This is a genomic window from Actinoplanes sp. NPDC004185, assembly GCF_053603475.1.
The window spans coordinates 1-111,376 of record NZ_JBSGFR010000002.1 but is presented as its reverse complement, the minus strand read 5'-3'; the positions used below and the strand labels follow the sequence as shown (position 1 = coordinate 111,376).

Annotated in this window: 108 protein-coding genes, 1 tRNA gene, 1 rRNA gene, 3 pseudogenes and 1 riboswitch (1 of these 114 cut by a window edge); of the genes and pseudogenes, 50 read left to right on the top strand and 63 right to left on the bottom strand. The window is 70.5% G+C overall.

Features of this window, described 5'->3' with window-relative positions; translation table 11 throughout:
- The 5 genes from ACWEOZ_RS02670 to ACWEOZ_RS02650 all read left to right on the top strand — a co-directional run.
- Positions 1–111, top strand: partial view of a transporter gene (locus tag ACWEOZ_RS02670; RefSeq protein ID WP_451909024.1) — the 3' portion only. The gene continues 525 nt to the left of window position 1, outside the view; the window shows 111 of its 636 coding nt (coding positions 526–636); its start codon lies off the left edge, out of view; the stop codon is at positions 109–111.
- The gene (locus tag ACWEOZ_RS02665; RefSeq protein ID WP_451909023.1) at positions 108–434 is read left to right on the top strand and encodes a winged helix-turn-helix domain-containing protein; all 327 of its coding nucleotides are present in this window, start codon (positions 108–110) and stop codon (positions 432–434) included. Before ACWEOZ_RS02670 ends, ACWEOZ_RS02665 begins: the two co-directional genes overlap by 4 nt.
- On the top strand, positions 431–1,297 hold the full coding sequence (locus ACWEOZ_RS02660) for an ABC transporter ATP-binding protein (RefSeq protein ID WP_451909022.1): 867 nt from the start codon (positions 431–433) through the stop codon (positions 1,295–1,297). The genes ACWEOZ_RS02665 and ACWEOZ_RS02660 overlap by 4 nt, the downstream gene beginning before the upstream one ends.
- 13 nt (positions 1,298–1,310) lie before the next feature.
- Entirely contained in the window at positions 1,311–2,051 is a 741-nt protein-coding gene (locus ACWEOZ_RS02655; RefSeq protein WP_451909021.1) for an ABC transporter permease, read from the top strand.
- A gap of 80 nt (positions 2,052–2,131) precedes the next feature.
- The gene (locus tag ACWEOZ_RS02650) at positions 2,132–2,896 is read left to right on the top strand and encodes a VOC family protein (protein WP_451909020.1); all 765 of its coding nucleotides are present in this window, start codon (positions 2,132–2,134) and stop codon (positions 2,894–2,896) included.
- Here the strand turns inward: ACWEOZ_RS02650 and ACWEOZ_RS02645 are convergent.
- The 9 genes and pseudogenes from ACWEOZ_RS02645 to mqnE all read right to left on the bottom strand — a co-directional run bounded on the left by ACWEOZ_RS02645 (position 2,893) and on the right by mqnE (position 10,432).
- Positions 2,893–3,657, bottom strand: coding sequence for an ABC transporter ATP-binding protein (locus ACWEOZ_RS02645; protein ID WP_451909019.1), 765 nt, complete (start codon positions 3,655–3,657; stop codon positions 2,893–2,895). The genes ACWEOZ_RS02650 and ACWEOZ_RS02645 overlap by 4 nt on opposite strands.
- Positions 3,654–4,706: a FecCD family ABC transporter permease gene (locus tag ACWEOZ_RS02640; protein ID WP_451909018.1), complete on the bottom strand. Its 1,053-nt coding sequence runs from the start codon at positions 4,704–4,706 to the stop codon at positions 3,654–3,656. The genes ACWEOZ_RS02645 and ACWEOZ_RS02640 overlap by 4 nt, the downstream gene beginning before the upstream one ends.
- Before the next feature lie 28 nt (positions 4,707–4,734).
- Positions 4,735–5,652, bottom strand: a complete 918-nt coding sequence (locus ACWEOZ_RS02635; RefSeq protein WP_451909017.1) for a helical backbone metal receptor — start codon at positions 5,650–5,652, stop codon at positions 4,735–4,737.
- Between the two features lie 110 nt (positions 5,653–5,762).
- Positions 5,763–5,829, bottom strand: a riboswitch (cobalamin riboswitch).
- A gap of 61 nt (positions 5,830–5,890) precedes the next feature.
- Positions 5,891–6,577 carry a signal peptidase I gene (gene lepB / locus ACWEOZ_RS02630; RefSeq protein WP_451909016.1) on the bottom strand — a complete coding sequence of 229 codons (687 nt, stop codon included), beginning with the start codon at positions 6,575–6,577 and terminating at the stop codon, positions 5,891–5,893.
- Entirely contained in the window at positions 6,577–6,897 is a 321-nt protein-coding gene (locus ACWEOZ_RS02625; protein WP_451909015.1) for a PadR family transcriptional regulator, read from the bottom strand. Before ACWEOZ_RS02625 ends, lepB begins: the two co-directional genes overlap by 1 nt.
- 85 nt (positions 6,898–6,982) lie before the next feature.
- Positions 6,983–8,281, bottom strand: a pseudogene (locus ACWEOZ_RS02620) (M14 family metallopeptidase); the annotation flags it as partial.
- A gap of 191 nt (positions 8,282–8,472) precedes the next feature.
- Positions 8,473–8,787, bottom strand: coding sequence for a DUF4229 domain-containing protein (locus ACWEOZ_RS02615; protein ID WP_451909014.1), 315 nt, complete (start codon positions 8,785–8,787; stop codon positions 8,473–8,475).
- A gap of 11 nt (positions 8,788–8,798) precedes the next feature.
- A complete protein-coding gene (locus tag ACWEOZ_RS02610; RefSeq protein ID WP_451909013.1) occupies positions 8,799–9,227 on the bottom strand; it encodes a hypothetical protein in 429 nt (142 codons plus the stop codon).
- 35 nt (positions 9,228–9,262) lie between these two features.
- Positions 9,263–10,432, bottom strand: coding sequence for an aminofutalosine synthase MqnE (gene mqnE / locus ACWEOZ_RS02605; RefSeq protein ID WP_451909233.1), 1,170 nt, complete (start codon positions 10,430–10,432; stop codon positions 9,263–9,265).
- 299 nt (positions 10,433–10,731) lie between these two features.
- Here mqnE and ACWEOZ_RS02600 point away from each other — a divergent pair, with 299 nt between their 5' ends.
- Positions 10,732–12,321: a C40 family peptidase gene (locus tag ACWEOZ_RS02600; protein ID WP_451909012.1), complete on the top strand. Its 1,590-nt coding sequence runs from the start codon at positions 10,732–10,734 to the stop codon at positions 12,319–12,321.
- A 59-nt stretch (positions 12,322–12,380) separates the two neighbouring features.
- Here the strand turns inward: ACWEOZ_RS02600 and ACWEOZ_RS02595 are convergent, their stop codons facing one another.
- Entirely contained in the window at positions 12,381–13,118 is a 738-nt protein-coding gene (locus ACWEOZ_RS02595; RefSeq protein ID WP_451909011.1) for a hypothetical protein, read from the bottom strand.
- On the opposite strand from ACWEOZ_RS02595, the gene ACWEOZ_RS02590 reads away from it, so the two are divergent.
- The 3 genes from ACWEOZ_RS02590 (at position 13,081) to ACWEOZ_RS02580 (ending at position 17,485) form a co-directional block, all read left to right on the top strand.
- Positions 13,081–14,574, top strand: a complete 1,494-nt coding sequence (locus ACWEOZ_RS02590; protein WP_451909010.1) for a hypothetical protein — start codon at positions 13,081–13,083, stop codon at positions 14,572–14,574. The genes ACWEOZ_RS02595 and ACWEOZ_RS02590 overlap by 38 nt on opposite strands.
- A 239-nt stretch (positions 14,575–14,813) precedes the next feature.
- Positions 14,814–16,670, top strand: a complete 1,857-nt coding sequence (locus ACWEOZ_RS02585; protein ID WP_451909009.1) for a DEAD/DEAH box helicase — start codon at positions 14,814–14,816, stop codon at positions 16,668–16,670.
- Positions 16,671–16,861: 191 nt separating this feature from the next.
- Entirely contained in the window at positions 16,862–17,485 is a 624-nt protein-coding gene (locus tag ACWEOZ_RS02580) for a putative glycolipid-binding domain-containing protein (RefSeq protein WP_451909008.1), read from the top strand.
- On the opposite strand, the gene ACWEOZ_RS02575 is transcribed toward ACWEOZ_RS02580, so the two are convergent.
- The 3 genes from ACWEOZ_RS02575 to ACWEOZ_RS02565 form a co-directional block, all read right to left on the bottom strand.
- The gene (locus ACWEOZ_RS02575; RefSeq protein ID WP_451909007.1) at positions 17,482–18,846 is read right to left on the bottom strand and encodes a hypothetical protein; all 1,365 of its coding nucleotides are present in this window, start codon (positions 18,844–18,846) and stop codon (positions 17,482–17,484) included. The genes ACWEOZ_RS02580 and ACWEOZ_RS02575 overlap by 4 nt on opposite strands.
- A gap of 224 nt (positions 18,847–19,070) precedes the next feature.
- Positions 19,071–20,165, bottom strand: coding sequence for a PLP-dependent cysteine synthase family protein (locus tag ACWEOZ_RS02570; protein ID WP_451909006.1), 1,095 nt, complete (start codon positions 20,163–20,165; stop codon positions 19,071–19,073).
- A gap of 3 nt (positions 20,166–20,168) precedes the next feature.
- Positions 20,169–20,630, bottom strand: coding sequence for an Lrp/AsnC family transcriptional regulator (locus ACWEOZ_RS02565; RefSeq protein WP_212989590.1), 462 nt, complete (start codon positions 20,628–20,630; stop codon positions 20,169–20,171).
- 221 nt (positions 20,631–20,851) lie between these two features.
- On the opposite strand from ACWEOZ_RS02565, the gene ACWEOZ_RS02560 reads away from it, so the two are divergent.
- On the top strand, positions 20,852–21,127 hold the full coding sequence (locus ACWEOZ_RS02560; RefSeq protein ID WP_125808202.1) for a BldC family transcriptional regulator: 276 nt from the start codon (positions 20,852–20,854) through the stop codon (positions 21,125–21,127).
- Here ACWEOZ_RS02560 and ACWEOZ_RS02555 read toward each other — a convergent pair.
- Genes ACWEOZ_RS02555 through ACWEOZ_RS02535 form a run of 5 tightly spaced genes read right to left on the bottom strand, consistent with a single transcriptional unit; the run spans position 21,100 to position 25,796 of the window.
- Positions 21,100–21,735, bottom strand: coding sequence for a UbiX family flavin prenyltransferase (locus tag ACWEOZ_RS02555; protein ID WP_451909005.1), 636 nt, complete (start codon positions 21,733–21,735; stop codon positions 21,100–21,102). The two genes, ACWEOZ_RS02560 and ACWEOZ_RS02555, sit on opposite strands and share 28 nt — an antisense overlap.
- Positions 21,736–21,760: 25 nt before the next feature.
- Positions 21,761–22,882 (bottom strand): hypothetical protein, encoded by a 1,122-nt coding sequence (locus ACWEOZ_RS02550; protein ID WP_451909004.1) that lies wholly within the window; start codon positions 22,880–22,882, stop codon positions 21,761–21,763.
- A gap of 1 nt (position 22,883) precedes the next feature.
- Positions 22,884–23,411, bottom strand: coding sequence for a SigE family RNA polymerase sigma factor (locus ACWEOZ_RS02545; protein WP_360550801.1), 528 nt, complete (start codon positions 23,409–23,411; stop codon positions 22,884–22,886).
- Between the two features lie 31 nt (positions 23,412–23,442).
- The gene (mqnP, locus tag ACWEOZ_RS02540) at positions 23,443–24,339 is read right to left on the bottom strand and encodes a menaquinone biosynthesis prenyltransferase MqnP (RefSeq protein ID WP_451909003.1); all 897 of its coding nucleotides are present in this window, start codon (positions 24,337–24,339) and stop codon (positions 23,443–23,445) included.
- Positions 24,336–25,796, bottom strand: a complete 1,461-nt coding sequence (locus tag ACWEOZ_RS02535; protein ID WP_451909002.1) for a menaquinone biosynthesis decarboxylase — start codon at positions 25,794–25,796, stop codon at positions 24,336–24,338. Before ACWEOZ_RS02535 ends, mqnP begins: the two co-directional genes overlap by 4 nt.
- A 122-nt stretch (positions 25,797–25,918) precedes the next feature.
- Between ACWEOZ_RS02535 and ACWEOZ_RS02530 the strand changes: the two genes are divergently transcribed.
- A complete protein-coding gene (locus ACWEOZ_RS02530) occupies positions 25,919–26,842 on the top strand; it encodes a hypothetical protein (protein WP_451909001.1) in 924 nt (307 codons plus the stop codon).
- A gap of 1,050 nt (positions 26,843–27,892) precedes the next feature.
- Complete coding sequence (locus ACWEOZ_RS02525) at positions 27,893–28,534, top strand: hypothetical protein (RefSeq protein WP_451909000.1); 642 nt, start codon at positions 27,893–27,895, stop codon at positions 28,532–28,534.
- Positions 28,535–28,718: 184 nt separating this feature from the next.
- On the opposite strand, the gene ccsB is transcribed toward ACWEOZ_RS02525, so the two are convergent.
- The 6 genes from ccsB to hemL are packed head-to-tail and all read right to left on the bottom strand — an operon-like array spanning position 28,719 to position 34,727.
- Positions 28,719–29,699 (bottom strand): c-type cytochrome biogenesis protein CcsB, encoded by a 981-nt coding sequence (ccsB, locus tag ACWEOZ_RS02520; protein WP_451908999.1) that lies wholly within the window; start codon positions 29,697–29,699, stop codon positions 28,719–28,721.
- Complete coding sequence (gene resB, locus ACWEOZ_RS02515; protein WP_451908998.1) at positions 29,699–31,327, bottom strand: cytochrome c biogenesis protein ResB; 1,629 nt, start codon at positions 31,325–31,327, stop codon at positions 29,699–29,701. Before resB ends, ccsB begins: the two co-directional genes overlap by 1 nt.
- Positions 31,324–32,163 carry a cytochrome c biogenesis CcdA family protein gene (locus ACWEOZ_RS02510; protein WP_451908997.1) on the bottom strand — a complete coding sequence of 280 codons (840 nt, stop codon included), beginning with the start codon at positions 32,161–32,163 and terminating at the stop codon, positions 31,324–31,326. Before ACWEOZ_RS02510 ends, resB begins: the two co-directional genes overlap by 4 nt.
- Position 32,164: 1 nt before the next feature.
- The gene (locus tag ACWEOZ_RS02505; protein WP_451908996.1) at positions 32,165–32,731 is read right to left on the bottom strand and encodes a TlpA family protein disulfide reductase; all 567 of its coding nucleotides are present in this window, start codon (positions 32,729–32,731) and stop codon (positions 32,165–32,167) included.
- Complete coding sequence (locus ACWEOZ_RS02500) at positions 32,728–33,384, bottom strand: histidine phosphatase family protein (RefSeq protein WP_451909232.1); 657 nt, start codon at positions 33,382–33,384, stop codon at positions 32,728–32,730. The genes ACWEOZ_RS02505 and ACWEOZ_RS02500 overlap by 4 nt, the downstream gene beginning before the upstream one ends.
- A complete protein-coding gene (gene hemL, locus ACWEOZ_RS02495) occupies positions 33,378–34,727 on the bottom strand; it encodes a glutamate-1-semialdehyde 2,1-aminomutase (protein ID WP_451908995.1) in 1,350 nt (449 codons plus the stop codon). Before hemL ends, ACWEOZ_RS02500 begins: the two co-directional genes overlap by 7 nt.
- A gap of 133 nt (positions 34,728–34,860) precedes the next feature.
- On the opposite strand from hemL, the gene ACWEOZ_RS02490 reads away from it, so the two are divergent.
- The 3 genes from ACWEOZ_RS02490 (at position 34,861) to ACWEOZ_RS02480 (ending at position 36,578) form a co-directional block, all read left to right on the top strand.
- On the top strand, positions 34,861–35,193 hold the full coding sequence (locus ACWEOZ_RS02490) for an STAS domain-containing protein (protein WP_360550781.1): 333 nt from the start codon (positions 34,861–34,863) through the stop codon (positions 35,191–35,193).
- 121 nt (positions 35,194–35,314) lie between these two features.
- Complete coding sequence (locus ACWEOZ_RS02485; protein WP_451908994.1) at positions 35,315–35,701, top strand: VOC family protein; 387 nt, start codon at positions 35,315–35,317, stop codon at positions 35,699–35,701.
- 58 nt (positions 35,702–35,759) lie between these two features.
- Positions 35,760–36,578 carry an LLM class flavin-dependent oxidoreductase gene (locus ACWEOZ_RS02480; RefSeq protein WP_451908993.1) on the top strand — a complete coding sequence of 273 codons (819 nt, stop codon included), beginning with the start codon at positions 35,760–35,762 and terminating at the stop codon, positions 36,576–36,578.
- Here ACWEOZ_RS02480 and ACWEOZ_RS02475 read toward each other — a convergent pair.
- Complete coding sequence (locus tag ACWEOZ_RS02475; RefSeq protein ID WP_451908992.1) at positions 36,566–36,709, bottom strand: hypothetical protein; 144 nt, start codon at positions 36,707–36,709, stop codon at positions 36,566–36,568. The genes ACWEOZ_RS02480 and ACWEOZ_RS02475 overlap by 13 nt on opposite strands.
- A 99-nt stretch (positions 36,710–36,808) precedes the next feature.
- Here ACWEOZ_RS02475 and ACWEOZ_RS02470 point away from each other — a divergent pair, with 99 nt between their 5' ends.
- Together ACWEOZ_RS02470 and ACWEOZ_RS02465 are read left to right on the top strand one after the other, a co-directional pair.
- Positions 36,809–37,612: a hypothetical protein gene (locus ACWEOZ_RS02470; protein ID WP_451908991.1), complete on the top strand. Its 804-nt coding sequence runs from the start codon at positions 36,809–36,811 to the stop codon at positions 37,610–37,612.
- A 32-nt stretch (positions 37,613–37,644) separates the two neighbouring features.
- Entirely contained in the window at positions 37,645–38,379 is a 735-nt protein-coding gene (locus ACWEOZ_RS02465; protein WP_451908990.1) for a hypothetical protein, read from the top strand.
- Here ACWEOZ_RS02465 and ACWEOZ_RS02460 read toward each other — a convergent pair.
- Both ACWEOZ_RS02460 and ACWEOZ_RS02455 read right to left on the bottom strand, forming a co-directional pair.
- Complete coding sequence (locus ACWEOZ_RS02460) at positions 38,376–38,924, bottom strand: response regulator (protein ID WP_451908989.1); 549 nt, start codon at positions 38,922–38,924, stop codon at positions 38,376–38,378. The two genes, ACWEOZ_RS02465 and ACWEOZ_RS02460, sit on opposite strands and share 4 nt — an antisense overlap.
- A 35-nt stretch (positions 38,925–38,959) precedes the next feature.
- Positions 38,960–43,366 (bottom strand): HAMP domain-containing protein, encoded by a 4,407-nt coding sequence (locus tag ACWEOZ_RS02455; protein ID WP_451908988.1) that lies wholly within the window; start codon positions 43,364–43,366, stop codon positions 38,960–38,962.
- Positions 43,367–43,477: 111 nt separating this feature from the next.
- Between ACWEOZ_RS02455 and ACWEOZ_RS02450 the strand changes: the two genes are divergently transcribed.
- From ACWEOZ_RS02450 to ACWEOZ_RS02440, 3 genes and pseudogenes are all read left to right on the top strand, one after another.
- Positions 43,478–45,496 (top strand): SpoIIE family protein phosphatase, encoded by a 2,019-nt coding sequence (locus ACWEOZ_RS02450; RefSeq protein ID WP_451908987.1) that lies wholly within the window; start codon positions 43,478–43,480, stop codon positions 45,494–45,496.
- 38 nt (positions 45,497–45,534) lie between these two features.
- Positions 45,535–46,096: pseudogene (locus ACWEOZ_RS02445) on the top strand (dihydrofolate reductase family protein).
- A 54-nt stretch (positions 46,097–46,150) separates the two neighbouring features.
- Positions 46,151–46,765, top strand: coding sequence for a dihydrofolate reductase family protein (locus ACWEOZ_RS02440; RefSeq protein WP_360550761.1), 615 nt, complete (start codon positions 46,151–46,153; stop codon positions 46,763–46,765).
- Positions 46,766–46,855: 90 nt separating this feature from the next.
- On the opposite strand, the gene ACWEOZ_RS02435 is transcribed toward ACWEOZ_RS02440, so the two are convergent.
- Complete coding sequence (locus tag ACWEOZ_RS02435) at positions 46,856–48,031, bottom strand: FAD-binding oxidoreductase (protein WP_451908986.1); 1,176 nt, start codon at positions 48,029–48,031, stop codon at positions 46,856–46,858.
- Positions 48,032–48,175: 144 nt separating this feature from the next.
- Here ACWEOZ_RS02435 and ACWEOZ_RS02430 point away from each other — a divergent pair, with 144 nt between their 5' ends.
- Complete coding sequence (locus tag ACWEOZ_RS02430; RefSeq protein ID WP_451908985.1) at positions 48,176–50,263, top strand: S9 family peptidase; 2,088 nt, start codon at positions 48,176–48,178, stop codon at positions 50,261–50,263.
- Between the two features lie 36 nt (positions 50,264–50,299).
- On the opposite strand, the gene ACWEOZ_RS02425 is transcribed toward ACWEOZ_RS02430, so the two are convergent.
- The 9 genes from ACWEOZ_RS02425 to ACWEOZ_RS02385 all read right to left on the bottom strand — a co-directional run bounded on the left by ACWEOZ_RS02425 (position 50,300) and on the right by ACWEOZ_RS02385 (position 58,719).
- Complete coding sequence (locus ACWEOZ_RS02425; RefSeq protein ID WP_451909231.1) at positions 50,300–51,754, bottom strand: FtsX-like permease family protein; 1,455 nt, start codon at positions 51,752–51,754, stop codon at positions 50,300–50,302.
- Positions 51,755–51,810: 56 nt separating this feature from the next.
- Positions 51,811–52,500 (bottom strand): ABC transporter ATP-binding protein, encoded by a 690-nt coding sequence (locus ACWEOZ_RS02420; protein ID WP_451908984.1) that lies wholly within the window; start codon positions 52,498–52,500, stop codon positions 51,811–51,813.
- On the bottom strand, positions 52,497–53,033 hold the full coding sequence (locus ACWEOZ_RS02415; protein ID WP_451908983.1) for a PadR family transcriptional regulator: 537 nt from the start codon (positions 53,031–53,033) through the stop codon (positions 52,497–52,499). Before ACWEOZ_RS02415 ends, ACWEOZ_RS02420 begins: the two co-directional genes overlap by 4 nt.
- A gap of 67 nt (positions 53,034–53,100) precedes the next feature.
- Entirely contained in the window at positions 53,101–54,645 is a 1,545-nt protein-coding gene (locus tag ACWEOZ_RS02410; protein ID WP_451908982.1) for a SpoIIE family protein phosphatase, read from the bottom strand.
- On the bottom strand, positions 54,642–55,988 hold the full coding sequence (locus ACWEOZ_RS02405) for a sensor histidine kinase (protein WP_451908981.1): 1,347 nt from the start codon (positions 55,986–55,988) through the stop codon (positions 54,642–54,644). Before ACWEOZ_RS02405 ends, ACWEOZ_RS02410 begins: the two co-directional genes overlap by 4 nt.
- Positions 55,985–57,016: a SpoIIE family protein phosphatase gene (locus tag ACWEOZ_RS02400; protein WP_451908980.1), complete on the bottom strand. Its 1,032-nt coding sequence runs from the start codon at positions 57,014–57,016 to the stop codon at positions 55,985–55,987. Before ACWEOZ_RS02400 ends, ACWEOZ_RS02405 begins: the two co-directional genes overlap by 4 nt.
- The gene (locus tag ACWEOZ_RS02395) at positions 57,013–57,405 is read right to left on the bottom strand and encodes an anti-sigma regulatory factor (protein ID WP_451909230.1); all 393 of its coding nucleotides are present in this window, start codon (positions 57,403–57,405) and stop codon (positions 57,013–57,015) included. The genes ACWEOZ_RS02400 and ACWEOZ_RS02395 overlap by 4 nt, the downstream gene beginning before the upstream one ends.
- A 23-nt stretch (positions 57,406–57,428) precedes the next feature.
- Complete coding sequence (locus ACWEOZ_RS02390; protein ID WP_451908979.1) at positions 57,429–57,845, bottom strand: STAS domain-containing protein; 417 nt, start codon at positions 57,843–57,845, stop codon at positions 57,429–57,431.
- 4 nt (positions 57,846–57,849) lie between these two features.
- Complete coding sequence (locus ACWEOZ_RS02385; protein ID WP_451908978.1) at positions 57,850–58,719, bottom strand: STAS domain-containing protein; 870 nt, start codon at positions 58,717–58,719, stop codon at positions 57,850–57,852.
- 199 nt (positions 58,720–58,918) lie between these two features.
- Between ACWEOZ_RS02385 and ACWEOZ_RS02380 the strand changes: the two genes are divergently transcribed.
- The 3 genes from ACWEOZ_RS02380 to ACWEOZ_RS02370 all read left to right on the top strand — a co-directional run bounded on the left by ACWEOZ_RS02380 (position 58,919) and on the right by ACWEOZ_RS02370 (position 60,100).
- On the top strand, positions 58,919–59,272 hold the full coding sequence (locus ACWEOZ_RS02380) for an STAS domain-containing protein (protein WP_203773135.1): 354 nt from the start codon (positions 58,919–58,921) through the stop codon (positions 59,270–59,272).
- Between the two features lie 87 nt (positions 59,273–59,359).
- Entirely contained in the window at positions 59,360–59,806 is a 447-nt protein-coding gene (gene mscL / locus ACWEOZ_RS02375; RefSeq protein ID WP_451909229.1) for a large conductance mechanosensitive channel protein MscL, read from the top strand.
- Positions 59,807–59,866: 60 nt separating this feature from the next.
- Complete coding sequence (locus tag ACWEOZ_RS02370; RefSeq protein ID WP_360550743.1) at positions 59,867–60,100, top strand: hypothetical protein; 234 nt, start codon at positions 59,867–59,869, stop codon at positions 60,098–60,100.
- Here ACWEOZ_RS02370 and ACWEOZ_RS02365 read toward each other — a convergent pair.
- Positions 60,097–60,873 carry a zf-HC2 domain-containing protein gene (locus ACWEOZ_RS02365; RefSeq protein ID WP_451908977.1) on the bottom strand — a complete coding sequence of 259 codons (777 nt, stop codon included), beginning with the start codon at positions 60,871–60,873 and terminating at the stop codon, positions 60,097–60,099. The genes ACWEOZ_RS02370 and ACWEOZ_RS02365 overlap by 4 nt on opposite strands.
- 42 nt (positions 60,874–60,915) lie before the next feature.
- Positions 60,916–61,554 carry a CGNR zinc finger domain-containing protein gene (locus tag ACWEOZ_RS02360; protein ID WP_360821625.1) on the bottom strand — a complete coding sequence of 213 codons (639 nt, stop codon included), beginning with the start codon at positions 61,552–61,554 and terminating at the stop codon, positions 60,916–60,918.
- A gap of 189 nt (positions 61,555–61,743) precedes the next feature.
- Between ACWEOZ_RS02360 and ACWEOZ_RS02355 the strand changes: the two genes are divergently transcribed.
- The gene (locus ACWEOZ_RS02355; RefSeq protein ID WP_451908976.1) at positions 61,744–63,036 is read left to right on the top strand and encodes a ThuA domain-containing protein; all 1,293 of its coding nucleotides are present in this window, start codon (positions 61,744–61,746) and stop codon (positions 63,034–63,036) included.
- A gap of 54 nt (positions 63,037–63,090) precedes the next feature.
- On the opposite strand, the gene ACWEOZ_RS02350 is transcribed toward ACWEOZ_RS02355, so the two are convergent.
- Together ACWEOZ_RS02350 and ACWEOZ_RS02345 are read right to left on the bottom strand one after the other, a co-directional pair.
- Complete coding sequence (locus ACWEOZ_RS02350; RefSeq protein ID WP_451908975.1) at positions 63,091–63,438, bottom strand: hypothetical protein; 348 nt, start codon at positions 63,436–63,438, stop codon at positions 63,091–63,093.
- Between the two features lie 4 nt (positions 63,439–63,442).
- Positions 63,443–63,898, bottom strand: coding sequence for a TetR/AcrR family transcriptional regulator (locus ACWEOZ_RS02345; RefSeq protein ID WP_451908974.1), 456 nt, complete (start codon positions 63,896–63,898; stop codon positions 63,443–63,445).
- A gap of 122 nt (positions 63,899–64,020) precedes the next feature.
- On the opposite strand from ACWEOZ_RS02345, the gene ACWEOZ_RS02340 reads away from it, so the two are divergent.
- Positions 64,021–64,824 carry a L,D-transpeptidase family protein gene (locus tag ACWEOZ_RS02340; protein WP_451909228.1) on the top strand — a complete coding sequence of 268 codons (804 nt, stop codon included), beginning with the start codon at positions 64,021–64,023 and terminating at the stop codon, positions 64,822–64,824.
- On the opposite strand, the gene sthA is transcribed toward ACWEOZ_RS02340, so the two are convergent.
- Positions 64,821–66,224 carry a Si-specific NAD(P)(+) transhydrogenase gene (gene sthA / locus ACWEOZ_RS02335; protein WP_451908973.1) on the bottom strand — a complete coding sequence of 468 codons (1,404 nt, stop codon included), beginning with the start codon at positions 66,222–66,224 and terminating at the stop codon, positions 64,821–64,823. The two genes, ACWEOZ_RS02340 and sthA, sit on opposite strands and share 4 nt — an antisense overlap.
- 39 nt (positions 66,225–66,263) lie before the next feature.
- Complete coding sequence (locus ACWEOZ_RS02330; protein WP_451908972.1) at positions 66,264–66,836, bottom strand: hypothetical protein; 573 nt, start codon at positions 66,834–66,836, stop codon at positions 66,264–66,266.
- Positions 66,837–66,973: 137 nt separating this feature from the next.
- On the opposite strand from ACWEOZ_RS02330, the gene ACWEOZ_RS02325 reads away from it, so the two are divergent.
- Together ACWEOZ_RS02325 and ACWEOZ_RS02320 are read left to right on the top strand one after the other, a co-directional pair.
- Complete coding sequence (locus ACWEOZ_RS02325) at positions 66,974–67,741, top strand: alpha/beta fold hydrolase (RefSeq protein ID WP_451908971.1); 768 nt, start codon at positions 66,974–66,976, stop codon at positions 67,739–67,741.
- Positions 67,742–67,830: 89 nt separating this feature from the next.
- The gene (locus ACWEOZ_RS02320) at positions 67,831–68,490 is read left to right on the top strand and encodes a fasciclin domain-containing protein (protein ID WP_451908970.1); all 660 of its coding nucleotides are present in this window, start codon (positions 67,831–67,833) and stop codon (positions 68,488–68,490) included.
- On the opposite strand, the gene rho is transcribed toward ACWEOZ_RS02320, so the two are convergent.
- Entirely contained in the window at positions 68,487–69,698 is a 1,212-nt protein-coding gene (gene rho, locus ACWEOZ_RS02315) for a transcription termination factor Rho (protein WP_451908969.1), read from the bottom strand. The genes ACWEOZ_RS02320 and rho overlap by 4 nt on opposite strands.
- Before the next feature lie 206 nt (positions 69,699–69,904).
- Positions 69,905–70,156, bottom strand: a complete 252-nt coding sequence (locus ACWEOZ_RS02310) for a hypothetical protein (RefSeq protein WP_451908968.1) — start codon at positions 70,154–70,156, stop codon at positions 69,905–69,907.
- Between ACWEOZ_RS02310 and ACWEOZ_RS02305 the strand changes: the two genes are divergently transcribed.
- Positions 70,134–70,787 carry a fasciclin domain-containing protein gene (locus tag ACWEOZ_RS02305; RefSeq protein ID WP_451908967.1) on the top strand — a complete coding sequence of 218 codons (654 nt, stop codon included), beginning with the start codon at positions 70,134–70,136 and terminating at the stop codon, positions 70,785–70,787. The genes ACWEOZ_RS02310 and ACWEOZ_RS02305 overlap by 23 nt on opposite strands.
- Before the next feature lie 75 nt (positions 70,788–70,862).
- Here ACWEOZ_RS02305 and ACWEOZ_RS02300 read toward each other — a convergent pair.
- The 3 genes and pseudogenes from ACWEOZ_RS02300 to ACWEOZ_RS02290 form a co-directional block, all read right to left on the bottom strand.
- Positions 70,863–71,393 (bottom strand): annotated as a pseudogene (locus tag ACWEOZ_RS02300) (HipA domain-containing protein); the annotation flags it as partial.
- Positions 71,394–71,499: 106 nt separating this feature from the next.
- The gene (locus ACWEOZ_RS02295; RefSeq protein ID WP_451908966.1) at positions 71,500–71,742 is read right to left on the bottom strand and encodes a helix-turn-helix domain-containing protein; all 243 of its coding nucleotides are present in this window, start codon (positions 71,740–71,742) and stop codon (positions 71,500–71,502) included.
- A gap of 270 nt (positions 71,743–72,012) precedes the next feature.
- On the bottom strand, positions 72,013–73,239 hold the full coding sequence (locus tag ACWEOZ_RS02290) for a pectate lyase (RefSeq protein WP_451908965.1): 1,227 nt from the start codon (positions 73,237–73,239) through the stop codon (positions 72,013–72,015).
- A gap of 430 nt (positions 73,240–73,669) precedes the next feature.
- On the opposite strand from ACWEOZ_RS02290, the gene ACWEOZ_RS02285 reads away from it, so the two are divergent.
- The 3 genes from ACWEOZ_RS02285 (at position 73,670) to ACWEOZ_RS02275 (ending at position 78,595) form a co-directional block, all read left to right on the top strand.
- Positions 73,670–74,797 carry an endo-1,4-beta-xylanase gene (locus ACWEOZ_RS02285; protein WP_451909227.1) on the top strand — a complete coding sequence of 376 codons (1,128 nt, stop codon included), beginning with the start codon at positions 73,670–73,672 and terminating at the stop codon, positions 74,795–74,797.
- 41 nt (positions 74,798–74,838) lie between these two features.
- On the top strand, positions 74,839–77,061 hold the full coding sequence (locus tag ACWEOZ_RS02280) for an alpha/beta hydrolase-fold protein (RefSeq protein ID WP_451908964.1): 2,223 nt from the start codon (positions 74,839–74,841) through the stop codon (positions 77,059–77,061).
- A gap of 181 nt (positions 77,062–77,242) precedes the next feature.
- On the top strand, positions 77,243–78,595 hold the full coding sequence (locus tag ACWEOZ_RS02275) for a hypothetical protein (protein ID WP_451908963.1): 1,353 nt from the start codon (positions 77,243–77,245) through the stop codon (positions 78,593–78,595).
- 76 nt (positions 78,596–78,671) lie between these two features.
- Here ACWEOZ_RS02275 and ACWEOZ_RS02270 read toward each other — a convergent pair whose 3' ends face one another.
- From ACWEOZ_RS02270 to ACWEOZ_RS02260, 3 genes are all read right to left on the bottom strand, one after another.
- Entirely contained in the window at positions 78,672–79,982 is a 1,311-nt protein-coding gene (locus tag ACWEOZ_RS02270) for a M23 family metallopeptidase (protein WP_451908962.1), read from the bottom strand.
- Between the two features lie 62 nt (positions 79,983–80,044).
- Entirely contained in the window at positions 80,045–81,376 is a 1,332-nt protein-coding gene (locus ACWEOZ_RS02265; RefSeq protein WP_451908961.1) for a tachylectin-related carbohydrate-binding protein, read from the bottom strand.
- 505 nt (positions 81,377–81,881) lie between these two features.
- Entirely contained in the window at positions 81,882–82,259 is a 378-nt protein-coding gene (locus tag ACWEOZ_RS02260; protein WP_451908960.1) for a hypothetical protein, read from the bottom strand.
- 126 nt (positions 82,260–82,385) lie between these two features.
- Between ACWEOZ_RS02260 and ACWEOZ_RS02255 the strand changes: the two genes are divergently transcribed.
- From ACWEOZ_RS02255 to ACWEOZ_RS02230, 6 genes are all read left to right on the top strand, one after another.
- On the top strand, positions 82,386–82,727 hold the full coding sequence (locus tag ACWEOZ_RS02255; RefSeq protein ID WP_451908959.1) for a hypothetical protein: 342 nt from the start codon (positions 82,386–82,388) through the stop codon (positions 82,725–82,727).
- Entirely contained in the window at positions 82,724–84,064 is a 1,341-nt protein-coding gene (locus tag ACWEOZ_RS02250; protein ID WP_451908958.1) for a hypothetical protein, read from the top strand. Before ACWEOZ_RS02255 ends, ACWEOZ_RS02250 begins: the two co-directional genes overlap by 4 nt.
- Complete coding sequence (locus tag ACWEOZ_RS02245; protein WP_451908957.1) at positions 84,061–84,885, top strand: hypothetical protein; 825 nt, start codon at positions 84,061–84,063, stop codon at positions 84,883–84,885. Before ACWEOZ_RS02250 ends, ACWEOZ_RS02245 begins: the two co-directional genes overlap by 4 nt.
- 886 nt (positions 84,886–85,771) lie before the next feature.
- Complete coding sequence (locus tag ACWEOZ_RS02240) at positions 85,772–86,488, top strand: CHAT domain-containing protein (RefSeq protein WP_451908956.1); 717 nt, start codon at positions 85,772–85,774, stop codon at positions 86,486–86,488.
- Positions 86,489–86,616: 128 nt separating this feature from the next.
- A complete protein-coding gene (locus ACWEOZ_RS02235; protein ID WP_451908955.1) occupies positions 86,617–87,159 on the top strand; it encodes an SGNH/GDSL hydrolase family protein in 543 nt (180 codons plus the stop codon).
- Between the two features lie 39 nt (positions 87,160–87,198).
- Positions 87,199–88,659: a hypothetical protein gene (locus tag ACWEOZ_RS02230; RefSeq protein WP_451908954.1), complete on the top strand. Its 1,461-nt coding sequence runs from the start codon at positions 87,199–87,201 to the stop codon at positions 88,657–88,659.
- Between the two features lie 71 nt (positions 88,660–88,730).
- Here the strand turns inward: ACWEOZ_RS02230 and ACWEOZ_RS02225 are convergent, their stop codons facing one another.
- Complete coding sequence (locus ACWEOZ_RS02225) at positions 88,731–89,072, bottom strand: hypothetical protein (RefSeq protein WP_451908953.1); 342 nt, start codon at positions 89,070–89,072, stop codon at positions 88,731–88,733.
- Positions 89,059–89,322 (bottom strand): hypothetical protein, encoded by a 264-nt coding sequence (locus ACWEOZ_RS02220; RefSeq protein WP_451908952.1) that lies wholly within the window; start codon positions 89,320–89,322, stop codon positions 89,059–89,061. Before ACWEOZ_RS02220 ends, ACWEOZ_RS02225 begins: the two co-directional genes overlap by 14 nt.
- A 213-nt stretch (positions 89,323–89,535) precedes the next feature.
- Here ACWEOZ_RS02220 and ACWEOZ_RS02215 point away from each other — a divergent pair, with 213 nt between their 5' ends.
- Positions 89,536–89,931, top strand: a complete 396-nt coding sequence (locus ACWEOZ_RS02215; protein WP_451908951.1) for a hypothetical protein — start codon at positions 89,536–89,538, stop codon at positions 89,929–89,931.
- An 85-nt stretch (positions 89,932–90,016) separates the two neighbouring features.
- Here ACWEOZ_RS02215 and ACWEOZ_RS02210 read toward each other — a convergent pair whose 3' ends face one another.
- Both ACWEOZ_RS02210 and ACWEOZ_RS02205 read right to left on the bottom strand, forming a co-directional pair.
- The gene (locus ACWEOZ_RS02210) at positions 90,017–90,664 is read right to left on the bottom strand and encodes a hypothetical protein (RefSeq protein ID WP_451908950.1); all 648 of its coding nucleotides are present in this window, start codon (positions 90,662–90,664) and stop codon (positions 90,017–90,019) included.
- A gap of 125 nt (positions 90,665–90,789) precedes the next feature.
- Positions 90,790–91,326, bottom strand: coding sequence for a DUF4240 domain-containing protein (locus ACWEOZ_RS02205; RefSeq protein ID WP_451908949.1), 537 nt, complete (start codon positions 91,324–91,326; stop codon positions 90,790–90,792).
- A 187-nt stretch (positions 91,327–91,513) separates the two neighbouring features.
- On the opposite strand from ACWEOZ_RS02205, the gene ACWEOZ_RS02200 reads away from it, so the two are divergent.
- A tRNA-Lys gene (locus tag ACWEOZ_RS02200) sits at positions 91,514–91,585 on the top strand.
- Between the two features lie 105 nt (positions 91,586–91,690).
- Here the strand turns inward: ACWEOZ_RS02200 and ACWEOZ_RS02195 are convergent.
- Positions 91,691–92,356, bottom strand: a complete 666-nt coding sequence (locus ACWEOZ_RS02195) for a response regulator transcription factor (protein ID WP_451908948.1) — start codon at positions 92,354–92,356, stop codon at positions 91,691–91,693.
- Positions 92,341–93,063 carry a sensor histidine kinase gene (locus ACWEOZ_RS02190; RefSeq protein WP_451908947.1) on the bottom strand — a complete coding sequence of 241 codons (723 nt, stop codon included), beginning with the start codon at positions 93,061–93,063 and terminating at the stop codon, positions 92,341–92,343. The genes ACWEOZ_RS02195 and ACWEOZ_RS02190 overlap by 16 nt, the downstream gene beginning before the upstream one ends.
- A gap of 4 nt (positions 93,064–93,067) precedes the next feature.
- On the opposite strand from ACWEOZ_RS02190, the gene ACWEOZ_RS02185 reads away from it, so the two are divergent.
- The 3 genes from ACWEOZ_RS02185 (at position 93,068) to ACWEOZ_RS02175 (ending at position 95,872) form a co-directional block, all read left to right on the top strand.
- The gene (locus ACWEOZ_RS02185; RefSeq protein WP_451908946.1) at positions 93,068–93,376 is read left to right on the top strand and encodes a hypothetical protein; all 309 of its coding nucleotides are present in this window, start codon (positions 93,068–93,070) and stop codon (positions 93,374–93,376) included.
- A 598-nt stretch (positions 93,377–93,974) separates the two neighbouring features.
- The gene (locus ACWEOZ_RS02180; RefSeq protein ID WP_451908945.1) at positions 93,975–95,147 is read left to right on the top strand and encodes a calcium-binding protein; all 1,173 of its coding nucleotides are present in this window, start codon (positions 93,975–93,977) and stop codon (positions 95,145–95,147) included.
- Between the two features lie 128 nt (positions 95,148–95,275).
- Positions 95,276–95,872, top strand: a complete 597-nt coding sequence (locus tag ACWEOZ_RS02175) for a hypothetical protein (RefSeq protein ID WP_451908944.1) — start codon at positions 95,276–95,278, stop codon at positions 95,870–95,872.
- A 7-nt stretch (positions 95,873–95,879) separates the two neighbouring features.
- On the opposite strand, the gene ACWEOZ_RS02170 is transcribed toward ACWEOZ_RS02175, so the two are convergent.
- Both ACWEOZ_RS02170 and ACWEOZ_RS02165 read right to left on the bottom strand, forming a co-directional pair.
- Positions 95,880–96,668, bottom strand: coding sequence for an SAM-dependent methyltransferase (locus ACWEOZ_RS02170; RefSeq protein ID WP_451908943.1), 789 nt, complete (start codon positions 96,666–96,668; stop codon positions 95,880–95,882).
- Positions 96,665–97,558: a helix-turn-helix domain-containing protein gene (locus ACWEOZ_RS02165; protein WP_451908942.1), complete on the bottom strand. Its 894-nt coding sequence runs from the start codon at positions 97,556–97,558 to the stop codon at positions 96,665–96,667. Before ACWEOZ_RS02165 ends, ACWEOZ_RS02170 begins: the two co-directional genes overlap by 4 nt.
- Positions 97,559–97,818: 260 nt before the next feature.
- On the opposite strand from ACWEOZ_RS02165, the gene ACWEOZ_RS02160 reads away from it, so the two are divergent.
- The gene (locus ACWEOZ_RS02160) at positions 97,819–102,624 is read left to right on the top strand and encodes an ExeM/NucH family extracellular endonuclease (RefSeq protein WP_451908941.1); all 4,806 of its coding nucleotides are present in this window, start codon (positions 97,819–97,821) and stop codon (positions 102,622–102,624) included.
- Between the two features lie 140 nt (positions 102,625–102,764).
- Here ACWEOZ_RS02160 and ACWEOZ_RS02155 read toward each other — a convergent pair whose 3' ends face one another.
- On the bottom strand, positions 102,765–103,166 hold the full coding sequence (locus ACWEOZ_RS02155; protein ID WP_451908940.1) for a hypothetical protein: 402 nt from the start codon (positions 103,164–103,166) through the stop codon (positions 102,765–102,767).
- Positions 103,167–103,556: 390 nt separating this feature from the next.
- Between ACWEOZ_RS02155 and ACWEOZ_RS02150 the strand changes: the two genes are divergently transcribed.
- Both ACWEOZ_RS02150 and ACWEOZ_RS02145 read left to right on the top strand, forming a co-directional pair.
- Entirely contained in the window at positions 103,557–104,315 is a 759-nt protein-coding gene (locus ACWEOZ_RS02150) for a sugar phosphate isomerase/epimerase family protein (protein WP_451908939.1), read from the top strand.
- Positions 104,312–105,412, top strand: a complete 1,101-nt coding sequence (locus tag ACWEOZ_RS02145) for a Gfo/Idh/MocA family protein (RefSeq protein WP_451908938.1) — start codon at positions 104,312–104,314, stop codon at positions 105,410–105,412. Before ACWEOZ_RS02150 ends, ACWEOZ_RS02145 begins: the two co-directional genes overlap by 4 nt.
- Here ACWEOZ_RS02145 and ACWEOZ_RS02140 read toward each other — a convergent pair.
- Positions 105,409–105,999, bottom strand: coding sequence for a TetR/AcrR family transcriptional regulator (locus tag ACWEOZ_RS02140; protein WP_451908937.1), 591 nt, complete (start codon positions 105,997–105,999; stop codon positions 105,409–105,411). The genes ACWEOZ_RS02145 and ACWEOZ_RS02140 overlap by 4 nt on opposite strands.
- 97 nt (positions 106,000–106,096) lie before the next feature.
- Here ACWEOZ_RS02140 and ACWEOZ_RS02135 point away from each other — a divergent pair, with 97 nt between their 5' ends.
- The 4 genes from ACWEOZ_RS02135 to ACWEOZ_RS02120 all read left to right on the top strand — a co-directional run bounded on the left by ACWEOZ_RS02135 (position 106,097) and on the right by ACWEOZ_RS02120 (position 110,020).
- Positions 106,097–107,281, top strand: a complete 1,185-nt coding sequence (locus ACWEOZ_RS02135) for a phytase (RefSeq protein ID WP_451908936.1) — start codon at positions 106,097–106,099, stop codon at positions 107,279–107,281.
- Positions 107,282–107,352: 71 nt separating this feature from the next.
- Positions 107,353–108,162, top strand: a complete 810-nt coding sequence (locus tag ACWEOZ_RS02130; protein ID WP_451908935.1) for an alpha/beta fold hydrolase — start codon at positions 107,353–107,355, stop codon at positions 108,160–108,162.
- Positions 108,159–109,556, top strand: coding sequence for an FAD-binding oxidoreductase (locus ACWEOZ_RS02125; RefSeq protein WP_451908934.1), 1,398 nt, complete (start codon positions 108,159–108,161; stop codon positions 109,554–109,556). The genes ACWEOZ_RS02130 and ACWEOZ_RS02125 overlap by 4 nt, the downstream gene beginning before the upstream one ends.
- A 125-nt stretch (positions 109,557–109,681) precedes the next feature.
- Entirely contained in the window at positions 109,682–110,020 is a 339-nt protein-coding gene (locus tag ACWEOZ_RS02120) for an STAS domain-containing protein (protein ID WP_451908933.1), read from the top strand.
- Between the two features lie 37 nt (positions 110,021–110,057).
- On the opposite strand, the gene ACWEOZ_RS02115 is transcribed toward ACWEOZ_RS02120, so the two are convergent.
- Together ACWEOZ_RS02115 and rrf are read right to left on the bottom strand one after the other, a co-directional pair.
- The gene (locus tag ACWEOZ_RS02115) at positions 110,058–110,897 is read right to left on the bottom strand and encodes a hypothetical protein (RefSeq protein WP_451908932.1); all 840 of its coding nucleotides are present in this window, start codon (positions 110,895–110,897) and stop codon (positions 110,058–110,060) included.
- Between the two features lie 197 nt (positions 110,898–111,094).
- Positions 111,095–111,211, bottom strand: a 5S ribosomal RNA gene (rrf, locus tag ACWEOZ_RS02110).
- Between the last annotated feature and the right edge of the window lie 165 nt (positions 111,212–111,376).

Genomic DNA, 111,376 nt, shown 5'->3' with positions numbered 1-111,376 from the left:
GTCATCGGCATCATCATCGGAGCGGGCTGGCACGCGCTGATCGTCGCCGTGTTCGGCGGCGGCGGGATGCTCCTCGCCGGGCTCATCTCCTGGCTGCGGATGCCACGGTGAGCGCCGACCTGCCCGAGCTGGACCCGGTGATCCACGCCCAGGCGCGGCTGCGCGTGGTCTCCGCCCTCGCCACCCTGCGTGAGGCCGACCGGATCGCCTTCCCGCGGCTGCAGGACATCCTGCGCATGACCGCCGGCAACCTCTCCGTGCACCTGCGCAAGCTCGAGGACGCCGGCTACGTCGAGGTCACCAAGACCCATCAGGGCCGGACGCCCACGACACTGGTCCGCCTCACCGGGCGCGGCCGGGTCGCCTTCGAGGACTACACCGCGGCGCTGCACGCGCTGCTCAACGGCACCGCCAACCTGCAGGAGGAGTTGTGATCCTCGCCCGTGCCCTCGGTGTCAGCCGTCGCTACGGCGACGTGCTGGCCCTCGACCGCGTCGACCTCGACGTGCCCGCCGGCGAGCTCGTCGGCCTGCTCGGGCCCAACGGCGCCGGCAAGAGCACCCTGGTCAGCCTCCTCACCGGGGTGCGCCGGCCCACCTCCGGCACCGTGGAGCTGTGCGGCGGCGACCCACGCGACCCGGCGAGCCGGCGGGCGCTGGGCGTGACCCCGCAGGAGACCGGGCTGCCCGGCGCGCTGCGTGTCGGTGAGGTCGTCGACTTCGTCCGCGCGCACTTCCCCGACCCGCTGGGCCGGGCCGAACTGCTCGACCGGTTCGGGCTGACCGACCTGGCCAAGCGGCAGACCGGCGGCCTGTCCGGCGGCCAGAAACGGCGGGTCGCGGTGGCGCTGGCGTTCGTGGGCCGGCCCCGGATCGTGTTCCTCGACGAGCCGACCACCGGGCTGGACGTGGAGGCCCGGCACAGCCTGTGGGACGGCATCCGCGCGTTCCACGCCGACGGCGGCACGGTCGTGCTGACCAGTCATTACCTGGAGGAGGTCGAGGCGCTGGCCGAGCGGGTGGTGGTGATCGGGGCCGGCCGGGTGCTGGCCGACGACACCGTCGCGGCGGTACGCGGACTCGCCGCCATCCGCCGGGTCAGCCTGACTGTGCCCGTACCGCTGCCGGATCTGCCCGGGGTGGTCGGCACCGAACGCGACGGCGACCGCACCCACCTGCTCACCGGCGACGCCGACCGGCTGGTCCGCGATCTCGTCGCCCGCGACGTCCCCTTCACCGAACTGGAGGTACGCCCCACGTCGCTGGAAGAAGCGTTCCTCACCCTCACCTCGGCCTGAACCGGAGGTTCGGATGACATCCCTCGCCCTGACCCATGCCCGCTTCCAGCTCATCGAGACGTTCCGGATCCCGATGGCGCTCATCGGCAGCGCGTTCTTCCCGGCCGCCTCGATGATCTTCTTCGTGGTGCCGTTCGTCGGCGACGACCCGGTGTACGCCACCTACGCCACCGCGTCGATGGTCACCTTCGTGGTCATGACCAGCAATCTCTTCCAGTACGGCATCGGCGTCGCGGAGGACCGGGCCCAACCCTGGGACCCGTACTCACGGACTCTGCCGGCCGGCGCCGCCCCGCGTTTCGCCGGCCGCATCCTGGCCGGGCTGGTGCTGATGAGCGCCTCGCTGGTGCCGGTCGTGGTCATCGCGGCGGTCGCGACCGAGGCGACGATCACCCTGACCGGCTTCCTCCTGGCGGTGGCCGTGGTGGCCGTGATCGCGGTGCCGTTCACGCTGATGGGGCTGGCCATCGGCTACTCGCTGCCGGCCAAGGCCGCGATCGTGCTGGCCCAAGTGCTGTTCTTCCCGCTGGCGTTCGGCGGTGGGCTGATGACCGCGCCGGGCAGTGCGCCGGGATTCGTCGAGACCATCGCTCCGTACCTGCCCACCGGGGCCGCGGTGCGGCTGATGTGGGCGGCCGTCGGTGACTTCCCGGTGCAGTGGGCATCGATAGCCGCCTTGATCACCTGGACAGCCGCCCTGGCTGGGGTGGCCGTATGGGCCTATCGACGCGACGAAGGTCGGCGGTTCAGTTGAACTTCCGACTCAGCGGCCCCGTACCTCGCATCGCGGTGTAACGATCCATCTGTCGTCCGCCGTAACCCCGAGGAGCAGGCATGAACCCACCGACCCCCGGTGTACCGAACTGGGTGGACCTGGGTACCGCCGACCTCGCGGACGCGATCCGCTTCTACACCTCGCTGTTCGGCTGGGAGGCCGAGGTGTCGGGCGAGGAGTACGGCGGCTACACCACCTTCCGGCTCGACGGCCGGGCCACCGCCGGCGCCGGCCCGCTCTACGGCGAGGGCCAGCCGACCGCCTGGAGCACGTACGTGGCCACCGACGACGCCGACGAGATCGCGGCCCGGGTCGAGGCGGCCGGTGGCAAGGTGCTGGTGGCGCCGTTCGACGTCATGTACCAGGGCCGGATGGCCGCGTTCCTGGACCAGGCCGGCGCGCCGTTCAGCGTCTGGCAGGCGGGCACCATGCGCGGGGCCGACATCTTCGACGTGCCCGGCGCGCTGACCTGGAACGAGCTGACCACCCGGGACCTGGAGGGCTCGGCCGCGTTCTACGGCGCGGTCTTCGGCTGGGTGGCCCGGGAGAGCTCGGTGAGCGGCATGGACTACATCGTGTGGGAGCACGAGGGCCGGCAGATCGCGGGCATGCAGGCGATGGACGGTGATCGCTGGCCCGACGACCTGCCGCCACATTGGATGATCTACTTCGCGGTGGCCGACTGTGACGACTCGGCCGCGTACGCCCAGTCGCTGGGCGGCCGGATCGTGCACCCGCCGACCACCCTGCCGATCGGCCGGTACGCGGTGGTGGACGACCCGCAGGGCGGCACGTTCTCCATCCTGCAGGGCATCAACGGCTAACCGCGGACCGGCACGACCAGCGGCCCCTGCCCACCGTCGATGACCTTGACGCGTACGCGGTAGTGCCGGGCCAGCAGCTCCTCGGTGAGCACCTCCCACGCGGTGCCGGACGCCACCACCCGGCCGCCGGCCAGCAGCACCATCCGGTCCGCGTATTCGCCGGCGATCGACAGGTCGTGCATCGTGGCCAGCACCGTGAGGTCGCGTTCGCCGCGCAGCCGGTCGATGAGTTCGAGCACCTCCTGCTGGTGACCGATGTCGAGCGCGCTGGTCGGCTCGTCCAGCAGCAGGATGCGGGCGCCCTGGGCGAGCGCCCGGGCCAGGAAGACCCGTTGCCGTTCGCCGCCGGAGAGCGTGTCGAGCCGTCGGGTGCGCAGCCGTTCCAGGTCGAGCGCGGTCAGCACCTCCTCGACGGCGGCCAGGTCGGAGGCGGACTCCCGGCCCAGCGCCGGGATGTAGGGCGTGCGGCCGAGCAGCACGTAGTCGAGGACCAGCATGCCCGGCGGCACCACGGGCGACTGCGCCACGGTGGCCACGGTCCGGGCCCGCTCGCGCCGGGGCAGCCGGTCCAGCGGGGTGCCACCCAGACCGACCGAGCCACTGAACGGCAGCAGCCCGCCGACGGCGCGCACCACCGTGGACTTGCCCGCGCCGTTCGGGCCGATGATCGTGACCCACTCCCCCGCGGCCACGTCCAGATCGACCCCGTCGACGATGACCGAGCCGCCCAGCCGGACCCGCAGGTCCCGGACGCTGATCATGAGACCCCGCTGCGGCGCAGCACCAGGGCGAAGAACGGCGCGCCCAGGAACGCGGTCACCACGCCGATCGGGATCTCCGCCGGGCTGGCCACCGTCCGCGCGACCAGATCGGTCAGGGCCAGGAACGCGCCGCCGAACAGCACCGACAGCGGCAGGATCGACCGGTAGCTCGGCCCCGCCAGCAACCGCAGGGTGTGGGGCACGATGATCCCCACGAAACCGATCAGCCCCGACACCGACACCGCGGCCGCCGTGCCCAGCGAGGCGGCCGCGATCAGCAGGTAGCGGCTGCGCTGCGGGTGCAGGCCCAGGCTGGTCGCCTCCTCGTCGCCGACGGTCAGCACGTCCAGCTCGCGGCGCTGGGACAGCACGATCGCGGCGGTGATCGCCGCGTACGGCAGCACCAGCAGCACGTCGTGCCAGCCCGCGGTGGCCAGCCGGCCCAGCAGCCAGGAGTACACCTCGCGCAGCGCCTCGATGTGCCGCTGCAGCAGGAACGTCTGAGCCGCAGCCAGGAACGCCGACACGGCCACGCCGGAGAGGATGAGCGTGGCGGGGGTCCGCGACCGGCCGCCGGCGCCGCCGAGCACCCAGGTCAGGGCGACGGCGGCCGTGGCGCCCACGAAGGCCGCGAGCGGCACCCCGATCGGAAGCTCCGCGGTGGCATCACCGGCGGCCGGCCGGAACGCGATGACCACCGTCACCCCGAGCCCGGCGCCGGCCGCGACCCCGAGCAGGTGCGGATCGGCCAGCGGATTGCGGAAGACGCCCTGGTACGCGGCTCCGGCCAGAGCGAGCAGGGCGCCGACGAGCAGGCCCAGGACGACCCGGGGCAGGCGGAGCTCGGTGACGATCGCCGTCTCGCGCAGGCTCAGGCCGCTGTGGATCCGTACCCCCGGGATGAGGTCGAGCAACGCGGCCGCGACTCCGGCCGGCGGCAGCGCGACCGGCCCGAAGGCCACCCCCGCGACCAGCGCGACCAGCACCGCGAGCACCCCACCGGCCAGCCAGCCGGGCCGCAGCCCGGCCGGCCGCGGCCCTTCGGTCATGCGGTGCCGACTTTCTGCATGCAGTCGCTCACGCGGAGACCTTGGCCACCGCATCGGCGACCGCCCGGACCAGGTCGACCACCCGGGGACCCCACCGCGAGGCGACGTCGTCGTCCAGGGCCACGATCCGGTCCTGCCGCACCGCGGTGATCTGCGACCAGCCCTTGCGCTGCTTCACCGTCGCGGCGGACTGGCCACAGCACTTGGTGTCGGCCAGGAAGATCAGGTCCGGGTCGGCCGCGACCAGCGCCTCCGGGGAGAGCTGGGGATAGCCGTTCTTGCTGCCGTCGGGATCGGCGGCGTCCGCGACGTTGGTGAGCCCGAACGGCGCGAGCAGCGAGCCGATGAAGGTCTTGGAGGTCGCGGAGTAGAACGTCTGGTCGATCTCGTAGTAATAGCTGAGCGGCTCCGTCCGGGGCGGCACCTCTTTGACGATCTTGTCGATCTCCGTGCGCATCCGCTGCACCAGCGCGGCCGACTCGTCCCGGTGCCCGGTCAGGGCGCCGAGCTGGTCGATCTGCCGGTAGGAGTCGTCGATCACCTTGGCCGCGGGCGCGAGCAGCACCGGGATCTTGAGCTTGCCCAGCTGGTCGACGATCTTCTCCAGGTCGTCGGAGACCACCACCAGGTCGGGATTCCGCGCGGCGATCGCCTCGGCGTTCGGCTTGAAGCCGGACAGGTCGGTGCGGGGCGCCTCGGCCGGATAGGTCGACTGGTCGTCGACCGCCACCACCTGCGGGCCGGCGCCGATGGCGAAGAGCATCTCGGTCGCGGTCGGGGCGAGCGAGACGATCCGGGCGGGCCGCTCGGCCAGGGTCACCGAACCGACCGTGACCGGGAAGGCTGCGCTCGAAGCCGCCGGTCTCCCCTCGTCCTCGGCACCGCCCCCGCAGCCGGCGAGCAGCAAGGCGGTGACCGCGATCGCGGCCGTCACAAGTCGTCTCATCTGGTCCTCCTGTCGGCCGAGGCTGCGGTGCTTCGCCGACCGGAGGAACAGGCCCGGTCCGCGAGGCGCCCCTCCCCGGGAGCGCTGAATCGCGACCGGCGCCCAGGCGACCTGGCTTCACCCGCGCCGCGCGGGCGAGGGCTCACAGTTGCGGGACAGCGCCGGAATCCCACCGGCTTCGCTGTGACGCGGTCCTGTCGAAACTAGCCCAGGCGCCCGGGCGGCACGAACAGACCCGTCAGCTCAGCGGCCAGATCCGGGCCAGGAAGCGGCCGTCCACGGAGTCCTGCGGGATCGTGCCCAGCTGACGGGAGTCCTGGGAAACGATTCGGTGGTCGCCGAGCACGAACAGCTCGCCCGCCGGCACCGTGACCGGTGCGCCGCAGTCGTCGGTGGCGGCGGGGCCCTCCAGATAAGGCTCGTCCAGGACGGCGCCGTCTCGGTACACCCGGCCCTCCCGGCATTCGATGGTGTCGCCGGGCAGGCCGATCACCCGCTTGAGCATGGGTGCGCCCGGCGTGAGCGGGCTGTCGAACTCGACGATGTCGCCGTGCCGGATGCCGGTCAGCCGGAAGCTCACCTTGTCGACCACGACGCGGTCCTGGACCCGTACGGTCGGCTCCATCGAGCCGCTCGGTATGTATCGGGGGGCGAGCACGAACTGGTTGACGACGACTGCCGCCGGGATCATCAGCAGGGCCGCGATGACGGCCGCACGCTGGATGCGTACCCGGGCCGGCAGGGTCCTGATCCGCGCCCGGCGCTCGTGCCACACCGCGCGCAGGCCGCCCGCGGCCCAGCGCACCGCCTCCCAGCTGCCGGTGGTCTGGTCCAACTCGGCCAGAGCCGCCTCGCCCCACGGACCGCCCCGGGCGCGGCGCCCCCGTACCGCCGCGACCAGGACCGCCCGCGCCGCCCGGCGCATCACGCTTTCCTCGGCACGAAGGCCGCGGCCGGGCCGGGCTTCTTGCGCGCCGCGGCCGCCAGGCGCTCCTGGGCCAGGACGACGCCGTCCGTGGTCAGCCGGTAGGTGTGCCGCGGCGGCCGGCCGGGCTCGTCGGAGGCCTCCCAGCCGGTGTCGAGCAGCTGCTGGGCCGAGAGCCGCATCAGGATCGGGTAGAGGGTGCCGGACGCCAGCCCGGTCTCGCGGCTCAGGTCGTAGCCGTAGCGCCAGCGGGCCGGCTCGGCGAGCAGCGCCTCGAAGAGCCGCAGCGTCTGCGGCGAGGCGTGGGAAGGTCGGGGCATGGCGGAAAGTCTACATAACTCGACTTACTCCGGCCACCTGCCCAGCCGTGCGGCCGGGAAGGTGGCCGGACCGCGGAACCGGTCAGCAGTACGTGGACTGCTTGCCGATCACCTTGTACGGGCAGTCAGCCGCCTCGGCCAGCAGCAGCGCGGCCTCCTTGTTACGGCTGGTCTCCCGAGTGATGACGCTGGCGGGCGGGTAGAAGCCACCGGCCGACGAACTGGTCGGATACATCTCGAAGGTGTACGCGAAGATCTTGTGGGTGCCCCACATCCAGTCGAGCGAGTCCCCGTCGGTGATGTAGAGATCGCTGGACTGCTCCGGCGTGTACCCGTTGGTCGCCGCCATCTGCCGGCCCAGCGTCGCGAACGTGCTGTTCTGGTCCGCCGTCATCCCGGTGGTGGTGTTCGCCGTGGTGTGCCCGAACGGCCAGAGCACCAGCTCGGAGTAGGTGTGGAAGTCCATGGCGGCCTTGATCTGCTGGACCCCGCCGACGACCCGGCTGTTGACGAAGTCGCGGACCGCCCGGGTCTCGGGCGCCGAGAACGCCGACGGACCCCGGTACGTGTCCGACGAGGTGCTGCCGGACGAGCCGCCGCAGCAGCCCCACTTGTAGCCGTAGTTGCGGTTCAGGTCCGTGCCGACGTACGAGGAACCGGAGTTGGGCTGGCGGTTCTTGCGCCACGAGCGGTAACTGCCGGTGGCGACGTCGTACTCGGCGCCGTCCGGATTGACCGACGGGACGATCCAGATCTCCCGGCTGTTCACCACGTTGCGGATCCGGGTGTCGCTCGCGTAGTTGTCCGCGTACAGGTGCAGCAGGTAGATCGCCATCTCCACGGTGAGGTGCTCACGGGCGTGGTGGTTGGCGTCGTACAGCACCTCGGGCTCGGCCTCGTCGGTGCCGACGTTGTCGGACAGCTTGACCGCCACGATGTCGCGGCCCTCGTAGGTCTTGCCCAGCACGCGCTTGCTGGCGATGGCCGGATACCGCGCCACGATGGCGTTCACCTCGGCGACCATCTCGGCGTAGTTGTGGTACGCCGCGTCCCGGGACGGGAAGTCGAAGGTGGACACGCCACTTCCGGGCGTTTCGACAGCGGCGGGCTTGACCGTGAAGCCGAGCGCCCGCAGCGCCTTGACCTCGCGGCCGGTGGCGGTGATCTCGACGATCGAGTGTTCCATGCCGCCGATCGCTGCGCCGGTGCCCGCGATGGCATTGCGCTGGGCGAGCGTGCGCACGTCGTAGACCTCGTACGGGGCCGCGGTGTCCGCCGCGCGCGGCACCGCGGTGGCGGCCGGGGCGATGGCGGGGGAAGCGGCGATCAGGGCCAGGCCGGCGGTGACCGCGGCGACCAGGCCGGTGACGCGTCGTCGTCTCATGAACGACCTCCGGGGGGTGTCAGAGGGGGTTCGGGCCCCGTCACTGCACCATCCGGCATCGACATTTGGCAATGGAGCCGAGCGCCGGGAGACCATGCCAATGTGCCCCCTACGTCGACGTGATGACCGCATCACTGTCGCGCACCCCGACCGCGCGGGGTGCCCGATCCGCGGAAATCGCCGGCTTCGGGTCAGGAAGCCTTGGCCTCCCCAGTGGAGGATGCTTCACCGGGCGCCGCGCGGTCGCCGGCGGCAGCTGCGGCCTCGTCGCCGGCCAGAGCCGCGCGCAACCGGGCCTTCTCCGCCTGGCGGCGCTCGGCCACCGTGCCGAGCTGCTCGGCCATCTCGTTGCGCCACTTCGCCAGCAGGAAGTAGGAGAACCCGGCCGACGCGAGCAGCGCGATCATCGCCTTGACCAGGAAGGCCAGCGGGACCGGCAGAAGCAGCGCGAAGACGAGCACGAACAGGCCCAGACGGCCGAGCGTGTATTTGACGGCGGGACTCATGACAACTCCTGTCAGCCCGCGCGGTGGCTGAGCCACCGCAGGCCGTAGAACCAGACCAGGCAGTAGACGACCGTCAGGCCGAGCGCACCCACCGCGCCACTGACCAGCGGCGGGAACGTCGCGGCGGCCAGACCGGCGAGGGTCATGCCGACCGCGATGCCGAAGCCGGCCGCGAGGGCCGCCACCACGATCCGGTACGCGCCGTAGCCGGCCGCGCGGAACTCCTCGGTGAACAGCCAGACCGGCAGGATCAGCGCGAGCCAGCCGCTGGAGTCGCCGAACTCGAACGCCCGGGCCAGCGACATGACGGCCTCGAACAGCAGCAGCACCACGACCCCGGTGACCAGGCCGGCGAGAGCGACACCCAGCAGATCACCGACGGTCACCAGGCGTCCGTCGGCGTCGCGACGCGGGCGGCGCTCACTCTTGGTTTCGGCCATGACAACAACGAGGGTACGCCGGGAGGGTCCCGCCGCTACGCCCAGACCTGCTGCGGCTCGCTACGGCGCTCGGCCAGTGACACCGGGCGGTCGTACTCGCGGACGATCTCGTACCGGGTGTTGCGCTCGACCGGCTGGAAACCCGCGTCCCAGATGATGTTCAGCAGGTCGTCACGGTGCATCGTGGTCGGTGTGCCGTACGAGTCGGCGTCGTGGGTGATCTTGTATTCGACCACCGAGCCGTCCAGGTCGTCGGCGCCGAAGTTCAGCGACAGCTGAGCGACCGACAGGCCGTGCATGACCCAGAAGTTCTTCAAGTGCGGCACGTTGTCGAACATCAGCCGGGACACCGCGAACGTGCGCAGCGACTCGGCCGGCGCCGCCATCGTGGTGCGAGCCTGGATCCGGTTGCGGATCTTGCCGTCCGCCGAGTCGACGAAGTCGTGCTGGTAGCGCAACGGGATGAAGACGGCGAAGCCCCCCGTCTCGTCCTGCAGCTCGCGCAGGCGCATGACGTGGTCGACCCGGTGCCGCGGCTCCTCGATGTGGCCGTACAGCATGGTCGCCGGGGTCTTCATGCCCTTCTCGTGCGCCAGCCGGTGGATCCGCGACCAGTCCTCCCAGTGGCAGTTGTGGTCGACGATGTGCTGGCGGACCTCCCAGTCGAAGATCTCCGCGCCGCCGCCGGTGAGGGACTCCAGGCCGGCGTCCATCAGCTCGTCGAGGATCTCACTGGCCGGCAGGCCGCTGATCTTCTCGAACCACTGGACCTCGGTCGCCGTGAAGCACTTGAGCTTGACGCCGGGCAGCGCCGCCTTCAGCTCGCGCAGCACCTTGGGGTAGTACCGCCAGGGCAGGGTCGGGTGCAGGCCGTTGACGATGTGCAGCTCGGTGAGCCCCTCGCCCTCCATCTCCTTGGCCTTGCGCACGGCCTCGTCGATGCGCATCGTGTACGCGTCCTTCTCGCCCGGCTTGCGCTGGAAGGAGCAGTACGCACAGCTGGCGGAGCAGACGTTGGTGAGATTGAGGTGCCGGTTGACGTTGAACATCACCCGGTCGCCGTTGAGCTCGGTGCGCTTGTGGTGGGCCAGCCGGCCCAGCCAGGCGAGATCGTCGGACTCGTAGAGCGCGACACCGTCCTCGCGGGTCAGCCGCTCACCCGCGTAGACCTTGGCCTCCAGCTCGCGCTTCAGCCCCACGTCCATCTGCGGCATGTCCGCCCCCTTCACCGTCACTTCGTGGTCGAGCGTACGTCCTCATTTCGGCGGATCGACGTCCGGCGGCTTCGGGGCGGCGCGGATCACGTCGCCGGACTTACGATTCACAGCGTCCTGTCATGTCCAATCAATCGACATCGGTGCACTGATTGAGGTAAGACCTTAGAGGGACGACAAGCGGTGGTGGGGCGACTACCCCAGCGACCACCGAAATCGGGGAGCGCATGTCGATGAGTGGGCAGCACAGAAGCGGACGAACGCGACGGATACGCCCATGGTGGCGACCGTTGGCGTACTCCGCCGCGACTGCCGCCGCCATCGCCGCTCTGTTCAACCCGCTGCCCGCCTCCGCCGCCCCGCCGGCCGCACCCCCGGCGCCCGCGGTTCCCGACGCCGGTTCCCGGCCCCTGGCCCAGGGTGCCCTCGTGCTGCCCGGCCAGCAGGTCACCACGACGCCGACGACGACGGCACCGATCGTCACCCCCGGCGTGGCCCTGACGCCGGTGATGGCCAAGATCGAGAAGGGTCGCACGGAACTCGCGTCCCTCGGCGAGCGGCTCACCAAGGCCAAGGACGAGGTCGACCTCACGACCCAGCAGGCCGCCGCCGCGGACCAGAAGGTGACCCAGTCCTCCGCCGCGGTCTCCCAGGCCCGGACCGAGGTCGCCAACGCCGCGGCCGCCGCGGTCCGGGACGCGGCCGCCCTGCCGCCCGGCTCGATCGGCTCCGGCCTGTCGGACCTCGACTCGCTCGCCCGGATCAACCGCGGCGACTCCGCGACCCAGCAGGCCGCCAGCCGCCAGCTCACCATCGCCGAGACCATCTACAACGCCGCGCTCGCCGAGCAGCAGGCCGCGCAGGCACGGCTCACCACGTTCACGGCAGACCGCGACAAGCTTCAGAAGGAGGTCGACAAGAAGTCGGCCGCCCAGCAGAAGCTCGAGCAGGACAACGCCGCCGCGATCTCCGCGGCCGACACCGCTCAGGCCGCCCAGGACGCCCAGGCCGGCGCCGGCTACCTGGCCGGGGAGAACGCCGGCCGCGGCGCCGACCCGCGCGCCATGGCGGCGCTGCGCTTCGCCCTGGCCCAGCGCGGCGACCCGTACGTGTGGTCCGAGGAAGGCCCGGACGAGTACGACTGCTCCGGCCTGATGTGGGCCGCCTACCGTGCCCCGGGCGCCGGTGACTTCAAGCTGACCCGGGTGTCCCGCGACCAGTACTTCCAGACCCGCGAGCGCGTGGTCGACCGCTACTCCCTGCTCCCCGGTGACCTGCTCTTCTTCAGCTCGTCCAGCAGCTGGCAGCAGATCCACCACGTAGCGATGTACGCGGGCAACGGCATGATGGTCGAGGCCCCGCGCACAGGCCTCAACGTGCGCCTGGTCCCGGTCCGCTGGACCCGGCTCTTCAGCGCGACCCGCATCTACGGCTCCATCGAAGGCACCGTGCAGGGCCCCAACCTGGGCTCGCCGGACCCGGAGAAGCCGAGCGACCACAACCCCAAGCCGACCACCAAGCCCACGACGAAGCCGACCACTCCGTCGACCAAGCCCACAACGCCCTCGACCAAGCCCACGACGCCGTCGACCAAGCCGACCACGCCGTCGGCCAAGCCCACGACGCCGTCGGCCAAGCCGACCACTCCGTCGGCCACCCCGACCACCGACAAGCCGACGACCACGCCGCCCACCACAGCCGCGCCGGTCACCACGGCTCCGTCAGCGGAGGACAAGCCGTCCGCACCGGCCAGCACGGCGGAGAACTCACCGACGAAGGCCGACAGCCCCTCGGCGACCAAGGCGAGCTCCGCCTCGGCCACCAAGTCGACCCCCGCCTCGGCCGCCACGGGGGAAGCGTCGAAGTCGTCCGGCTCCTAGCGCATCCGGGTCCCGCCAGTCATGATCTTCAAGCGGCGACCGGCCGACGCCGGGTGCGCTTATGAGCGCTGATGTGGCACGGTAGTTACCAAGCGCCCGGCAATCGGTCTGCCCGGCGTCCGGCACGTGGCGTCGGCACGCGGGTGACGGCGATCGGGAGGACCCATGGACGAGCAGCAGGCGAAACCGGACAGCGACGGCAGGACGCCGCCCGCTGCGCGGCCGCCCGCGAGCAGCGCCGGGCCGAAGAGCGACCAGGGGTACGAGCTGCCCCCGCCGCCGGCACCGGGCGCGCTGTGGGCCCCGGCGTCCGGCACCGACGCGGCCAAGTCGCCGTCCTCGGGCACTCCCTCGACTGCTCGGGCCTCGGCGTCCGCGCCGGTCAGCGCAGCTCCGGTCAGTGGATCCAGCAGCGGGCGGGCCTCGGTGTCCGGTTCGGCCTCCGTCTCCGGCAGCCCGGACGGGTCCGGCGGCGCTGAGGGCCCGGCCTCCGCATCCGCTCGTCCGGTGAGTCCGGGCAGTGTCTCGGCGGCCGTGCGGCCGGCTGGTTCCGTCTTCGGTTCCAGCAGCTCGAACGGCTCGGCTGCCGCGTCAAGCTCTTCTACCGGCGCTCCGGCCAGCCCGGCCAGCTCTTCGGCCGGTTCGGGCTCCGCCGCCGCCGCTTCTTCCGGCGCTCCGGCCAGCTCGGCCGGTTCAGCCTCTGCCGCCGCCGCTTCTTCCGGCGCTCCGGCCGGCCCGGCCGGGTCGGGCTCTGCCGCCGTGCCGACCAGCTCCGCCGGCGGCCTCGGCGGCGCCACGCGGCCCGTGTCCGTCGCGCCGAGCGCCAACGCCGCACGGGCCACCGTGCCCGGCGCCATCGACCCGGCCGGCGCCCGGGCCACCACCTGGCCCAGCGGACAGGCCAAGATCTACGGCCGCACCGCGGAGAAGCCGAGCACCACCGCCACGGACGACTCCGGCGCACCGGACAAGCCGGACGCCGCTGCCCTGTCGAGCACGACCGACAAGCAGAGCAGCGCCGCCGGGCCGGACGCTGTCTCCAAGCCGGATCTTGCCGACAAGGTCGCTTCTCCCGAGGCCGGCGAGAAAAAGGCCGGCGCGGTCAGCTGGATGAGCGTCGGGGACCGCCCCCACCAGCCCACATCGCCCGACACCGACCGCTCCGCCACCGGCGCCGAGCCCGCCGCGAAGCCGCAGAGCGCAGCCCCCGGCACGGACAAGCCCGACGCGGGCCTCTCCAGCCCGGCCTCCGCCAGCCCGGCGTCGGCCAGCCCGGCCCTGTCCAGCCCGGCGTCGGCCAGCCCGGCCCTGTCCAGCCCGGCGTCGGCCAGCCCCGATCCTTCGAGCCCGGACCCCACCCTGCCGGAGCCGTCGACCCCGGAGCCGGTCAAGCCCGCACCGGCCAAGCCCGAGCCCACCCGGCCCGAGCCGGCCCCGCTGCCGACCCCGCACCCGGCTCCCACCCCGAGCCCGGCCCCGCAGCCGGGTCCCGCACCGGAGCCGGGTCCGGCACCGAGCCCCACCCCCGGTCCGGCACCCAGCCCCACGCCGCCCGGCCCCGTACCGCCGGGCCCCGGTCCCAGCCCGATCCCGCCCGGCCCTGGCCCGAGCCCCATCCCGCCCGGCCCCGGTCCCAGCCCGGTCCCGCCGGGTCCCGGCCCGAGCCCCGTACCGCCGGGTCCCGGCCCGTCGCCGGTCCCGGGCCCGCCGCCGGCACCCTTCCCCGGACCGCCGATGATCTCCAATACGGCACCCGGCGCTCTCCCGGCCTACACGATGCCGGCCGCCGCTCCTCCCGGTCAGTACGGCAACCCGGCACCCGCCGCCCCCGGCTCGACCTCGTACGGGGTAGGCGCATCGGGCGGTGCCCGGCAGCCGTTCGGCGGACCGGCGGCTCCGGTGAGCACCCCGGTGACGTACGGCTCAGGTTCCGCCGCGTCGGGATCCGGACAGTCCACCGCCGTGCCGCAGCAGCGGGGTCAGGGCACCGTCTACGGCGGTCTGGCGGACTACGCGCCGGCTGACATGACAATGCCGGTGAACATCAACCCGGTGGAGAACTCCGGTTCCCTGACCGGCCACATCCTGGCTCAGGGCTGGCGGGACGGCCCCGACAACCAGCGGCGCAGCAACGTCAAAGTGGCTGTGGCGATGCTGATCGTGCTGCTCGTCCTGGTCGGCGTGAGCATCCTTTTCCTCTTCACCGTGGGCGACGCGTTCAGCGACATGATCGGTGGCGTTTTCAAGCAATGAGTTGTCGTCGGCGACGGATGCCCCTAAGCTGGCGAGGTTGCGCCGAAGGGTGAGCCTGCCCACTACCGGCGCGGAATGCGGGCAGTGTCAAAGACGTTGACCCGTACACTGATGGAAGTAATTAACCTGGCGTGCCCTCAAGGCGCACGCCTCGGGCGTTCTTGCGGTCATTTCAGCGGCTGGTCGTTCTTAGCTGCGGCGGGCCATACGCGAGCATGCGCCCCCGTAGAGAGGTTCTCTTGACCACTTTCGCTGATCCCAGCACGTTCCCGTCCGTTGAAGAAGTTCTCGCCGAGTCCGGCGGCACCCCCAGCACCGACGCCACCGATGCCGCCCAGGTCACCCCTGAGGCCGCGGTGGCGCTGACCGAGACCCACGAGGTCGAGGTCGTCGAGACCCCCGCCCCCGCCGTGCCGACCTTCGCCGAGCTGGGCATCCCCGCCGAGCTCGTCCGGGTGCTGAGCCGCGAGGGCATCATCGCCCCGTTCGAGATCCAGGCCGCGACCATGCCCGACGCCCTCGCGGGCCGGGACGTGCTCGGCCGTGGCCAGACCGGCTCCGGCAAGACGCTGGCGTTCGGCCTGCCGCTGCTCGCCCGCATCGCCAAGAGTGGCCGGGCGCTGCCGCACCAGCCCAAGGCCCTGATCCTGGTGCCGACCCGTGAGCTGGCCATGCAGGTGGCCGACGCGTTGACGCCGCTGGGCCGCTCGGTCGGCGTCTTCCTCAAGACCGCTGTCGGCGGCGTGCCGTACGACCGCCAGATGGACGCGCTGCGGCGCGGCGTCGAGGTCATCGTCGCGACCCCGGGACGCCTCGGCGACCTGATCGAGCGGGGCGCGTGCCGGCTCGACGCGGTCGAGGTCACCGTCCTGGACGAGGCCGACCAGATGGCCGACATGGGCTTCCTGCCCGAGGTCACCGAGCTGCTGTCCAAGACCCCGGCGGACGCGCAGCGCCTGCTGTTCTCGGCGACGCTCGACGGTGACGTCGACGCGCTGGTCAAGCGGTTCATGCACGACCCGGTGACGCACTCCACCAACCCGGCGGAGGCCAGCGTCTCCACGATGGAGCACCACATGCTCCTGATCCCGCCGCACGACAAGTTCCCGATCACGGCCTCGATCGCCAACCGGGACGGCAAGACCATCGTCTTCGCCCGCACCCAGATGGGCGTCGACCGGCTGGTCGACCAGCTCGCGGCGGTCGGCGTGCGCGCCGGCGCGCTGCACGGCGGCAAGACCCAGCGGGTACGCACCCGCACGCTGGCCGAGTTCAAGGAAGGCCGGACGAACGTGCTGGTCGCCACGGACGTCGCGGCGCGCGGCATCCACGTCGACGGCATCTCGCTGGTCATGCACGTGGACCCGCCCAAGGACCCGAAGGACTACCTGCACCGCGCGGGTCGCACCGCCCGGGCCGGCGAGTCCGGCGCGGTCGTGACGCTGGTGCTGCCCAAGCAGCGCCGCACCACGGCGTCGATGATGCTGAAGGCGGGCGTCACGCCGGCCGAGCTGCGGGTCCGCCTCGGCGACGAGCAGCTGGCCAAGGTCACCGGGGCTCGCGAGCCCAGCGGCGTCCCGGTCAAGATCGAGCCCGAGCCGCGCGAGCGTGGCGACCGGCCGCGTCGTTTCGGTGACCGGCCGCAGCGTGGTGGCAGCAGCTACGGCGACCGTTCCCGCGGTGGCAGCAGCTACGGCGACCGGCCGCGCACCGGTGGCGGGGACCGTTCGTTCGGCGACCGTCCGCGGGGCAGCTTCAGCGGCGGCAGCGGCAGCGGCAGCGGCGACCGCACCTACGGCGACCGGCCGCGCGGTGGCGAGCAGCGCTCGTTCAGCGACCGTCCCCGGGGCGAGCAGCGCACCTACGGCGACCGCCCGGCGGGCGACCGTTCCTACGCCGACCGGCCGGCGACCGGCGGCGACCGGCCGACGGGTGACCGCCCGTCGTTCGCCGACCGCCAGCGCGGCTTCGGCGACCGGACGGCGCGCAACCTGAGCGAGCGTCCCGGCGGATTCCGCCGCGAGCCCGCTCGCAACGACCGGCGGGAGACCGGCAACGGCCGCTTCTCGACCGGCCGTCCGGCGCACACTCACTGATCCATCGCACGTAGAAGAAGGCCCCGGCGCTCCACGCGCCGGGGCCTTCTTCTACGTGGCGGGGGTCCGCGCCGGGCCCGGAAGCGGATGGCAAGGTCAGAGCAGGCCACAAACCGGGCGGCGGACATCGAGCCGGACCACCAACCGCGTGGTGGGGTTCATGGCGGGGCGGGAACGGGTAGTCGGTGACTATGGCCGTTCTGCCGGGTTCACTTTTCTGGGATCGCCGCGACACGTCCGGTGCTGAGCACGCACTGGTGGAGACGCACGCCGGGTTGCACGCTCGAGGCACCGCCTTGGCCGTCGATCCGATCGCCTACAGCGCCCGCTACGAGCTGCGTACCGGCCCCGACTGGGTCACCACCGCGCTCGAGGTGAGCACCGAGGGTGCCGGGTGGAGTCGTAGCTTGCGCCTGGATGCCGAGGGTGGGCGGTGGCGGACCTCGACCACCGAGCGGGGTGATCTGGATGCGGCGCTGACCGCCGGCGGCCACCCCGGAGCCGGTCTGCCCGGCACCGAGGACCCGGACCTGCTGTTCGGGGCGTTCGACGTCGACCTGACCGGTTCGCCGCTGACCAACACGTTGCCGATCCGGCGGCTGGGGCTGCTCAAGGCCGAGGCGGGGGTGGCCCACCGGGTCAGCGTCGCGTGGGTGCTGCTGCCCAGCCTGGAGATCGTGCAGGCGGACCAGATCTACACCGCGCTGGGCGACGGGCAGGTGCGCTTCGCCACCGAGACCTTCAGTGCGGACCTGGTCGTCGATGACGAGGGCTTCGTCGTGGACTATCCCGGGCTGGCCCGGCGGGTGCGTTAGACCTTGTCGCGGATCCAGGTCAGGCAGGTCTTGTCGACCGTCGTGAACGGCTGGCCGAACGCCTCCCGGGACGCCGGGTCGAGGTCGCGGTTCTCCCTCAGGTAGAGCCGGACGAAGGTGAAGAGCGCGCCCTGGCCGTACTTGCGGGCGAGGCAGTCGGCGGTGAAGTGGCCGAAGCCGTAGAAGGCGTCGCTGGTGTCGGGGCTGGCGTTGTCGCCGGGGGCCTTCGCGGCGATCGACTTCGGGCGTTTGCTGCCGGCCAGCAGGGAGCGCACCGCCGAGCGGCGCCAGCTGTCCGTGGCGGATCTCGGATACCAGCCGATGTACTCGGCGATGCCCTCCTCCAGCCACATGTCGTCGCTGCCGCCCGTCCGGTACGCACCACCGAGCGTGACGACGTGAGCGAGCTCGTGCTGGAGCGTGGTGGCGAGCACGTCGCTGTCCGTACGGACGGCGGAGATGTTGAGGACCACGTCGCTGCCGGAGTCGCTGAGCGGGATCGCGTAACCGATGACCCATTTGTCGGTGATGCCGCCGTACCAGGTCTTCCACTGTTTGGCCCCGGCGACGTAGACGCGGTATCTGCGCTGAGGGTTGCCGACCAGGCCGGCGAAGCGGTCGTTGACGACGGCGGCCTTCTCGGCGGCAGCCAGCACCTGCTTGAAGTATCTGCGCTCGGTGCGGTTGCCGATCACGGTGACCCGCTCGCCGGAGAGGAAGCTGAGGTCGCCGGACTCCCACGGGGTCGGCTGCTGGCGGCTGCGGCTCTTCTTCTCGGTGACCTTCGCGATCACGTACCGGCCGCTGACCTTTTTGAAGGTCAGGACCTGGCTGATCGTCGGCGGGCCGTCCGATGCGTTGTCTTTCTCCTCCGGACACTTGTCGGTGCTGAAGCAGTACGCGACCTCGGCCGTCACCTGGACCGTGCCGCTCTTGGCATCGACAGGGTCGGCGGACGTCTGATAGTCGAAGTGGCTGACGCCCAGCCCGCGCAGCGAGCGGAACATCGAGCTGTACCGTGCGCGGAGTTTGGACTGGCCCGGGTCGACGGCGGCCAGCCAGGCCTTCTCGTTGTTGGCCAGCAGGGCGGCCGCCTGGGCCCTGAGCGCCGCGACGGCGGCCTCGCCGGGCGTCAGCGGGGTGCGCGCGGCAGTGGGCTCCGGGCCGGCCGCCGCGGCGCTCTCGTTGAGCGAGAGCGGCGCGCGGTTGACGTAGACGACACCGGCACCGACGGCGAGCATGGCGGCCAGGGCCAGCGCGGCACCGACCAGCAGGCCACGACCCCGGCGAGACGGCGGCGCGGGAAAAGGCACTGGGACGATGCCGGGCGGCAGGTCACCGACCTCGATCGGCGACTGCACCAGAGGGTGGGTCAGCGGGTGAGTCGAGGGAAAGAACTCGCTGGCCTGCGGGGGCCGCTGGCCGGGAATCTGGGCGAACCCGGCCGGCGGCGAAGACCAAGGCCCGGACGGCATGGGAGGAGCGGCGGGTACTTCCTCGGCGTCGTGCACTGCGCTCCTCGAACCCGAAACCCGTCACAGGCCTCAGATCCTCCCAGGTCCACCGCCGCAGCGCTGCCCCCAATTCAGGCAGGCTTCCAGACACCCGTGGCCAGGAACGTGTCAATCGCCGCCAGGTGTGGTTCGAGGGTGATGCCCTGCTCGCTGACCCAGGCGTCCGAGTAGTACGTGTCCGCGTACCGCTCGCCGCCGTCGCAGATCAGGGTGACCACCGACCCGCGGTGGCCCGCCGCCCGCATCTCCGCGATGAGGCCGAAGGCCCCGCACAGGTTCGTGCCCGTCGAGCCGCCGACCCGGCGCCCGAGCACCGCCGAGCCGGCCCGCATCGCCGCCAGCGAGGCCGCGTCCGGCACCTGCACCATCCGGTCGACCACCGCGGGCTGGAAGGAGGCCTCCACGCGGGGGCGGCCGATGCCCTCGATCCGTGAGCCGCGGCCGGTGGACACCGTCCAGTCGCCGGAGACGTAGGCCGGCCAGAACGCCGACCCTTCCGGGTCGACCACGCACAGCTTGGTGTTCAGCTGCCGGTAGCGGGCGTACCGGCCGATGGTCGCGCTGGTGCCGCCGGTGCCGGCCCCGACCACGATCCACGCCGGTACGGGATGCCGCTCCAGCGCCAGCTGCAGGTAGATGGACTCGGCGATGTTGTTGTTGCCGCGCCAGTCGGTGGCCCGTTCGGCGTGGGTGAACTGGTCCATGAAGTGGCCGCCGAGGTCGGCCGCGAGCGTACGGGCCGCCGCGACGACCGCCGTCGGGTCGGTGACGAGGTGGCACTTGCCGCCCTGGAACTCGATCAGCGAGATCTTCTCGGGCGACGTGCTCGCCGGCATCACCGCGATGAACTCGAGCCCGAGCATCCGGGCGAAGTACGCCTCGCTGACCGCGGTCGAGCCGGAGGACGCCTCGACGACCGGGGTGTGCGGGCCGATCCAGCCGTTGCAGAGGGCGTACAGGAAGAGTGAGCGGGCCAGCCGGTGCTTGAGCGAACCGGTGGGGTGCGACGACTCGTCCTTGAGGTAGAGGTCGATGCCCCAGGAGCGGGGCAGCGGGAACGGCAGCAGGTGAGTGTCGGCCGAGCGGTTCGCGTCCGCCTCCACGAGCGCGATCGCCTCGCGGGCCCACTCCCGGGCGGTGTCGTCACAGCGGTCGTGCTGGTCCATGGCTCAACCTGCCGTCGGGTCGAGGCCGGGCTGGGGGCGGTTCTCCCACTTCGTGGACAGCGCGATGGCCGTCCTGGTCGACGCTACGCCGCGCGTCCGGTTGATGCGGACGATCAGCTGCTCCAGCTCGGCGATCGTGCCCACCCGGACGGTGAGCTGGTACGACTCCACGCCCGCCATGAAGTAGCACGACTCGATCTCGGGCATCACCCGCAGCGCGGACAGCACGTCGTCGGTGTCCGCGCCGGAGTCCTCGACGATGCCGATCAGGGCGGTGACACCCAGCCCGATGGCCTCGTGCTCGACCTCGGCGCGGTACGCCCGGATCGTGCCGGCGGCTTCCAGCTTGCCCACCCGCTCGTGCACGGCGGGCGCGGAGAGCCCCACCTGCCGGGCCAGCTCCGCGTACGAGGAGCGGGCGTTGTCCCGCAACAGGTCGATCAGGCGCAGGTCGATGGCGTCCATGGCTTCAGAGGTTAGTGCGACACGTCCTGCTACCTCACGCCCGGTAGCGGGCTCGGACCGCCGGACGCAGCAAGGATAATGGTCAACGTCGCAATCGGGGCTTTTTCCGCATTTCAGCGACTTGCTGTTTTTGGCGATGCTCTAATGGCACTACGTCCCGATCGAGCACGCCGACACGCACTGTGACCAACGGCGCTCCAACACGACGCGAGGAGAGGGCCGTGGACACAGGAGATCGACTGCTGACGCCCGGGGAGGTGGCCGCGCTGTTCCGGGTGGACCCGAAGACGGTCACGCGCTGGGCAGCCGCCGGACGTATCGGCAGCATCCGTACTCCGGGTGGCCACCGCCGGTTCCGCGAGTCCGAGGTGCGCGCGCTGCTCGAGGGCGACGGTGTCGTCGAGGAGATGCGCGAGGACGACGCGGCCAACCGCCCGCGCAACGGCGGACCCACCAATCCGGGGCAGAGCTACGGCCCGCCCAACGGACTGCGCTGATTCAGTTCTCCCGCCCATCGCGTGAAGAGCTGATGGGGTACGCCCAGAGCGTCCAGCACCTTGCCGGCCACGAAGTCCACCAACTGGCCGGCGGTCGCCTGCGCGCCCGAGCCGTAGAAGCCGGGGCTGGCCGGTAGGACCACCGCCCCGGCGTCGTGCAGGGCGATCAGGTGCTCCAGGTGGCTGCGGGTCACCGGGGTCTCGCGGGGCACGACCACCGTACGGCGGCGCTCCTTGAGGTTCACCTCGGCGGCCCGCTGGAGCAGGTCCTTGGACAGCCCGATCGCGATGCCGGCACACGCGGCCGTGCTGGCGGGCACGACCGCCATCCCCTTCGCCGGGTAGGAGCCGCTGCTCGGACCGGCGGCCAGGTCACCGGCGGGCCAGTAGTTCAGGTCACGGAGGTCCCGGCCGAGCCACTGCTGCACGTCGTCTTTCCAGTGCGCGTCCCGTACGGTCGCACCGGTCTCGTCGAGCAGCGTCAACCTGGCCGCCTTGGAGACGACCAGGTCGACTGCTTCGCCGGCGTCGAGGAGCCCGTTCAGAACGGCCTTCGCGTAGGGCGTGCCGGAAGCTCCGGAGACACCGACGATCCACGGGGTACGCATGCTTCCAGCATGCCCCAGGCGATGATCAGCTGACGGCCTCGGTGGCCGCGAACCAGGTCGACTCGTCCTTCGGGTCGGCGAACTTCACGTCCTTGAGCATCTTGATCATCTCGGTGTTGCCGATGAAGCCGCCCCCGTTGAGCTCGACGAAGAACTTCTTGTCGGCGGTGTAGCGGTAGCAGAGGCCTTCCTGCGGGCAGTAGGGAGCGTTCCCCGGCGCCTGGTACTTCTGCTCCCTCGCCGGGTAGACCTGCAGCGACAGGATGGGCAGCTGGGTGTCCCCCACGATGAACGGGTCGCCGACCGGGCCGGTGAGCTTCTTGTACGGGAAGTCGCCCTTGATCAGGCGCAGGTAGGACGTGCCGTCGAAGGTGGCCCCGAGGTAGTCCGACGTCGTCCCGGCCGCACCGAGCTCGAAGCCCGCGGGCACGTAGCCCAGCTTGAGGCCGACCTTCACCGGCTGCTCGGGACCTCCGGTGAGGCCCTGGGCGATCGACTCCAGCTTCGTCGCCGGGTACTTGAGCCTGCCCTGCACGATGACCTGCGCCCAGGCGTCGTCGGCGTACTTCCAGGTGTAGGTCGACTCGGCGTACGGGGCCGGGAGGCCGGGCTTGATGGCCTCCTTCTTCTCACCGGCGTGGAACCAGCCGGCGCCCGCCTTGGGGTCCTTCTTCGCCTTGGCCGGGTCGAAGGCGCCCTTGGCGTACGTCACCACGTGCCCGATGACGTTCGGCGTGTAGTACCGCCCACCGTTCTCGTCCTCGTACGCCTGGCCCTTGCCCGGCGCGGTGATCGAGGCGACCTGGTAGCCCGGGGTCACCAGCACGGCGCCGTCGACGGTGAGCTCTCCCACCTTGTACTCGGTGAACGTGCCGGAGAACTCGGTGGACGGGTAGGCGAACGCCTTCTTGGCCGGCTTCTCGGCCTTCGGGGCGGCCGCTCCGGAGTTCACCGTCGCGGACTTGTTGTTGCCGTCGGGCAGCAGCTGGGGCACGGCGACCGCCCCGGCGACGGCGAGCACGACGGCGGCTGATCCGGTGCCGGCCCACAGCGCACGCCGGCGCTGCTGCCGCTTGCGCCCGGCCGTCAGTGCGTCCTGCACGCTGTAGCGCGGGGGCGGGGCATCCGACTTGGCTTCCTGCAACATGTCAGACAGCTCGTGCGGCACGGTAATTCTCCCTGTTGACGAACACCTCGGCGCCCATGGCGGTGCGCAGGGCCTCCAGGCCCCGCGAGGTGTAGCTCTTGACGGTTCCTTCCGGGCACCCCAGGGCCTCTGCGGTCTCCTGGATGCTCAAGCCCTCCAGGTAGCGCAGAGTCAGCACGGCACGCAGCCGCGCGGGGATCTTCTGCAGTGCGTCACGGATCCGCAGCCGTTCGTCGACGGCGTTCGTGTCGTCACGCAGGTTGGGCCGGTCGGGCATGGCATTGCTCTGCGCGCGCTCCCGCCGCCACCACGGGCGGCGGGTCTCGTCGATCGCCGCACGGACCACGGCGGTGCGCGCGTACGCGCCCGGGTTGTCGATGCGCCGCCACTTCACGTACAACTTTGCCAGCGCGATGAGGACCGCGTCCTCAGCCGCCTGCCAGTCGCCGCAGGTGAGATAGGCGAGCCCGCGCAGCGGCTCCATCTGCGCGGCTACGAAGGCGCTGAACTCCCTGTCTCTGTCACTCACAGCTAGTAGACGGAAGTCGGCGGCCGGAAAGTTACAGCAGAATCAGATCGAGGACGGCGAAGACGAACAGGGCTATGCCCACGAAGCCGTTGGCCGTGAAGAACGCCCGGTTGACCTTGGAGAGGTCGGTGGGGGTGACCACGACGTGCTGGTAGGCGAAGGCGGCCGCGGTCAGGGCCAGGCCGATCCACCACAGCCAGCCGAGCCCGACGAGCTGGCCGAACCACACGAACAGCGCGAAGGTCAGCACGTGGGTGGCGGTGGAGATGTGCAGCGCGGTGCGGACGCCGAAGCGGGCCGGCGTGGAGTGCACGCCGATCCGCCGGTCGACCTCGACGTCCTGGCAGGCGTAGATGATGTCGAAGCCGCCGATCCACAGCCCGACCGCGACGCCGAGCACCCAGGCCGGGCCCGAGCCGTCGAACGTGCCGGTGATCGCCAGCCACGCCCCGACCGGCGCGACGGCCTGCGCCAGGGCCAGCACGTAGTGCGGGAAGTTGGTGAACCTCTTCGCGTACGGGTAGATCACCAGCGGGATCACCGCGAGCGGCGACAGGATCAGGCAGAGCGGGTTGAGCAGGGCCGCGGCGGCGAAGAGCACGACCAGGGACACGGCGGCGCCGGTCCAGGCCGTGCGCACGCTGACGGCCCCGGTGACCAGCTCGCGATTGCGGGTACGCGGATTCTGCGCGTCGATCTTGCGGTCCAGGATCCGGTTGGCCGCCATGGCGAAGGTGCGCCCGGAGACCATGGCGATCGTGACCAGCAGCAGGTCGACCCAGCGCACGCCGGTGCCGGCGCGGTCCATGGCGACCAGGGCGGACAGGTAGGCGAACGGGAGCGCGAAGACCGAGTGCTCGATCGCCACCAGCTTCAGGAAAGACCTGATCTTGCCTGGCTGCTCCGGCGCCGCGGCGACCGCTGTCATATGCCGTATTCCTTCCACCGCTTGTCGACCAGCGAGACGACCTCGTCCGCCATGGTCATCTCCTCCGGCCAGCCCCGGGTGTAGCCCTCGCCGGGCAGCTTACGGGTCGCGTCCAGCCCCGCCTTGCCACCCCAGAACTGCTGGTAGGAGGCGTGATCGAGGTGGTCCACCGGGCCCTGGGTGATGAGCAGGTCGTGGTCGTAGTCGACGTTGCCGAAGGCCCGGAACGCCACCTCGTTGTAGTCGTGCACGTCGCAGTCCTCGTCGACGATCACGATGAGCTTGGACAGCGACATCAGGTGGGCACCCCAGACCGCACTCATGATCTTCTGCGCGTGCTTCGGGTAGCGCTTGCGGATCGAGACGATCACGCAGTTGTGGAACACCCCGGCGGCCGGCATGTCGTAGTCGACGATGTCCGGGATCAGCATCTTCAGCAACGGCAGGAAGATCCGCTCGGTGGCCTTGCCGAGGCCGTGGTCCTCTTGCGGCGGCTTCGACGTGACGATCGAGTGGTAGACGGGCTGCTTGCGCATGGTCATGCACTCGATGTGCAGCACCGGGAACGGCTCGACGGGTGTGTAGAAACCGGTGTGGTCGCCGAACGGGCCCTCGGGCGCACGCTCCCCCGGCTCCAGGTAGCCCTCGAGGACGATCTGCGCCTGCGCGGGCACCTGCAACGGCACGGTCAGGCAGTCGACCATCTCCACACGCTCGCCGCGCAAGAAGCCGGCGAACAGGTATTCGTCGATGTCGCCGGGCAGCGGGGCGCTGGCCGCATAGCTGACCACCGGGTCGCAGCCGATCGCGACGGCCACCGGCAGCCGTTCGCCCCGGCGCTCGGCGACCGCGTGGTGGGCGGTGCTGTCCTTGTGGATCTGCCAGTGCATGCCGAGCGTGTTCTTCGAGTGCTGCTGCAGCCGGTAGAGGCCGAGGTTGCGCTTGCCGGTCTCCGGGTGCTTGGTGTGGGTCAGCCCGTAGTTGTGGAAGATGCCGCCGTCGCCGGGCCAGACCTGCAGGCCGGGCAGCTTGCCCAGGTCGACCTCGTCGCCCTTGAGCACGACCTCCTGACAGGGGGCGCTCTTGACCTTCTTGGGCGGGACCGACTTGAGCTGCAGCACCTTGCCGATGCCCTCGCGGATGCCGGACCAGCCGACCGGCAGCTCCGGCTGGATCAGCGAGCCGATCCGGTTGCCGACGTCGTCGAGGCTGTCCACGCCCAGCGCCATCGCCATCCGCTTCTCCGTACCGAAGAGGTTGACGACGATCGGCATGTCACCGCGGGTCGGGCGCTCGAAGAGCAGGGCCGGGCCGCCGGCCCGGACGGTGCGGGTGACGATCTCGCTGATCTCCAGCGTCGGATCGACCGGTACGCGGACCCGGCGCAGCTCACCGGCCGCTTCCAGGGCCGCGATGAAGCTCTGCAGATCGTGGTACGGGAAGCCCTTGGCAGCCATGTTCCCAGTCTTGCACCACGGGACGGCAAGTGATCGGCGGGCGGGAACCGTCACCGGGGGATCTCGTCCGGCGTTGAGCCAGAGATGTGGTTTCCGCGCTGGTCAGGGGCGAGGTGGGCAGCTTGAAATTCCGGTCCGTGGCGCGCTGGTGCGCCCTGGGTGGCCTGGTCACGGCGCTGATGACGGCGGCTCCGGCCGCCTCGCACCGCAACCACCGGCTCCCCGCCTGCGCGGGCGGTGAGGCGTCTGTCACAGCGCCGACCGAGCCGGCCGGCCGGAGCGCCCGGAAGGCCTGCCGGGCCACCGGACCGATCCTGGAGTCCGGCGTCCGGCTCGACCGGATGCGCGAGCGGGCCACCCCGAGCGGCTATCACCACCTCGGCGCCGGCACCGGCGGCGAGTGGGGCGGGGTCTCCGGCCGCATCGAGATCGTCGACGGCGCGGTCCGGCGCAACACGTACGACTTCGTGGCCGGCCGCTTCATGGTCAAGCGCGACATGGGCGCCGGATCCATCGCCTGGCTGGAGGCGGGGTGGGCCGAGACGGGCTGGGCCGGTGGCGGCCGCCAGCACATCTACACGTTCAACACCAACACCAAGACCTGGCAGTTCTACGACCAGTATCAGCTCAAGCCGGGCGACAAGATCTGGCTGGACCTGCACACGGACGCGAACAACGTCTGGCAGGCGTGGCTGTGGTGGAACAACCGGTGGAACCTGTTGACCGCACAGCAGCTGCCCGTCGGCTCTCGGGCGTACGTCGAGCAGTATGTCGAGGTCCACGTCGACCCGAGCCGCCCGGCCCGGGTGGTGGTTCCTCCGGTGACCGTGGACAACGTCCAGCTCCGCCCGCCGGACGGCGGCTCGGCCCGGTACTGGCGCGACGACGTCGACACCCAGATCGGCGACCAGGCCCAGCAGCGGGCCGGCGGCTTCTGCCTGGACTGGGTGACCCGCTACGACACCTGGACGGCCGGCGACTGCGCGGGTGGTGTGGGGGCCGGCTCCCCGACCGGCGTCACGCCCTCGGCCGAGGAACGCCCATAGCGATCGCTCCCGACCGGGAGACGCCGCAGCGTCGGGCACCCGACACGCGGTACTTGACCTCAGGAAAATATCCGCAACGGTCTCACCTCGAACCCGGCTCGTTACCCACCGTAGCGCTGCGCCGCGCGCCGCCCCGGACGTCCACCAGGCCGGAAAGGCGGCGGCCCGCGGCCGACAAATATCGATCGCGACAGATCAAAAGAGCCCGGGTAATGAATGGACCCGACCCGTCGGAACGTCGGCCGGGTCAATTTCTCCACCTTCGCCGTGGCAGCTCAGCACATCTCGTGCCGATAACGAACACCCTGGAGAGCGCTCCCTGCCTTTGTGGCCGCCGACGGACCCATTTCGGCGGCCCCGGACCACGTAAAGACATTCGTTTACACCCGGACGGGCGAGACCACGGAAACGATCATTCCCGGAATGGATCTTCGCGGGCCGGCCGACAAAGATCATCGTGCGGATGAATGCCCTGGTGAGCGCCTTGAATGGACCGGGCCCACCGTACGGTGGCACCGGCAGCACCGGCGACCACCGGGGACCAGCGCCCGGCCCGGTCCAGGATCCGGGGCCTCGCCAGCGCTTTCGGCCGCCGCTGTGGAGATCGCGGGTGCCGGCCGGTATGGTGGCCACCGCGGAAGTCAGCGCATTTCCGCTCGATGGTGCGTCTGATTGGTCTCGGGCCGGCATCGAATGAGCAGGACCCGGAAAGCAGTTGTCGTGGCAGCTTCCGGAAGTGATCAAGGGGTCGGCGCAACTTCGCTCCGGCCCCTTTTTCATTCCACCGCTGACACTACCGGAGGGTAGGCCCTTTTCCCCCGCAGGTCACGGCCGGCCGATGACCTATCAAGCCCCCGCACAACAGCGACGCTGCGTGCTGGAATACGTCGGCGCCCTGGTGCACAATCAAGCACGGCGGGGGTTTCGCCCACGAACGGGACCCCGCGCCTTCCTTGAGCTATGGCCCGAGACCAATTCCATTGACGACTCATCACCCCAAGGAGCAAGTGCAGTGACAGTCAGTTACATCGCGGCCGGAGGACGGACGTGATGACCGGCGCGGTGCAGGAACCCGGGGAACCGAACGAGGGCCGGCACCGCGCCGACTTCGCCACCTTCCGCCGGCCGTCCAGCGAAGCCCTGGCGCTGGAGCACGAAGCGGCCCGTATGCGGGCCAAACTGATGGACCCGGAAACCGCACTCCGTGAGCTGGCCGAACGCCTGACCTTCGCCCATGTGAACGCGGGCAAGCCGTCGCTGGGCGTGCTCAGCGAAGCCGTCCACTACAGCAAGGGCACCCTGTCCAAGGTGTTCGCCGGCAAGATGGTGCCGTCCTGGCCTCTGGTCGAAGGGCTCGCCGCCGAGCTCGGGGTGCCGACGCAGACCGTCGTCCGGGAATGGTTCCACCTCTGGACCGCGGCGAACACGTTGCGGCGCAGGCCGGGCGGGATGCGCGAGCGGACCGCGACCGAGCCGGCCCCCACCGCGGCGCCGAGTGTGGCCCCGGCCTTCACGGGTTCGGGCCACACCTGCCCGGCCTGCGGCAGCTGGGTGGTCGACCCGGCGTTGCACGCCCAGTGGCACCGCCAGGCCGGGGAGGTCGGCCGGGGAGGGCCTGCCTCCGGGGCGCTCGGCGGGTGGGGCGCACAGGCCGGGACGATCGGGCTGAACCGCGAGACGCTCGGCCGGTGAGCTCGTCCCCCCGCCCCGGGTGGCGGGGCGGGGGACGAGTTCAGCGGTAGGCGCACTCCTGCAGGGCGTAGAGATCCCCATCCCGGTGTCGACCACCCTTGCGGCCCGGTCCTGGAACTGCGCCAGCGTCCGCAAGCGGGCCCGCGGCCGCCCGTTGGTGGTTCAGCGCGGCGGGCGCAACGGCTTACATCCCGCCGGCGTTGGCGTACGAGTGCAGGCCCTCGAAGAACAGGTTGACGCCGAACAGGTTCATCAGCATCGTCACGAAGCCCAGCAGGGCGATCCAGGTCGCGGTGGTGCGCTTGACGCTCGGGGTCGCGCGGGCGTGCAGGTACGCCGCGTAGACGACCCAGGAGATGAACGCCCAGACCTCCTTGGGGTCCCAGGCCCAGTAGCGCCCCCACGACGCCTCGGCCCACAGCGGTCCGGCGATCAGCGCACCGAAGGTGAACAGCGGGAAGGCGAACGCGTGCAGCCGGAACGTGAGCCGCTCCAGCAGCTCCGCCGCCGGCACCTTCGCCCCCAGCGTGTACGGGAAGTTCCGCTTGCCCCGGTCGTAGCCGTCCCGGACCAGGAACATCGCGGCCGGTACCGCCCCGATCAGCAGGATGCCGGAGGCGATGATGATCGTCGAGACGTGCACGACGTACCAGTACGAGTTCAGCGCCGGCACCAGCGGGCTGACCGGCGTGTACGCGATCAGCCCGGCCGCGCCGAGCAGCACGACCAGCGCGAGCGCGGTGAACAGGCCGAGGTGGCGCACGGCCGGCTTGCGGGTGATCACACCGAGCCAGACCGCCGAGCCGACGAGGGTCACCGCGAGGATGAACTCGTACATGTTGCCCCACGGCATGCGGTGCGCCGCGACGCCGCGGGTGACCACCGTGCCCAGGTGCAGCGCGAAGGCGAGCCAGGTGAGCCCGACGCCGATCAGGCCGAGCAGGGCACCGCGGTCCCGGGGCGGCGCCGGCGGCACGACGTCGTCCGCGGGCGGCACCTCCACCTCGCCCGGTCCGCCGGAGCCGACGAGCTGGCGGGCCGGCCGGGTCGCCGCGCGGCCGATGTGGCTGCGGTTGCCGAACGCGTACTCCGCCGCGTAACAGACCATCGCGGCCAGGTACGCCAGCACGGTGAAGGCCATCAACTGGTCAGACAACTCCGCCATCACGGCGTCCTCTCCTCCGGCGTCCGGCGCGCCGCCGCCACGACCTGCTCGAACTCCTCGTGGAAGCCCGGATAGTCGGTGCGCGGCAGACCACCGGCCTCCATCAAACTACCGCCGGTGCCCGACTCGGACCCGGCCGGGGGCGAAACCCGGAACCACACCCGGCGGCGGTGCCCGGACAGCGACAGCATCAGCCCGAGCAGACCCAGCACCGCACCGCCCAGCACCAGCGGCTGGGTCGGGTCGTAGCGCACCGCGAGGGTGGCGAACTGCCGGGTGCCGACGAACTCCAGCTTGGTGCCGTCGTCCAGGGTCCAGGTCTGGCCCGGCGTCAGCCGCTGCGGCCGTTCGCCGCTGACCTGCTTGAGCTGGCCGTTGGCCAGCTGGCTCCGGTCCAGCGCGTAGACCGAGCCGGGCAGGCCGGCGTCGACCCCGAGATTGCCCCGGTACGCCGTCAGGAACAGCGCCGGCTCCCGTTCGGCCGGGAAGATCGAGGTCGGGCCGCCCTTCGGATCGACCGTGGGCAGATAGACACCCTCGAAGGCGACCTGCAGGTCCTCGTCGCGCTGGTTGGTCTTCGGGTCGATGTTGACGTCGGGGAACTGCGCGACGCCCTCGCTGGTGAGCATCTGGTCGCGCGGCAGGAACGGCACGATCCGGGTCTGCTGCTGGCCGAAACGATCGGTGAACCGCAGGATCGGCGCGTAGCCGTGGCCGAGCAGGTGCACGTTGGCCTGCGACAGGCGCAGGGGGTGGTTGACCGTGAACTCGGTCGGGCGCCACGGCCCGTCCTGCTCGGTCTGCACGGTGGCCTGCGCGCCGAACGACTTGGGCTGGCCGTTGCTCTGGTACGTCGCCTCGAAGTCGGTCAGCCGCAGGCAGAAGAACGGCAGGTCGGCCGCGTCCAGGCGGGGGCCGAGGGAGGACTCGTCGTACTGCGTCACCGAGTTGCAGAAGCCCAGGTCGTCGCCCTGCACCAGGAGGCGGTTGCCGTGCCAGCCGTACCAGTGCCCGAAGCCCACCCCGATCAGCACCGCCAGCAGTGCGAAGTGGAACAGCAGGTTGCCGGTCTCCTTGAGCAGGCCCTTCTCGGCCGAGACCGTCCACGTGCCGTCCGGCCGCTCGCGCACGACCGTGCGGAAGCGGTGCCGGCGCAAGCCCGCGGCGACGGCAGCGGCCGCGGCGGCCGGATCGTCCGGTCGCGGCTCGGCCGCCGCATGCTGCGGCAGCCGCTCCAGCCGGCGAGGAGCATCCGGGGGTACGGTGCGCAGCGCCCGCACGTGGTCGAGCAGCCGCGGTATCACGCAGCCGACCAGCGAGGTGAACAGCAGCAGGTAGATGGACGCGAACCAGGGCGAGGCGTAGACGCCGAAGCCGCCCAGCCGGCTCAGCACCGGGGCCAGGTCGGGATGTTCCCGGAAGTAGGTGGCGACGTTCTCCGGGTTGATCGCGCGCTGCGGCAGCACCGAGCCCGGAATCGCGGCCACGGCCAGCAGGAAGAGCAGCACCAGGGCCGTGCGCATGCTGGTCAGCTGCCGCCAGGAGTTGCGCAGCAGCGCCCACAGCCGGTTGGGCCGGCGCGGCGGTGGCTCGGCCGCGGGCGCGGGGCGCTGCTCGACAGCGGTCACAGCAGGGTCCCGGCGTCGAAGTTGAAGGTCGTGACCAGCCAGATCAGGAAACTGTTCCAGCCGCCGGTGACCAGGGCCAGCCCGACCAGCACCAGCAGCACGCCACCGATCCGGGTGACCCACCGGCTGTTGCGGCGCACGGCCTTGAAGACCCCGAGCAGCCGGCGGAAGAAGAGCCCGAACAGCACGAACGGCACGCCCAGCCCGAGGCTGTAGGCCAGGGCCAGCACGACGGCCCGGTCGGTCTGCCCGCTGGTGGTGGCCAGGCCGAGGACCGCGCCCAGGGTGGGGCCGGTGCAGGGCAGCCAGGAGAGCCCGAACAGCGCCCCGAGGACCGGCGCCCCGGCCAGGCCGGCGTTGGGCAGCCAGTTGATCCGGGCCTGGCCCTGCATACCGGGGACCAGGCCGATGAACATCAGGCCGAGCACGATGATCAGCACCCCGAGCACGATGTTGAGCGTGCGCTCGTGCGTCTTGAGGGCCAGGCCGATGTTGGCCACCAGCGTGGCCAGCAGCATGAACACCACGGAGAAGCCGACGACGAACAGCACCGTCCCGGCCAGCACCCGGCCGCGCCCGGCGGTCCGCACCCGCGGCTTCGTGGCCACGGCGACGGACCCGCCCGGCTCCGGTCCCGGCTCAGGCTGGGACTTGGGCGGCACCCCCAGCGCGGCGTCGAGATCCGCACCGGCGAGCCCGGTGACGTACGACAGGTAGCCGGGCATGAGCGGCAGCACGCACGGCGACAGGAAGCTGACCAGCCCGGCTATCGCGGCAGCCCCGATGGCCAGCAGCAACGGACCACTGCTGGCGACGTCGGCGAAGGTCTCCCCCATGTCAGCCCGGGCCTTCGACGGCGATCCGCTCCACCACCGGCTGCAGCACACCGATCGTGGTGGCCCCGCGGATGCCCGCGGCGATCCGGCCCTGCCGATCGAGGATCAGCGTGGCCGGAGTGGTGACCTGGGTGACGTCGAACTTGAGGGCGACGCTGCCGTCCCGGTCGTAGATGCTCGGATAGGTCACGCCGAAGCCGCGCTCGAACGCCTTCGCCGGATCCTTCTCGTCACGCGAGTTGACCCCCACGAACGTCACGTTCTTGGCCTTGGTGGCCTGGTACGTGCGCTCCAGGTCGTCGGCCTCGGCCCGGCACGGGTTGCACCACGAGCCCCAGAAGTTGACGACGACCACCTTGCCGCGGTCCTGCGTGACGTCGTACGTGCCGCCGGCCAGCAGCTCACCGGTGACCGCGCGGGCCTCCGGACGCTGGTCCGGGGTGCACTCGATCACCCGGTCGGCGTTCGTCGCGCACTTCTTCTCCCAGCTCTGCTCCCCGCAACCGGCCAGCGCACCGGCCGTGACGACGGCGGTGAGGGCGACTGCGGTGAGCCGGCGCACGGTCATGCCCCCTTGGCCGTCCGGGCGCCCGGGGACATGGCCACCAGAGCGGCGGCGGGCTCGGCGTACTCGATGCCGACGACCTTCGCGTCCTCGAAGACGAACGAGGTGAGGCTGGCCAGGCCGCACTGGCGGCGGCGCGGGTCGTGCCAGAGGCGCTTCTTCTCGACGTACCGGCGCAGGGTCCAGATCGGCAGCTGGTGCGAGACGCAGACCGCCTCGTGCCCCTCGGCGGCGACCCGGGCGGCCTGCACGGCGGCGAACATCCGCTGGGCGATCTGCAGATAGGCCTCGCCCCACGACGGGGTGATCGGGTCGCGCAGCACCCACCAGTTGCGCGGGTTGCTGAACGCGCCGTCGCCGACCGACACCTTCTTGCCCTCGAAGAAGTTGGCGCTCTCGATCAGCCGGGTGTCGGTGGCCGTCTCGAGCTTGAAGTGGGCCGCGAAGGGCTCGGCCGTCTCCTGCGCACGTTCCAGCGGGCTGGCCACGACGTGCGTGACGTCACGGTCGGCGAGCGCCTCGGTGGCCGCCTTGGCCATCTGCCGGCCCAGCTCGGAGAGGTGGAAATCGGGCAGGCGGCCGTACAGGATCTTGCCTGGGTTGTGGACCTCGCCGTGCCGCAGCACGTGCACCGTGGTCTTGGTCGGGCTCAAGATTGTGCTCCCCCCGCTGCCGCGGCGGCCCGCGCCGCCGCCGGCAGTGCCGCGCTGATCTGCTCCAAGGCGGCGTCGTCGAGCGCCGTCGACACGAACCACGACTCGAACGCGCTCGGCGGCAGGTAGACACCGCGGGAGAGCATCGCGTGGAAGAACGCCCGGAACGCGGCCACGTCCTGGGTCTTCGCCGAGTCGTAGTCGACCACCTCGGCGTCGGTGAAGAAGACGGAGAACATGTTGCCGGCGGAGGACAGCCGGTGCGGGACGCCCGCGGTGCTCAGGGCGTCCGAGGCGAGCGCGCCGATCGTGGCGGCGACCTCGTCGAGCCGCTTGTAGACGGCGTCGTCGGCCAGCCGCAGGCTGGTCAGCCCGGCCGCGCAGGCCAGCGGGTTACCGGAGAGCGTGCCGGCCTGATAGACCGGCCCGGCCGGGGCCAGCCGGGACATGATCTCGGTGCGGCCGCCGAAGGCCGCGGCGGGCAGGCCACCGCCCATGACCTTGCCGTACGTGAAGAGGTCGGCGTCCACGGGGTCGAGCCCGGCCCAGCCGCCCGGTGACACCCGGAAGCCGGTCATCACCTCGTCGACGATGAGCAGGGCCCCGGCGGCGTGGGCGAGCTCGGCGAGCCGCTGGTTGAAGCCGGGCCGCGGCGCGATCACGCCCATGTTGCCGGCGGCGGCCTCGGTGATGATCGCGGCGATGTCGTCGTTGTCCCGGAACACGGCCTCGACCGCGGCGACGTCGTTGTACGGCAGCACGATGGTCTCGCTGGCGGCCGCGCCGGTGACCCCCGGCGAATCGGGCAGGCCCAGCGTGGCGACCCCGGATCCGGCCGCGGCCAGCAGCGCGTCGACGTGGCCGTGGTAGCAGCCGGCGAACTTGACGATCTTGCTGCGGCCGGTGAAACCGCGGGCCAGCCGGATCGCCGTCATGGTCGCCTCAGTGCCCGAGCTGACCAGGCGGACCTGCTCGACGGGGGTGCGCCGGACGATCTCCTCGGCCAGCTCCACCTCGCCCTGCGTCGGGGTGCCGAAGCTGGTGCCGAGCGCGGCGGCGGCCTGCACGGCGGCGACGATCGCCGGGTGCGCGTGCCCGTGGATCAGCGGACCCCACGAGCAGACCAGGTCCACGTAGCGGCGCCCGTCGGCGTCGACCATCCACGGCCCCTCGCCGCGGGTCATGAACCGGGGCGTGCCGCCCACGGAGTTGAACGCACGCACGGGTGAATTGACCCCGCCGGGCACGATGCCCTTGGCGCGGTCGAACAGGGCCTGGGAGACCGGGGCCTCGTCCGGGTACGGACTGCCCGCGGCGTGGTTTGAGGTGGTCACGGCGAATCCCATTCTGTCAGCGCCGGGCCGCGGCCGCCTTAGCAGCCCCGGGGGCAGGTTGTACAGGTCACGATCGGTGGGTCGGTGCGGGGCGGATGAACCGTGCCAACAGGCTGGATTCCACCGCTCGCGATAGGCTGACCCGGTGGAGCGACCGGAGCTGTCCATCGCGGTTGAGCGAGCCCCCGACGAGGTTGTCTTCCACCTCGCCGGTGAGATCGACGTGCTCACGGTGGCCAAATTGTCGGCCATGGTGAACGAGACCCTGCTGGAACCGGAACCACCTTCCCGGATCGTGCTCGACATGTCCGGCGTGACCTTCTGCGACTCGCAGGGCCTGGGCACCCTGGTGGTGCTCAGCCGTAAAGCCCAGCATGCCCGCGCGGTGCTGGCTCTGACCAACGTCGGCGACTTCCTGCTCCGCGTCCTGGACATCACCGGCCTGCGCAGCGCCCTGATGATCTCGAGCGCTACCTGATAGGTTCCTGTCGAGCCCCGGATGGGCCGACACGGAGGGAAAGCTGTTCGGCCATCCTCCGTGGGCTCATCCACCCTGGGTGGCTGCTCTCCGTGACAGGGATCGAGCAGTAGGGACGACATTGAGCGCGACGTTCAACCACACCATCATCGCCGCGAAGGACCGCACCGTCTCGGCCGCCTTCTACCGTGACGTGCTGGAAGCAGCCGACGCCCCGTCCTGGGGCTTCTTCACCAACCTGCAGCTGGACGGCGGCGTGCTGCTCCAGTTCGCCGAGCCGCCGGTCGAGATCCAGATGCAGCACTACGCCTTTCTGGTGGACGACGAGCACTTCGACCGGGCGTACGCGCTGCTCCAGGAGCGCGGCATCGAGCACTGGGCGGACCCGCAGATGCAGCGCTCGGGCGAGACCAACACCGAGCACGACGGCCGCGGCGTGTACTTCAAGGACCCGGCCGGCCACGCCCTGGAGCTGATCACCCGGCCGTACCTACGCTCCCCGCAGTAGCCGGAACGCCGCTCCCGGGACGACGACACCGTCCCGGGGGCGGCACCACGCTGAGACCATGACGTTTCGATTCGGCGTGGTGGCCGCAACAGCGCGTACCGGCGCGGAGTGGACCACCACCGCGCGGCAGGCGGAGGAACTCGGCTACGACACCCTGCTCGTCCCGGACACCGTGCACACGCTGTCACCGTTCGCGGCGCTGGCCGCCGCTGCGACGTGCACCGAGAGGCTGCGGGTCGGCACCTATGTGCTCAGCGCCCCGAACCGCACGCCCGGATCGGTGGCCTGGGAGACCAGCACTCTGCAGCTCCTGAGTGGTGGCCGCTTCGAACTGGGCATCGGGGGCGGGCGGCCGGGCGCCGAGCGCGACGCCGCGACGCTGGGCATGGAGTTCGGGACACCGGGCGAGCGGCTGCGGCGAGTGGCGGACACGATCCGGGCCGTCCGCGAACTCCCCGGCGGCGGCCCGCCGGTGATGGTGGCGGCGAGCAAGCCGGGGATGCTGCGGCTGGCCGCTGAGCAGGCCGACATCGTGGCCCTCGGCCTGCCCCCGCAGTCGTCGGAGGAGGAGCTGGCCGAGACGGTGGGCCGGGTCCGCGGCTTCGGTGGGGCGCCGGAACTGCACGTCAACGTGGCGGCGGTGGCGGAGACGGCCGAGGCGGTGCCGGAGTGGGTGGACCGGATGGTCGGCGGCGAGGCCCGGCGGATGGCGGCGGCCGGCGGCATCGCGTTCCTGCTCGGCGGCCCGGACGAGATCGCCGCGACGCTCCACCGGCGCCGCGCCGAGCTGGGCATCTCCTACGTCGGAGTGAGCGCCATGTTCATGCACCAGTTCGCTCCGGTGATCGCCGAGCTCCGCGGAACTCACGCGGAGTGATCGCGATCGCTTCGCCTGTCGCGGAGACGGTGGGCGCCGCGGGCGGCCGCGGCGACGAAATTGATGAGGCCGGTGCCGAAACTCAACACCACGGTGGCTGCGGGGAGCCACTCCAGCAACGCTCTGGTCATGAGTCCAAGGTCGCTGTCCGGGCCCGCGTCCGGCGATCTTCCCGGACGGACTCCGGACAGACACGCGGCAGCGCGGTGCGGCCGGTCTACTGTTCCTGAGTGGACAGCCCGCATCGGCCAGCGCTGACGGGTTTCGCCGCGCGGTTACGCGATCTTCGCCGGCGGGCCGGGGAGCCGTCGCTGCGGGAGCTGGAACGCCTCACCCGCCGGACCGGCCGCCCCTATCCCCGCGCGACCATCGACGACAAGCTTCACGGCCGTACGCTGCCGGACTGGGAGTTCGTGGCCGCGTTCGTCGACGTCTGTCACCGCCACGCCGGGTGGCCGGGCCGGCCCGACCTCGACGGGTGGCGGGCGGAGCACCGCCGGGTGCTCGCCGAGCTGGCCGGGCAGCGGGCCGGTCAGCGACGCGTCACCGGGGCGGCCGAGGCCCTGGCGGGCGCCGCGGATCCGCTGGCCGTCACCGTCAAGCTGGCCGACGTCAGCTACCTGCTGGTCCGCGGCCCGGACGGGGTGCACGAGGTGCCCGCCGCCGGGCACCGCGTGCGCCTGATCATCGAGGCTCCCCTGCCGCCGGCGGTCGTGCTGACCGACCTGCGCCCGGTGGTGCTGGGCCGCCGGCCGGCCGCGGGCGACCTCGTCCCGCACCACGGTGTCGTGCCGGTCCGGCCGTTCGCCGTGCACCTCGACGAGGATCCGCCCCGCCTGGAGCGGCTCGGCGACAGCGACTTCCCGTTCAAGGTCACACCGGACGACCCCGAGGTCCTCGACCTGACCGTGCACACCGCCACGGCCGACGTCCGGTGGGTGCTGGAGCTCGACTGGACCTGCGCCGGGCGCAGCGGCACGCGCCGCGTGGACCTCGGCGGACAGCCGTTCCGGACGATGGCCCCGCCGGGCTGAAGGATCCGTTCACCGCACGAAGGAGCACAGCCGTGGCCCCCACCGGAAGCGGACCGCCGGACGACCCCGGCGTCCAGCTGTACGCCGCCCAGATCCTCACCAGACCGGTGGCGCCCACCGAGCCGGTGGCCGCGCCCTTCACCGTCGAGCTGAGCACCCGGTCGCACATCACGCTCGTGCGCTCGCCGAGCTCCGAGGTCGGCCCGGCGCCCGTGCACATCCCGGTGACCGGGCACAACGTCCTCCTCGACCTCACCGCCGGCCCGGACAGCGACATCACCCTCGACCGGCTACGGGCGCGGCGGACCGGGCGTGAGTCGCTGACCGCGGACGGCGTCAGCCTGGCGCTGCCCCGGCAACCGGACCTGGTCCTCAGCGCGGATCTCGAGGAACCGGGACGGCGGGCGGTCGCCGCCTTCGAGCCGCTGGAGGTTCCGCACTACGAGGTGGTCCTCGATGCCGATCCGCCGCTGGTGCGACCGGCCCGCGACGCCTACGGACGTCCGCCCCGGTGGGTGCCGGACGGACCGCCGCTGGTGCCCGCGGGCGGAAGCGCCCGCGTGGTCCTGGCCGCGCTGACCGGGGACCCGGTGCTCGTGCGGTGGCGGCTGCTGGCCGACGTGGCCCAGGACGGCCGTACGTGGACGTTCGCCTGGGATCTGTCGGTCACCGCCACCTCCGGGATGGTGCACTACGAACCCGGAGGCGACGGCCCGATCACTACGCCGGTCCAGGAGCTCTTTCCGCAGCACTGGACCTTGCGCTAGTTGCCCCAGCGGGCCTTCTCCAGCAGCTCCAGGGCATCGCCGGCGGCCTCGTCGCCGCCGGCGCGCAGGGCTCGCGCGGCCTCGTCCACCAGGTCGGTCAGGCGCTGCCATTGCGCCTCCCGCTCCCGGCTGGCCTCGGCCTGGGCCTTGAGCTGCTGGGTCTTGGTCCACAGCTCGACGAAGATGGAGACCTTGGCCCGCAGCACCCACGGGTCGAACGGCTTCGTCAGGTAGTCGACCGCGCCGACCGCGTAGCCGCGCAGCGCGAGCTGGGCGTCGCGGTCCGCCGCCGTCAAAAACAGGATGGGTACGTGCCGGGTGCGTTCGCGGCGCTTGATGTGGCCGGCCGTCTCGAAGCCGTCCATGTTGGGCATCTGCGCGTCCAGCAAAATCACCGCGAAGTCGTCCGTGAGCAGCTGCTTCAGCGCCGCCTCGCCGCTCTCCACCGCGACCGCCTGCACCGGCAGGCCCTGCAGGATCGCCTCCAGCGCCAGCAGGTTGTCGCGCCGGTCGTCGACCAGCAGCGCCTTGGCCCGCTCAGCCATCCCGTCCGACCTCCCCGCCGCCACCCTTGACCGGACTAAAGGCCATGCTCGTTCTCCGTCCCCGCGTTGTCGGACGCGTTCACCCAGCGGGCCATCAGCTCGATGAGCTCGTCCAGGTCGACGGGCTTGGTGATGTAGTCGCTCGCCCCCGCCGCCAGCGCCGATTCCCGGTCGCCGGGCATCGCCTTCGCTGTCAGGAAGACTACCGGTAGGTCCGCGAAGCGCTGGTTGCGGCGGATTCCGCGGGTGGTCTCGTAGCCGTCCTGCTCCGGCATCATCGCGTCCATCAGCACGATGTCGACCTCGGGGTGCTCGGCCAGCAGCCGGACCCCGTCGACGCCGTTGTCGGAGTAGAGCACGTTGAGCCCGTGCATCTCCAGTGCGCTGGTCAGGGCGAAGACGTTGCGCACGTCGTCGTCGACGATCAGCACGGTGGCGCCGTCGAGCTGGCGGCTGGCCGGGCTGACCGTGTGCGTCTCCAGCTCCGGGCGGGGCGTGATCAACGGCAGGTCCAGCGACGACAGGGAGCGGCGCGGCTCGCCGGCCGAGGTCGACGCCGGCAGCTGCGGCAGGGACGGCGTCGGGATCGCGTCGCCGATCAGGACGTCCGGCATGTAGAGCGTGAACGTCGAGCCCTCCCCGGGGGCCGAGGAGACGACGATCGTGCCGCCGAGCAGGGCGGCGAACTCCCGGCTGATCGACAGGCCCAGGCCGGTGCCGCCGTACTTGCGGCTGGTCGTGCCGTCGGCCTGCTGGAACGCCTCGAAGATCAGGCTGAGCTTCTCGTCGGAGATGCCGATGCCGGTGTCGCTGACCGCGAAGGCGACCACCTGGCGGGCCGAGGCCAGCCCGGGGATGTCGAAGTCGAGGTCATCGGGTGCCGGGTAGATGCTCAGGGTCACCGAGCCGTGGGCGGTGAACTTGACCGCGTTGGAGAGCAGGTTGCGCAGGATCTGCTGGAGCCGCTGGGCGTCGGTGACGATCGACTCGGGCAGCTCCGGCGACACCTCCACCCGCAGCTGCAGGCCCTTCTCCTCGGCCTGCGGGATGAAGGCCTGCTCGACGTAGCTGCGGACGCCGTCGAAGTCGACCTGGTCCGGCTCGACGTCCATCCGGCCGGCCTCGATCTTGCTGAGGTCGAGGATGTCGTCGATCAGCGAGAGCAGGTCGGAGCCGGCGCTGTGGATGGTGCGGGCGAACTCGATCTGCTTCTCGGTCAGGTTGTGCTCGGGGTTGTCGGCCAGCAGCCGGGCCAGCAGCAGCAGGGAATTCAGCGGCGTCCGCAGCTCGTGGCTCATGTTGGCCAGGAACTCGGTCTTGTACGCCGACGCCCGGGACAGCTGCTGCGCCTTCTCCTCGAGGCCGAGGCGGGCCAGCTCGATCTCCCGGTTCTTCGTCTCGATGTTGCCCTTCTGCTCGCTGAGCAGCTGCGCCTTGTCCTCCAGCTCGGCGTTGGTGCGCTGCAGCTCGGCCGACTGGTCCTGCATCTCGCGGGCCAGGCGCTGGGACTGGGCCAGCAGCTCCTCGGTCCGCCGGTTGGCCTGGATGGTGTTGAGCGCGACGCCGATGGCCGCCACCAGGCGCTCCAGGAAGGTCAGGTGCAGACCGGAGAACGCGGCCACCGAGGCGAACTCGATCACGCCGAGCATCTCGCCCTCGAACAGGACCGGCAGCACGACCAGGTCGTTCGGCGGCATCGACATGAGACCCGAGCGCATCGTCAGGACGCCGTCGTGGGTCGCCCGGACCCGGATCGTACGGCGGGAGACCGCGGCCTGGCCGACGAGTCCCTCACCCGGCCCGAAGGTGACCTCATGGTTGCGGGCGACGTAGCCGTACGAGGCGGCCAGCCGCAGCCGCATCACGGCCTCCTCGTGGTCGACCATGAAGAACGCGCCGAGCTGGGCGTCCACCAGCGGCGTCACCTCAGTCATGATCATGCGGCAGACCTCGCCGAGGTCGCGCTGGCCCTGCAGCAGGCCACCGATGCGGGCCAGGTTGGAGTCCAGCCAGCCCTGCTCCGCGTTCGCCTTGGTGGTCTCGCGCAGCGTCACGATCATCTGGTTGATGTTGTCCTTGAGCTCGGCCACCTCGCCCTGAGCCTCGACGGCCACGCTCTGGGTCAGGTCACCCCGGGTCACCGACGTGGACACCTCGGCGATGGCGCGCAGCTGGGTGGTCAGCGTGGAGGCGAGCTGGTTGACGTTGTCGGTGAGGTCGCGCCACGTACCGGAAACGCCCTTGACCTCGGCCTGACCGCCCAGCTTGCCCTCGATGCCGACCTCGCGGCCGACCCGGGTGACCTCGTTGGCGAACGAGGAGAGCTGGTCGACCATCGTGTTGACGGTGTCCTTGAGCTCCAGGATCTCGCCGCGCGCGTCGACCGTGATCTTCTGCGACAGGTCACCCTTGGCCACGGCCGTGGTGACCGAGGCGATGTTGCGGACCTGGGCGGTCAGGTTGGACGCCATGTAGTTCACGTTGTCGGTCAGGTCGCGCCAGGTGCCGGCCACGCCCCGCACCTGGGCCTGACCACCGAGCTTGCCCTCCGAGCCCACCTCACGGGCGACTCGGGTGACCTCGTCGGCGAAGGACGAGAGCTGGTCGACCATCGTGTTGACCGTCGACTTCAGCTCCAGGATCTCGCCCTGGGCGTCGACCGTGATCTTCTGCGACAGGTCACCGCGGGCGACGGCGGTGGAGACCTGGGCGATGTTGCGGACCTGGGCCGTCAGGTTGGACGCCATCGAGTTCACGTTGTCGGTCAGGTCACGCCAGGTGCCGGCCACGCCCCGCACCTGGGCCTGACCACCGAGCTTGCCCTCCGAGCCCACCTCACGAGCGACTCGGGTGACCTCGTCGGCGAACGACGACAGCTGGTCCACCATCGTATTGACCGTCGACTTCAGCTCCAGGATCTCGCCGCGGGCGTCGACCGTGATCTTCTGCGACAGGTCGCCCTTGGCCACCGCGGTCGTGACCGAGGCGATGTTGCGGACCTGGCTGGTCAGGTTGGAGGCCATGTAGTTCACGTTGTCGGTCAGGTCGCGCCACGTACCGGAAACGCCCTTGACCTCGGCCTGGCCGCCCAGCTTGCCCTCCGAGCCCACCTCGCGGGCCACCCGGGTCACCTCGTCGGCGAACGACGACAGCTGGTCGACCATCGTGTTCATGGTGTTCTTCAGCTCGGCGATCTCACCGCGGGCGTCGACCGTGATCTTCTGCGACAGGTCACCCTTGGCCACCGCCGTCGAGACCTGGGAGATGTTGCGGACCTGGTCGGTGAGGTTGGCGGCGAGCTGGTTGACGTTCTCGGTGAGGTCTCGCCACGTACCGGAGACGCCGCGGACCTGGGCCTGACCGCCCAGCCGGCCCTCGGTGCCGACCTCGCGAGCCACTCGGGTCACCTCGTCGGCGAACGACGACAGCTGGTCCACCATCGTGTTGACGGTGTCCTTGAGCTCGAGGATCTCGCCCTGCGCGGCCACCGTGATCTTCTGCGACAGGTCGCCCTTGGCGACCGCGGTGGAGACCTGGGCGATGTTGCGGACCTGGCTGGTCAGGTTCGAGGCCATCGAGTTCACCGAGTCGGTGAGGTCCTTCCAGGTGCCGGCGACATTGGGTACGTCGGCCTGGCCACCCAGCTTGCCCTCGGTGCCCACCTCGCGGGCCACGCGGGTGACCTGCTCGGCGAAGAGCCGCAGGGTGTCGGTCACGCCGTTCATGGTGTCGGCCAGCTCGGCGACCTCGCCGCGGGCCGTCACGGTGATCTTCTGCGACAGGTCGCCCCGGGCCATGGCCGTCGCCACCTGGGAGATCGAGCGCACCTGGTGGGTCAGGTTCGACGCCATCGTGTTGACCGAGTCGGTCAGGTCCTTCCAGGTGCCGGCCACGCCGCGGACGTCGGCCTGGCCGCCGAGCTCGCCCTCGGTGCCGACCTCGCGGGCCACCCGGGTCACCTCGTCGGCGAACGACGACAGCTGGTCCACCATCGTGTTGACCACCCGGCCGATGCGCAGGAATTCACCCCGCAGGGGTCGCCCGTCCATCTCGAGTGCCATGTGCTGCGAGAGGTCACCGTCCGCGACGGCCACGATGACCCGGGAGATCTCCGTGGTCGGCCGGCCCAGATCGTCGATCAGCGAGTTCACCGAGCGGGCGCTCTCGGCCCAGGCGCCGTCGAGGCCCTCCTCGTCCAGCCGCTCGGTCAGCCGGCCGTCCCGGCCGACGATCCGGCTGATCCGGCGCACCTCGCGATTCTGCCGTTCCTGCAGCGCCACGACCTCGTTGAAGGCATCCGCGGCCTCACCGGCGACACCGCTGCGCCGGGGCAGGCGAACCTTGAAATCGCCACGGCTCACCCGGCGTAGGGCTTCCGCGAGCTCGACGAGCACGGCAGTCTCGTCGGGCACGCCGACATTGACCTGTTGGGTCGCAGTCATGCTGTCCTCATTCGCTGTCCAACGGCTGGGGCGCTCCATCATCCCTCGCCGGGACAGTCCGGCGCGAGGTGCAGCTTTGTGTGAAGCCGGTCGGCGGGAGAGGATGCAGTCGTGTCGGTAGAGGCGGGACGTATCGCGGCAGCTCTCGTGCGCCGGGTCCGGCTGCCCAACGACCGGCGTACGCCCGCGGCGGCGCGCGCCCTGGTCCGCTCGGTGCTCGAGGATGCCGGGCTGGACTCCCTGGTCAACGAGGCCCTGCTGCTGACCACCGAGCTGTCCACCAACGCGGTGGTGCATGCCGGCACGGAAGTGGACATCGAGGTCGACGCCGACCCGGCCGGGCTCACCGTCACGGTGACCGACTTCGCCCCCGGGCCCGTCGAGCAGCTCGCGATCGGCCCCCGCAACGAGCAGTCGGACATCGGCGAGGTCGCCGAACGCGGCCGCGGGCTGCTGCTCGTGGACCACTTCGCCAGCCGCTGGGGCACCGTGCACGAGGGCGTCGGCAAGGGCGTCTGGTTCCGCCTGGAGAGCAAGGACCCGGCGCGTGAGGGCACCCTCGGGGCCGCCGCCGGCGACGAGGTCGCCCCGTCCGTCGGCGAGCTGACCACACTGCTGCAGATCAGCCCCGAACGGCTCACCGACGAGAGCCTGGCCGAGTTCGGCACCGAGCTGCTCTCCCGCCTCGCCCGGCTCACCGGCGCCACCGGCGGGGTGGTCCGGCTCGACCGGGGCGACGGCGGCGGACGCCAGCTGCTGGCCCGGCACGGCCGCGCGCCCCGCGACGACGCCGAGACCATCCGGGTGCCGCTCACCGTGCAGCGCCCGTACGCGGGGGAGCTGGAGCTGGACGCCTCCCCGGCCGGATACGCCCAGCCGCTGGCCACGATCGTCGCCGAGCGCTTCTCCCTGCACCTGGAGAACGACCGGTTGCGCCGGGCCGACCTGCGCCGGCAGACCTGGCTGACCTTCCTGGCCGAGGCCAGCGAGCTGCTCGCCCAGTCCCTGGACGTCAACCTGACCATGGCGCTGATCCCGCAGCTGGTGGTTCCCCGGCTCGGCCAGTGGTGCGCGGTGCACACCACGGACGCCTGGGGCCGGCTGCAGCTCGCCGCGGCCACCCACGCCGACGAGGCCGCCGTGCCACAGCTGCACGCGACGCTCGCCGAGACCGGCCCGGACTCGATCCTGGCCCGGCTCGAGGAGGCGTCCCGGCTCGGTCAGCAGGTCATGTTCGGCACCCCGCCGGAAGGCTTCGCGGTGCCGCTGGTCGCCCGCGGGCAGCGGCTGGGCACCCTCGCGGTGGGCCGCCACCAGCGGCACCGGCACGACGGCGACGAGGTCGCGGTCCTGGAGGACGTGGCCCGCCGGGCGGCGCTGGCCATCGACAACGCCCGCATCCACGACGAACGCCGCAAGGTCGCCCGGACCCTGCAGGCCTCGCTGCTGCCGCCGGCCCTGCCGCACGTCACCGGCATCGGCTTCGCCGCCGAGTACGTCCCCACGGGCTCCGAGGTGGGCGGCGACTTCTACGACGTCGTCCCGGCCGGCGACGACCGCTGGGTGGTCGTGGTGGGCGACGTGTCCGGCAAGGGCGTCCAGGCCGCGACGGTGACCGGCCTGGTCCGCGACGTGATCCGGATCCTGGTGGACGACGGCAAGCCGATGACCGAGATCCTCTGCCGGGTCAACCGCACCCTGGTCCAGCGCGGCGGCGGACGCTACTGCACGCTGGCCATGGCCACGGTGACCCGGGCGGGCACGGACCTGGAGGTCTGCCTGCACCTGGCCGGTCACGACCGGTCGGTCCTGGTCCGTGCGGACGGCAGGACATCCTTCGTGGGCGAGGGCGGCACGGCGCTCGGCCTGCTGGAAACGATCACCTCCCCGGACGTGAACGTGACCCTGCACGCCGGCGACTCCTTGATCTTCTACACCGACGGCGTGACGGAACGGCGGCGCGGCCGGGAGCTTTTCGGCACGTCCCGGCTGCGGGACGCGGCGACGCCGCTGGCCGGCTACCCGGCGGATGTGATGGCGGCCCGGCTGCGCTCGACGACGATCAACTTCTCGGTCGAGGAGCCACGGGACGACATCGCGATCCTCGTCCTGCGCAACGACGCCCTCTAGCCCGCTTTTTGTCGTACCGCTGCGGCAAGCTGAACGCCGTGCCGAAGACACAGTTCTACACCGCGACGAGCATCGACGGATTCATCGCCGATGCCGACAATTCGCTCGACTGGCTGTTCGAGGTCGGCGAGGGCCCGGACAATCCGTTCGGCGCGTTCTTCTCCGGCGTGGGCGCCTTCGCCATGGGCGCCACCACCTACGAGTGGGTCCTGGAGCACGAAGGTCTGCTGGACAAGCCACAGAAGTGGGCGGAGTACTACGGCGACACCCCGGCGTGGGTGTTCAGCCACCGGTCGCTGCCACCGATCCCGGGCGCCGATCTGCGGTTCGTGCAGGGCGACGTCCGGCCGGTGCATGCCGCGATGACCGAGGCGGCCCAGGGCCGGAACATCTGGATCGTCGGCGGGGGGTGAGCTGGCGGGTGCCTTCGCGGACGCCGGGCTGCTCGACGAGATCATTCTCGGGGTGGCGCCGGTGACGCTGGGGGCCGGTGCGCCTCTGCTGCCACGGAAGTTGAGTTCCTCGCGGCTCGAGCTGACCGGGATGCGGCAGGTGGGCCAGTTCGCGTACCTGACGTATCGGGTGGGTCCGCCGGCCTGACCCGCTACGCCCGAATCGGCGTTTTTGTCGGCTACGCCATGGCATCGTGATGGGGTGGCAAAGACGCAGTACTACACCGCGACCAGCATCGACGGCTTCACCGCCGATCTGGACAATTCGCTCGACTGGCTGTTCGAGGTCGACGAGGGCACGGACAACCCGTTCGGCGCGTTCTTCTCCGGCGTGGGCGCCTTCGCGATGGGCGCCGCCACCTACGAATGGGTGCTGAAGAACGACAACGTGCTCGAGGAGCCGGAGAACTGGCACGAGATGTACGGCGACGTACCGTGCTGGGTCTTCACCCACCGCGAGCTCCCGCCGGTGCCGGACGCCAACGTCTTCATGGTCAGCGGCGACGTCCAGCGGGTCCACGAAGCCATGATGGTCGCCGCCCAGGGCCGCAACGTCTGGCTGGCCGGCGGCGGCGACCTGGTCAGCGAGTTTGCGGACGCGGGCCTGCTCGACGAGATCATCCTGGCCATGGCCCCGGCCATGCTGGGCGCGGGCACACCGCTGCTGCCCCGCCGGCTGACTTCCCAGCAGCTGGCGCTGACCCACGTCGCCCAGATGGGACAGTTCGCGTATCTGACCTATGCGGTGGGCTCCCTGGCCAAGCTGGGCCGCCACCTGGCGGCGGACGCCCTGGCTCGCGAACCCGCCTACCGCTGAACCGGCCGGCCGGACCACCGACACCATGGCCGGGCCAGGCGGCCCGGCCGCATCCCGCCGCCGCGCCGGAGCTGCCCGGTCGGCGAGCCGTCAGAAGAGGTCGCGTCGCCCGGCCATGGCCACCGTCGTGCTGATCGGTGGTGGGGCCGCGACCACCACGCACCGCCCCCCGCGGGCCAGCAGCACCCCCCGGACCGCGTCCAGGATCCCCTCGACCCGCTCCGGCGCCAGACTCCCCGGCAGCACCGCGTGCACCGTCCCCATACCGGCCGATCCGCGCACCGGCACCGCCATCCCCGCCACGTCGCGCAGCGCGTAGACCGCCGCATGCAGGTCCGCGATCGGCACAGCGATCCGCAGCGCCACATCCTCGCGCCCGAACGGATATCTGCCCCACCACCGCGGCGCCGTCGGCGTCACCACAGCCGCGCTGCCCAGGACCGTCGCCAGGCGCCGGGCGCGTTCGCTCGCCTCTGCCGCGTCCCCTTCCAGCAACACCGCCAGCGCTCCCGCAGACTGCGTCGCTGTGCGGCTGCCGGCCGGGACCGGCAGGTCGACCTCGATCGCGCTCGGGGCCAGGCGCTGCGCCAGCGTCGCCTCGACCACGTCGTGGACCTGCAGCGGCGTTGCGACCGGCACGTTCACCCAGCGGCGGGCGGCCGGCAGCGGCTGCAGGCGGACGGCGGACGAGACGATCACGCCGGCCACCTCGGCGATGCCGGGCCGGCCGTCTTCGCCGTCCGATTCCGCCGGCATCCCCTCGATGTCCACGTAACTGATCCGGTCGACCTGGGCCGCCGGGTTGCCGTACCGGTGGCGCAGCGGGCCCGATTCGTTGACCGCGAGCATGCCGCCGATCGTCGCCTCCCTGGTCGGCGGGTCGACCGCCAGGCGCTGGCCGCGCAGCGCCAGCGCGGCCTGGACCGCCCGCACCGGCGTGCCCGTGCCGATCTGGGCCGTCATCGCCTCGGCGTCGTGGTCCCAGATGCCGTCCAGGCGGCGGGTGTCCAGCAGCAGGTCGATGCCCTGCGGCGGCGCACCCCAGTCGATTTTGGAACCGCTGCCCCGGGGCACCACCGCCAGGCCGCGTTCGGCGGCCAGGCGCATCGTGTCCATCACCGCGCGGGTCGTGGCCGGCGCCGCGACGAAGCTGGCCAGGTGGCCGGCCACCATGTCCGGCGCGGCTGCCTCGCGGGCGAAGTCGGGGCCACATATGTCGATCAGCGCGCGCAGCAGCGGCTCACGCCCGGGAAGCGCGGTCACCATCAGCCCTCCCCGAAGGTTGCACAGCCCGAAGATCCCACAGCTCGAAGATCGTCCACTCTGGCATATCGTACACATGTTCGAATGGCGAGGGGAGACGTGCGTGTGACCGCCCCGGACAGTGGCCTCCCGGTAACGTGGTTCAGCGTGACCACCGACATGCCCACGACCCCGCCCGCGGTCCGTCAGGTGCCCGCCGAGCGCACCTTCCACGGCGACACTGTCACGGATGAGTTCTCCTGGCTCGCTCAGAAGGACAACCCGGACACCATCGCCTACCTCGAGGCGGAGAACGCCTGGACCAAGGCGGCCACAGCGCACCTCACCGACCTGCAGGACACGATCTTCAACGAGATCAAGGGCCGTACCCAGGAGACGGATCTGTCGGTGCCGAGCCGCAAGGGCGGCTTCTGGTATTACACCCGCACGGTCGAGGGCAAGCAGTACGGCATCCAGTGCCGCGTCGCCGCCGCCCCCGATGCCGTCGACCCGCCGGCCACCGGTGCCGGCGCCCCGCTGCCGGGCGAGGAGGTGCTGCTCGACGGCAACGAACTCGCCGAGGGCAAGCAGTTCTTCGCGCTCGGCACCTTCGACGTCAGCCCGTCCGGTGACCGCCTCGCCTACTCGGTCGACTTCGACGGCGACGAGCGCTTCCTGCTCAAGGTCAAGGATCTGCGCACCGGCGAGGTGCTCGGTGACGAGGTGCCCGACACGTTCTACGGCAGCGCCTGGTCGGCCGACGGGTCCACGCTCTTCTACATCACCGTCGATGACGCCTGGCGGCCCAACAAGGTGTGGCGGCACATCGTCGGGCAGGCCGCCGCGGACGACGTGGTCGTCTACGAGGAGGCCGACGAGCGCTTCTGGGTCGGCGTGGAGCTCACCCGCAGCGAGAAGTTCATCGTCATCGACGCCAACAGCAAGGTCACCAGCGAGGTACGCGTCATCGACGCGGCCCGCCCGACCGCCGAGCCCGCCGTCATCCGCGAGCGGGTCCAGGGCGTCGAGTATTCCGTAGAGCACCACGGTCACCGTTTCCTGATCCTGCACAACGAGAACGCCGAGGACTTCGCGCTGGCGTACACCTCGGTGGACAACCCGGGCGACTGGGTCGAGCTGATCGCGCACCAGCCCGGCACCCGGCTGGAGTCCGTCGACGCGTTCCAGCGGCACCTGGTCGTCTCGCAGCGCCGGGACGGGCTCACCGGCCTGCGCGTGCTGGCCGACGGCAGCACCGACAGCTACGACATGGAGTTCCCGGAGCCGATCTACAGCGTCGGGCTCGCCGGCAACCCCGAGTACGACACGAACATCGTGCGGATCAGCTACACCTCGATGGTCACGCCGGAGTCGGTCTACGACGTCGACCTGATCACCCGGGCGATGGTGCTGCGCAAGCAGAAGCCGGTGCTGGGCGGCTACGACCCGGCCGACTACGAGCAGTTCCGCGAGTGGGCGGTCGCCGACGACGGCACCAAGGTGCCGATCTCCGTCGTCGCCCGCAAGGGCACGCCGCGCAACGGCACGGCTCCGCTGCTGCTGTACGGCTACGGCTCGTATGAGCTGAGCATGGACCCGTACTTCTCCATCCCGCGCCTGTCGCTGCTGGACCGCGGCGTCGTCTACGCCATCGCACACATCCGCGGCGGCGGTGAGATGGGCCGGCGCTGGTACGAAGAGGGCAAGATGCTGGCGAAGAAGAACACGTTCACCGACTTCGTGGCGTGCGCGCGGGCGCTCGTGGCGTCGTCGTGGACCACGCCGGAGCGGCTCGTGGCGCGCGGCGGCTCGGCGGGTGGCCTGCTGATGGGCGCGGTGGCCAACATCGCGCCGGAGGCCTTCGCCGGCATCGTCGCGCAGGTGCCCTTCGTGGACCCGCTGACGTCCATCCTGGACCCGTCGCTTCCGCTGACGGTGACGGAGTGGGAGGAGTGGGGCAACCCGCTCGAGGACGCCGACGTGTACGCGTACATGAAGTCCTACAGCCCCTACGAGAACGTCGCGAAGCTGGCGTACCCGAAGATCCTGGCCGTGACCAGCCTGAACGACACCCGGGTGCTCTATCACGAGCCGGCCAAGTGGATCGCGCGGCTGCGGTCGGTCGCGCCCGACGGCTCGTACCTGTTGAAGACCGAGATGGGCGCCGGGCACGGCGGTCCCAGCGGCCGCTACGACTCGTGGAAGGAAGAGGCGTTCGTGAACGCCTGGACCCTGGACGTCCTCGGCCTCGCCTGACCGGGGTGGCCCGGCCCGCGTGGCCGGGCCACCCCCTCAGGCGATCCGCAGTTCGTCCAGGTCGGTGCTGCGCCGCAGCAGCAGCAGACCCACCCCGACGACCAGGAGCATGACGGCGACGGCGCCGCCGCCGAGCACCAGCAGATCGACCAGGGGTACGGGCACCGCCTTGGTCACCGCCGGGTACTCCACCCAGTTCGGCGATCCTTCGTAGCAGCCACCCGGTCCGCCGGAGCAGGTCGCGCCGCCACCGCCGGTGGCCTCGGTGGCGACCGCCCGCAGCAGGCTCACCCCGACCGTGAGGGCCACCAGGACGGCCGGCACCAGCGGGGCCAGCGTCTGCCAGGCGATGGAGGCGCCCAGCACCTTGCGCGGCACCCCGGCGGCGATCAGCCCGGCATAGGTGCGGCGCCGGGCGACGATGCTCTCGGCCAGCGCGATCATGATTCCGGCCGCCGCGACCAGCGCACCCACGACGACGGCGATCCGCACCAGGTCCACTGCGTTCAGGAAGAAGCGCTCCTGGGAGGAGTCCGCCACTATGTCCTCGCGACCGGCCTGAGCCTCGTTCGTCGCGGCGAACTCGGTCGCCATGTAGGCGCGGAAGGCCAGCACGCCGGCCCCGACCACCAGCGCGGCCAGCAGCGCCGACAGGGTGCGGCTGCCGTTCCAGGGATCCGCCATCAGGTTGCGCCCGGCCAGCAGCATCGCCGGCCGGCGCCCGAAGCGGTGCAGCAGCCGGCCGGCGGTGTAGGCGATCCAGCCCGTACCGATGATCACGCCGGCCACGGCCAGCAGCACGCCCACGAAAGCGACAGCGAGGATCAGGTCCCCGCCGTTGTCGAGGCGGGCCAGGAACTCGCCGAGCGGCCGGATCACCAGCGGCGCGAACACCCCGACGAGGATGAGCACCCCGGGCCAGAGCCGCGGCGACCGCGACCGGACCCGGCGGACCACGCCCAGCGGCGTGATGATCACCCGGCGCAGCAAAAAGGCGCCGATCAGGGCGGCGACCACCGGCACCAGCACCAGCACCCCGGTGAAGGCGAGCGGGGACGGCAGCACGTCGGTCGGCAGGGGCAGCCGGCCGTCCCCCGTACGCCGGTGCAGCAGGAGCCGGAGCAGCAGGAACGCGCCGACGCCGAGGATCGAGCCGAGCAGCGCGGCGGCCGCCGTCTCGGCGGCGGCGATCAGGACCGCCTGACCCGGCGTCGCGCCGGCCAGCCGCATCGCGGCCAGCCGCCGGTCCCGGGCCGGGCTGCCGAAACGGATGCTCTGGCCGGCCAGGAAGAGCACCGGTACGGCCAGCATCAGCAGGGTGAACACCACTCCGGGCCGCAGCCCCGGCTCGCTGAGCAGGGAGCTGCTGTACACCTCGTTCCAGCCGTCGGAGCCGTCCGCCGAGGTCCCCAGCTCGGGCACGGCGACCACGGCCGCCGCGGCCAGCAGCACCACGGCGGCCAGCGACGAGCTGACCGCCGTGAACGTCATCCGGAACTTGTCGGTGCGGCTTCCGGCGACGGCCAGCTGAGCCAGCGTCGCCGGTTTCACGAGCCGATTCCCAGGCCGAGGCCGCTGTGGTCGACCATGCCGTCCCGCAGGGCGATCTCGCGATCCGCGTACGCGGCGACCTTCGCGTCGTGGGTCACCAGCAGGACGGAGGTGCCCTGCCCGCGGGTGACGTGCACGATCTCGGTGAGCACCTGCTCGCCGGTCAGCACGTCGAGCGCACCGGTCGGCTCGTCGGCGAACAGCACCTTGGGCTCGGTGACCAGCGCCCGGGCCACCGCACAGCGCTGCTGCTGCCCGCCGGACATCTTGCCGGGCAGCTGGTCGGCCAGGTCGCCGACGCCGAAGCGGCCGAGCCACAGAGTCGCCGCCTTCCGTGCCTCTCGCCGCCCCGAGCCGGCGAGAAGCAACGGAAGAGCGACGTTCTCGGCGGCCGTCAGCTCGGGCACCAGCTGGCCGAACTGGAACAGCACCCCGAATTCGGTCCGCCGCAGCCTGGACCGGCTCGCCTCGCTCAGCAGGCCGAGGTCCTGGTCGCGGTAGCGCACCTCACCGGCGTCGACCCGGAGGATCCCGGCCAGGCAGTGCAGCAGGGTGGACTTGCCGCAGCCGCTCGGGCCCGTGACGGCGACGATCTCGCCCTCGCCGATCTCGAGGTCGATGCCCCGCAGCGCCGGGGTGGGGCCGTACGAGCGCTGCAGTCCGCTTCCCTGGAGCAGGGCGGTCATGCGGTCACCTCTCGGTGCAGATCGGTGATGCGCAGCAGCGTGGCCTGCAGCCAGCGCAGATCCGCATCGAGGTGGGCGATGGCGTAGTCGGCGGCGACGACGTCCCCGGCGGTCGAATCCCGGGTGGTCTTGACCGCGGTCAGCTCGCGCATCCGGGTGGTGTGGGCGGCGCGCTGGGCGACGAGGTAGTCGGTCGCCGCGGTCGCCCCGCTGGCGAGCAGGCTGACGACAACCTTCGCGAAGAGGACGCTGTTCACGTACGGGGCCGGCGGCTCGACGGCGGCGAGCCACTCGCCGAGCTTCTCGCGCCCGGCGTCGGTGATCGCGTACGTGGTGCGGTCGGGGCCACCGTCGCGGTCCTGTCCGGCCTGCTCGACGAGTCCGTCCCGCCCCAGCCGCCCGAGGGTCGCGTAGACCTGCCCGAAGGCCAGCGGTTTGGCCTGTGGCAGCCGTTCGTCATGGGCACGCTTGAGGTCGTAGCCGTGCTGCGGCCCTACGGAGAGCAACCCCAACAGCAAGTGGGACGTGGACATGAGGCGACTATTCACAGAGTGAATAGTCGCCGTCAAGTCACCGTAATGAGCAATACGTCAGGAAAAGCTACGAAGCGCTACGGCGCAGCGCGACGACCGCGATGTCGTCGGCCTGTTCTCCTGCCCCGGCCAGGCTCACCAGGAGCCGCTGGCAGAAAGCGTCCAGGTTCGGCTCCACCCGGGTGGCGCAGCTCACCAGGGCGGTCAACCCCACGTCGATGTCCGCGTCCCGGCGCTCGATCAGGCCGTCGGTGTAGAGCACCAGCGTGCCGCCGGGCGGCAGGACGAACTCCAGGTCGGCCGGGCGGGGCGCGTTGATGCCGAGCAGCGGGCCGCGGGGCTCGAGGAAGTGGGCTGCGCCCGCCACGTGCAGCAGCGGGGGCAGGTGGCCCGCGCTGGCCAGGCGGATCCGGCCGGTGTCCGGCTCGAGGGTGAGCAGGCACAGCGTCGCCGACTCGGCCGGCAGCACAGTACGCATGAAACGGTTGACCAGCTCCAGCACCGCGCCCGGCGGGTGGCCCTCCACCGCGTACGCGCGGACGGCGTGCCGCACCTCGGCCATCACTGTCGCCGCGTGCAGCGAGTGACCGGCCACGTCACCGATCGCCACCAGCAGCCGGCCGTCCAGCATGGTCAGTTCGTAGAAGTCGCCGCCCACCTCGGTCTGCGCGCCGGCCGGCTCGTAGCGGACCGCCAGCTCCAGCCCCGGCACGTCGGGCAACCGGGACTGCAGCAGGCTGCGTTGCAGGGTGACGGCGATCCGGTGCTCCTCGTCGTACGAGCGCTGTGCCTCCACCGCGGCTGCCACCGCCTGCGCGAGCTGGCGCAGCACCGGGAAGCCCGGGCTCTGCGTGCTCGCCGGGACGGCCACGTAGACCGGCGTGCGGTCGTTGCGCAGCCGGGCCGCCGCCACCGCGACCGACTCCCCTTCCGGCCACGGGCCGGCGCCGCTCCACGCGGCCGTGTCGTCGGTGCGCAGGGTGGATCCGACGGCGATCTCGTGGTCCTCGACCGACCACGGCCGCACCGTCGCGGGGGCGCCGTTCGCCACCGCGGCCACGCCGTCGCCGTCGGACGTCTCGGCCACGACCACGATCGGTCCGCCGAAGATCTCGTGGGCCCCGTCGGCCGCCGCCTGGAGCAGGCCGGGCAGCGTCGAGGCCGAGTTGATGGCCAGCGTCGTCTCGGCCAGCCGGACCATCCGGGCGGCCAGCGTCTCAGCGCGCTGCCGGGCCCGGTAGTAGCGCAGGACGGCCTGGGCCGTGGCGATGAGCTCGTCCGGCTCGATCGGCTCGACCAGGTACGCGTCCGCGCCCCGGTTCAGGCCCTGGGTGCGGTCCACCACGTCGACCGCGTGCGCCGACACGTGGATGACCGGCAGGACGCCGTACTCGGGATCGGTCTTGATCCGCTCGCAGACCTCGAAGCCGTTCATGTCGGGCAGCTTGACGTCGAGCACGACCAGGTCGATGTCCGCCTCGGTGAGCCGGTGCAGAGCCTCGCCGCCGGTCTCGGCCTCGACCACCGAGAACCCGGCCCGCGACAGCCAGCTCACCAGCAGGTAGCGCTTGGTCGCGCTGTCGTCGACGACCAGCACGGTCGCCGGGGTCATGGCGACACCGGCAGGGAGACCGTGAAGGTACTGCCCTTCCCCGGCTCCGAGCTCACCCGCAGCGCGCCGCCCAGGATGCCGACCAGCCGGCGGGCGTACGGCAGCCCCAGCCCGGTGCCCTTGCCGCTCAGCGCGTGGCTGCCGGGCACCTGGTAGAACTCCTCGAAGATGCGTTCCTGCAGCTCGGGCGGGATGCCGGCACCGGTGTCGGCCACGGTGAACTCGATCTCGTCGCCGGCCCGGGTGGCGGCCAGCCGCACCGCGCCCTCGGCGGTGAACTTGATCGCGTTGGTGAGCAGGTTGCGCAGCACCTGGGCGAGCAGCACCTCGTCGGAGCGCAGCCGGGCCACGGCGGGCTCCTCCACGACGAAGTCGACCTCGGGCCGGGTGGCCAGGGGGCGCAGGGTGCCGCGGAGCTGACCGAAGACCGCCTTGAGGTCGACGTCGCTCCAGTTCGGCTCTATCCGGCCGGCCTCCGCCTTGGCCAGGTCCAGCAGGTCGTTGACCAGCGACAGCAGATCGGCGGCGGAGCCGCGGATGAGCTCCACCTGGCGCTCCTGCTCGGAGGTGAGCGGGTCGGAGGCGTCGTCGCTGAGCAACCGGCCCAGGCCGATGATCGCGGTCACCGGCGCCCGCAGCTCGTGGCTGACGTTGGCCAGGAAGCGGCTCTTGGCCTCGCTCGCCGCGCGCAGCTGCACGGACTTCTCGTCGAGCTCGTTGTAGAGCGCGACGACGCCGCGGTTGGTCTCCTCCAGCTCGTCGGAGAGCTGGTGGTAGAGCGCCATCACGCCCCGGTTGGTCTCCTCCAGTTCGGCGTTCAGCCGGGCCAGGTCGTCGCGTTGCGCGCGGACCTCGTCCAGCGTCGCGATGAGCTGCTGGTTCTGCACCGCGAGCTCGTCGAACGGCGTTCCTGGCGCGTGACCGGCGAGTTCGGTACGAATGTCATCCATACGGTCGGGACTCAGGACCGGCGCGTTCGGCGGGAGTCGACGAGACATCCGCACGACCGTTCCGATCTCCCCATCCCTTACCTCCATCGAGTCGACCAGGCGTCCGACCTGGGCCAGCTGGGCGGCGAGCCGGTCCGCGTCCCCGTGCGCGGTGTGTTCCAGCTTCACCGTCAGTGCAGGTACCCCGTCCGGGCTCGCCGCGAACACCACCTCGGTCTCGCGGCCCGTGGCGACCAGCAACCGGCCCACCTCGCTGAGGGCGGTGGCCAGCCGGATCTGGTCCTGGGCCTCCAGGCCGACCAGCCGGCCCACCTCGCGGCCCAGCTGCCGGACCGCGAAGACATCCTGCTCCGCCCGGAGCCGCGTGCGCACCAGGGGATCAGGGCTGGTCATGACCCACGCGCCACGAGGACGCCGGCGTCGTCGCGGCGGGTGCCGGCGTCGCGCAGCACGGTCGCCGCGATCAGCTGCGGTGAGTGCGAGAGCAGGCCCGGGTAGTCGGCGGCCTTCCAGCGGTCGACCACACCGTCGGAGTGCATCAGCACGATGCCGCCGGCGGGCAGCGGGTAGTCGTACTCGCGGATCTGCCGGCGCTGGTGCCCGGCGATGCCGGGCAGCGAGACCATGCCGCGCCGGCTGCCGTCCGGGTTGAGCACCGTGCCCGCGATGTTGCCCAGGCCGGCATAGCGGACCAGGCCGGCGTCCGGGTCGAGCTCCGCGACGGCGAGCGCGGCGCCCCGGGTGTGGCTGAGTTTGCGGTGCAGCGCCTCCACGACCGCGGCCGGTGGTGCGGCCGGGGCGTCGGCGAAGACCCGTACCGCTTCCTGGGTGGCCGCGTGGGCCAGCCGACCGTGCCCGAGCCCGTCGCAGAGCAGCACCTGGCGACGGCCGTCGGCCTCACGGGCGGCGAAACCGTCACCGCTGACCGGCTCGCCGGTCAGCGCGCGGATCAGCCCGGCCGCCCAGGCCTGCGGCGGAGTCTCACCGGCCCACACCTGCAGGGCCATGACCGTGCCCCGGCCCGGCACCGAGTGCAGGTCGGACCAGCTCGACTGGCGCACGATGGCGCCGAGACCGATGCCCAGGGTGCCGGCCGTGGAGTGCCCGTCGCCGATGGCGCGGGTGACGTCGGCCATGCCGGGACCCCGGTCCAGCGCGATGATCTCCACCCCGGCCCGGCCCGGTACGCGCACCGCGCGCAGCAGCAGGGTCCCCTCGTCGGCGTGCTTGACCAGGTTGCTGGCGGTCTCCGTGGCGACGATGGCGAGGTCGGCGATGCGGGCCGGGGGCATGCCCAGCTCGGTGGCGAGCCGCTCGGCGGCCCGGCGGACGGCGGCGGCCGTACCGGCGGCTTCCACCCGGAACCAGACCCCGGCGTCGAGGAGTCCCTCGGGTAGTGACGCCACCGCGCCTCCGCTCATCGGCACCACTTGATCACGCTGATCGTCGTACCTTGACCGACTGCGGTGTCGATGTCGAACTCGTCGACCAGCCGGCGCGCCCCGCTGAGGCCCAGACCCAGGCCGCCGCCGGTGGTGTAGCCGTCGGTCAGCGCCAGATCGAGGTCGGGTATGCCCGGTCCTTGATCGGTGAAAACGATCCGGATGCCGCTGCGGCGGCCGTTGTCGACCCGGCCGGCCTCTACGGTGCCACCACCACCGTAGACCAGGGTGTTGCGCGCGAGCTCGCTGGCCGCCGTGACCAGCTTGGTCTGGTCGACCAGGGAGAGCTTGACCGACACGGCGAGGGTACGGACCAGCTGACGGACCCGGACGACATCCTGGTCGGAACTGATGGTGAGGCTCTCCATCGCGGTGATGTCGTCCCCGGCCGTCACGACGCGGCTACGACGGCCTCGTCGGCGTCGTCCTCGTCGTCATCGTCGTCGAACTCGTCGTCCCGTTCCCGGGCGAGCATCTCCATGCCGAGCTCGACGTTCAGCGCGGTGCGGATGCCGGGCAACGACAGGCCCAGTTCGACCAGGGTGATGGCCACCGCAGGACGCATGCCGACGACGACAGTCTCGGCGTCCAGCACCCGGGAGATCGAGGCGATGGTAGCCAGCGTGCGGCCGACGAAGGAGTCGACGATGTCCAGGGCGCTGATGTCGATGATCACGCCGTGGCAGCCGGTCGCCACGATCCGGTCGGCCAGATCCTCCTGCAGCTGCAGGGCGGTCTGGTCCTCCATGTCGATCTGGATCGACACCAACAGGATGTCGCCGATCTTCAGGACCGGTACGCGTTCCACGGGTTCAGCTCTCCCGGCGTCCGGCACCGCGCCGGCCGGCGTTGGCGTCCGTCTTGCGCAGCACGTGACGCAGGGCGTCGGCCAGGCTCGCCTTGGTGGCGATGTCACCGAACTCGATGCCCAGCGCCACGATGGTCTGGGCGATCTGGGGCCGGATGCCGGAGATGATGCAGTCGGCGCCCATCAGCCGGGCGGCCACCACCGTCTTGAGGATGTGCTGGGCGACCTGGGTATCCACGGCCGGGACCCCGGTGATGTCGATGATCGCGTACGGCGAGCCGGTGTCGACCAGGGTCTGGAGCAGGCGCTCCATCACCACCTGGGCCCGGGCGGAGTCGAGGGTGCCGACCAGCGGGACGGCGACGACGCCCTCCCACAGCTTCACCACCGGGGTGGAGAGCTCCAGCAACTGCTCGGCCTGGTCGGAGATGAGCTCCTCGCGCGCGCGCACGTAGCTGTCGAAGGTGAACAGCCCGGCCCGGTCGACAAAGGCCGAGAAGGCGACATAGTCACGCAACGTAGCTGTATCGATGTCGCCGCTCTGGCCGAGGACGGTCAGCATGGCCTCCTTGAGGGCGAAGACGCTGACCGCCGTCTCGGTGGCACTGAAGCCCTGCCGGGCGCGGGTGTTGGACAGCTCGCTCAGCAGCGCGCGCAACTCCCCCGCGGCGTCGGCCTGCAGGTCACCGGCTCCGCCCGAGAGCGCCGACTGGAAGCCTTTCTGCAGCTCCGCGATCTGCCGGTGCAGCTCGGCGTGGCTGAGCCGGCCCCGCAGCAGGGTCGCCACCGCATCGGTCCAGGCGGTGGTCAGCGCGTCGCCGTCGCTCTCCAGCAGTCCGGCGAAGCGTCCTACCTCCTCGGTGCTCAGCGCCACCGCCGCCTCCCTGTAGTCATCATTCCTGGGAGCGGCTCCGCGGGTCGCGGGCAGTCGTCACCGAGGGACGGCCGGACTTTACCACCGCGTCCGCGGTTACTTGCTGTAGGCCAATTAAAATCTCGGCACCAACTCGGTCCCCGTTCTGCGCACCTGTCCCGCCGTGGAGTAGCGTTCGGGACATAACTGGAGGTCCTGAATGTCCTTGACGGTACAAACGGAACAGCGCGGCGAAATGGTCGTCGTGTCGGTCGCCGGCGAACTCGACATGGCCACCGCGCCGCAGCTCCAGGACCAGATCAGCGACCTGCTGGAGAAGGGGCGCACCCGTCTGGTCTTCGACCTCGCGGAGGTGTCGTTCTGCGACTCCACCGGGCTGTCGGTCTTCGTGCGCGCGAAGAACAGCACCGACGACGCCGGCGGGGTCGTGCGCCTGGCCGCCCCGCAGCGCGGCGTCCTGCGCATCCTCGAGGTCAGCGGCCTGGTCGAGGTGCTGCACACCTACCCGACGGTGGACGAGGCCGTGACGGCCGAGGAGCCCGCGCTCGACTGAGTGGATCAGCCTGGTTTGTCGCCCACCAGGCATGGGAAACTGCTGCCCGGCGAACCCTCGCCTCACGCGCAGGAGTGACTCTTGTCCATGCTCAAAGGCTTCAAAGACTTCATCATGCGGGGCAACGTCGTTGACCTCGCGGTCGGCATCGTCATCGGCGCCGCCTTCACCGCGGTCGTCACGGCGTTCACCAACGCGTTCCTCAAGCCGCTGATCCAGCTTCTGGGCGGCGGCTCGGGCGCGACAGCGGGCACCTGGGACGTCGACGGGGTGAAGTTCGACTACGCCAGCTTCGTCAACGCGGTCATCACCTTCCTGCTGACCGCGGCGGTGCTCTACTTCCTGGTCGTCTTCCCGCTCAACAAGCTGGCCGAGCGTCGCAAGCGCGGCGAGGAGCCCCCGCCGGAGGCGCCCAGCGAAGAGGTCAAGCTGCTCACCGAGATCCGCGACGCGCTGGTCCGCCAGCAGGTCGCGCCGGGCGCGGTCAACGACATCCTGGGCCGGCACCAGCAGCAGGACCCGACACAGCGCTGATTCCGCGAAAAGATCAACCCACCCGGCACTGTTCGAACAGATGTTCGATACAGTGCCGGGATGGAACAGCGTAAGCACTGGTGGAACGGCAGATGGGGCCGCATCGCCCGCAAGGACGTCTACCTGCGGACGAGCGGTGACCAGTGGTACGTCGAGCAGCGCGCCGGTGGCTCGGACGGCGTCTCCCACTTCTTCGAGTACGACAGCGAGGACGCCGCCCTGGACATGGTGCGCGCGCTGCTGGTCGGCCCGGACGAGTGGCGCGAGCTGTCGGTCCGCCCGCCCGCACGCTAGGCAGCGCGGCGTCGTTCCGCCTCCCGGCCCGGCACCGGCGCGGCCGCGGTGAGCGGTCCCCGGGGCACCAGGCGCAGCTTCGGCAGGGCCGGCTCGGGCGCTTGCTCTTCTTCGACGAAGTGCCAGCCGTTGCCCCCGCCCACCCGGTCACCGGGAGGCCGTGCGGAGTCGCCGGCGACCCGGGACAGCGCCACCACGATCAGGTAGCCGAGGAGTACGAAACCGTGGCTGACCAGCCGCGTCGTGTCGACCCGGGCCGCCGACAGGTCGTTGACCGAGAGCAGCAGCAGCATCCCCACGAAGGCGGTCAGCATCGGCACCAGGCCGGTGGACCGGCTGCGGCGCAGCGCGATGAAGAGGAAGCCCGCCCCGACGGCCACGTTCCAGGCCGCCGACTCGTGCCACAGGTGCCCGGGCGTCGCGTCCAGCCCGGTGTGCACGTGGGCGCTGCTGGCCCCGCCACCGACCTGCGCCAGCCCCAGGATGAGCTGCACCGCGCCGACCGCCGCGAGGGCCACGAAGAGCGACCCGGAGCTGAGCCGCCGGCGGCGGGCCGGCGGGGACGGCAGGGCAGCCAGGATGGCCGCGCTGAGGTCGGGCACGTCCGGGACGAGACCCGTACGCGTCAGCCGGTTGACCGTGGCCGCCCGCTCCAGCCACTCCCGGCAGCCGGCACAGCCGGCCAGATGCTGCTCGACCCGCGGCCGATCGGCCGGGTCGTCCTCGCCGTCCAGCTGCGCGGACACCAACTCGCGCCACCGCTCACACGCCATATACCCATAGTCGCCCGCCGAGGGCTCCTGGTTCCCGTGGGTTCAGTGCAGGTCGGGTCGCTGCACGCTGGGGCCGCCGAGCTGGTTGCCGGAGTTGCCCATCAACCGCTTGCGTTCCCGGAACGCCCGCAGGTTCGCCGTGTTTCCGCAGGTGCTGACGTCGTGCCAGACGCCGCTGTTGTTGCGCGAGGTGTCGAAGAACGCCGCCCGGCAGTCGACGTTGTGGCAGAGCTTGAGCCGCGGCCAGAGCCCGGCCTGCTGGGCGAGCAGGGCCTCGGCCCACAGAGCCGAGGCGAGCCACCGGGTGCCGCGGCCGCTGGGCACCATCCGCACCCAGCCGTCCGCGTCGGGCACCAGGCTGACCGGCACGTCGGCGGGGGGCAGGGCGCCGTCCGGCTCGGGATTGCGCCCACCGGCCAGGATGACGTTCTCGAAGGTGGTGCGCAGCCGGCGCAGCGAGCGCATGTCGGTCGAGGACAGCAGGATCACCGGCGCCGGCAGACCGGCCACGCGGGACCACGTGCCGAGCGCGTCGGTCAGCCAGCGCTGCGCGTCGTCGGGGCCGGCCAGCAGGTCCGGAGCGTAGGACATGCTGCCGCGGGTGTTCACCAGATCCTGCAGGAGGGCGAGGCCGGCCGGCGCCTCGCGTACGCCGTGCCGGGCACTCGCCTTCCATGACATAGGCGAAGAGTACTTGATTCTTTTTCACACCCGCATCCACCAGTCGCCTGAGCCCGGCAACCGCAGCATTGGAACTTAATTTAACTATTAGGGCTCTTAACCTTGTGGACGCAGGCATAGATGACTGAAGATGTCAGCAGCGGCCGCCCGTCCTGCACAATCCCCTGCTTCCCCCCAAGGACACATCACGTGGCTAGGAAACTGCTCAGACGCGCTTTCGCCGCCGCCCTCTCCCTCCTCACCGCCACCACCGCGGGCCTCGCGCTGCGCCCCGCCGACGCAGCCGCGGCCACGCCGTTCAAGGTCCTGGCGTTCTACAACGGCACTTGGGACGCGGCGCACATCGACTTCGACAAGGAAGCCCGCGACTGGTTCCCCCGGGCCGGCGCGCAGTACGGCTTCACCTGGGAGGCGACCACCGACTGGAGCCGCCTCAACGCCGGTGAGCTGGCCCAGTACAAGGTCATCATGTTCCTCGACGACGCACCGCCGGCCGACCGGCGCGCGGCGTTCCAGCAGTACATGCAGAACGGCGGGGCCTGGATGGGCTTCCACGTCAGCGCGTTCACGACCGACGCCAACTCGTGGAGCTGGTACTACAACTCGTTCCTGGGCTCGGGGAACTTCGCCACCAACACGTGGGGACCGACCGCCGAGACGCTGCGGATCGAGGACCGCGCGCATCCGTCCACCGCCGGCCTGCCGGCCACGATCCCGTCCGCGGTCAGCGAGTGGTACTCGTGGAGCCGGGACCTGCGGCAGAACCCGGACATCGACATCCTGGCCTCGATCGACGCCGGCAGCTTCCCGGTCGGCACCGACCCGAACCAGCAGTGGCGCAGCGGCTTCTATCCGCTGATCTGGACCAACCGCAACTACAAGATGCTCTACACCAACTTCGGTCACAACGACATGAACTACGCGACCAACACCCGGACGTCGTCGACCTTCGCGAGCGCCCAGCAGAACCAGTGGCTGATCAACGGCCTGCTCTGGCTCGGCGGCGCGACCGGCACCCCGCCGACCGACCCGCCGGCCGACCCGGCGATCAACCCGGCCGCCTGGTACTCCGTGGCCAACAAGAACAGCGGCAAGTGCGTCGACGCCCGCGCGGCCGGCACCACCAGCGGCACCGCGATCCAGCAGTACGCCTGCAACACCAGCACCGCGCAGCAGTACCAGTTCGTGCCGACCACCGGGACCTACGTGCGGATCAACAACCGCGGCAACAGCGCGCAGGCGCTGGACGTGACCAACGTGTCGACGGCCGACAACGCCCCGATCCAGACCTGGGCGTACGGGGGCGGCGCGAACCAGCAGTGGCAGCCGGTGGCCGAGGCCGACGGCTCGTACCACTTCGTCAACCGCAACAGCGGCAAGTGCCTGGACGTCCCCGCCGCCTCGACAGGCGACAGCGTCCAGCTGGTGCAGTACGCCTGCAACGGCACAGCAGCGCAGAGCTTCCGGCTCACCGCCCGTTGACCCGTCCCTGATCGCGCGGGCCGTCCCACCCCTCGGCGGGACGGCCCGCGCCTCTCACAACGCCTGCTCGATCAGGTCGACAGCCGCTTGCGGATCGTCGACCTCGAGAACCAGCCGGGCGTATTCCTCGTCGTCGAGCTGGATGACGATCGCCTTGCGGGCGTCGCGCACGTCCCAGAAGATCCGCTCGCCGTCGGAGTGGAACGTCCCGGCCACGATGACGCCGGGCAGGTGGGTGCCGGGCGAGCGCAGGCCCTTGGGCTCGCGCACGATGCCCGGATCGACGGTGGCGCCCCGCACGTTGCTCAGCGGGACGGTGATTCTGCTCTTGAGCGCCCACACCTTGTTGAGCCCCTCGATCTCGACGATCAGCTCGCCGCCCTCGATGCGTACGTGTGCCATGACGTCACTCCCCCACGAATTCCGGCGCGGGCCCGGTGGCCCGCGTCCGCAGCAGCAGGCCCAGCGCCTGGTCCAGCTCGGCCCGGGCGTCCCGCAGCCGGGCCAGGGCCCGGGTCGTCTCGGCGGCCACCTCGGGGTCGACGTGCGCCCGCTCGACCAGGGCCAGCAACAGCAGCCCCAGATCCGGCCCCCCGACGGCGATCCGGCGCACCGCCTCATCGACGTCCTTCGCCGCCGCGAAGACCTCCGCGGCCGCGGTGACGTCCCGGTCGACGTGCTGCCGCAGCGCGGCCAGATAGAGGCCCCGCTTGCTGCCGAACGTCTTGTAGAGACTGCCGCGGTGCACGCCGAGGTGGCTGACCAGGTCGTCGACGCTGGTGCCGGCGAAGCTCTGCCGCCCGAACAGCGTGACGGCCGCACGCACGACCTCGTCCTCGTCGAATCCGCGCGGCCGGCCCATGCCCGTACTCTAAGCCTTTTGAGAACGATCAGTCAAGAACGATCGTTCTCAAACTTCAGGGCTCCAATCGAGGCCACGCTTGACGGCGCGCTGGCCGCCCTGCGAAGTTTTGGCGCGTGACCATGCGACGAGCTCTCACGTACGCGACGACGGTGGCCGCCCTCGTCACGCTGGCGGCCGGCTGCGACTCCGGCGGCTCCGAGCAGGCCGCCGTGCCCGCGTCCCCGCCCGCCACCGCGCCGTCATCGGCCGCGCCGGCATCGACCGCGCCGGCCGGCCCGGCCACTCCGAGCACCAGCTCGAGCCCGAAGCCCACCGCCCCGCCGAAGCCGCAGAAGCTGAAGACCGGCGTCAAGGGCGCCCGCGTCGTGGCGCTGCAGCAGCGCCTCACCGACCTCGGTTACTGGAACGGCAAGGCCGACGGCACCTTCGGCGGGCAGACCCAGCAGGCGGTCTACGCGCTGCAGAAAGCGGCCGGTCTCCACCGCGACGGCGTCGTCGGGCCCAAGACCCAGAAAGCTCTGGAGCAGGGCGTACGGCCCAAGGCGAGGAGCAAGAGCGGCCGGGTCATCGAGATCAACCTCAAGCGCCAGCTGCTGATGCTGGTCGACAACGGCACCATCAGCCACGTCTTCAACACGTCGACCGGCTCGATGGAGCACTACGAGCAGAACGGCGCGACGTTCCTGGCCGACACCCCCAGCGGCAGGTTCCGGGTGTCGCGGCAGATCGACGGCTGGCGGCACGCCCCGCTGGGTCTGCTCTGGCGGCCGAAGTACTTCAACGGCGGCATCGCCGTGCACGGGGCGAACAGCGTGCCGCCGTACCCGGCGTCGCACGGCTGCGCGCGGGTGTCCATCGCCGCGATGAACTGGCTGTGGACCAACGACAAGATCCCGATCGACACCCGCGTCTGGGTCTATTAGCCGTCGATCCGGGTGATGTTGCGGATCTTGTTGCTGGCGTCCAGGGCCGCCACCTTGTACGCCTCCGACAGCGTCGGATAGTTGAACACCGCGTCGACCAGGTAGTCCACCGTGCCACCGCAGCCCATCACGGCCTGGCCGATGTGCACGATGTCGGTGGCCGCCGTGCCGAAGACGTGCACGCCCAGCAGCCGGCCGTCGTCCGGGGAGACGAGCAGCTTCAGCATCCCGTACGAGTCGCCGACGATCTGCCCGCGGGCCAGCTCGCGATAGCGGGCGATGCCCACCTCGAACGGGGTCGCGCTGTCGGTCAGCTCGTCCTCGGTCTTCCCGACGAAGCTGATCTCCGGGATCGTGTAGATGCCGATCGGCTGCAACTCGTGCATCTCGCGGGCCGGCTCGCCGCACGCGTGCTGGGCCGCGAGCCGCCCCTGCTCCATCGACGTCGAGGCGAGCGCCGGGAAGCCGATGACGTCCCCGACCGCATAGATGTTGTCGACCGCGGTGCGGTAGTTGGTGTCGACGTCGATGCGGCCGCGCTTGTCCGCGCTGAGCCCGGCCGCCTCGAGGGCCAGGTCGTCGGTCTGCCCCTGGCGGCCGGCCGAATACATCACCGTGTCGGCGACGATCTTCTTGCCGCTCTTGAGGATGCACAGGGCGGCGGTCTGGTGGCGCTCGACGGCGGCGACCTCCTCGCCGAACCGGAACGTCACCGACAGGTCGCGCAGGTGGTACTTCAGCGACTCGACGATCTCCTCGTCGCAGAAGTCGAGCATCTTGTCGCGCCGCTCGACGACGGTGACCTTGGTGCCCAGCGCGGCGAACATGGAGGCGTACTCCATGCCGATCACCCCGGCGCCGACCACCACCATGCTGCGGGGCACGGCCTCCAGGTTGATCACGCCGTCCGAGTCGACGATGGTCCGGTCGTCGAAGTCGACGCTGTCCGGCCGGGCCGGCCGGGTCCCCGCGGCAATGACGATCTTGTCGGCGCTGACCTTGGTGTCGTGCCCGGTGCCGCCGTCGAGCCAGATCGCGTGCGCGTCGGCGAAGCGGCCGGTGCCGGTGAGCATGGCGATGTGGTTGCGGGCGAGCTGGTTGCGGATGACGTCCGTCTGCCGGGTGATCACGTGCTGCGTCCGCGCCGCGAGGTCGCTGACCGTGATCTGCTCCTTGACCCGGTAGCTGCTGCCGTACAGGTCGCGCTGGCTCAGGCCGGTCAGGTAGAGCACGGCCTCGCGCAGGGTCTTGGAGGGCACTGTGCCGGTGTTGATGCACACCCCGCCGAGCATGTCGCGGCGGTCGACGATGGCGACCCGCTTGCCCAGCTTGGCGGCGGCGATGGCGGCCTTCTGACCGCTGGGCCCGGAGCCCAGCACCAACAGGTCGTAGTCATACACGGGCCTCAGCGTGACAGGATCTCCGGGCCCGCGCCTGCGCTATTGCGCGTTTTCGCACATATCCTTGATCGGGATATCCATCTCCGGGGCGTGCCCGGGCGGCCACGGCGAGCCGTAGAGCTCGGCGCACATGACCACGGTCATCCACGGCACCCACGGCCCGCGCAGCATGATCGGCTGGGCGCCCTGGAAGTAGAGGTTGACCGACCAGTCGAGCGGGTTGGGCTGGATCATGATCAGCGAGCGGAAGTCGTAAGCCGTGCCGCCGACCAGCAGCCGCTGGCTGGTGACGGTCGCGGCCTGCCGCTCACCGTCGCTCCAGCCGGCCCGGGCCTCGCTGGTCTGCTCGGCGCTGTGCCCGGTGAAGAACAGCCCGCCGCTGGCGAAGATGCTGCTCGAATAGTCCACCTTGGTGGAGAAGTACGCGGACACGTCGGCCAGGAAGGAGCCGTACTGCTTCTCCTCGGCCTGCAGCTCGACCGTCGGCGTCACGGCGACCGGGTGACCACCCCGTTGCACATGCCGGACCAGCATGGACATGGAACGCCATCCGGCATCCGTCTGCCCGGCGGTGTACACCCGGGTGGGCACTGTGGCTGGGTCTGATTTCACCAGCAGAGCCTGGCACGCCGAAATGGTCGACGACCAGCGACTTCGCTCTGCCGTGAGCTGAATTGTCCGTAGCGCGGAGGTTAGCTGCCCGAAAGTCCGGTGTGCGGACTCCGGTGCGGCGAACCGAAGATAGGGACATGCGGCGTGTCACGGTTGAGCATTTGTCCTGTCTGGTCTCCGATGCGGACGGTCCCCCGCTGGTGCTGCTGCACGGCCTGGCCGGCAGCGCCCGGGAGCTGGCGGTGGCCCGGCCCGGACACCTCGTCATCGCCCCGGACCAGCGCGGCCACGGTCACAGCGTCCGCCGGCCGGCCGACGTCTCCCGCGAGGCGTACGTGGCCGACGTGGTCAAGGTCATAGAGACGCTGGGCGGTGGTGGCCCGGTGGCCCTGGCCGGCCAGTCGATGGGTGCCCACACCGCGATGCTGACCGCGGCGTGGCATCCGGAGCTGGTCAGCCGGCTGATCATGCTGGAGGGCGGGGTCGGCGGCAGCGAGGACGACTACCCCAGCCGGCTGGGCAAGTGGTTCGCCTCCTGGCCGGTGCCGTTTCCTTCCCGTACGGCCGCAGCCGAGTTCCTGGGGGCGGGCTCGCTGGCCCGCGCCTGGGCCGAGGAGCTGGAGCACCGGCCGGACGGCTACTGGCCGCGCTTCGACGCCGACATCATGGAGGCAGCGATCCGTCCGGTCGCCGCGACCGCGCAATGGGAGAGCTGGCAGCGGCTCCGCGTGCCGACACTGCTGGTCCGTGGCGCGGAGAGCCGGATCCCCGACGAGGAGGTGGCGCGCATGCTCGCCCTGCGGCCCGACGTCGAGCTGGTGACGATTCCGGACTCGGGGCACGACGCCCACCTCGACCAGCCGGCCGAGTGGCAGCGGCTGCTGGGTGAATTCCTGGACCGCTGAGCGCCACGTGCATCCAGCGCCCCGATCGTGGGCGAACACCAGGAGGCGGCACTCGCCGCCGACCGGTACGGATGACGAAAGGCGTGTTGATGAACATCGCTCGACTGGCCACCCGCATCGCCGCAGGGGCCACGGCCACCGTTCTCGCCACCGCTGCTCTCGGGGCGCCCGCGCAGGCCCACGGCAAGACCAAACCGCTCGGCACCAAGTCGCTCGCCGCCGTGCTCACCGCGGACAAGAGCGGCTTCGACCGCAACTCCAAGGACTTCGACGTGCTCACCGCGGCGGTGCTCGCCGTGCTGGACGCCAAGCCCGCCAGCCCGGTCAAGGTCCTCACCGACGGTACGGTCGCCCTGACCGCCTTCGTGCCCAACGACGGTGCGTTCCGCCAGCTCGCCAAGGAGGTCAGCAAGTCCCGCAAGCTGCCTTCCGAGAAGGCGGCGTTCACCACGGTTGCCGGCCTGGGCATCGACACCGTCGAGGCGGTACTGCTCTACCACGTCGTGCCGGGTGCCACGATCGACCGCAAGGCCGCGCTCAAGGCCGACGGGGCCAAGCTCACCACCGCCGCCGGCGCGACGATCACCGTCGACGTGTACCGGTGCTGGTACCGCAGCAAGAAGGTGGCACTGGTCGACGCCGACCGCAACGACCGCAACCCGCGGGTCGTCGCCTTCGACATCAACAAGGGCAACAAGCAGATCGCGCACGCCATCGACGCCGTGCTGCGCCCGGTCGACCTGCCTTAATTGCGCGCGGCACGACGCAGGAACTCGGCGTTCGTGCTGGTCGCCTTGAGGTGGTCGAGCAACTGCCGCATGCTCTGCTTGCGGTCCTCACCACCGAGTGCCCGGCGGAGTTGGTGCATCAGGGCCAGCTCCGCCGGCGCCACCAGAGCTTCGTCGTGGCGGGTGCCCGAGCCGGTCACGTCGATCGCCGGGAACAGCCGGGACTCGGCGAGCGAACGGTCGAGCTTGAGCTCGGCGTTACCGGTGCTCTTGAACTCCTCGAAGATGACGGTGTCCATCGCCGACCCGGTGTCGACCAGCGCGGTCGCGATGATGGTCAGCGAACCGCCGTGCTCGATGTTGCGGGCGGCGCCGAGGAAGCGTTTCGGCGGGTACAGCGCCGTGGAGTCCAGGCCACCGGACATCGTGCGGCCGCGGCCCGGCGCGGCCAGGTTGTACGACCGGCCCAGCCGGGTGATCGAGTCCAGCAGCACGACCACGTCGCGGCCGGTCTCGACCAGGCGCTTGGCCCGCTCGATGGCCAGCTCGGCCAGTGCGGTGTGATCGGTCGGCGGCCGGTCGAAGGTGGCCGCGATGACCTCCCCGTGCACCGAGCGCTGCATGTCGGTGACCTCTTCGGGCCGCTCGTCCACCAGCACGACCATCAGGTGCGCTTCGGGGTTGTTGTGGGTGATGGCGTTGGCGATCGCCTGCAGCACCATCGTCTTGCCGGCCTTCGGCGGCGACACGATCAGCGCGCGCTGCCCCTTGCCGATGGGCATCACCAGGTCGATGACCCGGGTGGTGAGGACGTGCGGCTCGGTCTCGAGCCGCAACCGCTCCTGCGGGTACAGGGCGGTCAGCTTGTAGAAATCGGGCCGGCGGGTGGCCCGCAGCGGGTCCTCGCCGTTGATGGTGACGACGTCCAGGGTGGCCGGCTTACGGCCGCTCGGGACGTGCGCGATGCCGGTGACGTGGTCACCGCGGCGCAGCCCGTGGCTGCGGACCTGGGCCGAGGACACCGCGATGTCGTCGGGGCCGGGCAGGTAGCCGTCGGCGCGCAGCCAGGCCTTGTCGTCGACGATGTCGAGCAGGCCGTCGACCGCGACATCGGCGCCGGGAGCGCCGGGGCCGGTGTCGGCCGGGCGATTGCGGGGCCCGGTGCCGGCAGGCCGGCGGCGGGCACTGGTGGTACGGCGTTCGCCGGAGCGAACGTCACGCTCTGTCATGGGGTACTCCTCATCTGAGGTACGCGGATACGCGTGGGCGCGGCTGCGGAAGATCGACGACAGCCCGTGCGCCGGAAGAAAAGAAACAGGGGGCCGGTGTCTGAAACTCGGCCGATTTGGGATTCCCAGGGGCGGTAGTGCCGCCTACGTCCAGGTCCCGACTGCGCTAAAGGTAGCGTGCCCCGGCCACTGCCACAAGCATCGTCTCAGGTGCGGGCCGGCTGGGCCATGGCTTTCATCACCTTCTCAGCCGCGGGGTTCCACCTGCGCTGACTGTCGTAACCACCGACGGCACCGGATTGTTCCGGCGATTCGCAATCGTCCCCGGCCCCGCCGAGAAGGCGGTCGTCAGCCGCATCCGCCGGGCCCTCCCGCGGCGAAGCATCAGTCGTGACAGCAGTCACGACCAGCCGCTCGAAGAGGAAAGGTCCGCTGATGAACGTCGCCCGGATCGCCACCCGCCTGACCGTCGCCACCCTGGCCACCGTCATGGTCACCACCGTCGCCACCACCGGCGCGCAGGCCAGCACCAAGCCCCTGGCGCAGAAGTCCCTCGCGCAGGTCCTGCTCAAGGACAAGAGCGGCTTCGACCACAACTCGAAGGACTTCGACATCCTGACCGCGGCCGTGCTGGCTGTGCTGAAGGCCAAGCCGAACTCGCCGGTCAAGGTGCTCACCCAGGGCCAGACCCGGCTGACCGCGTTCCTGCCCACCGACGGCGCGTTCCAGCAGCTGGCCAAGGAGGCGACGAAGGCGCGCCGGACGCCGGGCGAGAAGAAGGCCTTCACCGCGATCGCCGGCCTCGGCATCAACACGGTGGAGAGCGTGCTGCTCTACCACGTCGTGCCGGGCGTACGGGTCACCAAGAGCCGCGCTCTCAAGGCGGACAACGCCAAGCTCAAGACCGCCCTCGGCAAGACCGTCAAGGTCGACGTGCGGCACCCGCGGCACAAGCCGGCCCAGGTCTGGCTGAAGGACGCCGACACCAACGACCGCAACCCGCGCGTCGTCGTCTTCAACATCAACGCCGGCAACCGGCAGATCGCGCACGCCATCGACCGCGTGCTGCGCCCGGTCAACCTGCCCTGATTCAGCGGCGCAAGCCCCGTCGAGCTGCCCCGGCGCAGCTCGGCGGGGCCTTTTGCGTCAGCGGCCGTACGCTGATCACTCGCGCCCGAGTGCGCTACGACATCGAACGGCGTGGGCGGCGACACGCTCGGCCAGCTTCGCCGGCAGATCGCTGCCGAGCGCCGTTACGTCATCATCGCTCGCGGCAGCAGCGAAGCAGCCCGGTATCCGCTCGGCGAGCGCATCTACCCGTGCTTCAGTCTCGTCGGGGTCGAGCCCGTTGGTTTCGGCGAACCGACGCCAGTGCCGGCCGGTGATGCGCTCGATCCGATCCTCGCCCCCCACCCGCATGGCCATCCGAAGCCGCGGCAGATACATGTCGTCGTACGGAAGGGCACTGGCCACGTCGTACAGCGGCGCCAATCGAACCTGCCGGCCCGCGAGCAGGAGCGAATAGTTCTTCGCATGCGCGTCGGTCCCCGCGATGATCCAGTTGAAGGCGAGCGCGTCGACGAAACGAGCGACCTGCGCCTCCGCGGTATCCGCCGGCCGGATCTCCCGCCTCAGCAGGTCAATGATCCGCTCTGGAGATGGGCCGCCTTCGTTCTGATACTTTGCGGTCGGGGCGAGCCCAAGAGCGTGGTACTACAGCGAAAGGCCCCCACCGTCGCCCTGCTCTACGATCCCCACCTGCATGCCGGCCATGAGGACCGCCAAGCGCTTCCCGGCCTGCTCAGCCACGCTCGCTCCCGGTGTCCCCGAGGAGGGCATCAAGGTTGATGCCGCCAGGCGCCGACTCAACGGGCAAAGCGTCCAGGCCGATTCCGAGCGCGTCCAGCGTGCGCAGGATCAGACCGAATTCGGCGGTCGCCTTGCCCGCCTCCAGGTCGGAAAGCCAGCGTCGACTCACTCCGGCCGCAGCGGCGAGCTCCGCCTGAGTCTGGCCGCGGTCCTGCCTGCCCTGCCGAACCGCCAAGCCGAGGTCCCGTGCGCTGCCTATCCGCATAGTCCCCCCGTGTGTGCACGTTCATGCACACCATAAGCCATGTGCACGTCCGTGCACCACATGAAGTCAGTGCACGAACGTGCACATGCTCACATGGCAGCGCGCACGCTCGCGGTATCCACTCACCTCTGCGTAGGAGGCCGTGGCGCTGGCGCGCTCTCGGTGATCTGGACGACCGGCTCACGCTTGGCGACCAGAAGGGCGCCCACCGATAGGCGGGCGCCCTCAGGGACGCAGGATCTACCGGTACGTGATGTCGCTCCGGTTGACCTTGCAGTTGCTGTCGTTCCAGCCCTCACCGAGGAACTTGGGCTCACTGCCCTTGCTGACGCCCTGGTACTTGCCGCAGACCACGACGCTGGAGCTGTTGCTGATCGTGACGCGGGTGATGGTGGCGGTGTCGCCCCAGTTGCTGTTGATGCCGGCGACCATGTCGATGTCGTTCAGCAGCACGTTGTCGATCTTGACGTGGCGCTCGTACGAGTTGGTGCAGTTGCCGCAGCCGCGGTAGAGCTTGCCGGAGCCGCTCAGGTAGAAGCCCGAGATGCTGACCGTGCCGTTGCCGTTGTGCTGGAACGTCTTGTCGCTGCCGGACCTGGCCCCGCCACCGATGACGTAGCTGGTGCCGTTGCCGGTGCCCTTGAAGGTCGCGGCGTCCTCGCCGATGTCGTTCCACCACACGTTGCGGATGGTGCAGGTGCCCTCGCAGTGCACACCGTCGCCGGCGGGCGAGCCGAGGATGACGTTCTGCAAAGTGCCACCGTTGGCGATCTTGAACATCGGGTCCTGCGACTCGCTCTGTGAACCGTCGCCGATGCAGCAGTACGTCTTCATGCCGCCGTCGAAGGTGCCCGAGACGTTGACCGTACCGGAGATGCTGACCGAGCCGGCCGAAGCCGGCCACGCCCCGGTCGGCGTGCCCGGGTTGCTCGTCGGGGTCGGCCCGGGGGTGGGGCTGCTGGTCGGACCGGCGGTCGGGGTACCGGTCGGGGTGGAGCCGCCGCCGGTCGCGTAGGTCTCGAACTCGGCGATGCGCGGCGCGCTCGACGCGGCGGTGATGTCGAGGGTGAGCTTCTTCAGCGAGGTCGACGAGAAGGAGATGCTGCTCGGGTTGCCGCTGCCGCTGGCGAGGACGGCGCCGTTGTCAGCGTTGAGCAGCCGCCAGGAACTGATCGATCCCCCACCCGAGGCCTGCTTGATGACGGCCGAGGAGACAGTGGTGGCACTGCCCCACTTGACCGAGACATAACCGGTCGAACCACCCGGCGCCCAGTACGTGCCGGTGCTGCCGTCCTTGACGTTGCCGTAGCTCGTACCGCTGGCCTTGCTGGAACCGTCGGCGCCGGCGCCGAGGCTCAGGTTGTCGGCGGCCAGAGCTTGCGACATCGGCATCGTCAGCAGGATCGCGGCGCTGGTGACCGCGGTGGCCCCGCCGGCTGTCCACCGCAAGGCAACTGATCTTTTCATCCCTGTCTCACCTTCGTCATCGAGAGCGTGGCACCACCGCCCACAGGCAGGAAAGCGCTTACCTCGGGACAATAGATAGACCTCGATGCAATGACAAGGAGTTGCAGGATTTGCAGTGTGCCGAGTTGAACGCCTTCGCGGAGGTGCTCGTGCTTCCGAAAGTTGCGTACACGCTCAGTTATCGACTATGCCGACCTGCCCCGCCCTAGGGTCTTGCCTGGTACCGCACATCCATCGGCCACGGCCATGGCTTCATGATCACGCTCTGCTGCGAATCCGGCGGATGTCTTGACCACGCGAAGAGTTGGCGCATAGATTTTCATCGTTGCTTCCGGGAGAATTCCGAAACTTTCGGACCTGCCTCGCGTCCTCGTCGTAAGGAGCTCCGGTGCGTCGTCTCTGGCTTTCCCTTTCCGTTGTCAGCGCCACAGTGTTGTTGGGCGGACAGCTGAGTTTCGTCGGCTCGACCCCCGCCGGCGCCGCGCCTGCGGCCGCCAAGCCTTCCCCCTCTCCGGCCTACCCAGCTGATTCGCTGCGGGCGCTCGCCGCCCGCGTGGGCCTGCGCGTCGGCACGGCCGTGAACATGGACCTGCTCGGCACCAACGAGAAGTACACGCAGCTCACCGCGGAGCAGTTCTCCTCGGTCACCCCGGAGAACGTGATGAAGTGGGCCGAGGTGGAGCCCACCCGCGGCACCTACACCTGGGAGAAGGCCGACCAGCTCGTCGCCTTCGCGAAGAAGAACAAGCAACTGGTACGCGGCCACACGCTCGTCTGGCACAACCAGCTGCCCGCCTGGCTGTCCGCCGACGGCTACACCACCACCCTGTCGAACGACGAGGTGAAGGCGGTCCTGAAGAAGCACATCTTCGACCAGGCGCGCCACTTCAAGGGCGACATCTGGCAGTGGGACGTGGTCAACGAGGCCTTCGACGACAACGGGCAGCCCCGCCAGACGATCTGGTACAAGGCGTGGGGCGGCACCGGCTACATCGCCGACGCGTTCCGCTGGGCGCACCAGGCCGACCCCAAGGCCCTGCTCTTCTACAACGACTACAACCTCGAGTTCACCGGGGTGAAGAGCGACGCCGTGTACGCGATGGCGAAGTCGCTCAAGGCGCAGCGCGTACCGATCCAGGGCGTCGGGTTCCAGGGTCACCTGTCCACCCAGTACGGCTACCCCGACCTGAAGAACAACCTCGACCGTTTCGCCGCCCTGGGGCTGAAGGTGGCCCTCACGGAGGTGGACGTCCGCACGCTGACCAAGGCGGATGCCGTCAACGAGCCGGTGGACGCACTCGCCCCGTACGCCCAGGAGAGCTATTGGTCCCGCACGCTGCAGGCGTGCCTGGCCGTCCGGGCCTGCATCTCCTTCACGCCGTGGGGTTTCGGCGACGCGTACTCGTGGGTGCCCGGCTGGTTCAGCGACCCGCAGGAGGGCGCCGCCCTGATCTACGACGAGCAGCTCAACCCGAAGGGGCAGTACGACGTGCTGCAGCAGGATCTGGCACTGGCCTCGGGCGCCCCGCACCGCTCCGGCTCAGGCCACCACCACTGAGGACGCCCGGTGCCATCGGCTCACAGCAAGGAGTGGAGCAAATGTCCTCATCATTCCACCACCGGCGGGGCGCAGGCCGGATGCTCGCGGCGGCGCTCGTGACCGTTTCGATGAGCACCGCGTCCGCTGCCCTGGGCGCGCAACCGGCCGCAGCGGAGTCGGCGGCACCGTGGCTGACCGTGTCCGACGGTTTCGCGTCCTTCGCCGTCCCGGCGGCGGACATTCAGAGCACCATGGGCGATGTGTCCTCCGTCGTCGTCGAGGGCAACTTCGGCCCGTCCGCCAACGTGTCGGACCTCGGCCTCGTCCGCTCCGGCAACAGCACCGCCTGGACGTCGATCATCGGTCCGCTGCCGGCGGGGCTGTACTACTACCGCCTCCGGGGTGACAACACCAAGATCGTCAAGGACGCCACCAACCCGGCCTCGGTGACGTCGGACCCGACCTGGAGCACCTTCCTCGTCCCGGGCGAGTCGGCCCGCTACCTCGCCGACGTGGCGCCGGGGCAGGGCGGCAAGATCGAGACCATCACCTATCCGGGCGGGGCGCACGACCAACGGTCGGCGACAGTGTGGACGCCGCCGGGCTACGACGCCCACCGGCGGCACCCGTATCCGGTCCTGTACCTGCTGCCCGGCGAGGGCGGCGGCCACGCCGACTGGGCCGAGCTCGGACGCGCCGGGCAGATCCTCGACAACCTCTCGGTGCGGCGCCGGATCGAGCCGATGGTGGTCGTGATGAGCGACGAGGACGATGTCGCAGGGTCCCGGCTCCCGCGGGCGATCGACCGGAGATACCACGTCGCCGGCGATCCCCGGCATCAGGCGATCGCCGGTGCGTCGGCCGGCGGCGTGCAGGCGGTACGGACCGCGTTGACCCGCCCCGGCGCCTTCGCGTACGTCGGCTCGTTCGGGGGCGTCCTCGCCGATCCGGGGCGGGTCAACGCCAAGGCGGTCAACGCGGGGACCAGGCTGCTGCGGCTGTACACGGGGAACATGACCGATCCCGCGTACAACCCCACCTACCGCTTGCTGCGCAAACTGGACAGAGCGCACGTCAGGCACGAGTTCGACGGGGTGAACCCGGATGCCGGCCACAACTGGAAGGCGTGGCAAGAGAACCTGGTCGACTTCGCGCCGCGACTCTTCCGCGCGGTGCGTGACCACCGCCCCAGCCCCGGTCACGTGGTGCCGCGGCACGAGTTCACGCCGCCGGCGCCCGGCACCACGCCGACGCCCTGGCTGACCAAGGAGGCCAACGGCGACACCTTCGTCACCGTCGAGACCGGCACCGAGTTCGCCGGGGCGCAGCACGTCACGCTCTGGGGCAACTGGGCGCCCGGCGGAAGCTGGGTCAACATGCCGTTCACTCGCGCCGGTGACCGGTGGCGCGTGACCGTGGGACCGCTCAAGCCCTGGTTCTACTACTACAAGTTCATCGTCGACCTGGCGTCGAAGAAGGACCCATCGAACCCGACGCGCATCACCACGGAACCGACGTGGAGCTCGTTCCTCGTACCCGGGAAGGAGTCGCGTCTGCTCGCAGACGTCCCCGCCGGGAAGGGCGGAGCCGTGGAGCGGCTCTCCTACCAGAGCACGGTGGCCGGGGAGGAACGCTCGGCGTACGTGTGGACACCGCCCGGCTACGATCCCGCGCGGCCGACGCCGTACCCGGTCCTCTACCTCCAGCACGGCGGGGGCCAGAACTACACCGACTGGCTCGAGATGGGACGGGCCAAGCAGATCCTCGACAACGAGTTCCTGGACGGCTCCCTCGTGCCGATGGTCGTCGTGATGGGCAACGGCAACGTCCCCGACTTCCCGATGGAACTGCTCGAGAACATCGTGCCGGCGGCCCGGGCCGGCTATCACATCTCCGGCGATCCGGCCCAGCAAGCGCTCGCCGGCCTGTCGATGGGCGGGTTCCAGACGTTCGACGTACTCAAGACCCACCCGGGCGAGTTCGCCTACATCGGCACCTTCTCCGCGGGCATCAGCTTCTCCCCCACGGCCGACCCGACGGGCTACGACCCGACGGCGATCAACAACGGGACGAAGCTGCTGCGCATCTACACCGGCAATGTGACCGACTTCGTCTACCCCATCACGCTGGGCTCCATGGCGGCCTTCGACCGGGTCGGCATCAGGTACGAGTTCGCCGGGGTCACCCAGGGCCCGCACGGCTGGGACACGTGGCAGAAGAATCTGATCGACTTCGCACCGCGCCTGTTCCGATCCGATGCGAGCCAGCGCCACGAGCATTGATGTGATTCTGTCCACGGCGTCCAGGACAGGACAGCCCCGACAACGCGTTCCTGATCTAATCCAACGTCCGTAGGGATTCACAGCGGTCGGGGGCGCACTGATGCAGGACCCAGCTACACCTCAGATCCGACGGGGTTTTCAGGCTCCCGTCGAGCCTGCAGCCCCACCCGCCGCACCACCGTTGACCCGTCGCCGCACGTTGATCATCGGCGGCGCCGTCCTGGCCGTTGCCGCCGTCGCCATCACGATCGGGGCCGTCGTCGCTCATGAGCCGACGCCGGCCCCGGCTCGGGCGGTCAACGCCGTCAGCCGGCCCGTCGATACCGTGGCCACCACGGCGTCGGGCACGGCCATCACCACCCGGCCGCAGATCGACAGCCCTGGCGGCCGGGCCGAGGAGGCTTTCAACAAGGCGGCTGCCGCTCTGCTCAAGGGCGACCAGGCGGGCTGGCTCGCCATGGTCGACCCCGGCAAGCCGAAGGTTCAGGCTTACTACCGTCAGCTGTACACGTCGCTGCGGGGGCTCGACGTGACCGCGCTGGAGTTCCACCGGCTCATTCCGAAACCGGTGGGCTGGGGAGACTCGAGCTGGACCGAGGACTTCTTCCTGACCTACTGCTTCAGCGCGACCAGTTGCCCGCCGTTCAGGTATCTGAACCCGGGCGGGCCGGGCGCGCCGATGATCGCCCAGGGACTGACCATCCGGCAGGTCGCCGCCCTGGACTACCGGATCACCGCCGTCGGCGCGCCCCGGCTGGCCTCCGAGAACTGGGCCTCCCCGCCCTGGCAGGTCACCCCTCTGGTCCAGGCCAAGGGAAAACGCGTCACCGTCAGCGCCGGCCGCGGCGACGCCAAGCGGATCAAGGAAGTGCTCGCGGCCGCCGAGCGGGCCGCCGGCCGGGCCGACCACTACGCCGGCCTCGTCGGCAACCCGCAGTCGCGCTATCGCGTGTACATGGCCACCGACAAGCAGTGGCGCACCTGGTTCGGCGGCTCCCGGGGGCGGTGGGCGATCGGCTACGCCACCTTCCCCCAGGGCGTCATGACTGAGATCATCATCAAGATGAGCGCGGCCGGCAGCGGCAGCAAGCTGCAGAACCTCATCCAGCACGAGATGGGCCACGCGGTCACCGTGGGAGGCGTGGATCTGGGCGGTCAGGAGATCGCCAACCCGCTCATGTGGCTGCAGGAGGGCATCGCCGAGTACATCGCGTACGCGCCCCGCCCCGCCACCGCGACCAGCCGCCTGCCCGAAGTCCGCGCCGCGCTGCGCACCAGCAAACGGTCCTCCAGCATCGTGCTGGGACAGCTGTCCGACAACGCCAGCCGCACCGAGGCCAGCGTCTACTACGGCCTCAGCCACTTCGCGGTCGACTGCCTCGCCGACAAGTACGGCGAACGGAAACTCTTCGACTTCGTCGCGCTGACCCTGCGCAAGCAGGTCAGCGTCGACGAGGCATCCGTCCAGGTCTTCGGCACCGAGTTCCGGCCCATCGACCAGGCCTGCCGCTCCTGGATCCGCCGGCAGGCCTGACCCGCGTTCGATGGCCTTTGAGCCGGCCAGGCGGGGGCCGGTCCGACGCACGCCGGACCGGCCCCGTCTTGTCAGATCAGTTGTTGTAGGTCGGTACCGCAGTGATGAGGTGCTGGGTCCAGCCTCGCTCGTCGACCCAGGGGCCGTAGGTGAGGTCGTCACCGTTGCCGTCGTACGGGTCCGCGTCGACGTACGAGCGAAGACCGCCGTTGTCGTCACGGCCGAGGTAGTAGCCCTGGCCACCGGAGATCAGCTGGTTCACGCTGGACCATCGGCCCGGCTTGAGCTCGTAGCGACTGGGAGTGCCGGTCTTCGGCACGTAGTACTGCAGCAGCGAGCCGTCGTTGGCCACGGCGAGCAGCCGCTTCGGGGCGATGGCGGTCAGGGTGGAGAGCGTGTAACCCCGCTCGAAGACGGTTCGCTGGCCGATGCTCACGTCGGACGGCTTGGGCCGGCTCACCACGTAGCGCATCAGGTGGCCGTCGGCGACGCCGTAGAGGTAGGCGCCGTCGAAGGCCAGCAGGTCGTGGGTCCAGCCGGTTTCCAGCGGCTCAGCTGTCCGGTTGAACTGCAGCGACGTCTTGTTGGTGAGCACGTCGATCCGGTACAGGCCGCCCGCCGGCGACGTCGCGAGCAGGGTGTTGTGGTTCAGCGCGACGATCGCCTTCGGCACGAAGCCGACGGTGTCGGTGGACGTGACCGTGTGGACCCGCTTGTTGGTGGTGGGGTCCACCACGGCGTAGTACAGCGCGCCGCTGTCGAGCACCCCGTAGACGCCGACCCGCTCACGCGGTGCCACATCGGCGCAGTTCTTGCTCTCCACCACGCGTGACGTGCTGGTGCCGTCATCGGTGATGCCGGACGGGCTGCCGTTGAAGTACGACTCGATCTTCGCGCCGTTCAGCCACTGCTCGTAGTGCAGGTGGGCGGCGCTCGAACTGCCGGTGTTGCCCACCCGGCCGATCTGCTGGCCACGGCTCACGGTGTCGCCCTCGTTCACGATGGCCGGGGCCACCATGTGCAGGTAGAGCGTCTGCCAGCCGTTGCCGTGATCGATCCGGACGCCGTTGCCGCCGCCGTTGGTGTAGCCCTTGTTGGCGACCCTGCCGCCGTAGGACGCGAGAATGGGCCGGTTCAGGGCCTGTCCCTCGACCGGGAACATGTCGATGTCGAAGTCGTCGTGGCCCGGGTAGGTGCCCAGTCGCCATTCCTCACCGCAGGCGAAGGGCAGCTGGAACAGCGGGCGGTTGGCGGCGGCGGTGACCACCGGGTCCTCGGACATGACGTCGGGTCCGGCGGTTGCGGCGGCGGGCGCTCCCTGGGCCAGGAGCCCCAGGAGGGTGGCGGCGAAAGCTGCTGCTGCGCCGCGGTACAGGTGGGTGCGCACGGTTCTCTGCTTTCTCGGGTGAGCTGCGGCCTTCGGCGAGGCCAGGACGGGGCTGAGCGGGTTCAGCGACCGGGAACGGCAGCGAGCAGAGTCTGCGTCCAGCCGCTGGTGTTGATGACCGGGCCGATCTTCACGTCGGCGAGGCTGTTGTTGTCCGGGTTCGGATCCTCGTACTGGCGCAGGGCGCCGCTGACGGTGCGGCCGTAGAACCACCGGCCGTTGCTGGCGAGCACCGCGTCCCAGCTCCTGGTGAAGTCGGCTCGCTGGGTGTGATCGGCGAGGGTGTTGTCGTCCTCGAAGCTGTAGCGGTGCAGGTCGCTGGCGGTGCTCACGGCGAGGAGCTCACCGCGGCTGATGCCGGCGATGGCCCGGTGGGTGTAGCCACGGCCGAGGTCTTCCGGGGTGCTGATGGTCCCCTCGCCGGGCTTCTGCCGGCTGATGAAAGCCCGGTACAGGTGCCCGACGGCCGAGTTGATGCCGTACACGAAGGCGCCGTCGGAGGCCAGCCGGTCGAAGTTCCACCCGGTGTCCGTGACCAGCACCGGCTCGTTGAAGGCCAGTGACGTCCGGTTGGTGATGATGTCGACCCGGTACAGGGCACTACCGTGGGTCAGGAGCAGCGTGTTGAAGTTCAGCGCCGTCATGGCCGACGGTGCCCACGGCAGCGTCTTCGTCGACGTCACGATGCCGGTGAAGCCCTCGCGGGAGTTGATGGTGGAGTACGTGAGGTGCAGGTCGTCCTTGACGCCGTACACGGGAGTGAGGTGCGGCGGGCCCGCGTTCTCCCAGAGGGCCGAGACGATCTTCTCCGCGTTCGCGGCCTGCGGCTGGTAGCGATCCGGGAAGGCTGACACCTGCACCTTCTGGCAGACCTTGCCGATTTCCTCGTTCTTCCAGGAACCGTTGGGGTACTTGCGCTTCATGGCCGCCAGGAAGGCGTTGGTGGACCAGGCCGGGTCCAGCCGGTCCTCCCGCGAGCCCCACGGATCGCGCTGCTGGAAGAGGCCGACACTGTCGCGGTCCCCGCCGTCCCAGTTGTTCATGCGGGTTTCCACGATGGTTGTCGTGACAGCGATGACGGCGGCCCGGCGATCCCAGTTACCTTCACGCACGGTGTCGACAACTGCCCGGGCACAGGAGATCTGGTACGCGTTCACGGTGCCGACGAGGTCGCCGGTGAGCTGGGGACTGAGCTCGGCGGCCACCCGGCCGTCCTCGCTGGACGGTCCCCCGTCCTGGCAGGCCACCGCGTCCAACGCGGCCATGGCGGCCATATCCAGGGACAGCGGTACGACGGGAGCCGGGGGTGCCGCCACGGCCGGCAGCGCGACCAGACAGCTTGCCACCGCCGACAGTGCGACGCCCAGGCTGCGATGGAAAACACTCAATGCCATTTCTCTCCTCTGATACGCACGTTTGCCACACGCGGAGGTAATGCGAGCGGAGATGATGCGAGCGGGCACGCAGAAGCGGTCGCTCGATGCATATTTCGACGAACCGTCGAATTCCTGTTTCTCGCTGATCCGGCGAGAATGAGGGCCCGCCGCAGCGGTGCGATGACCGCGTGGGCCGCGGTCGGCCCAGGCGTCAGGAAAGAAACCCTCAGCGGCACCCGTCGGCACGGGCGCACCACGGCTGACCGGCGCGCACCGCGCCGGCCCGGGAGAGGGAATACACCAGAGAAATGTGGTTTCCGCGCCGATGCCGATCAGACGCGATCACCGACACTTGCTGTGCCGTCCCCCGTGACCGATGCGATGATCCTCTCACAACGAGTAACTGACGTCGATCAATCTGTGATCGTCGATAGTGTGAGGCGTCTCACCCCGAATGCGTGGTATCAGGCGCGCGCAATGGTGCAGCGGAAAGCGAACCATTGATGCCCTGACGCCCCGTCCGCTACCTGTCCAGCAGATCAGCCAGGGTCAGCATCGCCGGGGCGAGTCCGGCGATGTCACCGGTTCTGAGCCGGCCCGGCTGCCAGCGGATGACCTCGGTGCCGTGCACGCTCCACGCCGACGGGACCCGGCCGGCCAGGGTCGCGGCGACCAGAGGCGGCGAGAACCAGTGGCGGAGCCCAGCCGGGTCAGCCGTGCGGATACGGAAGGCGCGATCGAGATCCGGGTGCCCGACCGTCGCCTCATCCAGGCCCCGATGAACGCTGCGCAGCCCACGGGCCAGACTGCGCGGCTCCACCTGCGTAGCCGGCAAGGGCCGATCCAGGACGGCGACCGCCACGCACACTGCGCCGGCCATGCCGACGATGGGGTTATCCATGTCGACCTCCCCGATCTTCTGGGGTGATCGTCGCATGATGGACCGCGCAGACGTCGTGCGTAAGCTTCCGTCCACTTGCGAGCGTTGCGTAGCATGGCGGCCACGCACCGTTCGAGGGGAACCACCGTGGAGATCGAGATCGTCAGCGCCTCGATGCGGCCGCCCGCGCTGCGTGCCGCGCTTGAGGCCGAGGTCCCGGGCGTGCCCTTCGCCGAGCGGCCGCCGCGCTACCGGGCCGTGGACACCGCCGTCGTGGTCGCGGTCCTCTCCGGCGGCGCGTCCGCGCTCACCGCCCTGATCAGCGGAGTGTTCTCGCTCGCGGTCGCCCGGCGGGCCGCCGAGCGCCCGCTGATCCTGCGGGGCCGGTCGGCGAGCATCGAGGTGCCGCCCGACGCCTCGCCGGAGGACATCGCGAAGCTCGTGAAGTTGGCCCGGGAGCTGGACGAGCCGGTGCTCGAGCTGCCATGACCGGGTGGGGCGCGTGGCCCCCCGAGGACGCCGCCGGGACGTACGGCCCGCTCCTCGGCATGCTGCTGCTGGCACCGTCCCGCCACGACCCGAGGCCGTTGCTGCAGATCATCGACCGGCTGGCGGCGGAGGGCAACGCACTCGGCCTCGAGGTCGTCGCCGACCGGATCAGCGCGGAGGCGCACGATGAGTTCCTCGACACCGAGGCTCTCACCGTGCTCGTGCAACTCGCCGTCCAGCTGTACGGCCGGGCCAGCGCGCTCGCGTCCCCGGACCGGCGGCTTTTCCTCGCCGCCAAGGGCCTCGGCATGTCGTCGCTGCTGGAGGACGACGTCACGAGCCTCGGCGAGAACCTGGCGGGCGGCATGGCCGAGGCGCTAGGCACGACCGACCCGGCGGATCTGATCGACGAGGCGAAGGAGGCGGCGTACCGGAACCTGCCGCTGGCCGTGGCCATGCTCAACGCGCTGCGCGAGGCCGCTCCGGGCGCCGCGGAGCTGCTCGTGGCGTTCCAGGAGGACCTGGTCGCGCTGTACGAGCGGCTGGACCTGCATCGGGCCGCCTTCGAGACGGCCGTGCTGGCCGCCTACGCTGCCGCCTACTCCCAGCGGGACACCGAGGCCTCGGTCCGGCTGGCCCGGGAGGCGCTACGCCGTGGCGACGCGCTCCCGGACACCACGGAGCTGCGTGACCGGCTCTACTCGCTGAGCCGGCAGACGCTGGACGCGGACGAGGTCGCCCGCCGCTTCGAGCGGATCGCCGTACGGCTGCGGGACGAGCGGAACTGGTCCGGGCTGGCCTACCGCTACTTCGTCCTCGCCGAGTACACCGGCGTGCACCGCCACTATCAACTGGCCGTCTACTACTTCGAGAAGGCCGCGACGCTCGGGGCCCAGGAGGAGTACCGGCAGTTGGAGAGCCGGGGTTTCGCACTCGGCGCGTCGGCCCGGCTGAGCCCGTCCGCCGAGATGTTCGACGAGGCCGCTCTGATCCTCGACCGCGCCGCGCGGCTCACTTTCCAGGATGAGCGGCTGCATCTTTTCTACAGCTCGACCGGGCACTTCTTCGCCGCGCACGCGCGACTGATCCGGGGCGATCCGGCCGGCGCCGCGACGGCGTTCGACCAATGCTTCGTCGTCATGCGTCAGGTCTTCCGCCCGTACGCGGAGGTGCTGCGGCTGATGGCCGCGGGCGCGGCCGAGCCGTGCACCGCGGATCAGGTGGCCGAGCTGCGACGGACCATGCATCCGCGGCCGGAGCGGCTCGCAGCCGCGGCCGCAGCGGGCGACCTCGCGGCGTTCGGGGCCGAGTGTCTCTACCTGAGTCCGCTGCTGTGACCACCGTCTTCGACCGGCTGTACCTGGCGCCCGAGTTCGCCCCGGTTCCCGAGTCCGTTCTGTTCGCCACGGCCGACGTGCCGGACGGCCCGATGGTGGTGTCCGAGATCGAGGTCCGCTTCGACCCGCTGTCCGGCTCGCCGGACGTGTCGAAAGGCAGCACCTGGCGAACCACCGCCCGGGCGCTCGCCGACGTCTACACCGCCGAGCGGGACCGGCTGTGGGGCATGCTGGCCGGTCTCGCCCCGGTCCTGCACACCGCCGTGCCGGAGGCCACCCACCGACCGCATCGAACCCACCGGCTGCGACGCCTGCTCGGGGCCGCGGTCCGGGCCGGGGACCGGCCGGTCAACCCGTACGGGGGCGTGATCCTCGACCTCGACCACTGGCTGGACCTGGCCGACGCCGCGTTCTCCCCGACGGTTACCGACGATCGGGCGGGTGTGCTGGTGGACGCCCGGTTCGTGCCCGCGCTGGTGGAGTGGCTGCGGCTGGACGCCACCGCCGCCGGGGTGCGGCGACGCATGATCCGGCTGGACGGCGGTCTGCCGCTCGGTGACCTCTCCGGCGTGACCGCGGCGCTGGCCGACGCGTTCCGCGAGCCGGGCCTGGCCGCCTACCGCCGCGCCGCCCGGGTCGCGCTTCCGGTACGGCCGCCGGTGGCGAACCTCGTATTCGCCGAGTATCGCGGCGGCGTCCGGGTGGCCGCCGTAGGCCTGGCGTTCCCGCGGCTGGACGGTTACCCGCTCGCGCTGGCCGACGGCGGTCTGGCGCGGCTGCCCCGGCCGCCGTGGGAGTACGGACGGATCATCGAGCCGTGACCGGCGTGGTGGAGACGCTGACCGAGGCACGGCGGCTGCGCGAGGCGGGCCGGGACCTCGCCGCGCTGGACCTGCTCGCCGTACACGCCGACCGGGACTGGACGCTCGACCCCGCCGGGCTGCACCTGGCCTGGCTGGAGGAGTTCGTGGTGGTGTTCGGGTCGCTGGCCGACGACGTCGCGGCGGCCGAGCTCTGCGAACGGATGGTCGGGCTGGACGACCGGCTGTCCCGGTCCTCCGCGGCCGTGCTGAGCCCGGCCGACCACGACCGGATCGCTCGCGCGTACGACCTGCTGGTGACGTTCCACGCCGAGCTGGAACGCTACGACGAGGCGCACCGGGAGACCACGCTGCGGTTCCTGGAGGCGGCCAAGGAGGCGGCGTTCGCCCGCGCGCTGCCGATCAGCGCCGACGACCCGGAACTGGTCCGCGAGCTGGCCCGGCTGGAGGCCGCCGCCGACCAGCGGCTGCGCGCCGACCTGGACGCCGCACCGGGCCCGGCCACCCGAGGCCTGATCGTGCGTCCGGCGCACGACGTGGACCGGGAGCGCGACCGCCGGATCGCCGAGCTCCGCGCGGTGCTCGCCGCCCGGCCGCGCACCGCCCGGGTCCGCGCCTACCTCGATGCCCGGCCGGCCGCGATCCCCGGCGTGGACCAGCTGGCGTACCGGCTCGACCGCGCGGAGAACGAGCTGACCGCGTACCTGATCCGCGGGGACGGCAGCACCGCGTCCTGGACCACCGAGATCAATCCGGCCGCGCTGGACGCGCTCCTCACCGTGCTGGGTCACTTTCCCGAAGGCGAGCTGGACTACCTGGTCGAGCGGCTCACCGCGCTGCTGGTGCCACCTCCGGTGAGCGCTGCGCTGGGAGCGAGACACTGCTCGTGTCGCCGGATCTGGAGCTGCTCGCCGTACCGTGGGAAGCTCTGGGTCTGGGCCTGCGGTTCCGGTTGTGCCGCACGCCGTCGCTGCTGCGGCCGTCCGGCGCGACGATTGACGTCCCGGTGCGCCGGGCGCTGGTGATCGCGGACCCGCTCGGCGACCTGCCGGCCGCGGCGTCCGAGGGCGCCCGAGTCGCGGGCCTGCTACGGGCCGCCGGGATCGAGGTCACCGAGCTGCACGCGGCCGGACGGGACGCCCTCGCCCGGGCGCTGCCGGACTTCCCGCTGGTGCACTACGCCGGACACACCGACTATCTCGCGGCGGACCCGGCCTCCAGCCACCTGGTGCTCGCCGACGGTCCGCTCACCGTCGGCGACCTGGCCGGCGTGGCGCTGCACCCGGACGCGATCCTCTACCTGAGCTCCTGCGAGTCGGTGCGGTCCGGGCCGGACACGCTGGGGCTGGGCGCGGTGCTGGCGGTGAAGGGCGCGGCCGCGGTGATCGGCAGCAACTGGCCGGCCGGCGACGCGGCCAGCGCGGCCATGGTGGACCCGTTCTACGCCGGCCTGCTCAGCGGCGAGACGGTGGCCGGCGCTCTGCGGTCCGCCCGCGCCACGCTGGCCGACCGCGGAGAGCCGATCGCCGCGTGGGCGCTGCCGGCGGTGATCGGGCAGCCGTTCGTACGGGTACTTCCTCATTCCAGGCTGGACGGTAGCTGAGAATCAAATGCCAGATCTGTCGGTTGCCGGATGAGCGTCGGACAATGAGGCTTCCTTCCTCCGGAGGCTGCCATGCGTCGATTGGTCGCTCTCGCCATCGCGGTTCTGTTCGGCATCGTGGTGCCGGGGTGGCTCATCTCTCCACCGAGGCGATGGAGGCCGTAGAACGGAAGGCCGACTACGTCACCATCTTGATCGGAGCCAACGACGCCTGTCAGTGGCTGATGATCAGTCCGCAGACGTTCAGGGCGTATCTTGACGATGCGCTTCAGAACCTCAAGCAGGGCCGGCCCCGGGCCCGCGTGGAAATAGTGAGCATCCCGGACCTCGGCAAGCTCTGGGACATCGCCCATGGCAACCTCATGGCCCTGATGATGTGGCAGCTGAAGGAATGCCCGTCACTAATGACCAATGCCACCTCGTCCGCGGCCGCCGATGTGCGTAAGCGCCGTAGCGTTGCCCAGCACGTCAACGCGTACAACAGGGAACTGGCCAAGGCCTGCAAGCGGTACGGCGACCGCTGTCACTGGGACGGCGGCCGGGCGCATCGGATCAAGTTCGCGCTTGAAATGGTGGCCCTCGACTACTTCCACCCGAGCCTGAGCGGCCAACGCGAACTGGCCAGAACGCCACTCCCCAAGTCCTGGACATCATCGGTGAACCGCCGGTAGCGCGACAGCGCTGGCCTCGTTGCCCGCTACCTTGTTCGCATGCCGCTGCCCGTGGTTCTGGTCGTCCTGGAAGAGGGCGCCGAGTTCCGGTCCCGGCCGAACCGGCTGGGCCGGATCGGTGCGATCCGCCTCGCCGAGACAGACCTGACCACTCTGGCCGATTACTTCACCCAGGCCTTCGGTCTGCCGCAGACCGGAACGTTCGATCGGCTCCAGGCAGCATTGACCGCGATGGCCGAGCGGGGTGAGATCAAGGATCAGTACCTCAGCAATGACGGGCAGGTCGCGACCCATTGCCGGCGGGCGGGGATCGGGTACGAGCGACGGTGGTTCGACACCGAACGGTGGCGCACGCTGCGGCGGCGAGTGCCCCTGTTCAAAGCGACCGAGCCGAACGGGTTCCTGCGGACGCTGTCGGTGGAACTCAACGCGGTGAACGCCGACGACTCGGATTTCGATGTGTTCCTGGAGGAGGAGTTCTCCGATCCGAGTGCCGGCCATCCGGATGTCGTCTACTCCGGGTACAGCCATCATGTGCACATCAGCTACGAAACCCTGGCAGCTGTGGCCGACCGGTTCGCTCTTCCCCACACCGACCGGCCCGATGAGCGCGCCGCGACGCTCCTGACCGAGCTGGTCGCGCGGGGCGAACTCGGTCCGCACCTGCCGCCGGGTGGTAACCGGGACCGTCTCATCGCCTGGTGCGCGGACGTCTCCGTCGTTGCCCGTGGCGACGGCCGGCCCCGCGAACACGAGATTCTGCGGGTCGATGACATGGTTCTCGAGCTGGTGTTCTTAACCCACTGGCGGCCCCCGATCCTCAGGTTCGCCGAGGCATACCGTGCGCGCGACGAACGGTGGGGCGGTACCGAATACCGCGTCACCGCGCCGATCGAGGACCTGCCCGTACTGGTGGATCGTTTCGAGCAGCGGCTCGGCCTTTCCCCCGGCGTGGGGCGCGTCGATGACCGGTTGATCGCCTGCTTCGACGCCATGGCCGCCCGAAACCATCTGCATGGCGGGGCCGCCCGGCAGGACAACCGGAATCGCGTCGCGGCGTGGATCGCCGATGCCGGGATCACCGCCACGGTGGAGGGCTTCGCCCGCACCGAGGAGATCCTCAAGTTGTACCGGCCCGGCAGCGACTGCCTGTTCGAACTCGTCCTGACCATGGACGCCTCCGCCCCCGGCGACCACGGCATCGAGTTCCGCGAGAAATACGAGTATCTGCCGCAGACCGGCGACGCCGGACGCGAATACAGCTACAGCGTCAGGACGCCCTACAGCTCGCTGCCGGCCCTGGTCGCCCACCTCGAGACCAGTCCCGGTGAAGGGGATCTCGAAGAACGCCTGACCCGATGCTTCAAGCACCTGGTCCACACCGGCGAACTCACCGGTGACCTCGACACAGAGGTGGCGCGGGACCGCGTCGCAGCCCGCTTCGTCCAAGCCGGTGTCCTTGCGGTCACCGACTCCTCGTACTGGATCAACAGCGACTGAGACCGCACGTCACCACCCGCGCTCCCGGCACCGCCCGATCGGGCAGATGTGAGCCGACCAGCGGCGGATCGTCAGTCAGCGGCTGGCCGCTGTCGGCGGCAGCCGCGCGCCAGTAGGTACCCGGCATAGGCAGCGAGCGCGACCGCTGCGAACGCCGCCGGTGGCCCGATGACCGCGCCGGCGCGGGCGCGGGACGTCAACGCCGTCCCGGACGACTGGTCGGAGAGCAGCGACCACTGCGACCGCCAGGACAGGGCCGATCCGGTCGAGAGCGCCGACCCGACCGACAGTATCGATCCGGTGGAGGCCATGAGCGGATTATGCGGTACCCCGGTCGTCCTCGGCGACCATTCCGATCCGCCGCCGGCCAGGCGTGCCGCACCGTCGGCAGAGCCTCCGTCAGCTGACGTCATTCAGGCCCCATGCCGCGATCAGAGACTCGGCCATTTCCGGTACGGCGAGCTGCAAGTCGCCGTGCGGCTCCCACCGGACCCAGTCAGGTCGCAGCAAGCCAAGGCAGACCAACGGCATCCCGCAGTCGTCGACGAACTCGATCCACAGGTCGGGCCATTGCATCCAGAACATGATCTCGGTGTCTGGCCGCAATCGCAGTGCCTCCGTCAACGGAGCGACCGCGTCGAAGCCGTTCACGTCCAGCAGCAACGACGACTCCACGCGATCCCGGCGCTTCGCGCTTGGTTCGGTCCTGCCCCGTCGGTCATAGACCCGGGCCCGCAACGCCCTCCGGAGCAACTCAGGCAACGCAGCTGCTAATTCGTCCGCTTCACGCGCTGAATCTCCGCGGGCGGGTCCCGCCGACTCGATCGACACGCGAGCATGGTGTCACCCGCTCGTGAGCGGCCATACGCTCGCAGCGTGATCGACGACGACGTACGGGAACAGGTCCTGGATCGAATGATCGCAGCGCTGGCGGCGCAGGTCGACGCCGGCGAGAGTCAATCCCTTGCCCCGGGAGCCGTTGCGGCGTTGGCTGACTTGAGCAGGGCCGAAGCTCGCCTGATTTTCGGTGTCGCAGGCCACCGCGTCCACTACGACGGTGCCGAACCGATCGCGCGACTCATCAAGCTCATGTCAGACGGGCAACGCGCTGCGGCCGACGCCGACGCCGTCATGCGGACGGGCGACGAAGTGCAGGTTTTCCAGGAGCTTCTGCCGGTGGAGGGCGCAGCGGCGTTCCGGGGCGGGACGACGTTGTCTACGTGGTCCGCTACGTCGGGGACGATCAAACGGTCGACGTGCAGCCGGAGCTGACGACGGACTATCTCATCGCGACCGTGCCGGCAGGTGCGGTGAGACCTCTGCCTTGATGTCCACCCTCGGCTGTCGTCTCGTTCGTTCAGGAAGGCATGCTGGTCCAGGGGTGGTCCGGCCCGGTCCGATAGGCGCTCTCGCCGGCTTCGAGGTCGAGCACGTCAAGCAGCGTGAGGTCGTGTTCGACAGCGTGGTGCAGGTGGCTGAGCTTGCCCGTGGCCGGGTTGGCGTTGCTCGCACCGATGAGCTGCCAGAGACCGTCGCTGGCGTCGTGACTCACGTACAGAATCGGCTCTGTCCGTTCGAAGACCTCTCCTGTCTGAATGCTGGTAGTGCCCAGCAGCCAGTGCTTCATCCATCGCGCGCGCCGGTCGCGTTCCATGACGCGGTCGACCACCCACCAGACGAACGGCAGGTCTTCATGCGCGCGAGCTTCGCTCGCGAGGAGGTCGGGGCCCCCTTCGGGTACGCGCTCGAACGGTTCGTCGACGAGCGAACAGGCATAGCTGCCCTCGTTGTCGAAGACGATCGCATGAAAGCTGGCGCCGCCCGGGTTCCCGGCCCCGATCCCCACGGTGAGCCGGGCGACGTGGGGCTCGGACTCAGTCGTCCAGCCGAACGCATACGAGGCGAGCTCACCCTGCGGCCCGACGAACTCACCGAAAACGCGCCGCTCCACACCCACTCCGACCTGCGTCTCGGTCAGCCGGCCCTCGATCACCTTCAGATTCACGCGGCGAGGATACCGGGACAGTGACACGCTGCTGCATCCTTCCGGTCGAAGGGTTGTGGGCTTGCTCCACCAAGGCCGGCTGGCGTGACGGATAGCATCCCGGGGTGCGAGTGCGTCGGCCTCTTTCAGCGAAGTTCTGGTAGACCAAGTTCGGGACGGCCGCGCCGGAACGTTGCCAGTTTGGGGAAATGCCGGTGGACGGCAGCCGGGTCGCCGAGTTCCGTAGGCTCACCGGTCAGATCCTCCGGCCCGTCGGGGTCGTAACCCAGGGGCCACGTACCGCTGACGACGATGTGCGCCTCCGTCATGAACTCGTCGAACCACTGCGCACGGGCGTTACCCGCATCGGCGGCAAGATCGATGAGGTTGTCCGGATCTGCACTGATCCGCTCGACCGCTGTGCGACCGTACGAGAGGATCCAGTCCTGGATCCGGCCCAGGTCCTCTTCCTCGACCGGGCCGAGCAGTAGGCACGCCGCGTCGGAAACCGGCCACGAGAACAAGCGGGATCGTGCTCGTTCCCAGAACCGAACGAATTCGACGACTCCGGCCGCGTCGAATGTGCAGAGGCGGCGGAACAAGACGCGCGAGGCCAGTTCGGTGTTGTTTCCGCTCTCCTGCCGGCACTCCGCGACAAGCGCCCAGAACGTGTCCTCGTCCACGACCGGACCGTAGCAAGCCGAAGACGTCAACGGAGTCACGCCCAACCCTGCCTCGAAGGGGCCCTGGACCGGCGGACCTGTCCGCCATGTTCGATCTGCCGGCGTCCGCCCGATGAGCAGCGCAAACACCGACGCGCCAGGGACGGGGCTCTTGTCATCAACCCTGGGCAGGTACCCTGATCGACGCGGGCTGCTAGCTCAATGGCAGAGCTGTGGACTTTTAATCCATAGGTTCCGGGTTCGAGTCCCGGGCGGCCCACTCTGACCTGCGCTTATGTCTCTGAGCAGCGGATTCAAACGGTGCGGTGTGATGGACTCGACGGGTCCGTCGCGCGACGGCTCGCCCCTCCGGTCGCAGGGCCCCTCAGTTCACGCGACGCCGGCCCGGGGCCGCGAGATATGTCAGGACCGCGAGCACGCGACGGTGCCCGCCGTCGGTAGGGGCCAGGCCCAGCTTGCCGAAAATGGCGTTGATGTGCTTGTGCACGGCATTCGCGGTGATGAACAGCCGGCCGGCGATCTCGGTGTTGTCGCGGCCCTCGGCCATCAGGGCGAGCACCTCCCGCTCCCGCGGGGTCAGCAGGGAGACGGGGTCGTCGCTGGTCCGGGTCAGCAGCTGGGCGATGACCTCGGGGTCGAACGCGGTGCCGCCGCCGGCTACCCGGCGTAGCGCCTCGATGAACTCGTCGATGCGGCTGACCCGGTCCTTGAGCAGGTAGCCGATGCCGCGCGGGGCGCCCGCGAGTAGTTGGGTGGCGTACTCCCGCTCGACGTACTGGGAGAACACCATCACCGGGAGGTCCGGGTGGCGGCGCCGGGCTTCCATGGCGGCCCGGATGCCCTCGTCGCGGAACGTCGGTGGTAGCCGGACGTCGACGACGGTCACGTCGGGGCGGTGCTCGTCGACCGCTTCGAGGAACGAGTCGGCGTCGGCGACGGTCGCGACCACTGTGAAGCCGTTGGTGCCCAGCATCAGCTCCAGGCCGCCGGACAGGAACTCGTTGTCCTCGGCGATCACCGCTCGAAGCATGGCACCTCCAGCGTGATCTCGGTCGGCCCGCCCTTCGGGCTGCGCACCTCGAGCGTGCCGTCGAGCGCGCCGGCTCGCCGACGGATGCCGGCGAGGCCGGTTCCTCGCGCTTCGTCCGCCCCGCCGGCGCCGTCGTCGGTCACCGTCACAGTCAAGAGATCGCCGTGACGGAACGCGCGGACGCCCGCCCGAGTGGCGCGACTGTGCCGGGTGACGTTGCTCAGCGCCTCGGTGACCGCGAAGTATGCCACCGTCTCCACCGCCGCGGGTACGCGGCCGAGGTCACTGACGTCCACAGTGGTCGGCAGGCCGCTGCGGGCCGCGACCGCGACGAGCGCGCCGGCCAGGCCCCGGTCGGCCAGGATCGGTGGGTAGGTGGTGCGAATCACCGTACGCAGCTCGACCATCGCCTCCTCGGTGCCCTGGTGCGCCTCGGCGACCAGCCGGTTCACCAGGTCGGGGTCGCCGGCTACCTGCCGGGCCACCGCGAGGCGCATCGCCACCGCGACGAGCCGGGCCTGCGCGCCGTCGTGCAGGTCACGTTCGATGCGACGCAGTTCGGCGCCGTGCGCGTCGAGCACGTCGGCCCGGGTGCGGGTGAGGTCGGCGACCCGGCCGGCCAGCCGCTCAGCTGCCGACGGCGTCAACGCCCACCGCGTGACCCGGGCATGGACGCCGGCCAGCGCCGGGAACGTCCCATAGGTCACCGCCGTGAGCACCGCCAACTGCACAGCGCCGAGCCCGATCGCGGTCGGACCGGAATTCGAGGAACTGCTCCCGAGGGCCAGATACGGGCTGGGCCTGTTCGAGCGGCCCCTGCCGTGCGGCGGCACCTACTGGAGCCACCCCGGCGGTGGCAGCGGCTACACCAGCGACAACGGCGTCACCCGCGACGGCCGTCGCAGCGTGTCGGTGTCAGTGTCAGGAACCCGGCCGGACCGCGCCCTGCAGCACCAGCGAGCCACCGATGCGGTCGTCGAGAACGCACTGTGCGGGCCGGTCGCTCGCGTGCCGCGGTGAGCGGATCTCCAACCATCCGGCGCAGTGCGATCTGACGAGACGATGGGCGGCAGTTTCACCTGCCAGTTCGTCGAGAGCCCGGTCGCCGGCCGCTGCGCGCAGGCCCAGAACGGCGGGACGGGTTCGGCTGAGCATCCGGTCCGTCAACGGCACCAGGGCTCGAGAAAGACACCGAAGGCGCTGCTGGACGGGATGGGGGTGGCGGCCATGGCAACGCCACGATCTGCGCCCCGGTGACCGGCAGCGTGGGCGAGATCTGGTCGAGCAAGCGCTGCGCCAGGGTGGCATCGATCTCAAGGTCAGCGCTGATGCGAGCGTCCGCGGCGGTCGCCAGATCCACGACGTCGTCGCTGGTGAACGCATCAGCCCCAAGAGTGCTCAGCCGCCGCGCGAACTCCTGCACATTGATCATCTGCAGCCTCATCCCCGATGTGCTTGATAATCCACCGTAACCCCCGATTCGGTCGGCGGTTCCCCCCGCCGACCGGATGGCGACCGCTCGGGACCGCGCTTCGCGCCTGCGCCGAGACCAATCCCGATACCGCCCGGGCCGGCTCAGCCCTATGATGCAGCGGCATCTGAACGGGGAGATTATTCGATGTCACGCAAAGTCTGGTCGGCCCTTCTTCTCTCGGCCGCCACCACCATTGCCGCCACGGCCGTCGCCGGCCCCGCCGCGGCGTCGAGCTACGGATGGGTCACCGCCGGCTCCACCACGGTCTCTTTCTCGGCCGACACGAAAGCCAAGAACAAGGTCGTGATCACCCGTTCCGGGCGGACCGTCACGATCGACGATCGCGTGGCTGTCCAGCCGGGCAAGAACTGCAAGCAGGTCAAGGGCGACAAGACCCGGGTCCGCTGCAAGACCACGAAGACACCCGCCAAGGTGATCGTCCAGCTCTACGACCGGGACGACTCGGTCGTCAACAAGAGCGACCTCAAGATGCAGGCGTACGGCGGCCCGGGCAATGACAATCTCGTCGGCGGCCCGAAGGCCGATGTCCTGTACGGCGAGGACATCTGCGACCGGTCGGCCGGCAACGACAAGATCTACGGCAAGGGCGGCAGCGACCTCATCTACGCCGGTGACGGGTCCGACTACGTCTCCGCGGGTGACGGCAACGACCGGGTTCTCGGCGACAGCGACTGCATCAACGCGCCCGACCGTGCGGGCGCAGACGTGATCCACGGCGGCAACGGCAACGACGACCTCTTCGGCGACAACGGCAACGACCAGCTGTACGGCGACAACGGCAACGACTTCCTCAACGCCTGGTACGGCGCGGACCGCATCGAGGGTGGCGCCGGCAACGACCAGCTGTACGGCGACCCCGACGACCGCAAGCTCTACGCCGACGTCCTGCTCGGTGGCACCGGCCGGGACCTGGTCGACTACCAGGGCCACAAGAAGCCCCTCACCGTCTCCCTGAACGGCGTGTCCCGCGATGACGGTGCGCCCGGCGAGCACGACACCGTGGGCGCCGACGTCGAGATGCTCAACGGCAGCTCGGGCAACGACCGCCTCGTCGGCAACGCGGCGGCCAACGAGATCAACGGCTTTGAGGGCGACGACGCCATCCTCGGTGGCGGCGGCAACGACGATCTGCGCGGCGACGACGGCGACAACAAGCTCTACGGCGAGGCCGGCGACGACCTCCTCTTCGCCTACTACGGTGTCAGCCTCCTCGACGGCGGCGCGAACAACGACGTGTGCAGCGGCCGATACGAGGCCGTCACGCTGACCTCCTGCGAGACGTTCCAGCCCTGGTGACACGAGCGGTGGCCCAGTGGACCCTGCAGCCATCGATGGACTTGACTTTCACCACAGCGGCGGACAACCTTTAACAAGGTTTACTGAAGCGAAGGTGGAGGCCGTCCATGCAGCGACTGTCGGTGGCAATGAAGTCCTCTCTGGCGGCGTTCGCGGCCTGCCTGCTCATGGCCCCCACGGCCGCGAACGCTCACCCGCACTCCACCAGCGAGTGCGCGACCCCGTCCATCGATCGTCTCCAGCAATGGCTGGCCAGCGGCGAGGGGACCACCGTCCCGGCGACCGGCAGCCTGCTCGTGCCCACCCGCACCGGCCACCGGACCGGCTACACAGCCAAGGTCACCTTCCTGAACGCGGAGTGGCACGTCGCGGTGGTCTGGCTCGCCAACCAGTTCGAGGCCCAGGTCGACCTGTCGAATTCGCGCGGCTTCTGGCTGACCTTCAGCGCGACCGACGACCTGTACGTGCAACTGCGTCCCGCCACACATTGGAGCGGCGGCGCTCAATGGGCCACCACCATCCCCTCGACCCACGGCCGGACGGTGACCAGGTTCTTCAGCTTCCGGCCCGGGGCCTGGTCAGCCGTGCCTGAGCTCGGCGCCCCTGCCCACTCGTTCGCCGACGCGATCACTGCGGCTCGCGGGCTGGTCTTCGTCGGCAAAACCCCGAACGAGCTGACCTTCCGGGGCATGCGCTTCCACCGCTACACCCCGCCGTGCCTCTGATCGCTGCTCAGGCCGGCTTGCGACCGACCCCCACCAGGTTGTGCAGCGGCCGGGTCTCCCCCGGCTCGACGCGCCACCGGGTCACATCCACCAGGCCCGGCTCCACCAGCTCCAGACCCTCGAAGTAGCCGGCGATCTCCTCCGGGCTCCGCATCGCGTACGGCGGGTTGGCCGTGGCGTTCCAGATCTTCATGACCTCGTTCAGCTCCGGGTTGGTGTTGGTCCCGTCGACCACCACCAGATAGCTCCCCGGCGCCAAGGCGTCCATGACACTTCGCACGATGGCCGCCGCTTCCTGCGCCGACGGCAGGTGCGCCAGGATCCCCGACAGCATCAGCGCCACCGGCTTCGTGAAGTCCAGCGTGCGCCCCGCCTCCCGCAGGATCGTCGCCGTGTCGCGCAGGTCCGCGTCGATGTAGTCCGTGGCCCCTTCCGGGCCGCTGGTCAACAGCGCACGGGCGTGCATCAACACCAGGGGGTCGTAGTCGACGTAGACGATGCGGGACTCCGGGGCCACCTCCTGGGCCACCTCGTGCGTGTTGTTCGTGGTCGGCAGCCCCGTACCGATGTCCAGGAACTGCCGGATGCCGGCCTCGCCGGCCAGGTAGCGGACCGCCCGGTTCAGCACCGCGCGGTCGGCGCGGGCGATGTCGACGATGATCGGGTATTCCTTGGCGATCTGGTCGCCGAGGTCGCGGTCGACCGCGTAGTTGTCCTTGCCACCCAGCCAGTAGTTCCAGACCCGGGCCGTCTGCGGGACGGTGGTGTCGATCTGCGGCGCCTGTCCGTCGGTCATCGAGGATGCCCTTCGTCTCGGGGGGTCCGTAGTGGAGTGCGAGTGCGCAGGTCGTCGATGATCCGTTCCAGGATCCCGGCGGTGTCCCGCAGTGGCGCGGCCTCGACGAACAGGCGGTTCGCCGCATGGAAGTAGAAGTCGATGTCGGCGCGGCTGTGCAGGTACAGCGCACTGGTGAGCTGTTCGAGGTAGACCATGTCCGGCAGGTCGGGCTCCGGGAACCGCAGGATCGTGAACGAGCCGCCAGCCGTCGCGTGGCCGCCGGCGGCGAGCGGCAGCACCTGGAGCCGTACGGTCGGCGACTTGGTCACGACGGCGATCAGCGCCTCCAGCTGGTCCCGCATCACCGCCCGGCCGCCGACCGGGCGCCGCAGCGCGGCCTCGTGCACCAGGGCCCACAGTTTCGGCGGGTCGGGACGGTTGAGCACCTGCTGCTGCGCCAGCCGCTGCCGCGCCCGGCAGGGGACGAGAGCCCGGGCGTACGCCTCGGTCTGCAGCAGGCCCGGCACGGACTGCACCTCGTAGGTCCGGATCAGCGACGCCCTCGCTTGCAGGCTCAGGTATCGCTGGAACCAGTTCGGTGTCACGTCACTGTAGGAATGCGAGCGGCCCGGCGCGTTGGCCTCACGGACCCGCGCCAGCAGTGCCGCCCGTTCGTGAGCGCCGTAGAGGCCGTAGAGCGACAGCAGAGCGAGGACGTCGCGCTCGTCGAGGGCGGCCCGGCCCAGCTCCATGGCGGTGATCGCCGGCTCCGCGAGGTGCAGCGGAGCGCCGGCCTCGGCCCGGCTCCGGCCACTGTCCTCGCGCAACTGCCGCAGGTAGGCCCCGACGAGAACGCGCACGGCTGAGGGGGTGTCGCCCGCCCCGTCCCGCTGGGGTGATGTCTCCACCGCGCACCTCCGGCCGCTTTCCGAAGCCAGCATGCCACCGGAATTCACCCGAAACCAGTACACGCAAGACGGCCTCATCAAGCCGGGGCGATCCATCTCGTATGCCTGTTCGTTACCTTAACGAGCGTTGATCGTCATTGGACCTGCTTACGCTCCGGCGCATCACCTCGGAAGGACACCATTAAATGCGTCGATATCTGCCCGCAGCCGGGATCGCTCCGCGATCCCGGTCAGGGCGTCACGCTCTCGGTGCGGCGTTCGTGGCCACCACCCTCGGCCTCGGTCTCACCGGTCCGGCTCATGCCGCGGCAGCGCCGACCCGCGCCGCGGAAACAACGCCGGTACGCGCCGCGGAAGCAGCGCCGGGACCATTCATCAGCGAAATTCACTACGACAATTCCGGCGCCGACAGCGGTGAGGCCGTCGAGATCGAGGCGCCCGCCGGCTTCGATCTTTCCGGCTGGCAGATCGTGCTCTACAACGGCAACGGTGGCGTGGTCTACGACGCCGACCCGCTCGCCGGGACCGTACCGGCCGCGGGTGTGGTCGTGCAGCGGTATCCGGTGGACGGCATCCAGAACGGCCCGGACGGCGTGGCCCTGGTGAACCCGGCCGGCGCGGTCGCCGAGTTCCTCACTTACGAGGGAGCCTTCCCCGCGACCGCCGGGCCGGCGGCCGGCACCACCGGTGCCGACATCGGCGTCTCCGAGGGGCAGAGCACCACCGCGGCCGACTCACTACAGAAGATCGACGGTGTCTGGAAGGCGCCGGCGGCCAACACCTTCGGCGTACGCAACACCGCCGCGCCGGATCCCGGTCCGGACCCGGCTCCGGGCTGCACCGTCGCAGTCGACCACACCATCGCCGAGGTGCAGGGCACCGGCGCCGCCACCACGCTGGCCGGCACTCGGGTCACCGTCGAGGGTGTCGTGACCGCCGACCACCGCACCGGTGGCTACAGCGGCATCTACGTGCAGACCGCGGGCAGTGGTGGCGATCGCCCGGTCGCCGCGGGTACGGCCTCCGACGCCGTCTTCGTCTACCTGCCCACGGGCACGGCTCCCACGGTCGCCCTCGGCGACCTGGTCCGCGTCAGTGGCACGGCAAACGAGTTCAACGCGTTCACCCAGCTCAGCATCGCGGCCAAGACCGACGTGCAGGTCTGCGCGCACGACGCGCCGCGCCCGGCGCCCGTGCCGCTGAGCCTGCCGCTGGCCGACGACGCCCGCGAGTCCGCCGAGGGCATGCTGGTCGCGCCGGTCGGGGCGTTCACCGTCTCCGACGTCTACAACACCAACCGGTACGGCGAGATCGTGCTCGCCGCCGGCCACGCCCCGGCCCGCGTGCCGACCGACGTGGCCCGCCCCGGCACCGAGGCCGCGGCCCAGGTCAAGGCTGCGAACAAGCTCGGCCGGATCCTGCTCGACGACGGGCGCACGACGAACCTGGCCTCGGCCGGCCTGGCCCCGCCGTACCTGTCCAAGACCGACCCGGTCCGCGTGGGTGACACCGTCGAATCGTTCGGTCCCGCGGTCCTGGGCTTCGGGTTCAGCGAGTGGCGGCTGCAGCCGACCATCCCGGTCGACGCGGCCACCCCGCCCGCGGCGCGCACGACGTTCAAGGACACCAACCCGCGCACCGCGGCGCCCGCCGCGGTCGGCGGTGACATCAAGCTGGCCAGCTTCAACGTGCTCAACTACTTCGTCCACTTCGGTGGCGAGGCGCGCGGTGCGACCGACGCGGCCGCGCTGGCCAAGCAGCAAACCAAGATCGTCTCGGCGATCACCGCGCTGGACGCCGACGTGGTCGCGCTGATGGAGATCGAGAACTCGGTCCGGTTCGAGCCCGACAACCCGCAGCTGGCGCTCAAGACGCTGGTCGGCGCGCTGAACACGGTCGACGGCGCGGGCACCTGGGACTACGTACGGTCGCCGGCGGAGCTGCCGGCCGCCGCGCAGCAGGACCTCATCACCACGGCGATCATCTTCAAGCCGGCCAAGGTCACCCCGAAGGGCGCGGCCCGGTCGATCAACGACGAGTCGGTGTGGTCGAACGCCCGTGAGCCGATCGCGCAGACGTTCACCTCCGGCGCGATCACCTTCACCGTCGTGGCCAACCACTTCAAGTCCAAGAGCGCCTCGACCCCGCCGAGCGGCGACAACGTCGACAGCGGGGACGGCCAGGGCCCGTACAACGGCGACCGGGTCCGGCAGGCGAACTCGCTGGCCGGCTTCGTCGACCAGCTGAAGGCCGGCAGCGGCAGCGACCAGGTGCTGCTGCTCGGCGACTTCAACTCCTACACCCGCGAAGACCCGATGCAGGCCCTGTACGACAAGGGCTTCACCGACGTGCACACGACCGGCGCGCCGGACAAGTACTCGTACGTCTTCGGCGGCGAGACCGGCTCCCTCGACCACGGGCTGGCCACCGCCTCGCTCGCCGAGCGGGTCACCGGCGTCGACATCTGGAACATCAACTCCGTCGAGTCGTACGCCTACGAGTACGACGTCTACGCACCGTTCTACGACGCCGGTCCGTACCGGGCCAGCGACCACGACCCGGTGGTGATCGGCCTCGAGACCGGGCTGACCAAGCCGGTCGACCTGCAGCTGCTCAGCATCAACGACTTCCACGGCCGGCTCGAGTCGCCGTCCACCGTGGGCGGTCAGCCCGTCGGTGGCGCCGCTCAGCTCGTCGGGCTGGTCAACCAGCTGCGCGCGGCCAACCCGAACACCGCGTGGGTCTCCGCCGGTGACAACATCGGGGCGTCGACGTTCGTCTCGGCCATCGACAACGACAACCCGACCCTGGACGTGCTGAACGCCGGCGGGCTGAACGTCGCCGCGGTCGGCAACCACGAGTTCGACAAGGGCCTGGCCGACCTGGTGGGCCGGGTCGAGGACCGGGCGAAGTTCCCGTACCTGGCGGCCAACGTCTACCAGGACGGCAAGCGGGTGCTGCCGGGCTACTCCGTGCAGAGCCTGGGCGGCGTCAAGGTCGGCTACATCGGCGTGGTGACCGAGCAGACCGCTTCGCTGGTCGCACCGGGCGGCATCGCCGGGGTCGAGTTCCGTGACCCGGTGGCCGAGGCGAACAAGCTCGCCACCGAGCTGTCCGACGGCAACGAGGCCAACGGGGAGGCCGACGTCCTGGTGCTGCTGGCCCACGAGGGCGCCGCGTCGGAGCACATCGGCTCGGCCGCCGAGCTGGCCGCCGACCCCGTCTTCGGTAAGTACACCCAGGTCAGCCCTGAGATCGACGCCATCCTCAGCGGGCACACCCACCAGCCGTACGCGTTCCAGGTGCCGGTCCCCGGCACGTCGCGGACGCGGCCGGTCATCCAGGCCGAGGACTACGGCGTCAAGCTCGGCAAGGCCGTACTCACCTACGACCCGGCCACCCAGGCAGTGACCGCATCCACGGCTGAGCTGCTCCCGGTCACGGGTGTCACGCCGGATCCGGCGATCGCCGACCTCGTGGCCAAGGCGAAGGCCAACGCCGCTGAGCTCGGCAAGCAGACCCTGGGCAAGATCACCGGGGACATCCTGCGCGGCTACACCGCCGCCGGGAACGAGGACCGCGGCGTCGAGTCGGTGCTGGGCAATTTCATCGCCGACGTCCAGCTGGACCAGACCCGCGAGGCCGGCCGGGGCGGGGCGCAGATCGCCCTGATGAACCCGGGTGGCCTGCGGTCCGACCTCAAGTACGGCACCGACGGCACGGTCACCTACGCCGACGCGTTCGCCGTGCAGCCGTTCGCCAACGACGTCATCACCCAGACGCTGACCGGCGCCGACATCAAGCTGGCGCTGGAGCAGCAGTGGCAGCCGGCCGGGGCGTCCCGTCCGGTGCTGCACCTGGGTGTGTCGAAGGGGCTCACCTACTCCTACGACGCCGCCCAGCCGCAGGGTCAGCGGATCATCGCCTCGTCGCTGAAGCTCAACGGGGTCACGCTGAACCCGGCGGGCACCTACCGGGTGACGACGAACTCGTTCCTGGCCACCGGCGGTGACAACTTCGCCGCCCTGGCCGGGGGCAGCAACAAGGTGACGACCGGCGACAACGACCTGACGATGCTGGTCAGCTACTTCGCCGCGCACACGCCGGTCACAGCCGACCCGGCGCCGCGGGCCACCGCGGGCGTGTCGGACTCCACCGCGCCGACGGGCACCTTCACCCTGAACGCGGCGACGCTCTGGCCCGGCCAGACGGTCACCCTGACCCAGACCGCACTGACCGACGACGTGAGTGCGCCGGCGGGCATCAGGCGGGTCGTCACCTGGGGTGACGGCAGCGCGCCGCAGACCCTGGCGGCCGGCGCGACCACCGCGACCCACACCTATGCGGCCGCCGGCAGCTTCCCGGTGTCGGTCGCGCTGACCGACGAGGCGGGCAACACCGCGGTGGCCGGCTTCACCGGTCCGTCCAGGGTGGTCGTCGCGGCGCAGCCGGGCCGGTACGCCCTGGATCGCAGGTCGATCTGGGCGAGCCAGCCGGTCAAGCTCAGCCTCAGCGGCGTGAGCCAGGCCAAGAAGGTTTCCGTGGCCTGGGGCGACGGCGCGACCTCGGTGATGTCGCCGAACGTCGGCAGCGCGGCGCACGTCTACCCGAAGGCCGGCACGTTCACGGTCAAGGTGACGCTGTTCAACCAGGCCGGGGCCGGCACGCCGGTCACGGTCGGCTCGGTCAAGGTCACCAAGGACACCTACAAGCCGGTCGTGACGTTCAACGTGCCGAAGAACGCCGGCAAGGCGTCCGCCTGGTCGAAGATCACGGGTACGGCGACCGACAAGGGCGTCGGGGTGGCCCGGGTCCGGGTGAAGCTGATCGAGCAGCGCAACGGCAAGTGGTACTACTACACCGGCCGTACCTGGGTGAAGACCTCCTCGAAGAGTAAGGCCTCGGCCAAGGCCACGGTCTTCACCGTGACGCCGACCGCCCGGGGCACCTGGAGTCTCGGCCTCAAGGGCGTCAAGAAGGGCAGCCTGACGGTCACCTACTGGGGCTCCGACAAGGTCGGTAACACGTCGGCCGGCAAGAGCTATACGCGGAAGATCACCAAGTAAGGCCGTACCGGAAAAGGAAGGCCCCGACCGCCCGGTCGGGGCCTTCCGCCGTGCTCGGACACCGAACGGGGAAAAGGGCGTCGCCGGCCCGCGGAGACCGCGAGCCGGCGACGTTGTGTCGGGTCAGTTGGCGCTGAGGGTCAGCGACGCGGGCGGTTCCAGTGGCCGCCACCGTCGTTGTCGTTGTCGTCCCAGTTGCCACCACCGTTGTGGTGGTCCCAGTCGCCGCCGCCGTGCCAGTCACGCTCGACGTCGAGACGCCAGATCACCCGGAAGCCACGGCGCACGCGCTCGCACTCGTAGTCGTCCCAGCGGTCGAAGCGCTCGCCGATCCGGCCGACCCGCTCGCACTGCAGGCGCGTGCGGTAGTAGCCGGCGACCCAGTCACGGTCACGGTCGCCGTGGTTCCCCGCCTGCTGCTGCGTGGCGGACGTGGCTCCCTGGGCGGCCGACGAGGACGCCGCGGCGGGGCCGGCAGCCATCGTCGCACCGGCGACCAGCGCCATTCCGGTCATGGCCAGCATTCGTGTTGCCTTACTCATGGAACCACCTTTTCTCGGCAGGTTTATTGCTAGATCCACAGAATCATGATCCAGTGCCGGAATTGTGGAACTACGTCCACATTAACCCGATTAGGTGATCATCCGTGTCGCCGGCATACCGTGCGAAAACCCGAAAATTGTTTCCCGCATCGACTAATCCACCGAACGGCCGATGAGCGCTCAACCAGCGGTCACTACGCCTCATACTTTCGGCCTATTAGGACCGGTTCATACCCATTGTCGAGGCAATCAATCGCCTCTTATTGCCGACGAAATAGCGCCGACCGATAAACGGAGCGGGATCGCGCCGAATTACTTGATCAAGGAAGCACTCTCTGGCGTCAATTTTGACCAGCTGGTAGAAAAGATGAAGACCGCATGGAGGTAGCGATGAGCAAGCTTTCCGTCCAGCTGTACTCAGTCCGAGACGCCTTCGCCCACGACCCCGCCGGCACCCTCACCCGGCTCGCCGGCCTCGGCTTCACCCAGGTCGAACCGTACGGCGTGCGGGAGAACCTCGCCGTGCTGCGCACCGCCCTGCCGGCAAACGGCCTGACCGCGCCGACCGCCCACGCCAAGCTCCTCGGCGACGACGTCGACCGGCCCGCGGTGTTCGCCGCCGCGGCTGAGCTGGGCATCGGCACCGTCATCGAGCCGATGGTCGAGGCGGCCCGCTGGCAGCACGCCGACGACATCGCGGCCACCGCGGCCGCGCTCAACAACGCCGCCAAGATCGCCGCCGAACACGGCGTGACCGTCGGCTACCACAACCACTTCTGGGAGCTGGAGTCCCGGATCGGCGACCGCACTGCCTTCGAGGTCCTCGCCGGCCACCTCGACCCCGCCCTCGTCCTCGAGGTCGACACCTACTGGGCCACGGCCGGCGGCGCGGAGGCGCCGGCCCTGCTGCGCCGCCTCGGCGACCGGGTACGCGCGCTCCACGTGAAGGACGGCGACCTCGCCACCGACGGCTCCGGTCAGGTCCCCGCCGGTCAGGGCCGGGTGCCCGTCCTCGAGGTCCTGGCCGCTGCGCCGCAAGCCCTGCGCGTCATCGAGTTCGACCGCTGCGACGGGGACATCTTCACCGCGCTGGGCGCCAGTCTGGCGTTCCTGCGCGACCACGAGCAGCAGGACGGGGAGCAGCGGTGAGCGACGGAGCGGCCCGGGTCGGCGTCATCGGGGCCGGCACGATCAGCGAGACGTACCTGCGCAATCTGACCAGCTTTCCGGATCTCGACGTCCGCATGGTCGCCGACCTGGACACCGCCCGGGCCGCCACGCAGGCGGCCAAGCACGGGATCCCCGCGGCGGGCACGGTCCAGGAGCTGCTCGCCGACCCGGCGATCGAGCTCGTCGTCAACCTCACCATCCCGGCCGCGCACGTCGACGTGGGTCTGGCCGCCCTGGAGGCGGGCAAGCACGTGTGGGCGGAGAAGCCGCTTGCCCTGGACCGCCCGTCGGCCCGCAAGCTCCTGGACCGGGCCCGTGAGCTGGACCTGCGGGTGGCCAGCGCACCGGACACAGTGCTCGGTGCGGGCCTGCAGACCGCGCGGCGGGCCGTCGACGCCGGCCGGATCGGTGAGCCGCGGACGGCGCTGGCCCTCTTCCAGTCGCCCGGGCCGGAGAGCTGGCATCCCGCGCCGGAGTTCCTGTTCCAGACCGGCGGCGGTCCCCTGCTCGACATGGGGCCGTACTACCTGACCGCCCTGGTGCAGCTGCTGGGACCGATCGGCCGGGTCACCGCGACCGGCGGACGGGCCCGCGAGACCCGGGTGATCGGCTCCGGCCCCCGAGCCGGTACGGAGTTCCCGGTCACCGTCCCGACCACCGTCACCGCTCTGCTGGAGTTCACCCGGGGCGGCTCCGCGCAGGTGGTGCTGACCTTCGACTCGGCCCTGCCCCGGACCACGCTGGAGGTCGCCGGCACGCTCGGCACCGCCGTCCTGCCGGATCCGAACAGGTTCGACGGCCCGACCCGGCTGCACCTGCTGGCCGGCGGCGACCCGCAGGAACTGGCGGCACAGGGGCATCCGGCCTCGCGCGGCACCGGCGTCCTCGAGCTGGCCCGCTCCATCCGGGCCGGCGTGCCGGAACGCGCCTCGGGCGCGCTCGCCTACCACGTGCTCGACGCGATGCAGTCCATCGAGGAGTCCATCGCCGACCGGCGGCCGGTGGTCGTGCAGAGCACAGCCGACACGCCACCTGCCCTGCCGGCCGACTGGGATCCCTACGCCCGGACCCTCTAGTCCAGCGGAACGGTGATCAGGGCCTGGACGTAGGAACGCAGCGCGCCGACCAGGTCGACCGCGCTGCCGTTGGACAGCCACTGCACCTGGAGGCCGTCCATCAGGGCGACCAGGTTGAGGCCCGCGTGCTCGGGGTCGACGCCGGCGCGCAGTTCACCCTGCCCGGCCAGCACCCGGAACGAGGCAGTCGCGTAGTCGCGGGCCATCCGGTAGTGCCGTTCGAAGTAGTCGTGCGCGGGATGGTCCGCCGCGACTGCTTCGGCGGCCAGCCGGGCGTACACGTCGACGATGCCGGGGTGCCGGACGTTGTGCTCGGCCAGCGCGACCAGGTGGGCCAGCGCCTCCCGGCCGGGCGGCACGGCCAGGCGCTCCCGCTCGGTGTCCTGCGCGTCCCGGCGCTCCAGCACGGCGGCGAGCAGCGACTCCTTGGTCGGGAAGTAGTACAGCAGGCCGGCGTGGGTGATGCCGACGCGGCGGGCGATCTCACGCAGGGACGAGCCGTGGTAGCCGGTCTCCGCGTACACGGCGACGGCCGTCGTGATGATGTCCTCCCGACGGATCCGGCCCTTCAGATAACCCCCGGTCACCCGGCCATCATGCCGTACGGGCAGCGCATCGACCGTTCATCACCAGGGTGACCGCGCGCCACCGTACGGTCATCGGAACCCAGCAGGCTCGCAGGCCATGCGCCGTACCCTCGCTCTGATCCTGGCCACCACCGTGGCCCTGCCCGCCCTCACCGGCCCCGCCCGGGCTGCTGTCAAGCAGCCGGGCGACAAGCAGGTCACCGCCCGCGCCGAGACGCCCGCCCTGTTCGACGACGAGGCCGGCGGTGACGCCGACGCCGACGACCCCGCCATCTGGGTGCACCCGAGCGACCGGGCCCGCAGCCTGGTGATCGGCACCGCCAAGAACGGTGGCCTGCGGGTCTACGACCTGGCGGGCCGCGAGGTGCAGGCGATCGCCACCCCGGCCGGCGGTCGTTTCAACAACGTGGACGTGGTCACCGGCTTCCGCCTCGGCGGGCGCCGCACCGACCTCGCCGTGGTCACCGACCGCGGTCGCGACCAGTTGCGTTTCTACCGCATCGATCCGGCCACCAGCCGGCTCGCGGACGTCACGGTCGCCGACCCGCCGCTGCTGTTCTCCGCCGACCAGGCCGAGGTCGAGGAACAGGCCACCGGCTACGGCCTGGCCACGCGCGGCGATCTGGCCGTGGTCAGCCGCCGGCACACCACCCGGCTCGGCTTCTTCCGCCTGCGGGCCTCCGGAGGCAAGGTCACCTACACCAGGCGCGAGACGCTGGACCTGCCCGACAGCTTCCGGCTGCCGAACGGGACGACCTGGCGGCCGTGCGGCGACCCGGGCGAGGACCCGCAGGTGGAGGGCATGGTGATCGACGCGCGGGCGGGTGTGCTCTACGCCAGCCAGGAGGACGTCGGCCTGTGGCGCATCGATCTGCGGACCAAGCGCCGGTCGATGGTCGAACGCGTCGCCGAGTACGGCGTCCCGTACAGCGCCGACTGCACGCTCGACACCGGGAACGACCCCGGCTACGGCGGCCGCATCCACGCCGACGTCGAGGGCGCCACGCTCTACGAGGACTACCTGCTGGTGTCCGGCCAGGGCGACAGCCGTTTCTTCGTCTACGACCGCCGGACGAACCGCCCGCTGACCAGCTTCACCGTGGTCGACGGGCCGGCCACAGACGGTGTCCAGCACTCCGACGGGGCCGCCGCCACCTCCGCCGGGCTGCCCGGCTACCCGCAGGGCCTGCTGGTCCTGCACGACGGCGAGAACACTCCGGACGGCGGGCGGGTCAGCACCGACTTCAAGTTCGTCGACTGGCGCTCGCTCGGCCTGCGGTGATCACCGCCCGGGCGCTGATCCCCCGGGCAGTTCCTCCAGCGCCTGCCGTGAGCCCGCCGTAGTGTCGAGGCATGTCGACGATCGCCACCAGCGACGGGGTCAACCTGCACTACACCGACGAGGGCGGTGGACAGCCGGTCGTGCTCATCGCCGGCTTCACCGCCTCGGCCGAGACCTGGGAGCTGCAGCGCCGGGCCCTGCTCGGCGCCGGCCACCGGGTGCTCGGCCTGGACCGGCGCTCGCACGGCGGTTCGGACAATCCCGCGTACGGGCAGCGGATGGCCCGGCACGGCAAGGACATCCGCGACTTCCTCGACGCCACCGGCCTGGACCAGGTTGTCCTGGTCGGTGGCTCGATGGGCGCGAGCGCGATCTGGGCCTACTACGACCTGTTCGGCGCCGACCGGCTGCGCGGCGTCGTCACCGTCGACCAGACCCCGAAGATGGTCAACGACGAGGTCTGGTCGTACGGCTTCTACGGCCTCACCCGGCACAACCTCGGCACGTTCTTCGAGGACGGCGTGCCGGACACCGGCCGGGGCCTGCCAGTGGCCGAGTCGGTGCGGCGACTGGGCCGGCTGATCGAGGCGCTGGGCCGGGTGCCGCAGATGAGCGACGCCCGCGCCCCGCAGACCTGGCCGCTGCTGCAGGACCACGCCGAGCAGGACTGGCGTGACGTGGTGGCCCGGGTGGCAGTGCCGAGTCTGTTCATCGCCGGCCGCGACAGCCAGCTGTGGCCCTGCGAGCACGCCACTGCGGCGGCCGCGACGAACTCACGGGCGGCCGCCCTGATCATCGAGGACAGCGGCCACGCGGCCGCCATCGACCAGCCCGACCTGGTCAACGAGGCGCTGCTCAAGTTCCTGGCCGGCCTGGCATGACCGGCTCCCTGGCCGCGGACCTGCCCGGCCTGGACCTGATCGTCGACCCGGACGTCCTCGATTCCCTCAGCCACGACGACGCCGAGTGGGCCCCGGCGGGCCGGCCGGTCGGCGCGATCCGAGCCCGCAGCACGGAAGAGGTGAGCGCCATCGTCGCGGCTTGCGCGGCCCGGGGCATCCCGGTGATCGCGCGCGGAGCCGGCACGGGTCTGTCGGGCGGGGCGAACGCGGTCGACGGCAGCCTGATCCTCGACCTGACCCGGATGAACAAGATCCTGGAGATCGACCCGGACAACATGATCGCGGTGGTCCAGCCCGGCGTCGTCAACAACGACCTGAAGGCGGCGGTCGCGGCCCACGGCCTCTGGTATCCACCCGATCCGGCCAGCGCGCCCTGGTCGACCATCGGCGGCAACGTGGCGACGAACGCGGGCGGCCTGTGCTGCCTGAAATACGGCGTGACCCGCGACTACGTGCTCGGCCTGCAGGCCGTCGTGGGCGGGCCGGCCGGCGCATACGGTACGGCGGTGCGCCTCGGCCACCGCACGACGAAGGGTGTGGCCGGCTACGACCTGGTCAGCCTGTTCGTCGGGGCCGAGGGAACGCTGGGGGTCGTCACCGAGGTCACGTTGCGGCTGCGTCCGGCTCGCGCTGCTGCCCCCCGTACCGTGGTGGGGGCTTTCGACAGCATCGTCGCCGCCGGCGACGCGGTGGCCGCGACCACCCGGATGGGCCTGCTCCCCACAGCGCTGGAGCTGCTGGACCGGGCGTGCCTTCAGGCGGTGGAGGAATGGAAGCATCTGGGCCTGTCCGCGACGGCCGAGGCCCTGCTGCTGGCACAGATCGACACGCCAGGAGAGTCAGGCCAGTCCGAAGCGGACGCCCTGGCCCAGGTCTTCCGCGACGCGGGCGCGCAGTGGGCCGAGCAGTCCACCGACGAGTTCGAGGCGGAGGCGCTGTTCGCCGCGCGCCGGCTGGCCTATCCGGCGATGGAAAGGCTGGGCCCGGTGCTGACCGAAGACGTCTGCGTGCCCAGATCCGCGGTGCCGACAATGCTGGCGTCAATTGAGGAAAGCGCGGCCCGGCACGGAGTGGCGATCGCGACGATCGCGCACGCGGGGGACGGAAATCTGCACCCGCTGATCCGGACGCCGGTGGATGATGAGGCGGCCCGGGAGGCGGCGCAGGCGGCATTCGAGGAGATCCTGGCGGCGGCCATCGGGCTGGGCGGCACGGTGACCGGCGAGCACGGGGTGGGCTTGCTGAAGCGGCGAGGGATGCGTCAGGAGCTGGAGGAACCGGTGCTGGCGATGATGCAGGCGGTGAAGCAGACCCTGGACCCGCAGAACCTCTTCAACCCCGGCAAGGTAACCGGCGACCCGGACCTGCCCTAGCCGCCTCCCTTTGCCTCTTTCTCCCCTTCCTCGCTCGTGAATTGGCACAAACGGCCGGTCGACGGGCCGCGGGAACCGTCATACGCTGACCGCCCGGCGAACGCTGGGTGACGGACGGCAGACCCATGTCGGACACCGCGGTCGACGTCCGGACGGAAGCGGACGGAAGCGTGGTGGTCCAGCCCCACGGCCCGATGGGGACGGACTGCGCGGTGCAGTTCCGCCAGATCCTGGTGCACGCGGTCCGGAAGGTCCGCCCGCTGCACCTGATAGTGGACCTGAGCGACGTGCCGGACGTGGACCCGATCAACCTGGGAACTCTGGCGGCGCTGTGTGACCTGGCGGACGACCACGAGGTGGTCGTGTTCATGGAAAACCTGTCCGCCGAGGTCGCGACCCAGTTGACTGCGGCAGGCGTGCCACCGCAACGGTTCCGGTCTACCGGGCAGCCCGCGGTCGGCTGACCGTCACGCCGCATCCGCGCCCGCGCCGCAGGTGGGGTCAGCTGCGGGCGACGGTTACCGAGGAGACGCCGCTGGTGGCGTCGATGTCGAAGCGGTCAGCGGCCGAATCCCAGCCAGGCGCGGCGTAGACCGCGCCGCCGGGCACCCCGGACTTGGTCTGCCCGTCCACCGTGACCTCGCCGGCCCCGTTCTTCGCGGCGACCCGAACGGGCGCCACGCCGGTGAGGTTCACAACCAGCTGGCTGGCGCCACCGCCGAGAACGACCCGCTGAGTGCCACTGGCCGCCGGCAGCCACACCTCGGCCCGGCTGGTGCCGGCCACGAAGTCGACATCGCCCCCAGGTCCGCCCTTGAGGTCAACGGCCTGGTCGCTGGCACCGCCGGCCAGCCGCACACTCCAGCGCACGTCGTCGCTGAGCACCACGGTGACCAGCGCCGGACCGGTGAGCCCGGTGTCCCGCAGCCCGGCGACAACGGCAGGCCCGCCACCATTGACCTTGGGCACCACCTTGGACTGCGCCGGCGTGGAGACCTCATAAAGATCAGGACCAAGATCCCCGACCGTCACCCGTACGACGTCAGCAGCGTTCACGAGCGAGAAGGTCGCCGGCTTGTTCTTGAGGGCGGAAACGGCCCCGCCGCGGACGACATGGTCAGGTTCGCTGGGTGCGGCCTGTCCGATGCCGGGCAGTCCGAGACCGGTGCCGGACCCGGGCCAGGTGGCAACCGGACCGGGAACCCCGTCGGACTCGTCAGGCACGACATAGCGAGGCTGATGGGCCGGGTTGTAGTCCCGTCCGCCACCGTCGGCAGCGGAACAGCCGGCCAGCAGACCCACGGCCACGGCGAACGCTCCCACCCGGACAATCACGTCCACCTATTACCCACCGCCTCCGTCGACTACACGACCACCCCGCCAGACTCCATCACGCCACCTCCGGCTACGCAACGGGTCCGCGCGGGCCTTCAAGACTCCAGAGACACAAAAGAGCTCACCCCGGCCAGGGGTGAGCTCCATACGCGCATACAGAAAAGGCCCACACCATCTCTGGTGTGGGCCTTTCCCAACGTTAAGTCCGGCGGCGTCCTACTCTCCCACACCCTCCCGAGTGCAGTACCATCGGCGCTGGAGGGCTTAGCTTCCGGGTTCGGAATGAGACCGGGCGTTTCCCCTCCGCTATAACCACCGAAACAGCTATCAGCGACACAACCAACACTCCAACACCCCCAGGCTAAGCCGGCTTACGGCTTGCTCACCCCGGGGGTGGGGTGGTTGTTTGCTGTGAATCACACAGTGGACGCGGTCGAACATCAAGTTTGGTGTAGTTAAGCCCTCGGCCTATTAGTACCGGTCGA

What these genes read in the sequence shown, in the direction of transcription:
- ACWEOZ_RS02360 (WP_360821625.1), bottom strand. Translation starts at nt 61,554, where the DNA reads ATGTCATGGAAGGCGAGTGCCCGGCACGGCGTACGCGAGGCGCCGGCC.
- ACWEOZ_RS02150 (WP_451908939.1), top strand. Translation starts at nt 103,557, where the DNA reads ATGAGCAAGCTTTCCGTCCAGCTGTACTCAGTCCGAGACGCCTTCGCC.
- ACWEOZ_RS02250 (WP_451908958.1), top strand. Translation starts at nt 82,724, where the DNA reads ATGACCGGGTGGGGCGCGTGGCCCCCCGAGGACGCCGCCGGGACGTAC.
- ACWEOZ_RS02260 (WP_451908960.1), bottom strand. Translation starts at nt 82,259, where the DNA reads ATGGATAACCCCATCGTCGGCATGGCCGGCGCAGTGTGCGTGGCGGTC.
- ACWEOZ_RS02365 (WP_451908977.1), bottom strand. Translation starts at nt 60,873, where the DNA reads ATGGCGTGTGAGCGGTGGCGCGAGTTGGTGTCCGCGCAGCTGGACGGC.
- ACWEOZ_RS02475 (WP_451908992.1), bottom strand. Translation starts at nt 36,709, where the DNA reads ATGACCAGAGCGTTGCTGGAGTGGCTCCCCGCAGCCACCGTGGTGTTG.
- ACWEOZ_RS02135 (WP_451908936.1), top strand. Translation starts at nt 106,097, where the DNA reads ATGCGCCGTACCCTCGCTCTGATCCTGGCCACCACCGTGGCCCTGCCC.
- ACWEOZ_RS02320 (WP_451908970.1), top strand. Translation starts at nt 67,831, where the DNA reads ATGAACATCGCTCGACTGGCCACCCGCATCGCCGCAGGGGCCACGGCC.
- ACWEOZ_RS02180 (WP_451908945.1), top strand. Translation starts at nt 93,975, where the DNA reads ATGTCACGCAAAGTCTGGTCGGCCCTTCTTCTCTCGGCCGCCACCACC.
- ACWEOZ_RS02635 (WP_451909017.1), bottom strand. Translation starts at nt 5,652, where the DNA reads ATGAGACGACTTGTGACGGCCGCGATCGCGGTCACCGCCTTGCTGCTC.
- ACWEOZ_RS02505 (WP_451908996.1), bottom strand. Translation starts at nt 32,731, where the DNA reads ATGACCGTGCGCCGGCTCACCGCAGTCGCCCTCACCGCCGTCGTCACG.
- ACWEOZ_RS02425 (WP_451909231.1), bottom strand. Translation starts at nt 51,754, where the DNA reads ATGACGTTCACGGCGGTCAGCTCGTCGCTGGCCGCCGTGGTGCTGCTG.
- ACWEOZ_RS02435 (WP_451908986.1), bottom strand. Translation starts at nt 48,031, where the DNA reads ATGGTGACCGCGCTTCCCGGGCGTGAGCCGCTGCTGCGCGCGCTGATC.
- hemL (WP_451908995.1), bottom strand. Translation starts at nt 34,727, where the DNA reads ATGGGATTCGCCGTGACCACCTCAAACCACGCCGCGGGCAGTCCGTAC.
- ACWEOZ_RS02565 (WP_212989590.1), bottom strand. Translation starts at nt 20,630, where the DNA reads ATGGACGCCATCGACCTGCGCCTGATCGACCTGTTGCGGGACAACGCC.
- mscL (WP_451909229.1), top strand. Translation starts at nt 59,360, where the DNA reads ATGCTCAAAGGCTTCAAAGACTTCATCATGCGGGGCAACGTCGTTGAC.
- mqnP (WP_451909003.1), bottom strand. Translation starts at nt 24,339, where the DNA reads ATGACAGCGGTCGCCGCGGCGCCGGAGCAGCCAGGCAAGATCAGGTCT.
- ACWEOZ_RS02350 (WP_451908975.1), bottom strand. Translation starts at nt 63,438, where the DNA reads ATGGCACACGTACGCATCGAGGGCGGCGAGCTGATCGTCGAGATCGAG.
- ACWEOZ_RS02645 (WP_451909019.1), bottom strand. Translation starts at nt 3,657, where the DNA reads ATGATCAGCGTCCGGGACCTGCGGGTCCGGCTGGGCGGCTCGGTCATC.
- ACWEOZ_RS02155 (WP_451908940.1), bottom strand. Translation starts at nt 103,166, where the DNA reads ATGAGTAAGGCAACACGAATGCTGGCCATGACCGGAATGGCGCTGGTC.
- ACWEOZ_RS02405 (WP_451908981.1), bottom strand. Translation starts at nt 55,988, where the DNA reads ATGACCAGCCCTGATCCCCTGGTGCGCACGCGGCTCCGGGCGGAGCAG.
- ACWEOZ_RS02535 (WP_451909002.1), bottom strand. Translation starts at nt 25,796, where the DNA reads ATGGCTGCCAAGGGCTTCCCGTACCACGATCTGCAGAGCTTCATCGCG.
- ACWEOZ_RS02550 (WP_451909004.1), bottom strand. Translation starts at nt 22,882, where the DNA reads ATGTTGCAGGAAGCCAAGTCGGATGCCCCGCCCCCGCGCTACAGCGTG.
- ACWEOZ_RS02455 (WP_451908988.1), bottom strand. Translation starts at nt 43,366, where the DNA reads ATGACTGCGACCCAACAGGTCAATGTCGGCGTGCCCGACGAGACTGCC.
- ACWEOZ_RS02395 (WP_451909230.1), bottom strand. Translation starts at nt 57,405, where the DNA reads ATGGAGAGCCTCACCATCAGTTCCGACCAGGATGTCGTCCGGGTCCGT.
- ACWEOZ_RS02380 (WP_203773135.1), top strand. Translation starts at nt 58,919, where the DNA reads ATGTCCTTGACGGTACAAACGGAACAGCGCGGCGAAATGGTCGTCGTG.
- ACWEOZ_RS02650 (WP_451909020.1), top strand. Translation starts at nt 2,132, where the DNA reads ATGAACCCACCGACCCCCGGTGTACCGAACTGGGTGGACCTGGGTACC.
- ACWEOZ_RS02640 (WP_451909018.1), bottom strand. Translation starts at nt 4,706, where the DNA reads ATGACCGAAGGGCCGCGGCCGGCCGGGCTGCGGCCCGGCTGGCTGGCC.
- ACWEOZ_RS02120 (WP_451908933.1), top strand. Translation starts at nt 109,682, where the DNA reads ATGTCGGACACCGCGGTCGACGTCCGGACGGAAGCGGACGGAAGCGTG.
- ACWEOZ_RS02625 (WP_451909015.1), bottom strand. Translation starts at nt 6,897, where the DNA reads ATGCCCCGACCTTCCCACGCCTCGCCGCAGACGCTGCGGCTCTTCGAG.
- ccsB (WP_451908999.1), bottom strand. Translation starts at nt 29,699, where the DNA reads ATGGCGGAGTTGTCTGACCAGTTGATGGCCTTCACCGTGCTGGCGTAC.
- ACWEOZ_RS02195 (WP_451908948.1), bottom strand. Translation starts at nt 92,356, where the DNA reads ATGCTTCGAGCGGTGATCGCCGAGGACAACGAGTTCCTGTCCGGCGGC.
- ACWEOZ_RS02555 (WP_451909005.1), bottom strand. Translation starts at nt 21,735, where the DNA reads ATGCGTACCCCGTGGATCGTCGGTGTCTCCGGAGCTTCCGGCACGCCC.
- ACWEOZ_RS02610 (WP_451909013.1), bottom strand. Translation starts at nt 9,227, where the DNA reads ATGGCCGAAACCAAGAGTGAGCGCCGCCCGCGTCGCGACGCCGACGGA.
- ACWEOZ_RS02265 (WP_451908961.1), bottom strand. Translation starts at nt 81,376, where the DNA reads ATGGCATTGAGTGTTTTCCATCGCAGCCTGGGCGTCGCACTGTCGGCG.
- lepB (WP_451909016.1), bottom strand. Translation starts at nt 6,577, where the DNA reads ATGCGCCGGGCGGCGCGGGCGGTCCTGGTCGCGGCGGTACGGGGGCGC.
- ACWEOZ_RS02290 (WP_451908965.1), bottom strand. Translation starts at nt 73,239, where the DNA reads ATGAAAAGATCAGTTGCCTTGCGGTGGACAGCCGGCGGGGCCACCGCG.
- ACWEOZ_RS02410 (WP_451908982.1), bottom strand. Translation starts at nt 54,645, where the DNA reads ATGACCCCGGCGACCGTGCTGGTCGTCGACGACAGCGCGACCAAGCGC.
- ACWEOZ_RS02580 (WP_451909008.1), top strand. Translation starts at nt 16,862, where the DNA reads ATGGCCGTTCTGCCGGGTTCACTTTTCTGGGATCGCCGCGACACGTCC.
- ACWEOZ_RS02525 (WP_451909000.1), top strand. Translation starts at nt 27,893, where the DNA reads ATGACCGGCGCGGTGCAGGAACCCGGGGAACCGAACGAGGGCCGGCAC.
- ACWEOZ_RS02175 (WP_451908944.1), top strand. Translation starts at nt 95,276, where the DNA reads ATGAAGTCCTCTCTGGCGGCGTTCGCGGCCTGCCTGCTCATGGCCCCC.
- ACWEOZ_RS02325 (WP_451908971.1), top strand. Translation starts at nt 66,974, where the DNA reads ATGCGGCGTGTCACGGTTGAGCATTTGTCCTGTCTGGTCTCCGATGCG.
- ACWEOZ_RS02615 (WP_451909014.1), bottom strand. Translation starts at nt 8,787, where the DNA reads ATGAGTCCCGCCGTCAAATACACGCTCGGCCGTCTGGGCCTGTTCGTG.
- ACWEOZ_RS02370 (WP_360550743.1), top strand. Translation starts at nt 59,867, where the DNA reads ATGGAACAGCGTAAGCACTGGTGGAACGGCAGATGGGGCCGCATCGCC.
- ACWEOZ_RS02225 (WP_451908953.1), bottom strand. Translation starts at nt 89,072, where the DNA reads ATGACGTCAGCTGACGGAGGCTCTGCCGACGGTGCGGCACGCCTGGCC.
- ACWEOZ_RS02460 (WP_451908989.1), bottom strand. Translation starts at nt 38,924, where the DNA reads ATGGCTGAGCGGGCCAAGGCGCTGCTGGTCGACGACCGGCGCGACAAC.
- ACWEOZ_RS02655 (WP_451909021.1), top strand. Translation starts at nt 1,311, where the DNA reads ATGACATCCCTCGCCCTGACCCATGCCCGCTTCCAGCTCATCGAGACG.
- ACWEOZ_RS02340 (WP_451909228.1), top strand. Translation starts at nt 64,021, where the DNA reads ATGCGACGAGCTCTCACGTACGCGACGACGGTGGCCGCCCTCGTCACG.
- ACWEOZ_RS02480 (WP_451908993.1), top strand. Translation starts at nt 35,760, where the DNA reads ATGACGTTTCGATTCGGCGTGGTGGCCGCAACAGCGCGTACCGGCGCG.
- ACWEOZ_RS02305 (WP_451908967.1), top strand. Translation starts at nt 70,134, where the DNA reads ATGAACGTCGCCCGGATCGCCACCCGCCTGACCGTCGCCACCCTGGCC.
- rho (WP_451908969.1), bottom strand. Translation starts at nt 69,698, where the DNA reads ATGACAGAGCGTGACGTTCGCTCCGGCGAACGCCGTACCACCAGTGCC.
- ACWEOZ_RS02170 (WP_451908943.1), bottom strand. Translation starts at nt 96,668, where the DNA reads ATGACCGACGGACAGGCGCCGCAGATCGACACCACCGTCCCGCAGACG.
- ACWEOZ_RS02570 (WP_451909006.1), bottom strand. Translation starts at nt 20,165, where the DNA reads ATGGACCAGCACGACCGCTGTGACGACACCGCCCGGGAGTGGGCCCGC.
- ACWEOZ_RS02510 (WP_451908997.1), bottom strand. Translation starts at nt 32,163, where the DNA reads ATGGGGGAGACCTTCGCCGACGTCGCCAGCAGTGGTCCGTTGCTGCTG.
- ACWEOZ_RS02415 (WP_451908983.1), bottom strand. Translation starts at nt 53,033, where the DNA reads ATGTCCACGTCCCACTTGCTGTTGGGGTTGCTCTCCGTAGGGCCGCAG.
- ACWEOZ_RS02125 (WP_451908934.1), top strand. Translation starts at nt 108,159, where the DNA reads ATGACCGGCTCCCTGGCCGCGGACCTGCCCGGCCTGGACCTGATCGTC.
- ACWEOZ_RS02420 (WP_451908984.1), bottom strand. Translation starts at nt 52,500, where the DNA reads ATGACCGCCCTGCTCCAGGGAAGCGGACTGCAGCGCTCGTACGGCCCC.
- ACWEOZ_RS02400 (WP_451908980.1), bottom strand. Translation starts at nt 57,016, where the DNA reads ATGAGCGGAGGCGCGGTGGCGTCACTACCCGAGGGACTCCTCGACGCC.
- ACWEOZ_RS02130 (WP_451908935.1), top strand. Translation starts at nt 107,353, where the DNA reads ATGTCGACGATCGCCACCAGCGACGGGGTCAACCTGCACTACACCGAC.
- ACWEOZ_RS02230 (WP_451908954.1), top strand. Translation starts at nt 87,199, where the DNA reads ATGCCGCTGCCCGTGGTTCTGGTCGTCCTGGAAGAGGGCGCCGAGTTC.
- ACWEOZ_RS02345 (WP_451908974.1), bottom strand. Translation starts at nt 63,898, where the DNA reads ATGGGCCGGCCGCGCGGATTCGACGAGGACGAGGTCGTGCGTGCGGCC.
- ACWEOZ_RS02280 (WP_451908964.1), top strand. Translation starts at nt 74,839, where the DNA reads ATGTCCTCATCATTCCACCACCGGCGGGGCGCAGGCCGGATGCTCGCG.
- mqnE (WP_451909233.1), bottom strand. Translation starts at nt 10,432, where the DNA reads ATGGACGTGGGGCTGAAGCGCGAGCTGGAGGCCAAGGTCTACGCGGGT.